83 protein-coding genes and 2 pseudogenes (1 of these 85 running past the window's edge) are annotated in these 115,343 nt (G+C 72.8%); 40 read left to right on the top strand and 45 right to left on the bottom strand.

Annotated features, from left to right (window positions below; all coding sequences use genetic code 11):
• The 3 genes from adhE to ACFVHB_RS07055 all read right to left on the bottom strand — a co-directional run.
• A protein-coding gene (gene adhE, locus ACFVHB_RS07065) for a bifunctional acetaldehyde-CoA/alcohol dehydrogenase (protein ID WP_380316356.1) crosses the window boundary here: on the bottom strand, positions 1-2,153 show its 5' portion. Its footprint begins 523 nt before the window's first position; the window shows 2,153 of its 2,676 coding nt (coding positions 1-2,153); it begins with the start codon at positions 2,151-2,153; the stop codon falls past the left edge of the window.
• A gap of 205 nt (positions 2,154-2,358) precedes the next feature.
• Positions 2,359-3,216, bottom strand: a complete 858-nt coding sequence (locus tag ACFVHB_RS07060; protein ID WP_380316353.1) for a universal stress protein — start codon at positions 3,214-3,216, stop codon at positions 2,359-2,361.
• 218 nt (positions 3,217-3,434) lie between these two features.
• Positions 3,435-3,938: a pyridoxamine 5'-phosphate oxidase family protein gene (locus tag ACFVHB_RS07055; protein ID WP_380316351.1), complete on the bottom strand. Its 504-nt coding sequence runs from the start codon at positions 3,936-3,938 to the stop codon at positions 3,435-3,437.
• Between the two features lie 277 nt (positions 3,939-4,215).
• Between ACFVHB_RS07055 and ACFVHB_RS07050 the strand changes: the two genes are divergently transcribed.
• The 7 genes from ACFVHB_RS07050 (at position 4,216) to ACFVHB_RS07020 (ending at position 11,273) form a co-directional block, all read left to right on the top strand.
• Entirely contained in the window at positions 4,216-5,610 is a 1,395-nt protein-coding gene (locus tag ACFVHB_RS07050) for an amino acid permease (RefSeq protein ID WP_380316348.1), read from the top strand.
• A 114-nt stretch (positions 5,611-5,724) separates the two neighbouring features.
• Positions 5,725-6,948, top strand: a complete 1,224-nt coding sequence (locus tag ACFVHB_RS07045; protein WP_380316345.1) for an arginine deiminase — start codon at positions 5,725-5,727, stop codon at positions 6,946-6,948.
• A 22-nt stretch (positions 6,949-6,970) separates the two neighbouring features.
• Positions 6,971-7,975 carry an ornithine carbamoyltransferase gene (gene argF / locus ACFVHB_RS07040; protein ID WP_380316343.1) on the top strand — a complete coding sequence of 335 codons (1,005 nt, stop codon included), beginning with the start codon at positions 6,971-6,973 and terminating at the stop codon, positions 7,973-7,975.
• A gap of 2 nt (positions 7,976-7,977) precedes the next feature.
• Positions 7,978-8,925, top strand: a complete 948-nt coding sequence (locus ACFVHB_RS07035; protein WP_380316340.1) for a carbamate kinase — start codon at positions 7,978-7,980, stop codon at positions 8,923-8,925.
• 15 nt (positions 8,926-8,940) lie between these two features.
• Positions 8,941-9,711, top strand: coding sequence for an HPF/RaiA family ribosome-associated protein (locus ACFVHB_RS07030; RefSeq protein ID WP_380316337.1), 771 nt, complete (start codon positions 8,941-8,943; stop codon positions 9,709-9,711).
• 254 nt (positions 9,712-9,965) lie between these two features.
• The gene (locus ACFVHB_RS07025) at positions 9,966-10,661 is read left to right on the top strand and encodes a CBS domain-containing protein (protein WP_380316334.1); all 696 of its coding nucleotides are present in this window, start codon (positions 9,966-9,968) and stop codon (positions 10,659-10,661) included.
• A gap of 9 nt (positions 10,662-10,670) precedes the next feature.
• Positions 10,671-11,273, top strand: coding sequence for a CBS domain-containing protein (locus ACFVHB_RS07020; RefSeq protein ID WP_380316331.1), 603 nt, complete (start codon positions 10,671-10,673; stop codon positions 11,271-11,273).
• Positions 11,274-11,414: 141 nt separating this feature from the next.
• Here ACFVHB_RS07020 and ACFVHB_RS07015 read toward each other — a convergent pair whose 3' ends face one another.
• Positions 11,415-12,455, bottom strand: coding sequence for a zinc-dependent alcohol dehydrogenase family protein (locus tag ACFVHB_RS07015; protein ID WP_380316328.1), 1,041 nt, complete (start codon positions 12,453-12,455; stop codon positions 11,415-11,417).
• 317 nt (positions 12,456-12,772) lie between these two features.
• Here ACFVHB_RS07015 and ACFVHB_RS07010 point away from each other — a divergent pair, with 317 nt between their 5' ends.
• Complete coding sequence (locus tag ACFVHB_RS07010) at positions 12,773-13,303, top strand: hypothetical protein (RefSeq protein WP_380316325.1); 531 nt, start codon at positions 12,773-12,775, stop codon at positions 13,301-13,303.
• Between the two features lie 125 nt (positions 13,304-13,428).
• On the opposite strand, the gene ACFVHB_RS07005 is transcribed toward ACFVHB_RS07010, so the two are convergent.
• Positions 13,429-14,229, bottom strand: a complete 801-nt coding sequence (locus tag ACFVHB_RS07005; protein ID WP_380316322.1) for a hypothetical protein — start codon at positions 14,227-14,229, stop codon at positions 13,429-13,431.
• Positions 14,230-14,791: 562 nt separating this feature from the next.
• Complete coding sequence (locus ACFVHB_RS07000; protein ID WP_380316319.1) at positions 14,792-15,748, bottom strand: proline dehydrogenase family protein; 957 nt, start codon at positions 15,746-15,748, stop codon at positions 14,792-14,794.
• A gap of 170 nt (positions 15,749-15,918) precedes the next feature.
• On the opposite strand from ACFVHB_RS07000, the gene ACFVHB_RS06995 reads away from it, so the two are divergent.
• Entirely contained in the window at positions 15,919-16,878 is a 960-nt protein-coding gene (locus tag ACFVHB_RS06995) for a GlxA family transcriptional regulator (protein ID WP_380316316.1), read from the top strand.
• A 42-nt stretch (positions 16,879-16,920) separates the two neighbouring features.
• On the opposite strand, the gene ACFVHB_RS06990 is transcribed toward ACFVHB_RS06995, so the two are convergent.
• The 3 genes from ACFVHB_RS06990 to ACFVHB_RS06980 all read right to left on the bottom strand — a co-directional run bounded on the left by ACFVHB_RS06990 (position 16,921) and on the right by ACFVHB_RS06980 (position 20,520).
• Positions 16,921-17,088: a hypothetical protein gene (locus ACFVHB_RS06990; protein ID WP_380316313.1), complete on the bottom strand. Its 168-nt coding sequence runs from the start codon at positions 17,086-17,088 to the stop codon at positions 16,921-16,923.
• 142 nt (positions 17,089-17,230) lie between these two features.
• Complete coding sequence (locus tag ACFVHB_RS06985; protein WP_380316514.1) at positions 17,231-19,603, bottom strand: glycoside hydrolase family 65 protein; 2,373 nt, start codon at positions 19,601-19,603, stop codon at positions 17,231-17,233.
• Between the two features lie 176 nt (positions 19,604-19,779).
• Positions 19,780-20,520: a helix-turn-helix domain-containing protein gene (locus ACFVHB_RS06980; protein ID WP_380316310.1), complete on the bottom strand. Its 741-nt coding sequence runs from the start codon at positions 20,518-20,520 to the stop codon at positions 19,780-19,782.
• 239 nt (positions 20,521-20,759) lie between these two features.
• On the opposite strand from ACFVHB_RS06980, the gene ACFVHB_RS06975 reads away from it, so the two are divergent.
• The 4 genes from ACFVHB_RS06975 (at position 20,760) to ACFVHB_RS06960 (ending at position 26,292) form a co-directional block, all read left to right on the top strand.
• The gene (locus ACFVHB_RS06975; RefSeq protein WP_380316307.1) at positions 20,760-23,483 is read left to right on the top strand and encodes a GNAT family N-acetyltransferase; all 2,724 of its coding nucleotides are present in this window, start codon (positions 20,760-20,762) and stop codon (positions 23,481-23,483) included.
• 5 nt (positions 23,484-23,488) lie between these two features.
• Positions 23,489-24,187, top strand: a complete 699-nt coding sequence (locus ACFVHB_RS06970; RefSeq protein ID WP_380316304.1) for a CBS domain-containing protein — start codon at positions 23,489-23,491, stop codon at positions 24,185-24,187.
• Positions 24,188-24,510: 323 nt separating this feature from the next.
• Positions 24,511-25,332, top strand: coding sequence for a universal stress protein (locus ACFVHB_RS06965; RefSeq protein WP_380316301.1), 822 nt, complete (start codon positions 24,511-24,513; stop codon positions 25,330-25,332).
• A gap of 285 nt (positions 25,333-25,617) precedes the next feature.
• Positions 25,618-26,292 carry a pyridoxamine 5'-phosphate oxidase family protein gene (locus ACFVHB_RS06960; RefSeq protein WP_380316298.1) on the top strand — a complete coding sequence of 225 codons (675 nt, stop codon included), beginning with the start codon at positions 25,618-25,620 and terminating at the stop codon, positions 26,290-26,292.
• A 180-nt stretch (positions 26,293-26,472) separates the two neighbouring features.
• Here the strand turns inward: ACFVHB_RS06960 and ACFVHB_RS06955 are convergent, their stop codons facing one another.
• A complete protein-coding gene (locus tag ACFVHB_RS06955) occupies positions 26,473-26,931 on the bottom strand; it encodes a nuclear transport factor 2 family protein (protein ID WP_380316295.1) in 459 nt (152 codons plus the stop codon).
• Between the two features lie 159 nt (positions 26,932-27,090).
• Here ACFVHB_RS06955 and ACFVHB_RS06950 point away from each other — a divergent pair, with 159 nt between their 5' ends.
• Together ACFVHB_RS06950 and ACFVHB_RS06945 are read left to right on the top strand one after the other, a co-directional pair.
• Positions 27,091-27,657, top strand: coding sequence for a PadR family transcriptional regulator (locus ACFVHB_RS06950; RefSeq protein WP_380316292.1), 567 nt, complete (start codon positions 27,091-27,093; stop codon positions 27,655-27,657).
• Positions 27,658-28,000: 343 nt separating this feature from the next.
• Complete coding sequence (locus ACFVHB_RS06945) at positions 28,001-28,123, top strand: hypothetical protein (protein WP_380316289.1); 123 nt, start codon at positions 28,001-28,003, stop codon at positions 28,121-28,123.
• Between the two features lie 64 nt (positions 28,124-28,187).
• Here ACFVHB_RS06945 and ACFVHB_RS06940 read toward each other — a convergent pair whose 3' ends face one another.
• From ACFVHB_RS06940 to chvE, 7 genes are all read right to left on the bottom strand, one after another.
• Positions 28,188-28,970, bottom strand: a complete 783-nt coding sequence (locus tag ACFVHB_RS06940; RefSeq protein WP_380316286.1) for a hypothetical protein — start codon at positions 28,968-28,970, stop codon at positions 28,188-28,190.
• The gene (locus tag ACFVHB_RS06935; protein WP_380316283.1) at positions 28,967-29,497 is read right to left on the bottom strand and encodes a SigE family RNA polymerase sigma factor; all 531 of its coding nucleotides are present in this window, start codon (positions 29,495-29,497) and stop codon (positions 28,967-28,969) included. Before ACFVHB_RS06935 ends, ACFVHB_RS06940 begins: the two co-directional genes overlap by 4 nt.
• 128 nt (positions 29,498-29,625) lie before the next feature.
• Entirely contained in the window at positions 29,626-30,651 is a 1,026-nt protein-coding gene (locus tag ACFVHB_RS06930; RefSeq protein WP_380316280.1) for an expansin EXLX1 family cellulose-binding protein, read from the bottom strand.
• A 145-nt stretch (positions 30,652-30,796) separates the two neighbouring features.
• The gene (locus ACFVHB_RS06925; RefSeq protein WP_380316277.1) at positions 30,797-33,445 is read right to left on the bottom strand and encodes an RICIN domain-containing protein; all 2,649 of its coding nucleotides are present in this window, start codon (positions 33,443-33,445) and stop codon (positions 30,797-30,799) included.
• 263 nt (positions 33,446-33,708) lie between these two features.
• Entirely contained in the window at positions 33,709-34,944 is a 1,236-nt protein-coding gene (mmsB, locus tag ACFVHB_RS06920; protein WP_380316274.1) for a multiple monosaccharide ABC transporter permease, read from the bottom strand.
• Between the two features lie 3 nt (positions 34,945-34,947).
• On the bottom strand, positions 34,948-36,495 hold the full coding sequence (gene mmsA, locus ACFVHB_RS06915) for a multiple monosaccharide ABC transporter ATP-binding protein (protein WP_380316271.1): 1,548 nt from the start codon (positions 36,493-36,495) through the stop codon (positions 34,948-34,950).
• A 99-nt stretch (positions 36,496-36,594) separates the two neighbouring features.
• A complete protein-coding gene (gene chvE, locus ACFVHB_RS06910) occupies positions 36,595-37,689 on the bottom strand; it encodes a multiple monosaccharide ABC transporter substrate-binding protein (protein ID WP_380316268.1) in 1,095 nt (364 codons plus the stop codon).
• Positions 37,690-38,792: 1,103 nt separating this feature from the next.
• Between chvE and ACFVHB_RS06905 the strand changes: the two genes are divergently transcribed.
• From ACFVHB_RS06905 to ACFVHB_RS06885, 5 genes are all read left to right on the top strand, one after another.
• Positions 38,793-39,785, top strand: coding sequence for a LacI family DNA-binding transcriptional regulator (locus ACFVHB_RS06905; RefSeq protein WP_380316266.1), 993 nt, complete (start codon positions 38,793-38,795; stop codon positions 39,783-39,785).
• A gap of 317 nt (positions 39,786-40,102) precedes the next feature.
• On the top strand, positions 40,103-41,800 hold the full coding sequence (locus ACFVHB_RS06900; protein ID WP_380316263.1) for a ribulokinase: 1,698 nt from the start codon (positions 40,103-40,105) through the stop codon (positions 41,798-41,800).
• A complete protein-coding gene (locus ACFVHB_RS06895; RefSeq protein ID WP_380316261.1) occupies positions 41,797-42,480 on the top strand; it encodes an L-ribulose-5-phosphate 4-epimerase in 684 nt (227 codons plus the stop codon). Before ACFVHB_RS06900 ends, ACFVHB_RS06895 begins: the two co-directional genes overlap by 4 nt.
• An 11-nt stretch (positions 42,481-42,491) precedes the next feature.
• Entirely contained in the window at positions 42,492-44,000 is a 1,509-nt protein-coding gene (araA, locus tag ACFVHB_RS06890; protein WP_380316259.1) for an L-arabinose isomerase, read from the top strand.
• 81 nt (positions 44,001-44,081) lie between these two features.
• On the top strand, positions 44,082-45,170 hold the full coding sequence (locus ACFVHB_RS06885) for an aldose epimerase family protein (RefSeq protein ID WP_380316256.1): 1,089 nt from the start codon (positions 44,082-44,084) through the stop codon (positions 45,168-45,170).
• A gap of 63 nt (positions 45,171-45,233) precedes the next feature.
• On the opposite strand, the gene ACFVHB_RS06880 is transcribed toward ACFVHB_RS06885, so the two are convergent.
• The 11 genes from ACFVHB_RS06880 to ACFVHB_RS06830 all read right to left on the bottom strand — a co-directional run bounded on the left by ACFVHB_RS06880 (position 45,234) and on the right by ACFVHB_RS06830 (position 63,566).
• Positions 45,234-47,351 (bottom strand): beta-galactosidase, encoded by a 2,118-nt coding sequence (locus ACFVHB_RS06880; protein WP_380316253.1) that lies wholly within the window; start codon positions 47,349-47,351, stop codon positions 45,234-45,236.
• Between the two features lie 64 nt (positions 47,352-47,415).
• Complete coding sequence (locus ACFVHB_RS06875) at positions 47,416-49,167, bottom strand: cellulase family glycosylhydrolase (RefSeq protein WP_380316250.1); 1,752 nt, start codon at positions 49,165-49,167, stop codon at positions 47,416-47,418.
• A 78-nt stretch (positions 49,168-49,245) separates the two neighbouring features.
• The gene (locus ACFVHB_RS06870; protein WP_380316248.1) at positions 49,246-50,994 is read right to left on the bottom strand and encodes a cellulase family glycosylhydrolase; all 1,749 of its coding nucleotides are present in this window, start codon (positions 50,992-50,994) and stop codon (positions 49,246-49,248) included.
• A gap of 46 nt (positions 50,995-51,040) precedes the next feature.
• A complete protein-coding gene (locus ACFVHB_RS06865) occupies positions 51,041-52,552 on the bottom strand; it encodes a glycoside hydrolase family 43 protein (RefSeq protein ID WP_380316245.1) in 1,512 nt (503 codons plus the stop codon).
• Between the two features lie 92 nt (positions 52,553-52,644).
• Entirely contained in the window at positions 52,645-54,426 is a 1,782-nt protein-coding gene (locus tag ACFVHB_RS06860; RefSeq protein ID WP_380316241.1) for a cellulose binding domain-containing protein, read from the bottom strand.
• A 174-nt stretch (positions 54,427-54,600) separates the two neighbouring features.
• Positions 54,601-56,745, bottom strand: coding sequence for an alpha-galactosidase (locus ACFVHB_RS06855; protein WP_380316238.1), 2,145 nt, complete (start codon positions 56,743-56,745; stop codon positions 54,601-54,603).
• A 42-nt stretch (positions 56,746-56,787) separates the two neighbouring features.
• Positions 56,788-58,773: a beta-galactosidase gene (locus ACFVHB_RS06850; RefSeq protein ID WP_380316235.1), complete on the bottom strand. Its 1,986-nt coding sequence runs from the start codon at positions 58,771-58,773 to the stop codon at positions 56,788-56,790.
• Positions 58,774-58,797: 24 nt separating this feature from the next.
• Positions 58,798-59,826, bottom strand: coding sequence for a LacI family DNA-binding transcriptional regulator (locus ACFVHB_RS06845; RefSeq protein WP_380316233.1), 1,029 nt, complete (start codon positions 59,824-59,826; stop codon positions 58,798-58,800).
• A 112-nt stretch (positions 59,827-59,938) separates the two neighbouring features.
• Positions 59,939-60,910, bottom strand: a complete 972-nt coding sequence (locus tag ACFVHB_RS06840; RefSeq protein WP_380316230.1) for a carbohydrate ABC transporter permease — start codon at positions 60,908-60,910, stop codon at positions 59,939-59,941.
• Positions 60,907-61,899, bottom strand: a complete 993-nt coding sequence (locus ACFVHB_RS06835; protein WP_380316227.1) for an ABC transporter permease — start codon at positions 61,897-61,899, stop codon at positions 60,907-60,909. The genes ACFVHB_RS06840 and ACFVHB_RS06835 overlap by 4 nt, the downstream gene beginning before the upstream one ends.
• Positions 61,896-63,566, bottom strand: a complete 1,671-nt coding sequence (locus tag ACFVHB_RS06830; protein ID WP_380316224.1) for an ABC transporter substrate-binding protein — start codon at positions 63,564-63,566, stop codon at positions 61,896-61,898. Before ACFVHB_RS06830 ends, ACFVHB_RS06835 begins: the two co-directional genes overlap by 4 nt.
• 248 nt (positions 63,567-63,814) lie before the next feature.
• Between ACFVHB_RS06830 and ACFVHB_RS06825 the strand changes: the two genes are divergently transcribed.
• The 6 genes from ACFVHB_RS06825 to ACFVHB_RS06800 all read left to right on the top strand — a co-directional run bounded on the left by ACFVHB_RS06825 (position 63,815) and on the right by ACFVHB_RS06800 (position 74,738).
• Positions 63,815-66,670, top strand: coding sequence for a glycoside hydrolase family 3 C-terminal domain-containing protein (locus ACFVHB_RS06825; protein ID WP_380316221.1), 2,856 nt, complete (start codon positions 63,815-63,817; stop codon positions 66,668-66,670).
• Positions 66,671-66,871: 201 nt separating this feature from the next.
• Positions 66,872-67,855 (top strand): acetylxylan esterase, encoded by a 984-nt coding sequence (locus ACFVHB_RS06820; RefSeq protein WP_380316218.1) that lies wholly within the window; start codon positions 66,872-66,874, stop codon positions 67,853-67,855.
• Positions 67,852-68,253: a hypothetical protein gene (locus tag ACFVHB_RS06815; protein ID WP_380316215.1), complete on the top strand. Its 402-nt coding sequence runs from the start codon at positions 67,852-67,854 to the stop codon at positions 68,251-68,253. Before ACFVHB_RS06820 ends, ACFVHB_RS06815 begins: the two co-directional genes overlap by 4 nt.
• Positions 68,250-70,532, top strand: coding sequence for an alpha-xylosidase (yicI, locus tag ACFVHB_RS06810; RefSeq protein ID WP_380316212.1), 2,283 nt, complete (start codon positions 68,250-68,252; stop codon positions 70,530-70,532). Before ACFVHB_RS06815 ends, yicI begins: the two co-directional genes overlap by 4 nt.
• A gap of 522 nt (positions 70,533-71,054) precedes the next feature.
• Positions 71,055-72,608: an alpha-L-arabinofuranosidase B gene (locus ACFVHB_RS06805; protein WP_380316209.1), complete on the top strand. Its 1,554-nt coding sequence runs from the start codon at positions 71,055-71,057 to the stop codon at positions 72,606-72,608.
• Between the two features lie 135 nt (positions 72,609-72,743).
• Positions 72,744-74,738, top strand: a complete 1,995-nt coding sequence (locus ACFVHB_RS06800; RefSeq protein WP_380316206.1) for a TIM-barrel domain-containing protein — start codon at positions 72,744-72,746, stop codon at positions 74,736-74,738.
• Between the two features lie 287 nt (positions 74,739-75,025).
• Here the strand turns inward: ACFVHB_RS06800 and ACFVHB_RS06795 are convergent, their stop codons facing one another.
• From ACFVHB_RS06795 to ACFVHB_RS06745, 11 genes are all read right to left on the bottom strand, one after another.
• The gene (locus ACFVHB_RS06795; RefSeq protein WP_380316203.1) at positions 75,026-77,176 is read right to left on the bottom strand and encodes an alpha-galactosidase; all 2,151 of its coding nucleotides are present in this window, start codon (positions 77,174-77,176) and stop codon (positions 75,026-75,028) included.
• Positions 77,177-77,785: 609 nt separating this feature from the next.
• Entirely contained in the window at positions 77,786-78,493 is a 708-nt protein-coding gene (locus tag ACFVHB_RS06790; protein WP_380316200.1) for a FadR/GntR family transcriptional regulator, read from the bottom strand.
• Complete coding sequence (locus tag ACFVHB_RS06785) at positions 78,484-79,497, bottom strand: aldo/keto reductase (RefSeq protein ID WP_380316511.1); 1,014 nt, start codon at positions 79,495-79,497, stop codon at positions 78,484-78,486. Before ACFVHB_RS06785 ends, ACFVHB_RS06790 begins: the two co-directional genes overlap by 10 nt.
• A gap of 234 nt (positions 79,498-79,731) precedes the next feature.
• Positions 79,732-80,523: an SDR family oxidoreductase gene (locus ACFVHB_RS06780; RefSeq protein ID WP_380316197.1), complete on the bottom strand. Its 792-nt coding sequence runs from the start codon at positions 80,521-80,523 to the stop codon at positions 79,732-79,734.
• Positions 80,520-81,563, bottom strand: coding sequence for a zinc-binding dehydrogenase (locus ACFVHB_RS06775; RefSeq protein WP_380316194.1), 1,044 nt, complete (start codon positions 81,561-81,563; stop codon positions 80,520-80,522). The genes ACFVHB_RS06780 and ACFVHB_RS06775 overlap by 4 nt, the downstream gene beginning before the upstream one ends.
• Positions 81,560-81,997, bottom strand: a complete 438-nt coding sequence (locus ACFVHB_RS06770; RefSeq protein ID WP_380316192.1) for an RbsD/FucU domain-containing protein — start codon at positions 81,995-81,997, stop codon at positions 81,560-81,562. Before ACFVHB_RS06770 ends, ACFVHB_RS06775 begins: the two co-directional genes overlap by 4 nt.
• Positions 81,988-82,218, bottom strand: coding sequence for a hypothetical protein (locus ACFVHB_RS06765; protein ID WP_380316189.1), 231 nt, complete (start codon positions 82,216-82,218; stop codon positions 81,988-81,990). The genes ACFVHB_RS06770 and ACFVHB_RS06765 overlap by 10 nt, the downstream gene beginning before the upstream one ends.
• The gene (locus tag ACFVHB_RS06760; RefSeq protein WP_380316186.1) at positions 82,211-83,524 is read right to left on the bottom strand and encodes an L-fuconate dehydratase; all 1,314 of its coding nucleotides are present in this window, start codon (positions 83,522-83,524) and stop codon (positions 82,211-82,213) included. Before ACFVHB_RS06760 ends, ACFVHB_RS06765 begins: the two co-directional genes overlap by 8 nt.
• Before the next feature lie 158 nt (positions 83,525-83,682).
• The gene (locus tag ACFVHB_RS06755) at positions 83,683-84,723 is read right to left on the bottom strand and encodes an ABC transporter permease (RefSeq protein ID WP_380316183.1); all 1,041 of its coding nucleotides are present in this window, start codon (positions 84,721-84,723) and stop codon (positions 83,683-83,685) included.
• Positions 84,716-86,281 carry a sugar ABC transporter ATP-binding protein gene (locus ACFVHB_RS06750; protein WP_380316180.1) on the bottom strand — a complete coding sequence of 522 codons (1,566 nt, stop codon included), beginning with the start codon at positions 86,279-86,281 and terminating at the stop codon, positions 84,716-84,718. The genes ACFVHB_RS06755 and ACFVHB_RS06750 overlap by 8 nt, the downstream gene beginning before the upstream one ends.
• 46 nt (positions 86,282-86,327) lie before the next feature.
• The gene (locus ACFVHB_RS06745; protein ID WP_380316177.1) at positions 86,328-87,392 is read right to left on the bottom strand and encodes a sugar ABC transporter substrate-binding protein; all 1,065 of its coding nucleotides are present in this window, start codon (positions 87,390-87,392) and stop codon (positions 86,328-86,330) included.
• Positions 87,393-87,877: 485 nt separating this feature from the next.
• On the opposite strand from ACFVHB_RS06745, the gene ACFVHB_RS06740 reads away from it, so the two are divergent.
• A complete protein-coding gene (locus ACFVHB_RS06740; protein ID WP_380316174.1) occupies positions 87,878-90,109 on the top strand; it encodes an alpha-L-fucosidase in 2,232 nt (743 codons plus the stop codon).
• Positions 90,110-90,501: 392 nt separating this feature from the next.
• Positions 90,502-91,923 carry a non-reducing end alpha-L-arabinofuranosidase family hydrolase gene (locus ACFVHB_RS06735; RefSeq protein ID WP_380316171.1) on the top strand — a complete coding sequence of 474 codons (1,422 nt, stop codon included), beginning with the start codon at positions 90,502-90,504 and terminating at the stop codon, positions 91,921-91,923.
• A gap of 247 nt (positions 91,924-92,170) precedes the next feature.
• Here the strand turns inward: ACFVHB_RS06735 and ACFVHB_RS06730 are convergent, their stop codons facing one another.
• A complete protein-coding gene (locus tag ACFVHB_RS06730) occupies positions 92,171-95,056 on the bottom strand; it encodes a glycoside hydrolase family 2 TIM barrel-domain containing protein (RefSeq protein ID WP_380316168.1) in 2,886 nt (961 codons plus the stop codon).
• Positions 95,057-95,447: 391 nt separating this feature from the next.
• Here ACFVHB_RS06730 and ACFVHB_RS06725 point away from each other — a divergent pair, with 391 nt between their 5' ends.
• From ACFVHB_RS06725 to yjfF, 4 genes are all read left to right on the top strand, one after another.
• Positions 95,448-96,431 carry an ABC transporter substrate-binding protein gene (locus ACFVHB_RS06725; protein ID WP_380316165.1) on the top strand — a complete coding sequence of 328 codons (984 nt, stop codon included), beginning with the start codon at positions 95,448-95,450 and terminating at the stop codon, positions 96,429-96,431.
• Positions 96,432-96,508: 77 nt separating this feature from the next.
• Entirely contained in the window at positions 96,509-98,032 is a 1,524-nt protein-coding gene (locus tag ACFVHB_RS06720; protein ID WP_380316162.1) for a sugar ABC transporter ATP-binding protein, read from the top strand.
• Complete coding sequence (locus tag ACFVHB_RS06715) at positions 98,029-99,111, top strand: ABC transporter permease (RefSeq protein WP_380316159.1); 1,083 nt, start codon at positions 98,029-98,031, stop codon at positions 99,109-99,111. Before ACFVHB_RS06720 ends, ACFVHB_RS06715 begins: the two co-directional genes overlap by 4 nt.
• A gap of 14 nt (positions 99,112-99,125) precedes the next feature.
• Positions 99,126-100,079 (top strand): galactofuranose ABC transporter, permease protein YjfF, encoded by a 954-nt coding sequence (gene yjfF, locus ACFVHB_RS06710; RefSeq protein ID WP_380316508.1) that lies wholly within the window; start codon positions 99,126-99,128, stop codon positions 100,077-100,079.
• Between the two features lie 245 nt (positions 100,080-100,324).
• On the opposite strand, the gene xylA is transcribed toward yjfF, so the two are convergent.
• Positions 100,325-101,497, bottom strand: coding sequence for a xylose isomerase (gene xylA / locus ACFVHB_RS06705; protein WP_380316156.1), 1,173 nt, complete (start codon positions 101,495-101,497; stop codon positions 100,325-100,327).
• Positions 101,498-101,594: 97 nt separating this feature from the next.
• Between xylA and xylB the strand changes: the two genes are divergently transcribed.
• Together xylB and ACFVHB_RS06695 are read left to right on the top strand one after the other, a co-directional pair.
• Positions 101,595-103,025: a xylulokinase gene (gene xylB, locus ACFVHB_RS06700; protein WP_380316153.1), complete on the top strand. Its 1,431-nt coding sequence runs from the start codon at positions 101,595-101,597 to the stop codon at positions 103,023-103,025.
• A 72-nt stretch (positions 103,026-103,097) separates the two neighbouring features.
• On the top strand, positions 103,098-104,255 hold the full coding sequence (locus ACFVHB_RS06695; RefSeq protein WP_380316505.1) for an ROK family protein: 1,158 nt from the start codon (positions 103,098-103,100) through the stop codon (positions 104,253-104,255).
• Positions 104,256-104,276: 21 nt separating this feature from the next.
• Here the strand turns inward: ACFVHB_RS06695 and ACFVHB_RS06690 are convergent, their stop codons facing one another.
• Together ACFVHB_RS06690 and ACFVHB_RS06685 are read right to left on the bottom strand one after the other, a co-directional pair.
• Entirely contained in the window at positions 104,277-106,265 is a 1,989-nt protein-coding gene (locus ACFVHB_RS06690) for a beta-galactosidase trimerization domain-containing protein (protein ID WP_380316150.1), read from the bottom strand.
• Between the two features lie 184 nt (positions 106,266-106,449).
• Positions 106,450-106,584 (bottom strand): annotated as a pseudogene (locus tag ACFVHB_RS06685) (GntR family transcriptional regulator); the annotation flags it as partial.
• Between the two features lie 189 nt (positions 106,585-106,773).
• Here ACFVHB_RS06685 and ACFVHB_RS06680 point away from each other — a divergent pair.
• From ACFVHB_RS06680 to ACFVHB_RS06660, 5 genes are all read left to right on the top strand, one after another.
• Entirely contained in the window at positions 106,774-107,679 is a 906-nt protein-coding gene (locus tag ACFVHB_RS06680) for an amidohydrolase family protein (RefSeq protein ID WP_380316147.1), read from the top strand.
• 51 nt (positions 107,680-107,730) lie between these two features.
• Positions 107,731-108,582, top strand: a complete 852-nt coding sequence (locus tag ACFVHB_RS06675; RefSeq protein ID WP_380316145.1) for a fumarylacetoacetate hydrolase family protein — start codon at positions 107,731-107,733, stop codon at positions 108,580-108,582.
• Positions 108,583-108,670: 88 nt separating this feature from the next.
• Positions 108,671-109,435 (top strand): SDR family NAD(P)-dependent oxidoreductase, encoded by a 765-nt coding sequence (locus ACFVHB_RS06670; protein ID WP_380316143.1) that lies wholly within the window; start codon positions 108,671-108,673, stop codon positions 109,433-109,435.
• Positions 109,432-110,433 carry an aldo/keto reductase gene (locus tag ACFVHB_RS06665; RefSeq protein ID WP_380316141.1) on the top strand — a complete coding sequence of 334 codons (1,002 nt, stop codon included), beginning with the start codon at positions 109,432-109,434 and terminating at the stop codon, positions 110,431-110,433. Before ACFVHB_RS06670 ends, ACFVHB_RS06665 begins: the two co-directional genes overlap by 4 nt.
• Positions 110,433-110,678 carry a heterodisulfide reductase-related iron-sulfur binding cluster gene (locus ACFVHB_RS06660; protein WP_380316138.1) on the top strand — a complete coding sequence of 82 codons (246 nt, stop codon included), beginning with the start codon at positions 110,433-110,435 and terminating at the stop codon, positions 110,676-110,678. The genes ACFVHB_RS06665 and ACFVHB_RS06660 overlap by 1 nt, the downstream gene beginning before the upstream one ends.
• Positions 110,679-111,082: 404 nt before the next feature.
• Here ACFVHB_RS06660 and ACFVHB_RS06655 read toward each other — a convergent pair.
• A pseudogene (locus tag ACFVHB_RS06655) lies at positions 111,083-111,994 on the bottom strand (non-reducing end alpha-L-arabinofuranosidase family hydrolase); the annotation flags it as partial.
• 404 nt (positions 111,995-112,398) lie between these two features.
• Positions 112,399-113,091: a glycoside hydrolase family 11 protein gene (locus tag ACFVHB_RS06650; RefSeq protein ID WP_380316135.1), complete on the bottom strand. Its 693-nt coding sequence runs from the start codon at positions 113,089-113,091 to the stop codon at positions 112,399-112,401.
• Between the two features lie 567 nt (positions 113,092-113,658).
• Here ACFVHB_RS06650 and ACFVHB_RS06645 point away from each other — a divergent pair.
• A complete protein-coding gene (locus tag ACFVHB_RS06645; RefSeq protein WP_380316132.1) occupies positions 113,659-115,134 on the top strand; it encodes an endo-1,4-beta-xylanase in 1,476 nt (491 codons plus the stop codon).
• Positions 115,135-115,343: the final 209 nt, after the last annotated feature.

The raw sequence follows: 115,343 nt of genomic DNA, 5'->3' as shown, positions 1-115,343 counted from the left end.
GTCACGGCCCGCTCCAGGTGGTCGAAGACGAGCCGGATGCCCTGCAGCGCCAGTCCGTCCGTGAAGTCGTTGGCGTAGACCGAGACGTAGGTCTCGATGCAGTGGGTGAGCGCGTCGAAGCCGGTGTCCGCGGTGACGTCCTTCGGCAGCCCGGTCGTGAGCGCCGGGTCCACGATGGCCACGCTCGGGGTGAGCGCGTAGTCGGCCAGCGGGTACTTCTGGCCGGTGGCGGTGTCGGTGATCACCGCGAAGGGGGTGACCTCGGAGCCGGTGCCCGAGGTGGTCGGGACGCACACCAGCCGGGCCTTCTCGCCGAGGTCGGGGAAGGTGAAGGCGCGCTTGCGGATGTCGAAGAACTTCTCCTTCAGGTCGGCGAACTCGACCTCCGGGTGCTCGTACATCAGCCACATCACCTTGGCCGCGTCCATCGGCGAACCGCCGCCGAGGGCGATGATGGTGTCCGGTTCGAAGTCCCGCATGAGGGCGGCGCCCCTGCGCACGGTGTCGATGCTCGGGTTGGGCTCCACGTAGTCGACGACCCGGACCTCGACCGGTTCCCGCCGGCGGTCGAGCACGCCCCGGATCCGCTCCAGGTGGCCGATCGCCACCATGGTGTGGTCGGTGACGACGACGATCCGGTGCGCGCCCGGCATGCTCGCCAGGTACTTGACGGAGTCGCGCTCGAAATAGATCTTCGGTGGGACCTTGAACCACTGCATGTTGGTGTTGCGCCGCCCGATCCGCTTGATGTTGACGAGGTTCAGCGCCGAGACGTTCCCGGCCACGGAGTTGTGTCCGTAACTGCCGCAGCCGAGGGTCAGCGACGGCGTGAAGGCGTTGTAGACGTCACCGATCCCGCCCTGCGAGCTGGGCGCGTTCCAGATGATCCGGCAGGCCTTGACGGCGTGCCCGAACTCCTCGACGAACGCCGCGTCCTCGGTGTGCACCGCGGCCGAGTGCCCCAGGCCGTTGAACTCCACCATGGCGGCCGCCAGTGCGGTCCCCTCGCGGCGGGACCCGGCGGTCAGCACGGCCAGGACGGGGCAGAGCTTCTCCCGGGTCAACGGCTCCTCCGGTCCGACGCGCTCGCAGTCGACCAGGATCACCGAGGTGTCGGCCGGCACCTCGAACCCCGCCGCCTCCGCGATCCACGGGGCCGGGCGGCCCACGACGGCGGCGTTCAACCGGTCGCCGGCGCAGGCCGTGCCACTGCCGGCCGGGCCGTCCGCCGGACCGTCACCCGAGCCGAACAGGTACCGCTCCAGCAGCGTCTTCTCCTCGGCGCTCGCGTGGTGCGCCTTCAGCTTGCGGAACTCGGCGAGCGCCGCGTCACGGATCTCCGCGTCCAGCACGACGGCCTGTTCCGAGGCGCAGATCATGCCGTTGTCGAAGGTCTTGGAGAGGACGATGTCGTTGACGGCCCGGCGGACGTCGGCGCTCCGCTCGACGTACGCCGGGACGTTGCCCGCCCCGACGCCCAGCGCCGGCTTGCCGCAGGAGTACGCCGCCCGGACCATCGCGTTCCCGCCGGTGGCCAGGATCGTCGCGACGTCGGGGTGGTTCATCAGCGCGTGGGTCGCCGCCATCGACGGCTCCTCGATCCACTGGACGCAGGACCGCGGGGCGCCGGCCGCGACCGCCGCGTCCCGCACGATCCGGGCGGCCTCGGCCGAGCAGTGCTGGGCCGAGGGGTGGAAGGCGAAGACGATCGGGTTGCGGGTCTTGAGCGCCAGCAGGCACTTGAAGATCACGGTGGAGGTGGGGTTGGTCACGGGGGTGATGCCCGCGACCACACCGACCGGCTCGGCGATCTCCACGATGCCGTCGACGTCGTCCCGGTGCACCACGCCGACGGTCTTGGTCCGGCCCATCACGTGCGTGACGTTCTCGCACGCGAAGACGTTCTTCACGGCCTTGTCCTCGAACAGGCCGCGCCCGGTCTCCTCGACCGCCAGCGCGGCGAGCCCGGTGTGCTCCGCCAGGGCCGCCAGGGAGGCCTTCCTGACGATGTGGTCGACCTGCTCCTGCGTGAAGGAGGCGTACTCCCGGAGGGACGTCAGGGCGGAGGCGACCAGCCGGTCGACGGCCGCCGGCGGGGTGGGCAGGCTGCTCGCGGGAGCCGGCTTCGCCTCGTGCTTGGGGCGAGGGGACATGCTGGTCTGCCTTTCCGGGTCGTCGTTCGGGGGTCGGGGCGCCGGCGGGGGCCGCGAGCGCCTTCGTTTCCAGGCTTCCTCGTGGGAGCGCGGCGGGGATCCGACCTTCGGGACCCTCCCGCGGCCCGAAGGTCCCGGGTCCGCCGCGCGGTTGGTCCCGGCGCCGGGCTCCCGCGGTCGCGCCCGCCGGGATGCGCGGGTCCGCTCAGTCGTGCGGTACGACGGCCACCGGGCTGTGCGCGTGGTGGAGCACCGACACGGCCACCGGTCCCAGCCGGGGCCCGGCCATCGGGTGCCTGGCCAGGCGCCGTCCCAGCACCACCAGGGAGGCGCTGCGGGAGGCCTCCACCAGTGCCCGTGCCGGACTCCACGGGCACACGTCCGCCTCGGTGCGGACCTCGGGGTACTTCTCTCGCCAGCGGGCCAGCGCGTCCCGGAGGCGTTGCCGCTCGGCCGCCGCCAGCGACTCCCCGATCTCCCGTTGTTCCACCGGGGCCTCGGTGCTGTACGGGCCGTGGGACGTGTTCCGGCTCTCCACCGCCCGCAGGACGGCTCCGGTGTCGGCCGCGTGCCGGAAGGCGAAGGCCAGCACGGGGTCGCACGGCCGGTCACCTTCGACGCCCACGACGACGTCGCCGGGCGATCCGCCCCGCCCGTCCGCTCCGGCGCGGACCAGCACCACGGGGCAGGTGGCGCGGGCGGCGGCCCGCAGACCGACGGAGCCGACCAGCAGCCCGGCGAAGCCGCCGACGCCGCGCGACCCCAGGACCAGTACCTCGGCCCGGCGGGAGACGGCGAGTGTCTCCGCGGCGTTCCCGGGAAGGATCTCCAAGGACACCTCCAGCCCGGGCAGGGCGGCCGTGACGCGGTCGCGGATCGCCGTCACGGGCTCCGGCACCGGCCGCCCGCCGCGGAGATCGCGGTCGAGGGCGTCGACCTCCGCGCCCGCGACGTGGACCATCCGCAGGCCGAGTCCCCTCCGGTGGGCCTCCTGGGCGGCCCACTCGGCAGCGGCCGCGCTCTGCGCCGAACCGTCGATCCCCACCACCACGCTGTGAGACATGTGCGTGACCTCCTCGGTCCTCGGCGGCCGCGGCACCCGTGTGCGCGGCCCGTCCGGCGACCAGCCTCCCGTCCGGCCCACGACCGGCCACAGGGGCCGAGGAGCCCCACCGCGGCGCCGAAGGTCCCGGCCGGCGACGGGGCCGCGGCCGGACGACGGAGAGCGCCGGCCGGCGCCGCTGACCGGCTGAACCGGGGCGGACCCCCCGTCCCTCCGGGTCAGGGCCGGGGGTCCGGCAACAGACGGCCGGTGACCAGTTCGGGCCGGATCCGGATCGAGACCTGGCGGGCCGGCCGCGCCTCCGGCGCGGCCGGGGCCTCCTCGGTGCGGGGCCCGTCCTCGGCGGGCTCGTCCCCGGTGGGCCCGTCCTCGGCGGGCTGGTCCTTGGTGGGTTCGCCCCCGGCGGGCTCGTCCTCGGCCGGATCGTCCGAGACGTCCGCCCGCCCCAGCACGGTCACGCTCCACCCGGTTCCGTCCGTCGCGTCGACCTCCCCGGCCTCGAACGCCACCAGCGCTCCGGCGACCGCCCGCACCAGTTCCGATCGCGCGGTGGCGCGCAGCAGCACGCTGCCGTCCCGGCCGAGCCGGTAGCGGATCGGCAGGACGGCCGGCAGGGCGCCGACGGTGTAGACCACGCGACCGACCGAGGCGCCCGCGAGCAGACGCAGGCAGCGCCGCTGGTCCAGCGGGTCGGGTGCGGCGGGGGCGCGGTCCGGTTCCATGGGCTCGATTCTTCGCGTCGCCACCGCGGCGGACGAGGGTCGTTCGGTCCCCGAACGGCCGCCTGGTGGGCCCGGGCCGGCCTGCCCGGGGCGGCCCGGGCCGGTCGTCCCGGGCAGGCCGGCCGGGACCCTCGGACGCCCGCACCGGGACCCGTGGCGACCGGACAAGGGACCGATGACCCCTGCTGCGCGGTGCCCCGGCCCTTCGAGGATCGGTCCCGGCGAACGCGGCGACCCGGTCGCGACCGCCTCCGGCTCGTCACGAAGGAGCACCCGCATGTCCACAGCCGACCAGGGAAGACCACCGGCCGACCGGTCGCCGAAGGAGAGGTCCTTCGGGCTGCCCGCGGCGACGGCGCTCGTCGTCGGCAGCATCATCGGGACCGGGGTGTTCGCGCTGCCGTCCGCCCTCGCCCCCTACGGGCCGATCGCGCTGGTCGCGTTCGTGCTGGTGACGATCGGCGCGCTGGCGCTCGCCGTCACGTTCGGACGCCTGGCCGAACGCTCCCCGGGCAGCGGCGGTCCGTACGTCTACGCCCGCGAGGCGTTCGGCGAGTTCGCCGGCTTCCTGACCGCCTGGTCGTACTGGATCACGGCGTGGGCGGGCAACGCGGCCATCGCCGTGGCCTGGGTGGGATACGTCGAGGTGTTCGTCAACAAGGGGCACCACACCTGGGGATCCGTGGCGATCGCCCTGGTGGGGCTCTGGGTGCCCGCCGCCGTCAACCTCGCCGGCGTGCGCAGCATGGGGGTCTTCCAAGTCGTCACCACCGCGCTGAAGTTCCTGCCGCTGGCGTTCATGGCGACGGCCGGTCTGCTGTTCGTCAAGTCCGGCAACCTCGGCGCCTTCAACGCCTCCGGCACCTCGGCGCTCGGCGCGGTCTCCGCGGCCGGGGCGATCGCCCTGTTCAGCTACATCGGGCTGGAGACCGCCTCGGTGGCCGCCGGCCGGGTCCGCGACCCTCGGCGCAACGTGCCCAGGGCGACCGTCTACGGCACGCTGGCCTGCGCGGTGATCTACCTGCTCGGCACCCTCGCGGTGTTCGGGACCGTCCCGCACGCCCGACTCGTCGGCTCCAGCGCGCCGTTCACGGACGCGGTGAACAACATCGCGGGGGGCACCTGGGCGGGGAACCTGGTCGCCGCCGCGGCGATCGTCTCCGGGCTCGGCGCGCTCAACGGCTGGACGCTGATCTGCGCCGAGATGCCGATGGCGGCGGCCCGCGACGGGCTCTTCCCCGCCGCGTTCGCCAGGACCAGGGGCGAGGTGCCCGCCGTCGGCATCGTCTCCGCGACGCTCCTCGCGTCGGCGCTCACCGTGATCAGCTACACCCGGTTCACGCAGGTGTTCACCGAGATCGTGCTGCTCAGCGTGCTCACCGCGGTCATCCCGTACCTCGTGTCGGCCGCCGCCCAACTGCTCCGGCTGGTCCGGAGCGGCCGGGAGGAACCGGACCGCCGGAGGTTCGCCCGGGACGTCACCGTCACGGTCCTCGCGCTGGCCTTCTCGTACTGGTCGATCCAGGGCAGCGGCTACCAGACCGTCTACTACGGCCTGTTCACCATCCTGCTCGGCATCCCCGTCTACATCTGGCTCAAGCGGAACACCGGGCGGTCCGCCCCGGACCCGGCCGCCGCCGCCCGGCCGCCCCACTCGGCCCGGCCCGCCTGACCGCCCGCCGTCCCGCGCCGCGCGCGCCCCGTCCCGCGACAGCCGCACCGACGCCGGCGGCACCGGCACCGCCCGCACCCACGCCACCCGCACCGATCACGAGGAGTACCCCCCATGTCCGCTCTGCGCGTCGATTCCGAGGCCGGCCGCCTGCGCCAGGTGATCCTGCACCGCCCCGGCCTGGAACTGTCCCGGCTCACCCCGGGCAACGTCGACGAGCTGCTGTTCGACGACATCCTGTGGGCCAAGCGCGCCCGGGAGGAGCACGACGCCTTCGCCCAGGTGCTGCGCGACCACGGCGTCCGCGTCCACCACTACGCCGACCTGCTCGGCGAGACCCTCGAACTGCCGCCGGCCCGCGCCTGGCTGCTGGGCCAGGTGGTCACCGCCGCCACCGTCGGCCCCGCCCTGGTCGACCCGGTCCGCGAGCTGTGCGGCCAACTGGACGGCACGACGCTGGCCGCGTACCTGATCGGCGGCGTCCTCAAGGACGACCTTCCGCTCAGGACCCCGCACAGCCTGGTCTGGCACACCCTCGGAGACCAGGACTTCGCCCTGCCGCCCCTGCCCAACCACCTCTTCCCGCGCGACAACTCCTGCTGGATCGGCGCCCGGTACAGCCTCAACCCGATGGCCCGCCCGGCCCGCAGCCGGGAGACCCTGCACACCGCCGCCATCTACCGCTTCCACCCGCTGTTCGCCGAGACCGCGCCGCCGTTGCTCGACGGCACCGCCCCCGTGCCGGGCACCACCCTGGAGGGCGGCGACGTGCACGTCGTCGGCGAGGGCGTGGTCATGGTCGGGATGGGCGAGCGCACCACCCCCCAGGCCGTCGAACAGCTGACGCAGACGCTGTTCCAGTACGGCGCGGCGCGGCGGGTGATCGCCGTGCGGCTGCCCGAGAGCCGGGCCTTCATGCACCTCGACACCGTCCTGACGATGATCGACCGGGACACCTTCGTCCGCTACCCCGGCCTCGTCGAACCGCTGCGCTCCTGGACCCTGACCCCCGCCCCCGAACGGCCCACCGGCTTCGACGTCCGCCCCGACACCGACCTCGCGGCCTCCCTCGCGGAGGGCCTCGGGCTGGAGAAGGTCCGCTTCCTCTCCGCCGACCAGGACGTCCGCGCCGCTGAACGCGAACAGTGGGACGACGGCAGCAACTTCCTCGCGCTGGAGCCCGGCGTCGTCGTCGGCTACGAGCGCAACACCACCACCAACACCCACCTGCGCAAGCAGGGCGTCGAGATCGTCACCATCGCCGGCTCCGAGCTCGGCCGCGGCCGCGGCGGCCCGCGCTGCATGAGCTGCCCGATCCAGCGCGACGCCGTCAACTGAACCGATGCGAGGAGAGAAAGCCATGACCGACGACCTGCGCGGCCGGCACTACCTCACCGAAGCGGAGTTCACCGCCGCCGAGATCCACCACCTCCTCGACCTCGCCGCCGAGCTGAAGGCGGCGCGCCTGGCGGGCACCGAGACGCCGCGGCTGACCGGCCGCCGGATCGCCCTGATCTTCGAGAAGAACTCCACCCGCACCCGCTGCGCCTTCGAGGTCGCGGCTGCCGACCAGGGTGCCACCACGACCTACCTCGGCCCGGACAGCTCGCACATCGGCCACAAGGAGAGCATCGCCGACACGGCCCGGGTCCTCGGCCGGATGTACGACGCCATCGAGTACCGGGGCTTCGACCAGGACACCGTCGGCGAACTCGCCCGCCACGCCGGCGTCCCCGTGTACAACGGCCTGACCGACGCCTGCCACCCGACGCAGAGCCTGTGCGACGTCTTCACCATGCGCGAGCACAGCCGCCGGCCACTGCGGGAGATCTCCTTCTGCTACCTCGGCGACGCCCGCAACAACACCGCCAACTCCCTGCTGACGATGGGCGCCCTGCTGGGCATGGACGTGCGGATCGCCGCACCGCGCGTGCTGTGGCCGCAGCCGCGGGTGGTCGCCGCCGCCCGGCGGCTCGCGCTGGAGGGCGGCGCCCGGATCACCCTCGTCGAGGACGTCGCGGAGGCGGTCAGCGGCGCCGACTACCTCTGCACCGACGTGTGGGTGTCGATGGGGGAGGCGCCGGAGAGGTGGCGCGAGCGGGTCGAGCTGCTCCTGCCCTACCAGGTGAACGCCAAGACCCTGGCGGCCACCGGGAATCCCGACACCGCGTTCCTGCACTGCCTCCCCGCGCTGCACGACCGTCGCACCGACCTGGGCGCCGAACTCGCCGACCGGTACGGCCTGGACGGCCTGGAAGTCACCGACGAGGTCTTCGAATCGCCGGCGAGCCTGGTCTTCGACCAGGCGGAGAACCGGATGCACACCATCAAGGCGATCCTGGTCGCCACCCTCGGAAGGGACTGATCATGCGCATCGTCGCCGCCCTCGGCGGGAACGCCCTGCTCCAGCGGGGAGAACGCCCCGACGCCGCAATCCAGTTGAACCACGTCCGGCGGTCCGCCCGGTCGATCGCGGAACTCGTCGAGGCCGGGCACGAGGTGGTCGTCACGCACGGCAACGGCCCGCAGATCGGCCTGCTCGCCGTCGAGAGCGAGACCGACCCGGCCCTCACCGCGCCCTACCCGTTGGACGTCCTCGGCGCCCAGACCCAGGGCATGATCGGCACCCTGCTCGCCCGCGAACTCCGCGGCCGCCTGCCGGGGAAGGCGGTGGCCGCCCTGGTCACCCACACCGAGGTCGACCCGCACGACCCGGCCTTCACCCACCCCGCCAAGTTCATCGGGCAGCCGCTCACCGACCGGCAGGCCCAGCGGCTCTCCCGCGAACTCGGCTGGACCACCGCAGCGGACGGCCGGGACCGCCGCCGCGTCGTCCCCTCACCCGAACCCGTGGCGGTGCTCGAAGCGCCGCTCGTCCGGCAACTCCTCGGCAGCGGAACACTGGTGATCTGCGCCGGCGGCGGCGGAGTGCCGGTCGTCCACGACCGCGACACCGGCCGGATCACCGGCGTCGAGGCGGTCGTCGACAAGGACCGCACCGCCGCGCTGCTGGCCGAACAGCTCGACGCGGACGCGCTGTTGATCCTCACCGACGTCACGCACGTTTTCACCGGCTTCGGCAGCGCCCACCCCCGGCCGCTCCTCACGGCCACCCCGGGGTGGTTGCGCGGCCTGGACCTGCCGGAGGGCTCGATGCGCCCCAAGGCCGAGGCCGCCGCCTCGTTCGTCGAGCGCACCGGCGGACTCGCCGCCATCGGCCCGGTCGACAACGCCCTCGGCATCCTCCTCGGCACCACCGGGACGGCCGTCCGCGCGGCCGTGCCCGCCGGTGCGCCGTCCCACCATGCCGCCTGACCGGAAGGAAGTCCGATGACATCCCTGCAGACCCCGCCCGCCGTCGACGTCCGGGTGACGACCCGCGGACCGGTGTCCCTGGCCGCGCCCGACTACGCGAGGGCGAAGGTCCGGGCGCTGCTCGACCGGGCCCACGAGCCCGTGCTGGCGGCTCGGGTGAAACTGTCCCAGGAGTCCCACCGCGCGGTCGCCCGCCCGTCCCTCGCGCAGGTCATGGTCGACCTCGACGGCCGCCCGGTCCGGGCGCACGTCGCGGCCGCCACCATGCAGGAGGCCGTCGACCTGCTCCAGGACCGGCTCAGGGTCCAGCTCTCCAAGGCCCGGCAGCGCCACCACGCCCCGCGCGGCGAACGGACGGACCGGCGCGGGGACGGGCACCGTCCCGAGCGGGTCGTCCGGCCCGCCGGGGAGCGGCGGATCGTGCGGCACAAGACCTACAGCCTGTCCCGGCAGCACGCCTGGGCGGCGGTGCTCGACCTGGAGGCGCTGGACTACGACTTCCACCTGTTCACCGACGCCGCGAGCGGCTTCGACAGCGTGGTCTACCGGGACGAGCGCACCGGGGCCCACCGGATCGCCTCGGCCGGCGTCCTCGCCGACCCCGTTCCCGGGCTGACCGTGAGCACGGCCGCCGTTCCGGAGCTGACGGTCGCCGACGCCGCCGGGCGCCTCGACCTGACCGGCCTGCCGTTCGTCTTCTTCACCGACGCGGCCAGCGGCCGGGGCAACGTCCTGTACCGCCGGTACGACGGCCACTACGGTCTCATCACTCCGGCCCAGGAGTAGGCACGGACCGGCCACCGCACCGCTGCACGAGCGCCGGTGGCAGTCGGCCGTCACGACCGACCGCCACCGGCGCGCACCGGCACGTACGTCCCGTCGATCGAGGGTGCGCGCACGCCGCCCACCAGGTCCCCGGCGTCCCGGGCCGAACCGGCCCGGTCGACAGGGACCGACCGGCCCTGTTCGCGGACGCCGGGCGGGCGGAGAGTGGAGACGGGACCTTCCCTTCCGGGTTCGTCGGAGAAGGAGTGAGCACGATGCAGCACCGCAGCGTCAGTGACGTGATGACCCGTGAGGTCGTCACGGCTCGGCCCGACACTCCGTTCAAGGAGATCGTGGCGCTGTTCCACCGAAACGACATCACCGCGATCCCCGTGCTCGACGACCAGGGCCGCCCGTTGGGCATGGTCTCCGAAGCCGACCTGATCCGCAAGGAGGCGGTGCTCCCGGATCCGGAGGGGCACTCCCCGGGCCGCTGGCTGCGCCCCGAGGACCGCGCCCGCGCCGAGGCCGAGACCGCCGGCGGGCTGATGACCAGCCCTGCCGTCGTCGCCCGCCCCGGCTGGTCGGTGCCCGAGGCCGCGCGCGCCATGGACAAGCACAAGGTCAAGCGGCTGCCCGTGGTCGACGAGATCGGCCGCCTGGTCGGCATCGTCAGCCGCCGGGACCTGCTCCAGGTCTTCCTGCGGCACGACGCCGCCATCCGCGAGGAGATCACCCACGACGTCCTGGGCCAGACGCTCTGGCTCGCGCCCGGTGACGTCCAGGTGGCGGTGGTCGACGGCGTGGTCACCCTGAAGGGAAGGCTTCCGCGCCGCAGTCTGATCCCGATCGCCGAGCAGCTGTGCCGCGCCGTCGACGGCGTGGTCGCCGTCCACCACGCGCTCGACTGGACCGAGGACGACACCAGCCCCCGGCTCGAACGTCCCCGTGCCTATCACGCCGCTTCGTAGGAGGTCACCGTGACCAGCACACCGAGCACCGTCGGCGACGTCATGACCCACGCGGTGGTCGCCCTCGGGCGCGACGCGGACTTCCGCGAGGTCGCCGAGACCCTGCAGCGCTGGCAGGTGAGCGCGGTCCCCGTCCTGACCGGCGACGGCCGGGTGATCGGCGTGGTCTCCGAGGCCGACCTGCTCACCGCCCGGGACCGGGACGGCGAGCGCGCCGACGCCCTGACCGCCGGGCGGATGATGTCCGTCCCCGCCGTCACCGTCCACCCCGGCAGCCCGCTCAACGAGGCCGCCCGGGCGATGGCCCGCGGCCACCTCAAGCGCCTCCCGGTGGTCGACGAGGAGGACTACCTCGTCGGCATCGTCAGCCGGGGCGACCTGCTGAAGGTCTACCTCGGCGACGACCGCGAGCTCGCCGAGCGGGTCCGCTTCGAGCTGGTCGCCACGCTCGGCCCGGCCGCCGCGGTGGACACCGACGTCCGGTCCGAGAACGGCCGGATCACCCTGTCCGGCGACCTGCCCGACACCGTCTCCGCACCCGTCCTGGAACGCCTGGTGCGGGCCGTGCCCGGGGTGGTGGGGGTCGAGCTGCGGCTCACCACGCCGGCCTGACGAGGGCAGAACCGGTGACCGGCCGCCCGGTCCCCGTCGAGGGGCCGCCCCGGCGTCGGTTCCGGGGCGGGCCGCGGCCGGGGACCGCCCGTCCCGGCGCTCCTCCTCCTCCGGGGCCAGGACCTATTCCGGGACCAGGACCTATTCCGGGACCAGGACCGCCACCCCCGTCACCCGGTCCGCCGAGAGGTCCGCGAGCGCCGCGTCCGCCTGCCGCAGCGGGTAGCGGCGCACGCGGACCACCGGGCGGGTGCGGGCCGCCTCCGTCAGGTACGCCCGCCCGTCGGCCCGCGTGTTGGCGGTGACGCTGCGCAGCGTGCGCTCCTGGAAGAGGTGCCGCCGGTAGTCGAGCACCGGGATGTCGCTGAGGTGGATGCCGGCCACCGCGAGCGTTCCGCCGCGGTCCAGCGCCGCCAGGGCGACCGGCACCAGCTCGCCGACCGGGGCGAAGAGGATGGCGGCGTCCAACGGCTGCGGGGGCGGGTCGTACGAATCGCCGGCGAAGCCCGCGCCGAGCTCCAGCGCCAGGCGCCGGGCTTCGGCTCCCCGGGTGAACACGGCCACCCGCGCGCCGCGGGCGAGGGCGAGCTGGGCGGTCAGGTGCGCGGATGCGCCGAAGCCGTAGACGCCCAGGAGCCCGCCCGGGGGCAGTTCGGCCCGCTCCAGGGCCCGGTAGCCGATGATTCCGGCGCACAACAGCGGGGCGAGGTCCTCGGCGGGCGGGCCCTCGGGCAGCCGGTAGGCGAAGCGGGAGTCGGCGGTCAGGTGGCCGGCGTAGCCGCCGTGCCGGTCCCAGCCGGTGTAGCGCGAGTCCGGGCAGAGGTTCTCCCGCCCACTGCGGCAGTAGGCGCAGCTGCCGCAGGTCCGGGCCAGCCACGCCACCCCGGCCCGGTCCCCGACCGCGAACCCGTCGACCTCGGCACCGATCGCCCGCACGCGGCCGACCGCCTCGTGCCCCGGGGTGCACCGCGCCGATCTGGGGGCGAGGTCGCCTTCCGCCAGGTGCAGGTCCGTGCGGCACACCCCGCACGCCTCCACCTCCACCAGGATCTCCCGGGGCCCGGGCCCGGAGAGCGACCGCTGCTCCCACACCAGCGGCCCCCGGCCCGCCGTGCCGACCGGGCCCGGGTGTGCCACCACCCACGCCCCGGTCTCTCCCGGTACGTCTCGTGCCGTGTCCACCGCCACCTCCTGTCCACGGCCGGGCCCCGGCAACACCCACCCCGCCCGCCGTCGTCGCGCCCGTGTCCCAGGATCGTCCCGGCGGCGCGGCCGCGCATCAGGTGCCGTCCGCCGTGCCCGTCGTCCGCCGTGCCCGTCGTGCCCGTCGTCCACCGCGGCCGTGCTGCGGCTCCCTTCCGTCCGGAAGGGACGACCCGCGGTGACGGTCCGCCAGCGGCGCACAATGGAGGGGCACGACCATCGTGCGGGCGACGGCGCTCACCGAACCGCGCCGAGGCGCCGGCGGGTCCCTGGTCGGGCCGAGGCCGGGAGGAACCATGCCGAAAGCCCCGAATCCTCTGATCGACGACGGCGACCGCAGGGGTGTGCTGTCGGCCGTGGCACGCGCCGTGCACCGGTCCCGCCTCCGCCACCCGCCGCCCGGACCGGATCGTCCGGCGCAGCTCCTCGCCCTGGCCGCGGTGGTGGCGGACGCCGTGGGGGAGCAGCTGACGGCGGACCGGGTGGTCGCCGCCTGCGGCGATCCGGGGCCGGTTCCGGGCGAGGTGGCCCGGACCGCCGCGAGACAGGCCGTCCAGTACCTCCACATCGCGACGCGGCTGCGCGATCTGGCGGCCGACGGCGACGTGGCGCTGCTCAGGGAGCGGGCCCTGCGGCTGGTGCTCTACCACCAGTGGATGCTGCGCCAGAGCGCCAACTTCGCGTTCACCTCGCATCCGGACGCGCGGACGGAGCAGGCCAGGCTGCGGATCAACGGCCTCGGCGCGCCGGGCGACCGGCTGCGCGAGTTGTACCAGGAGGTGCGTGCGACGGCCGGGCGGGCCGACCGGCCGGAGGCGGGCGCGTGACGGCGAGCGGTGCCGCCGTGCGCCCGCGCCGCCTGCGGGCCGCCGTTCTCCGGGCGTGGCGGCCACGTGCGCACCGGGCACGCCGGGAGCGGCGGCGCGGGCGGGTTCCTCGCCCGGGGCGTCGATCAGCGGATGGCGCTGGCGAGGCCGATCCCCAGGAGGCGGTCGAGGAAGGCGAAGGTCTCGAACTTCGCGCCGCCCGGAGTGCCGTCGGTCTCGGTCCGGGCGAGGAGGTCGAGGAGGGCCGGGGTGTCGAGGCCGGCCATGGCCGTGCGGGCCTGGTGGCGTGTGGCGGCCGGTAGCGGGGACGACGGTTCCTCGGCCCAGACGGCCATGGCGGACCGCCAGCGGACCAGGGTCCGCCGGGCGGCGTCGACGGCGGTGTCCGTCAGGGCCAGCGGCTGGTCGTACCTGCGGGTCAGCAGTGCCAGCCGTAGGTCGAGCGGTCCGCTCGGTTCGGACCGGTCCGCGGGCCGGGTGGCGTCCGCGGCCGTGTCCGGCGGGAGGAGCGGGGCGACCAGGACTTGGGTCTCCCCGTCCGCGTCCCCGTCCCTGTCGCTGCCCGCCGCCGTCCGCTGGGCCACCCGGACGGTGGCCGGACCGCCGACCTCCTCGGCGACCTCTCGAACGCTGCCGTAGGCCGTCGGCGGGTGGATGCCGAGGAGGCCCGCGCGGTGCAGGAAGCCCGCCCAGCGGTCGTCGTCACGGCCGGGGCCGACGAAGACGACCAGCGCCTGACCGCCGAGCAGTTCGCAGCTGCGTCCCAGCAGGTCGGCGACGAGCGGCACCCGCAGGTCGTCCGGGGCGGCGGTCGGTTGGACGTGTGCGCTGACCCGCAGCGGGAAACGCCGCAGCAGCGCGGTGGGGAGGAGCTGCGCCTCGGTGCCGTGCGGACCGGGCTCGCGCGCCTCCGGCACGGGGGTCATCCCGGTCATCGGGCAGCCCGTGGACGTGTCGACGGGCCGGGACGGCGGCGGCGTCCCGCGCGCCTGTCCCGCCGTCCGGCGGAGGGAGGCCCGGGGCACGGGACGAGGGCGTGCGCCGGCCGTCCGTCGCCGCTGACGGGCGCTGCCGCGGTGCCGAGCGGGACCAGCCGGCAGCCGGTGCCCCCAGCGGGCCGGGGCCCCGTTCCGGCGCGAGCGCCCTCAGGGCGGTGTGCGGTGGCCATCGGCGGTCAGCACCGCCATTCGTAGGCGTCGCTGTCGTCGTCCCAGCCGACCGCGTCCCGGGCGTCCGCCAGGTCGTCGAGCCCGTCCGGGTCCAGCTCACGGTACTCATCGGGTTCCACCGTTCAGTCCCTCTCCGTCGGTAGGCACCTCACCGGCTCGCAGCGGCGTCCGGTCGTGGTCACCGGGGGTCGTCCTCGCTCCGCTCCTTCTTACCCGGTTCCCGCCTGCTCGGCCGCCCGGGTGCGGCGGAGGTGGGACGGCGGCGGCGCCGACGGTGCCGCGTGCTCCTCCCCGCCGTCCCGCGGCGGGCGGAGGTTGGTCACGCAGCGGCGTCGACCAGGGCTTGGAGCAGGCGCTGCGGGTCCTCGGCGATCCTGTTGCAGACGTAGAGCCACCATTCGGTGCCGAAGACGACGTACTCACGGGTGGGGTGGCCCCGCTCGGCCATGGCCTCCAGGCGGTCGGGGCCGAGCCCGAGGAGGGTCTCGAACTCCCAGGGAGCGGCGGTGGACGCCCTTCCGCCGAGGTGGTGGTCGATGCGGTGGACGAGCTCCCGGTCGTGGGTGGCGAAGGAACACGGGTGGCCCGAGTCGGCCAGTCGCCGCGCGTAGCCGAGGTAGACGGCGGGGAGTGCGGGGTCCTCGCGCGGGTGGGCGATGGTCTCGGGTTCGAGGAAGGCGCCCTTCACCAGGCGGATGCGCCCGGGCAGGGCGAGGAGCCGGGGCAGGTCCTCCGCGGTGCGGTGCAACCGGGCCTGGACGGTGACGCCCACGTGGTCGAAGGACGCGCAGAGGGCGCGGTGCACGGCCAGCACGGCGTCCGTGCGGTCGGAGCCCTCGGCGGAGATCATCATCTCTCGGCCGGTGTCCGCCGTGGCCCGGGCCAGTCGACCGGCATTGGCGAGAGCGAGGTCCTCGGACACGGCGAGACCGATGTGGGAGAGGTCCAGGGAGATCGAGCAGCCGGGCGGCAGCAGTCGGGTGGCCTCGAGGAAGACGTCGGTCTCCGCGGTGGCCCGCCGCGGGTCACGACAGCTCTCTCCCATGTACTCGACGCTCACGCGATGGCCGGAGGCGAGAACGCGCTTCGCCCGCTCGACCGCGTCGGCCAGGGTTTCGCCGGCCGTGAAGCGCCGGGCGACCTTGCGGGCCAGCGGGCCGAGGACCGGGTCCTCGGGGACGCGCCGCTTGAGGTCCTCGTCGAGCGCGAGGGCGCGCAGGACCTGCGCGGCCTGCGAGGACACGGTGGTGTCGGAAACGGGTGACTGCGTGGTCATCGGGGGCCCAGCTTTCGGGACGGGGGAGCTACGGAGCTACGGGTCACGAGCCTTCCAGGGCGGGGCGCCCCGCTGGAGTGGCAGAAATGACAAGTAGGCTGAAATTCCTGCCACCCATTCCTGCCCTCACCTCCCTGCCATCACCTCGACGCGAGAGGAACGTGGAGCCGATGCTGCGCGATGTCGCCGTCCTCGCCCTCAACGGCGCCCACGCCTTCGAACTCGGCATCTTCTGCGAGGTGTTCGGCATCGACCGCAGCGACGACGCGTTGCCCCGCTACGACTTCGCCCTCGTCTCGGCGAGCGGCGGCAGCACCAGCACCCGCCACGGCTTCGAGGTCCGGGCCCCGCACGGCCCGGAACGCCTGGCGTCCGCGGACCTCATCTGCGTCCCGGCCTACGACCTGGGGGAGCGGCAGCCGGACGGCGTGGCCGAGGAACTGCGTGCCGCCGCCGAGCGGGGTGCCCGCATCCTGAGCATCTGCACCGGTGCCTTCCTCCTGGGCCAAGCCGGCCTGCTGGACGGACGACGGTGCACCACCCACTGGCGGTACACCGGGGAACTCGCCCGCCGCCACCCCCTGGCCCGGGTCGAATCGGACGTCCTCTACGTCGACGAGGATCCGGTCATCACGGGAGCCGGCACCGCCGCGGGCGTCGACACCTGCCTCCACCTGGTCCGCAAGGAGCACGGCAGCGCCGTCGCCAACGCGATCGCCCGTCGCATGGTGGCGCCCCCGCACCGGGAGGGCGGCCAGCGTCAATACCGGGAACGCCCCCAGCCCGGGGAGAGGACCGGGTCGCTGGCCGCCGTCCTGGTGTGGATCGAGGCCAACCTCGACCAGGACCTGACCGTCGAGGCGATGGCCCGTCGTGCCCACCTGTCCCCGCGCACGTTCGCCCGCCGTTTCCAGCAGGAGACCGGTACCACCCCCCTGCAGTGGCTGACGGGGCAGCGGGTCCTCCTCGCCCAGCAGCATCTGGAGGCCACCGACGAGTCGATCGCGGCCATCGCCCGGCGCGCCGGCTTCGGGACCATCGACAACCTCCGCCACCACTTCGCCCGCCGCCTCGGAACCACACCCCGGAGCTACCGGCGCACCTTCCACGCGCCCGACGACGAGTCATGACCGGGCATGACGGCCGGGCCCGGTCGATCGGCTGAGGCTTGCTCAGCGGCGGCCCAGGAGCCTCGCCAGGAGGCCGCCGCCCTTCTTCGCGTCGCGGTCACAGCTGCACCGGTCGGCCTTGGGGACGCCGGCGAGCACTTGGTCGACGTGCATGCCGCACCCCGCATAGCCGGCCTTGCCGCAGGTGCGGCACACAGTACGTCGACACATCGCCATACTCCTCGCGTGCGGTGCGGAAGGGGACCCTTCCGCCGTCCAATATACCTACGGGGGTATTTTTCCGGGCGGTGGGGTCAAGGGCTGCGATGGCGGGCGGACCCGGCCGTCGCGCTGTGGTGCGGGCCCCGGCCCGTCAGAGCCGGAAGACGCGCGCCTCGCCGGGCGCGACGGTGACCGACCTGCCCCGGAGGCGGATCGGCACCGGCTCCTGCCGGCTCTCCCGCACCCTGACCGTCACCGTCCGGTGGTCGGCGGCGACGACCACGCCCCAGTGACCGCGGTAGCGGAGTTCCAGTTCGAGGCGGCCGAGGGCGGACGGGAGGTGGGGGTCGAGCCAGAGCGCGTCCTCCCGGATCTCCAGGCCGGTGTAGCAGCGCTGGAGCAGGTCGACGGCGCCCGCCATGGCGCCCAGGTGGATGCCTTCCGCCGTGGTCCCGCCCCGGCCGTCGCGGAGGTCGGCCACCAGGGCGTCGCGGAAGTACCGCCAGGACGCCCGTCGGTCGGACCGGGTCAGCACCCAGGCGTGCACCACCGAGCTGAGCGTCGAACCGTGGACGGTGCGCCTGAGGTAGTAGGCGGTGGTGCGGCGCTGGAGTTCGTGCCGGGCGGGATAGCCGAGGTGGCGGAGCAGGTCCCGGACCTCGCGGGCGGAGAACAGGTACCAGATCATCAGCGCGTCCGCCTGCTTGGAGGCCTGGTAGCGGTTGACGGTGTCGCCCTCGGCCTCCAGGATCCGGTCGAGCCGGCGCAGGTCGGTGTAGCGGCCGCGGTAGGCCGTCCAGTCGAGTTCGGCGAGCCGCTCGTAACCGTCGAACTGGCTGAGCACCCCGTGGTGGAAGGGCACGTGGAGGCGCCGGCCGACCTCCCGCCAGCGGTCCAGCTCGGTGCCGTCCAGCGCCAGGCGTTCCAGCAGCTCGTCGCGGCGGTATCCGGGCAGGACGTTCAGGGTGTCCCGGGCGCGGGCGAGCACCCAGGAGGCGAGCAGGTTGGTGTAGGCGTTGTCGTCCAGTCCGGGGCCGTCCGCCCAGGGGTAGGCGTCGTGGTACTCGTCGGGTCCGAGCACGCCGCGGATCGACCACCGTTCCCGGGCCGGGTCGTACCGGGCCGCCGAGGACCAGAACCGGGCGATCTCCAGCAGCATCTCGGCCCCGGCGCCGGCCAGGAAGTCCAGGTCTCCGGTGGCCTGGTAGTACTGCCAGACGTTGTACGCGACCGCCGATCCGACGTGCCGCTGGAGGTGGCTGTGGTCGGGCAACCACCGCCCCGACAGCGGGTTGAGGTGGAGCCGTTGGGACTCCTCGCGGCCGTCGCTCCCGCTCTGCCACGGGTACATCGCGCCGCGCAGGCCCGCCTCCCGGGCGCCCTGCCGGGCCGCTTCGAGCCGTCGGTGGCGGTAGCGCAGCACGGCCCTGGCGAGCTCGGGGAACCGCAGGTTGAGCAGCTGGAGGACGAACAGTTCGTCCCAGAACACGTGGCCGCGGTAGGCCTCGCCGTGCAGGCCGCGCGCCGGGATGCCGACGTCGAGGTCGGCGGAGTGCTCGGAGTAGCTCTGCAGCAGGTGGAACAGGCTGAGGTGCAGCGGTCCGGCACCGTCGAAGTCCGCCTCGATCCGGCAGCGGTGCCACAGCTCCGCCCAGCGGACCTCGTGTTCGGCCAGCAGCGCCCCGAAGTCGGGAGCCCGGGCGGCGAGCAGCCGGGAGGCGTGCAGGGGCGTCTCGATCGCCGGATCGTGGGAGGTGTGGACCGCCACGGTCTTCTCGACCGTGACCGGCCGGCCGCGTCCGGCCCGCACGGTGAGGATCTGGGACGCCCGTCCCGTCCCGAGGTCCTCGGTGCCGCGCGCGGGTTCACCGGAGCCGCGCACCAGGGTGCGGGCGGCGAGCGCGATGCGCAGCGGGGAATGGCCGGCCGTGGCCTCCAGCCAGAGCAGGCCGTCCCCGTCGGTGCCGTGGCCGGCCGGTTCGAGGTGGCGGGAGGCGAGGCCGCGGTAGCGCGCGACCCCCGTGTTGGTGACGGTGCCGTCCAGGGCCGACCGGATCTCCAGCGGCCCCGACCAGTTCTCGGGCGTGAAGGTGCTCTCCAGCGCGACCAGGTGGGGCCGTGCCTGGCTGGCCAGGCGGCGCTGGACGAGCCGGGTCCGTCGCCCCCGGGAGTCCGTGACGAGGGCGCGCCGGGTGAGCACTCCCCGCCGCACGTCCAGTTCCACGGACTGCTCGGCGGGCGGGCCGGTGAACCAGTCGCCGCCGGCGGGGCGGAAGGTCAGTGGCAACCAGTTCGGGGCGTTGACCAGGTCCTCGTTGGTGACGGTCCGGCCCGCGACGGTTGAGGAGGCGCGGTCGTAGCAGCCGGCCAGGTAGGTGCCGGGGTAGTGGACACCGTCCGCGACCGATTCGGGGGCGGCGCCGCGCGTCACGAGGTAGCCGTTGCCCACGGCACAGAGCGCCTCGCGCAGGCCCTCCTCCGCGGGGTCGAAGCCCTCGTACCGCAGGGTCCACGGGTCCGGCATCAACGGGTACCCGGGCCCGGTCGGGGTGGATCCGTCCGCTGCCACGTGGCGACCTCCGCGCTGCCGGTCCGCCTCCGGTCCCGGTCTGCCTCCAGTGTGCGCAAGACGGCGTCGGGCCGCTCACCCGGCGGCGTCCGCGTCGGGCCGCTCACCCGGCGGCGTCCCCGCCGGGCCACTCACCATCCGGTACCCGGCGGCGCCCCGTCCGGACCGTCCTCGGTGCGGATGGCCCGGCCGGTGACGGCGGTCGGGTGCAGGCGGATCCAGACGTCGCGCCGTCCGCCGGCCCACGGGTCGGGGCCCGCACGCCGGCTGAGCCGGTCGATCGCCTCCGGCTCGTCGAACGCGGCGGCCCGGCCGGTGACCAGCACGCTCCAGCCGGTCCGGAACGCCTCGTCGATCCGGTCGACCTCGAAGGCGATCCGGGTTCCGGGGGTGGCCGCGAGGGCGCTGCGGGCCGCCGTGCGGAAGAGCACGGTCCCGTCGAGCGCCCGGTAGTTGACCGGGAGGACCACCGGGCCGAGCGCGGTGGTCAGCGCCACCCGCCCGACACCACCGGCCGCCAGCCTGCGCCAGCACTCGGGGACCGTCAGCTCCACCAGCACCGGGTGGGCCGCTGCGGCGTACCCGCCGGGCGGGAGGTCGACCTCGCCGCCGAGGAGCTCGGAGACGGTGGTGCCGAGCGCATCGGCCAGCCTGATGAGCGGTCCGGCGTCGGCGGTGGTCGGTGAGGACTCCAGGTACTCGAGGAAGCCCTCCGCCATCCCGGCCCGGGCGGCCACCTCCGCCCGGCCGAGCCCGAGTTCCCGGCGGCGCCGTGCGATGCGGCGGCCGAGGTCCCCGGGGCGGCCCCGGCCGACCGCTTCCTCCGCGCGGGCCGGCCGCGGTGCGGGCGGCTCGCCGCCTTCGAATCGCATGAACACGGGGTGCTCCCTCCGGATCCCCGGGCCCCGCACGGGCCCGGACCCGATGCCGCCGGACGGTCGGCTCCATTCCCAGGATCGGTCGGCGGTGCCTTCGCCGGCAGGGCCCTCCGGGCCACCCCGCACCGCCGCCAGGGGTCGTCCGGCGGTGCCGCACAGGGGCCGGTCGGCCCCTACCCGGGGTGGGCTCCGGCGGGCAGGCTGGAGGGAACCGGGGCACCAGGAGGGCCGCCATGTCCATCGCCCGTCTTGGCCGGGGCACTGCCGAGGCACTGCTCGCGGACGGCACCACCGTCACGATCCGCCCGGTCGGCCCGCAGGACCGCGAGGCCGTCCTGGGCCTGCACGCGGACCGGATGTCGGAGGAGAGCCGGCGGCTGCGCTTCTTCGGCGTGAGCCGCGACGCGCCGCTGCGGGCCGCCGACCGGCTCTGCGGGGAACCGGGCGACGGACTGCTCTGCCTGGGTGCCTGGGTGGGCGACGAGCTGATCGGCGAGGCCGACTGCGAGATCCCCGACGACCGTCCGGAGACCGCCGAACTTGCGTTGGCCGTCGCCGACCGGTGGCACCGCAGGGGCGCCGCGACGCTCCTGCTGGAACACCTGGTGCACGCCGCGCGCGCCCGCGGCGTCCGGGTCTTCGAGGCCGACACCCTGGCCGGCAACCGCGGTGTCCACAAGGTCTTCGCCGACCTCGGGCTGCCCGTCCACCGGCGGCTGGACCGCGGCGAGATCCGGGTCCGGGTGCCGCTCGACGAATCGGACGAACGCTACCGCGCGGCGGTGGACGAACGCGGCCGCCGTGCCGACGTCGCCAGCCTCAGGGCCCTGCTGCGGCCGGGCTCGGTCGCGGTGGTCGGAGCCTCCCGTCGGGAGGGGTCGGTGGGGCGCACCGTGCTCGCGAGGATCCGGGGAGGAGGGTTCACCGGGCCGGTCTGGGCGGTCAATCCGCAGGCCGCCGAGATCGACGGCGAGCCCGCGTACCCGTCGGTGGCCGCCCTGCCCGCGGTGCCGGACCTCGCGGTGCTGGCGGTGCCGGCGCCGGCGGTGGCGGACGCGGCCGAGGAGTGCGGCCGGGTCGGCGTCCGCGCCCTGGTGGTCCTCGCCTCCGGCCTCGGGGCTGACGAGGCGGGACGGTTGACGCACGCCTGCCGACGGCACAGCATGCGCCTGGTCGGACCGAACAGCCTCGGCACCGCGCAGACCGACCCGGCCGTCCGCCTGGACGCCGAGTTCGGCGGGGCGTTCCCGCTGCCCGGGACGGCCGGGGTGGCGGTGCAGAGCGGCGGCGTCGGGATCGCCCTGCTGAAGCGGCTGGCCTGGCTGGGCGTCGGGGTGTCGAGTTTCGTGTCGCTCGGCGACAAGTACGACGTCAGCGGCAACGACCTGCTCCAGTGGTGGGAGAGCGACGGCCGCACCGACCTCGCCCTGCTGCACCTGGAGTCGTTCGGTAGCCCGCGTGCGTTCGCGCGCACCGCCCGCCGGGTCTCCCGGAAGCTTCCGGTGCTCACGGTGGACGCCGGGCGCTCACCCGCCGGACGCCGGGGTGCGGCCTCGCACACGGCGGCGGCGGCCACCCCCACGGTGATCCGCGAGGCGCTGTTCCGCCAGGCCGGGATCACCGCGACCCGCGGCATCGGCGAACTCGTCGACGCCGCTGCGCTGTTGCACGCCCAGCCGCTTCCGGCCCCGCGCGGGGCGGTCGCGGTGGTGTCCAACGCCGGCGGAATCGGCATCCTGGCCGCCGACGCCTGCGCCGACGCCGGGCTCCTGCTGCCCGAACTCGCCGACGACCTCCGGCGGTTGCTGCCCGGAGGAGCTTCCGTCCGGAACCCCGTGGACACCACGGCCGCCGTCAGCCCCACCGAACTGGCGCGTTGCCTCGAAGCGTTGGAGCGCAGCCCGTCGATCGACGCGCTGCTGGTCTGCCTGGTGCCGACGGCGCTCGCCACCGACCCCGCTCACGACCCCGTCCGCGCGCTGCTGGAGGGTCCGGGCCGGCGCCGCGTCCCGATCGTGGCCGTCCTGCCCGACCAGGAAGTCCCCGTGCGCTACCTGAAGGGCGCCGACGGCCACCCGCTGCCGGTGTACGCGGACACCGTCCCCGCCGCCCGGGCCCTCGCCCACGCCCGCGACCGAGCCCGGTGGCTGGCCGAGCCGGCCGGCGAGGACGCCGACGCCCCCGGCTGTGACGTCAGGACCGCCCGCAGCCTGGTGAGCGGCTTCCTCGCGACCACCCCCGAGGGCGGCTGGCTCGATCCGGTGAGCACCGCCGACCTTCTCGAAAGCCACGGCCTCCCGCTGACCACCTCGGTCTGGGCGCGGGACGAGCACTCCGCCGTCGTGGCCGCCGGAGCTCTGCGCCGCCTCGGGTACGAGGGCAAGGTCGTGGTCAAGGCGTACTGGCCCGGCCAGGTCCACAAGAGCGCGGCGGGGGCGGTCCGGGTCGGCCTCCGGACGGACGCCGAAGTCCGAGGCGCCTACCGGGAGTTCGCCGAGTCCTTCGGCACCCGGCTGGCGGGCGCGGTGGTGCAGCCGATGGCCGCACCCGGCATCGAACTGCTGGCGGGCGTCGTCCAGGACCGCGTGTTCGGCCCGCTCGTCGTGCTCGGCATGGGCGGCACCGCCACCGACGTGCTCGACGACCGGGCGGCGCGACTCGCCCCGCTCACCGAACGGGACCTCACCGGCATGGTGACCGAACTCCGCGGCGCACCCCTCCTGTTGGGCCACGACGGAGCTCCCCCGGTCGACCTCGCCGCCGTGCGGTCCGTCCTCGCCCGGCTCTCCCGGCTCGCCACCGACCTGCCCGAACTCGTCGAGGTCGACCTCAACCCGGTCATCGCCGGCCCGACCGGAGCCGTCTGCGTCGACGCCCGGGTCCGTCTCGAACCCCGGCCTTCGTTCGACCCCTACCTGCGACGGCTGCGCCGACCGGCCGTTGCCGAGGAGGCGTGAGAGCCGTGAGTCACAGCGTTCTCGACGGAGCGTCGTCCGACGCCTTCCCCGGCGGCGGGGTGCCCTCCCCGTCGACCCGGACCCGGGTCGGTGCGTGCATGAGCCGGCCCGGCGTCGCCGTCACCCCCCGGACCGACTTCGCCACCGTGGTCGCCGCCCTCACCGCCTCCCGGCGCGGCGTCCTGCCCGTGGTGGCGGTCGACGGCACGGTCGACGGCGTCATCTCCGCGTCCGACCTGCTCGCCGCGTACGCCGGCGAGCGGGTGGCCGTACGCGGGCGTGGGGAGCTGCTCGCCCGTGATCTCATGACCTCCCCGGCGATCACCGTCACGGACGGGACCGGCGTCGCCGACGCGCTCGCCCTGCTGACCCGGCACTCCCTGCACCACCTGCCCGTGGTGGACGGCGACGGCCGGCTGGTGGGCCTGCTCTCCCCGCACGACCTGCTCGACGCCCTGCGCCGCGACGACGAGGCGATCCGCACGGAGGCGCTCACGCTCGCCCTCACCCCCGGCACGGGCGTGGTCCCGAGCTCGCTGCACGTCCGCTGCGAACGCGGCCGGGTCATCATCGCCGGACGCACCCGTACCCGCAGCGACGCCGCCGCGCTCTGCCTGCAGATCGCCCGCATCGACGGGCTCACCGGGCTCACCGACCGCCTCACCTGGGACATCGACGACACCGCGCCGCCGAACGGTGCCTGACGCCCGGCGCGTCAACGGCCCCGGCCCGGGCGGCGGGAGAATCCCGTCCCCTCACCCGCACCGCCGTCGTTCCCGGCCGGCCGGGCACCGGAGAGCCCATGGCGGCCCCGGCGCGGAGCCGGCCGGCTCCGAGGGACGCCGGCCTGGCGGGGGCGGGAGGGACCGGTTGTGATGGGAGAGGCGAACCGACACCCCGGCCTCCCCCGACGCCCGGAGCCCGGAGCCGACGCGCCGCCCCGGCCGCGAAGGAGGAGACCGTGAACACCGTCCCGCCGAGGGATCAAGCCGACGAGTCCGGCCGGGACCGTCCTCGGGACGACGCGATGACCGCGCCCGTGTGCGCCGCGGTCGACGGTTCGGGGGAGAGCCTCGCCGCCGCCCGTTGGGCGGCCGACGAGGCCGCCCGGTCCGGCGCGCCGCTGTGCCTGGTGCACGCCTGGCCGTGGCCGCAGCACACGGCCCCGGGACTGCCCGGGGTGAGCGAGGTGCGGGGCAGGGCCGTCACCCTGCTGGCCGACGCCGCCGCCGGACTGCGTGCGAGCCATCCGGACCTGGACATCCGGACGGTCCTCGTGGACCGGCGTGCGCCGCGCGGGATCACGGCCGGCGCCGAGGGGGCCGCACTGCTGGTGGTCGGGTCGGCCGGGCCGCACGGTCCGGCGGGTCTGCCGCTGGGCTCGGTGGGCCTGTCCGTGGCGCGTCACGCGTCGTGCCCGGTCGTCCTGGTGCGCGCCGGCGCGACCGGGGCCCGGACGCCGGGGGAGGTGGTGGTGGGTGTCGACGCGGACGACCTGGCCGAGCCGGTGCTCGACTTCGCGCTGGGTGCGGCGCGGACCAGGCACGCGCCGCTCCGCGTCGTCCACGCGTGGACACCGCCGGGGCGGTGGTGGGAACTGCCCGACGTGGAGCGGGCGGAGTTCGCGGTCCGTGAGCTGCGGGGGCTGGACCGGGCACTTCGCAGCCGGCGGACGGACGTGAAGATGATCAAGGACATCCGGCGCTCCGACGCCGCGGAGGCGCTGCTGGAGACGGCCCGGTCCGCCGACCTGCTCGTCGTCGGGCGGACCGGCCGGGCGCTCGGGCCGGTCGCCCACGCGGTGATCCACCGTGCGCCGTGCCCGGTCGCGGTCGTTCCGCACGGCTGAACCGGTGGTGGGGGAGGGTGGCGCAAACAGTCGGCGGTGGAACCGAACGGCCCAACCCAGGCCCCCGGTTCCGGCCGTACGGGGCCGCCACCGGGGTTCGGCGCCGCCCGGGCGGCCCGTGGCGAAGGTCGCCGTTCCGGCGGAATCTGGAACGGAACCGGAACCGGCGCCACCGGTCGGTTCCGCCACCCACGGGTCCGAGGGGAGTGACCCGGCGCGGAGCACGTGAGGTCGCGCCCGCCCGGACGTGACCCGCGGACACCGCCGAGCCGAGGAGCCACCGCCATGACCGACCGTCCCGACCTCGACGCGGACCCGCCGGCCGACCCCGCCGACCTCGCCCGCCGGGTCGACGAACGCCGCGACCAACTGGGTCTGAGCGAACAGATGCTGGCCCACGAGGCGGCCATGGCACCGGCCTACCTGCGGCACCTGCTGGCAGCCGGCCCGGACTTCGACCCGCCGGGTTTCGTCCGGATCGCGGCGGCGCTCCGGATGACCTGGCCGGAGCTGCTGCAGGGCCGTGCCGACGCCCCGCCGGGGCAGGCGGCACCCGGCCCGCGTCCCCTGCTGGCCCACCTCAGCGCACCCGAGTGCTGGGAACTGATCGGTACGCACGGCATCGGCCGGATCGCCCTGCCCGTCGAGCCGGGGCCGGCCGTCTATCCGGTCAACTACGCCGTGGACGGGGGATCGATCGTCTACCGGACGGCTCCGGGGGGCGCCGCGGCTCCCGCGGACGGCTCTCCGGTCTCCTTCCAGGTCGACCACATCGACGAGCACCTCAGCCGGGGCTGGAGCGTCCTCATCGTCGGCGAGGCCCGCCACGTCGACGACCCCGACGAGGAGCGGCGGCTGTCGGCGCTGCCCGGCGCCACCCCGTGGGCCGGTGGCTCCCGCCCGCTCTGGGTGCGGGTCGGCGTGGAGAAGATCACCGGCCGCCGGATCGGTACCGGATGACGCCCTGGCAAGCCGTTGCCGCCGCGGACAGCTGCTGCAGGGCGGCCTCGGGCTCGAAGCGCCCGCGGCGGAAGGTGGTGACGCGGCCGCCGGCAGGTCGGGCCGCTCGACGGGCGGGGTGCGCGCGCCGGGGCGCGGCGGGGGTGGTGGCGGCGGTCGGTCCGGCGTTGCCGTCGTCGGTCACGACGGCGTCGAAGTCGCTCCCCGGCCCGCCGCCTCAGCCGCCTCAGCCGCCTCGGCCGTCTCGGCCGCTGCCGCTGCTTCGGCGGCGATGCGGTCGAACTGGGCGCCCATCGCCTCGGCCAGTGCCTGGGCCGCCGACAGGGGCCGCACCATGACGGTCAGGTCGTCGATCCTCCCGTCCTCGTCGAAGTGCAGGAAGTCGCAGCCCTGGATCTGCCGGCCGCTCACGGTCGCGGTGAAGAGGAAGGCGTGGTCACGTCCGTCGGGGTTCGCGATCTCGCGCACGTAGGTGAAGTCCTCCAAGACGCGCAGCACGCCGCGCAGGATCGCCGCGGTGATCGCTTTGCCCGGGTAGGGCTTGAAGGCGACGGGGCTGGTGAACACGACGTCCTCGGCGAGCAGAGCGGCGATGGCCTGCTCGTCGCGGTCCTCGACGGCCTGGCGGAAGGGATGCATCGGCTCACTCCATAGTCATATAGTTGAATAGGCGTGTCGGCGAGTATGAAGCGATGGCGGCGGGATGTCCAGAGCCCGCGTACGGCGGTTCGGATCGGCGGCGGGCGAACGGTGACTAGTCGCGTTGTTGACTAGACAAGGGGGTGCTACGTTGACCGCATGGCCCTGCGGAACGCACTGATGGCGGCCCTCCTGGAGGGCGAGGCGTCCGGGTACGACCTCGCCAAGGGCTTCGACGCGTCCGTGGCCAACTTCTGGATGGCCACCCCCCAGCAGCTCTACCGTGAGCTGGAGCGCATGGAGGCCGACGGTCTGATCGCCGCCCGGGTCATCCACCAGGAGAAGCGCCCCAACAAGCGCCTGTTCTCCCTCACCGAGGCCGGCCGCGCCGCCGTCCGCGCCTACACCGAGGAACTCCCGAGCAAGCCCAGCACCATCCGCGACGAGCTCCTGGTCAAGGTCCAGAGCGTCGACGCCGGCGACGCCGCGGCCGTCCGTGCCGCCATCGCCGAGCGCATGGAGTGGGCCGCCGCCAAGCTCGCCCGCTACGAACGCCTCCAGGCGAAACTGCTCGACGGCCGCACCGAGGAAGAACACCTCGCCCAGGCCGAACGAATCGGCCCCTACCTCACCCTCCTGCGCGGCATGGCCTTCGAGCGGGAGAACCTCAGCTGGGGAGAGACCGCTCTCCGCGTCCTGGACCAGCGCTCGGTCCTCCAGGACTGAAGGCGCGCCGGCCGCGGCACACGGGCCGGCCGGCGGACCCGGAGTCCGTCGGGGTCGCCGTCGTCGAGTGCGACGGACCGCCGGCCGAACGCGCGGTCGCACTGCTCGGCCGGCTCACCCGTGAGGCCGACGGCGCCCGGTACCTCCTGCCGACCGACGGCTGGGCGGGACGGCGCTACGAGGACGGCTGGCTGACGGTGGACCTCTGCGCCCACCCGGAGTCGTTCCGGTCCGACGCGGTCGACCCGGACGCCTTCGAGCAGCTCGCCGACACCGAGCCGCGGGCGGTCCGGCTTTTCTCCGGGTCCGTACCGAAGCCGCCCCCGAAACCGTCGCCCGGGCCGTGCGCCCCACCGCCGTGATCACCTCGGCCGCCGGTACCCCGGCCGACACGGCCGTCGAGGAACTGATCGCCGGTACGGCCGAGCCGCTGATCTTCGGCCCGCCTCAGCGGGGCGGCGCCTGAGCTCGGCCGCCGCCCCCCTGAGGCGGTCCGCGCCCTGCCGCGCCTCACCCCGCCCCGCCGCGCCTCACCGTGCCGGGCCGAACCCGCCCCAGACCGAAGCGGAACCGCCCGCCGACCGGGCGTCGACCCGGTAGCCGTCGTTCGCGGTGTTGCGCACGCCGGTGGCGTGGTTGAACTGGGCGGCGAACTCGTGCTGTCCGACCGGCACCGTGCGGCCCGGCTTGAGGACCCAGCGGTACACCAGCGCGCCGCCGGACTCCTGGACGGTGACGGTGAAGTCGTCGTTCGGCAGGGTCAGCCAGTTGCCGGGGTCCCGCACGTCGCCGGTCTGCGCGATGCGCAGCTCGACGGTGAGCGAGGTGAGCGGCTGGACGGTCCTGAGGACGAGGTCGTGCTGGCCCCAGTAGGGGTTGCTGTGCTGGTCGACCGATCCCTCCGACCACAGGGGCCCGTTCTGGGGCCGGCTGCTCGCCGACGGGGTCGGGCGCGGACCGGCCGGGCTGGTGGCGGACGGCGCCGGGACGGCGGCGGCCGGGGGAGCCGAGGGTGTCGGGGTGGGAGGGGGAGGGGGAGTGGCCGTGGTGGAGGGGGCCGCGGGAGCGGTGGTGACGGTGTCCGACGGGGAAGTCCGGGCGATGCCGGCGACGGCGAGACCGCCGGTCGCCAGGATGCCGGCGGTGGCGATGCCGGCGAGGGCGGCCTTGGGCCACGACCTCGCGAACGCCGAGGTGCGGTGGCGGACGGGAGGGCCGGCCGCGCCGCGCTGGACGCGTGCCAGGATCCGTGCGCGGTCGGGCTGGTGGGCCTCGGCCGCCTCGCGCAGCCGCCGGGTGATGTGATCGTTCACCGGTTCCTCCTTCCTGTCGTCAGTTCGCCGACCGCTCGTGCGCCGAGCGCGCGTTCCAGCTCGGCCATCCCCTTCGAGGTCTGGCTCTTCACCGTACCGACCGATATGCCGAGCGCCACGGCGGTGTCCTTCTCCGACAGGTCGAAGGCGTGGCGCAGCACCACGCACGCCCGCTTGCGGAACGGCAGCCGGGCGAGCGCCGTCCGGACGTCCAGCACGGCCGCCACGTCCGGCCCGTCCGTTCCCTCCGGGGAGCGGGACCAGAACAGCAGGATCCGGCGCCGCTCGCGGACCGCGCTGCGGATCCGGGCCCGGGCCATGTTGGCGACCACGCCGCGCGCGTAGGCGAGCGGGTGGTCGGCCGCGCGGAGCCGGTCCCAGCGTTGCCACAGGGCGATCAGGGCGTCTGCGGCGAGGTCGTCGGCCGCGTCCGTCTCGCCGGTCAGGAGGTGGGCGAGACGGGCGAGTTCGGCGTAGTGGCGTTCGAAGAATTCGTGGAACTCCGCGGACGCGTCATCGAGGAGCATTTCCCCCGGTCGCCCTCTCCCTGCAATGTGAGCGTTAACAACAGGTGTGAGCGTAGCAGTGCCCGTCTTCGGGGCGGAGCGGTGGTCGCTCCGGTGGGGTACCGCCGGCCGGCGGGTGAGCGGCGCGGTCAATGCCGGGCGAACTGGACTCGGGTCGGCTGGGCGACGTCCGGTTTCACGGCGATCCCGTCGACGGTCAGTTGCTCCCCGTAGAGGTCGGTGACCCTGATCGTTCCGCCGCACCCGCTGCCGTCGGGGGAGAGGAAGTAGTTGTAGTCGGTACGGGACAGCTGCCGCCAGCCACCGGCGGTCCGGACCTCCAGCGCCGCCACCGGGTTCCGGTGGCCGATCACCTGGATCCCGCACCACCACTGGCTGGATCCGGTCTTGTACCGGATCGACATCGTGTCGGGTGCCGTGCCGGGGCTCAGCAGCGTCCAGGTGACCGGCAGGCGGCCCACCGAGAGTTCGGCGAGCTTGCTGAAGGCCTCGTGGCTCAGGTCGAGCTGCCCGGGTGCGCAGGGCAAGGGGCACTCGTTGACGATCCGCACCGTGATGCTCGCCCCGTTGGCGGCACGGACGAGCACGGACGCCCCGCACGCCCGGGACGACTCGTAGTCGGTGTGGTTCATCGCCGCGATCATGAGGTCGCCGGACGGGCCGAACGAGCAGGCGCCGTTGCCGTCGGCGGCGTCGTAGGAGGTCGCGACGCCCTGGTAGCTCGCCCCGGGCTTGATCCGCCCGGCCAGGGACGCCGGGGCCGGTGCGGTACGGGCACTGCTGGCGGCGGCCGAGGGCGACGGGGCGGCCGTGGTGGCCGACGGCCGCGGCGTGGGGCTGGCCGACGGCGACGGGGTGCCGGTGGCCGAGGGCGCGGGCGGGGTACCGGTGACCGACGGTGGCGCCGCCGAGGGCGTGGGATCGGCCTGGGCGGTGGCGCCCGGCGGAGTGCCCGGCTCGGTGGCCCCGACGGAGCCGACCGCGACGGAGGCGGCGGCAGCCGGCTCCGCGGCGGTGGCGCCGCCCCCGCCGCCCGGCAGCAGCGCGAAGGCCAGGCACACCAGGACACCGACCGCCACCAGCGCCAACGGTATGCCCATGACCAGCCCGCGCCTGCGGTTCGACTGCGGGGCGGCGTGCTTCGTTGCCTTCATTCCCGTCCGTTCGGTAGATCGACTCGACGTTGCACTGCCCAGTGGTCGCCGGGCACCGGAAAGGTTGCCGCGCCGGCGCAGGTTTTTTCTGGCGGTCGGGCCGTGGGCGGGCGACGCGCCGCCGCCCGCCCACGGGCCGTGCCGGTCAGGACGGGTCGCCGTACACCACGCCGCGGCCGTAGCCGCCCAGGTACACCCGGCCGTAGACGTCGGGGTCGCCGGAGACGACGTTGATGACGCTCCCGCCGAACTGGTGCTGGTCGTCGTTGATCCGGACCCAGGTCGAGCCGCCGTCGGTGGAGCGGAACAGGCCGGTGACCCCCTTCACCCTTCCGCTGAGGTAGAGGGACTGGTAGCCGGAGCCGGGCGCCGCCTTGCCGAAGCCGACCGCGCTCGCCTGCTCCACGCCGTCGAGCCTGCGGAAGCTCGCCCCGCCGTCGGTGGAGTGCCGCAGCCCGTTGCCCCCGCCGGCGATCCACAGGTCACCGGCGACGCCCGGGACGGCCTTGAGCTGCCCGTCACCCACGCCGGTGGCCCGGGCGGTGAAGTGCCTCCCACCGTCGGTGGAGGCGTACAGGGTGCCGCCGCTGAGGGCGTAGAAGGTGTTCGCCGCCGAACGGTCGGCCACCACGGCCGCGTCCTTCGGCAGGCCGGAGACCGCCGCCCAGGAGGTGCCGCGGTCGGTCGAGAGGAACGGCGGCTGGCCCGCGGGGGTCCACACCACGGTGGCGCCGTCCGCCGAAACGGCGGCCGAACCGCCGCCCGCGTCGCCCACCGGAGCCGCCGCGAAGGGCGTCCAGCCGGCGCCGCCGTCCGTCGAGTAGGCACCGTGCTGCGCTCCGCCGAGGCCGACCCGCACCATGAACGCCGGCTTGCCCTGGGCGAAGTCGATGCCGGTGGTGTTGGTGAACAGCGGCCCGCTCAGCGCCTTGGCGGGGACCTTGGTCAGGTCGTCGTGCCGGAATCCGCTGACGTCGCCGAGCGCGCTGATCAGCGGGAGGCCGGGAGGCTTGACCAGGCCGAGCGTCGCGGTCTCCTCCAGGCCCCTGGCCGGAATGGTCCAGTGCGTCGGCCGGCCGCCGTCCGCCGCGGTCACGTCGTTGCTCCCCCACATGCCCGAGCCGGTGCCGTACAGCACGTGCCCGGAGTCGAAGGGGTCGATGGCCAGGGCGCCCATCCAGTGCCCGATGCCGGTACCCACGTACGGTGCCGCGGAGCCGTCCCGTTCCGAGCTCGCGCCGAGGGCCTTCCAGGTGGCGCCGCCGTCGGTCGAGCGGTACAGCTCGTCGGAGGGCCACCAGCGGTCCAGCGTGGTGACCATCACCGTGGCCGGGTGCTGCGGGTCCACCGCGAGCCCGGCGAAGCCGTAACCGCCGCTGGACGGCGATACGTTCTTCCAGGCCCCGGTCGAGGGCGTGTACTTCCACACCGATCCGGCCGTCACGCCGTTCGGTCCGGGGGCGTTGGTGTACGTCAGGTAGAACGAGCCGTCGCCGGACAGCACGCCGTGCTGCGGCAGCTGCCCCGTCGGCTGGCCGGGGACGGCCTGCCAGGTGGCGCCGCCGTCGGTGGAGCGGTACAGGGAGGTCGACCGGTCGGCCACCCCGACGTAGATCGTCCGGCTGCCGGACGGGCCGAACGTCACGAAGGACAGGCCGACGCCGCTGCTCGCACCGTCCTTGACGGGGAAGCCACCGACCTGGTTCCAGGTGACGCCGTAGTCGGTGCTGCGCCAGAGGCCGTTCTTGCGGGTGCCCAGGTAGAGCGTGCGGTGGTCGGACGGGTCGACCACCAGCCGCTCGCCCATGGACCGGCCGTCCTCGTTGCCGCCCAGCTTGAACGGCAGGTCGGTGCGCTGGAACGTCCGCCCCTGGTCGGTGGAGCGGAGGATCGCGCCGTTGCCCGCCCAGTCGTTGGTGTAGGTGCCGCTGGCGAGGTACAGCCGGTTCGGGTCGACCGGGTCGGTCGCCAGGCTCTCGATGCCCAGCAGGTTCCAGTCGCCGCCGCCGATCCAGTCGGTCAGCGAGGTCCACCGTCCGGCGGCCGCGTCCCAGCGGTACGCGCCGCCGATGTCCGTCCGGGCGTACAGCAGGTCCTTGCGGGCCGGGTTGAAGACCAGTCCGGTGACGAACCCGCCGCCGACGATCTGGGCGTTGTGCCAGGTGTACCCGCCCGTGCCGGACACCTTGACCAGCCGCCACTGCTGGTTGGTGCTGCCCCGGTCGGCGTACTGGATGAGGGGAACGCCCTCGTCCTTGCCGCCCCCCCACACGTCCAGCACCATGCCGCTGTTGCGGGAGACGAACTTCACCGCGCCGTCGCCGACGTCCTGCACCTTCCACTGCTGGGCGGCGGAGGCGTGGTCGGTCTGCTGCTCGATCGCGGCGGCGGACTGCGAGGAGTCACCGCGCACTCCGAGGACCTTGTGGCTGCCGCGGTTCTCCAGCTCGTAGTAGCCGTCCCCCGCGAGCCTCAGCCGCCACTGCTGGCCGGCGGCACCGGGCACCCGGTTCATCTGCCGGATCCAGGCGCCGTCGGCCGCGTCCGCACCGGGCACGTCCAGTGCCTTGTCGCTGCGGACGGACACCAGCGTGTAGTAGGCCTCGGGATCCACCGACGCGGCCTTCGAATCGGCCTGCACGAACAGCAGGTAGGGGCCGAGCACCCCGGGCACGCCCAGCGCCAGGGCGAGCGTGGTCCAGCGCCGGCGGTGGCGCCCGCGGGGCCGCCGCGCACCACCGGCCGCGCGGGCGCGCCGGCCGCGGCCGTCCGTGGTGGGATCCGTCTCGTTCATGGGGGGCTACTCCTTGCTCCGGCCCTGCCGCCGCGCACCCGCCCGGATCGGCGGTGCGCGGCGGCGGACGGCGGTGGGATCGGACGACCCCTGGCGCTTCCGCCCTCGGGGTCACCCGTCAGTTGCCGCCGTGGCCGGGGAGGTTGCCGCCTGCGGAGAAGATTTTCGGGACGGCTGTGAAGCGCCCGGAAACGGACGTCGCCCTCGGCCGTCCGATGGAGGACGGCCGAGGGCGAGGTGGGCAGCCGGGGGCGGTCCCGGCGTCAGGAACCGGCCCGGCGCTTGTTGTAGACGTCGAAGCCGACCGCCGCGAGCAGGACCAGGCCCTTGATCACCTGCTGGTAGTCGGTGCCGATGCCGACGAGTGACATGCCGTTGTTGAGCACGCCCAGCACCAGGCCGCCGATGATGGCGCCCAGGACGGTGCCCACGCCGCCGCTGGCCGAGGCGCCGCCGATGAACGCGGCGGCGATGGCCTCCAGCTCGAAGTTGATGCCGGCCTGGGGCGTGCCGGCGTTGAGCCGTGCCGCGAAGACGAGCCCGGCGAGCGCCGCCAGGACGCCCATGTTGGTGAAGGCGAGGAAGACGACCCGCTTGCTCTTCACCCCCGACAGCTTGGCAGCCGCCTCGTTGCCGCCGATGGCGTAGGTGTGCCGGCCGATGATCGAGTTGCGCATCAGGTAGCCGAAGCCGACCAGCAGCGCTCCGAGGATCAGCAGCACGATCGGGACGCCGTGGTAGCTGGCCAGCAGCAGGGTGAAGACCACCACGGCGGCGGTGATCACGGCCAGCTTGGCGAGGAACAGCCCGAGGGGGAGCGGCTCCAGCCCGTACGAGGCGGTCTGCCGCCGGCCGCGCACCTCCTGGAGGATCGCGACGGCCAGCACCGCGAGGCCCAGCAGCACGGTGAGGTTGTGGTAGTTGGTGTGCGGGCCGACCTCGGGGAGGAAGCCGCTGCTGATGCTCTGGAACCCCTTGGGGAACGGCGCGACCGACTGGCCCTGGAGCAGGATCTGGGTGCCGCCGCGGAACAGCAGCATGCCGGCCAGGGTGACGATGAACGACGGGATCCCCAGGTAGGCGATCCAGAAGCCCTGCCAGGCACCGGCGAGGGCGCCGACCACCAGCGCGGCCAGCACCGCCACGGGCCACGACACGTGGTGCTCGACCATCATCACCGCGGCGGCGGCCCCGACGAAGGCGGCCAGCGAGCCGACCGACAGGTCGATGTGCCCGGCGATGATGACGATCATCATCCCGATGGCGAGGATGAGGATGTAGCCGTTCTGCTGGATCAGGTTGGTGATGTTCAGCGGCTGGAGCAGGATGCCGTCCGTCCAGGCCTGGAACAGCAGCACGATCAGCGCGAGCGCGACCAGCATGCCGTACTGGCGCACGTTGCCGCGCAGCGCGCGGGCCAGCACGCCGCCGAGGGAGGGGCCGGGGCCGGACTGCGGCGCCTTCGGGGACGAATCGGGGATGATCTCGGTCTGGGCCATGCCTCACACCTGCTCGTTGCTGGATGCGGCGCTCATGGTCATGAGCCGCATGAGGGATTCCTGGGTGGCGTCGGCACGGGCCACCTCGCCGGTGATCCGGCCTTCGGCCATGGTGTAGATCCGGTCGCACAGGCCCAGGAGTTCGGGGAGTTCGGACGAGATGACGAGCACGGCCTTGCCCTGGGCGGCCAACTCGGCGATGACGGTGTAGATCTCCGCCTTCGCGCCGATGTCGATGCCGCGGGTGGGCTCGTCGAGGATCAGCACCTCCGGCTCGGCGAAGATCCACTTGCTGAGGACGACCTTCTGCTGGTTCCCGCCGCTGAGCGTGCCGGTCCGGGTGAACACCGTCGGGGCCTTGATGTTCATGGTGCGCCGGAAGGACTCGGCGACCCGGGCCTCCTCGTGCCGGTTGACCCGGCCGTACCGCGCGACCTTGCCGAGCGCGCTCAGCGAGATGTTCCGGCTGATGTCGTCGATGAGGTTGAGGCCGAGCTGTTTGCGGTCCTCGGTGACGTACGCGATGCCGTGCCCGATCGCCTCGGGCACCGTGCGGGTGCGGATCTCCCGGCCGTGCAGCCGTACCCGGCCGGCCGCCCACCGGCCGTACGAGCGGCCGAAGACGCTCATGGCCAGTTCGGTGCGGCCGGCGCCCATCAGGCCGGCGATGCCGACGATCTCGCCGCGCCGCACGTTCAGCGAGGCGCCGTCGACCACCATGCGCTGCTGGTCGATGGGGTGCCGCACGCTCCAGTCCTCGACCTCGAAGGCGACCTCGCCGATGTCCGCGACGCGTTCGGGGTAGCGGTGCTCCAGGTCGCGGCCGACCATGCCCCGGATGATCCGCTCCTCGGAGATGCCCTCGGGGCCGATCGCGATGGTCTCGATGGTCCGCCCGTCCCGCAGGATGGTCACGGCGTCCGCGACCCGGGCGATCTCGTTGAGCTTGTGCGAGATGATGATGCAGGCGATGCCCTGCGCCTTGAGCTCCAGGATCAGGTCGAGCAGCTTGCGGCTGTCCTCGTCGTTCAGCGCGGCGGTCGGCTCGTCCAGGATGAGCAGCTTGACCTTCTTGGCGAGCGCCTTGGCGATCTCGACCAGCTGCTGCTTGCCCACGCCGAGGTCGGCGATCCGGGTGTGCGGGCTCTCGGCGAGGCCGACCTGGCGGAGCAGCTCGGCGGCGTGGGTGAGCGTCCGGCGCCAGCCGATGATGCCCCGGGTGGCGTGCTCGTTGCCGAGGAAGACGTTCTCGGCGATGGACAGGTACGGCACCAGCGCCAGTTCCTGGTGGATGATGACGATGCCGCGCTGCTCGCTGGCCCGGATGTCCCTGAAGCGGCAGGGCTCGCCCTCGAAGAGGATCTCGCCCTCGTAGCTGCCGTGCGGGTACACGCCGCTGAGCACCTTCATCAGGGTGGACTTGCCGGCGCCGTTCTCGCCGCAGACGGCGTGCACCTCACCGGGGGCGACGGTCAGGTTGACCTCGGCGAGCGCCTTGACACCGGGGAACGACTTGCTGATCGACCGCATTTCGAGAACGGGTCCAGCCATGGGTGTGCGTCCGTATCGTTCGGGGCGGTGCGGTGGGGGAGAGCCCCCGGACTCCGCACCGCCGGTTCGGCGCGGGGCCCGTCGAGCGGGCCCCGCGGGCTACTTGAGCTGGTCCGCGGTGTACTGGCCGCTGTCGACCAGGACCTTCTGGTAGTTGTCCTTGTCGACGCTGACCGGCTGGAGCAGCTGTGCCGGAACGGTCTTCACGCCGTTGTTGTACTGGCTGGTGTCGTTGACCTCGGGCTTTCCGCCGGTCAGCAGGGCGTCGCCCATCTGGACCGCCACCTTGGCCAGCTGGCGGGTGTCCTTGTAGACGGTCTGGGTCTGCTCGCCCGCGATGATCGACTTCACCGAGGCCAGCTCGGCGTCCTGCCCGGTGACGACGGGCAGCGACTTGCCGGTGCCGTAGCCGACGCCCTTGAGCGAGGAGAGGATGCCGATCGAGATCCCGTCGTACGGGGAGAGCACGGCGTCGACGTGGGCGGCGGTGTACGACTTGCTCAGCAGGTTGTCCATCCGGGACTGGGCGAGACCGCCGTCCCAGCGCAGCGTGGCGACCTGGTTGAAGTCGGTCTGACCGCTCTGCACGACGAGCTTCTTCTGGTCGATGTACGGCTTGAGGACGCTCATCGCGCCGTTGAAGAAGAAGGTGGCGTTGTTGTCGTCCGGCGAGCCGGCGAACAGCTCGATGTTGAACGGTCCCGCGCCGTCCTTGAGGCCGAGCTTGTCGGCGATGTAGCTGCCCTGGAGGACGCCCACCTTGTAGTTGTCGAAGGTCGCGTAGTAGTCGACGTTCGCCGTGCCGCGGATCAGCCGGTCGTAGGAGATCACCGGGATGTGGGCGTCGGCGGCCTTCTGCAGCACGTTGGTGAGGGAGGAGCCGTCGATGGCGGCGATCACCAGCAGCTTGGCGCCCTTGGTGATCATGTTCTCCACCTGGGAGACCTGGTTCTCCACCACGTTGTCGCCGTACTGCAGGTCGGTCTTGTAGCCCTTGGCCTGGAACTCCTTGACCATGTTGCTGCCGTCGTTGATCCAGCGTTCCGACGACTTGGTCGGCATCGCGATGCCGACCAGCCCGCCCTTGGCGTCCCCCTTGGCCGCGCCGTCGCCGACGCCGTTGGCACTCTGGCCGCAGGCCGTCAGCGAGAGCAGCAGGCCCGCGGCGACCAGACCCGCCGAAATCTTCCGCACAGTTCCTCCAGTGATGTTCCGCGACCGGGCGCAGGGCGCCCCTGCTGGGCGACTGGCGGCGGTCGGGCGGGGCCGGCCGGAGCGGTCCCTCGCGCTGTGGAACGTCGGGTGACAATGGCTCGGGCCTGGCGTGAAATGAAATGTTAACGCTCACAAGGGTGGCGTCAAGAGGCATCGGATCACCGTTGGATCGCGCTGCGCCGCGGCCCGGTCCGGGCTGGACCCGCTCCACCGGAGCGGGAGGTCCCCACCGGAGTTCGAAGGGTGAGGATTCGGCGAACCATTGGTGAGCGGCGGCTCCCCCGTGCGGGCTCGGGACCTCAAGGGCACCCGCCGGCGGTCGGTCGGTCGGCCCGTGACGGCCGGGCCCAGGACACCCCGGAGGTGGTGACCCGCTCCCGCGACGGCGGGGCCGACCGGCAGTGGCGGGTCAACGGCTTCGGCAGGGTCAACGGCTTCGGCAGAGTCGCCGGCTTCGGCAGGGGCAACGGCTTCGGCAGAGTCGCCGGCTTCGGCAGGGGCAACGGCTTCGGCAGAGTCACCGGTGTCCGGTCCGGCCGGTGCCCGGACGTCGCCGGGGCGGCGGTCGTGAACGGTGGGCCCGTCCGGTCCGGAGCTGCTGGGCGGGCGACAGCGGCGGACCCTCGGCCGACCCGGTGGGCCCGCCTTCGAACTCCCGCCCCCTTCTCCGGGCGGACGACGGGAGTGCGCGGACGAGTCCTGGCAGCGGGCCCGGGCTCCCAGGGCGGAGCCCGGGCCCGGCTCGCGTTCCGGGTGGCGCCCCGGGACGGCGCCCGACGGTGGCGGCTCCTGGCCCGGACGGCAGGATGTGTGACTCGACCGCGCACCGGGAAGGCGTCCAGGTGCCTGGATCACGCCCGCCTCGCCGCGCCCGATCGGGCCCCGGTGGCTGGGGCGAAGTCGTGAACGCCCACCCGCCGCGGCCACACGTGAGCGGCCCGCGCGGCTGGTAAGAAGAGAGCCGCCCGATGGACCGAGGGTGACGGATCGGGGTGGGCCCGGTCGCGTACTGTGGTCCGCAGTCGAGGAGGGGACTAGGCGTGGGAACCGAGAGTGCTGGGACGGAACAGCGACAGCCCGTGATGGCTGACGTGGCGAAGCTGGCGGGGGTGTCCCACCAGACGGTGTCCCGGGTGCTCAACGGTGCACCGCACGTGCGGCCCGACACCCGGGACCGGGTGCTGGCCGCCATCCGGGAGCTGGACTACCGGCCCAACTCCGCCGCCCGGGCCCTGGTCACCCGTCGGTCGCAGACGCTCGGCGTCGTCAGTTTCGACTCGACGCTCTACGGTCCGGCCTCGATGCTGGAGGGCATCGAGCGGGCCGCTCGCAGCGCCGGGTACTTCGTGAGCGTCACGAGTCTGCGTTCGCTGGACGGCCGCTCGGTCCAGGAGGCCGTCGACCGGCTGCGCGACCAGGGCGTGGAAGGCGTCGTGGTGATCGCGCCGCAGACCTCCGCCGTCAGCGCGGTGGCCCGGCTCTCCAGTTCGGTGCCGGTCGTCGCGGTCGGAACGGGCAACCAGACGCAGGTGCCCATGGTGTCGGTGGGCAACCGGGAGGGTGCCGGCGAGGCCACGGGGCACCTGCTCGACCTCGGCCACCGCACCGTGCACCACCTGGCGGGCCCGGCCAACTGGCTGGAGAGCCAGGACCGCGAGGAGGGCTGGCGCCTCACGCTGCGGGCGGCGGGGGCTCCCGTGCCGGAGGTGGAGCGCGGGGACTGGAGCGCCCGCTCGGGCTACCAGGCGGGGCTGCGGATCGCGCGACTCCGCGATGTCACGGCTGTCTTCTGCGCCAACGACCACATGGCCCTCGGACTGCTGCGCGCCCTGCACGAGGCCGGTCGGGCGGTGCCGGAGGAGATCAGCGTGGTCGGGTTCGACGACATTCCGGAGGCCGCCTACTTCATCCCGCCGCTGACCACCGTGCGGCAGGACTTCGGCGAACTCGGCAGACGGGCCCTGGAACTGCTCGTCGGGGAGTTGGAGGGCGGTGCCAAGCCCTTCCCGACCCACGAGCGGATCCCGCCGGAGCTGGTGCTGCGCCGCAGCGTCGGGCCGGCCGCCCGCTGGTGAAGCGCCGACGGTCCACGGTGCCCTGAGTCATCCGCTCACGGGGCGGCCCGCCCGGGAACCGGTCCCTTGACACACTGATTGTTAGCGCTAACAATTCTGTGAGCGCTAACAAGAGCGCTTCCCGAACTCCGCCGGTCAGGCGCTGACATCCCGCTTCTGAGCGCCCGGCCGGCGGCCCCTCGTTCCGCCCTTCATGAGGGAGAGGTAGCGGAACGGAGCCTGTCGCCGGTGTGCTCCCCCTGCCCTGGACATGGACCGCTCCGGCGACAGGCAACATCACGGCGTCAACGCCGTTCCCCCGTACGAAGGATGAGCACGTGACCATCAGTCCCGCCACCCCCGATCCGGACCGCTACGTCGTCGGCATCGACTTCGGCACCCTCTCCGGCCGCGCCGTGGTGGTCCGGGTGCGGGACGGCGAGGAGGTCGGAACCGCCGTCCACGACTACCCGCACGCCGTCATCGAGCGCGAACTGCCCGGCACCGGCGACCGGCTCCCGCCCGACTGGGCGCTGCAGCACCCCGGGGACTGGCGCGAGGTGCTGCGCACCGCCGTCCCGGCCGCGCTCGCCGCCGCCGGGATCGACCCGGCGCACGTCATCGGGATCGCCACCGACTTCACGGCCTGCACCGTCCTGCCGGCTCTCGCCGACGGCACCCCGCTCGCCGAGACGCCCGCGTGGGCGCCCCGCCCGCACGCCTGGCCCAAGCTCTGGAAGCACCACGCCGCCCAGGGCCAGGCGGACCGGATCAACGCCCTGGCCCACGCCCGGGGCGAGAAGTGGATCTCCCGCTACGGCGGCCGGATCTCCGCCGAGTGGCAGTACGCCAAGGCCCTCCAGGTCCTGGAGGAGGACCCGGCCGTCTACGCCGCGACCGCCCGGTGGATCGAGGCCGCGGACTGGATCGTCTGGCAGCTCACCGGCGCCGAGAGCCGCAACACGTGTACCGCCGGCTACAAGGGCATCCACCAGGACGGGAGTTACCCGAGCGAGGACTACCTCGCCGCGCTCCACCCGGACTTCGCCGACTTCGCGCGCACGCGCCTGGAGCACCCGCTCTCCCCGCTCGGCTCCCGGGTCGGCTCGCTCACCGCGCGGGCCGCCGAGTGGACCGGCCTGCCGGAGGGCATCGCGGTCGCCGCCGGGAACGTCGACGCCCACGTCGCCGCCCCGGCCGCCCGCGCCGTCGACAACGGCCGCCTCCTCGCCATCATGGGCACGTCCACCTGCCACGTCGTCAACGGCGCGACGCTCGCCGACGTCCCCGGCATCTGCGGCGTGGTCGAGGACGGCATCGTCACCGGCTCCTACGGCTACGAGGCCGGCCAGAGCGCCGTCGGCGACATCTTCGCCTGGTGGCTGCGCCAGGGCGTGCCCGCCGACTACCTGGCCGAGGCCGAGGCCAACGGTGAGGACCTGCACCGGCTCCTCACCCGCAAGGCCGCCGCCCAGCCCGTCGGCGCGCACGGCCTGGTGGCGCTCGACTGGATGAACGGCAACCGCTCCACCCTGGTCGACCACCACCTGTCCGGCGTGATCGTCGGACTCACCCTCGCCACCCGCCCCGAGGAGATCTACCGGGCCCTGCTGGAGGCCACCGCCTTCGGCACCAGGGTCATCGTCGAGGCCCTGGAACAGGGCGGGGTCCCCGTCACCGAGTTCATCGTCACCGGCGGCCTCAAGAAGAACGCCCTGTTGATGCAGATCTACGCCGACGTGCTGCGCCGGCCGGTCTCGGTGGCCGAGTCGGAGCAGGGCCCGGCGCTCGGCTCGGCGATCCACGCCGCGGTCGCCGCCGGGGCGTACCCGGACGTACGGACCGCGGCCGACGCCATGGGCCGGGTGCAGCGGGGCGCCTACCGGCCGGACGCGGCCGCCGCCGACGTGTACGACCGGCTCTTCGACGAGTACCGCGCCCTGCACGACCACTTCGGCCTCGGCGCCGACAAGCTCCTGCACCGCCTGCGCGACATCCGCAACGCCGCCCTCACCACCCCGAGCGAGGCCCTGTGAACGCGACCATCGACCTCATCCGCCGCCAGGTCAGCGACCTGCACCAGGAACTGGTCCGCTACAACCTGGTGGTCTGGACCGCCGGCAACGTATCGGCCCGCGTCCCCGGCGAGGACCTGCTGGTCATCAAGCCCAGCGGCGTCTCCTACGACGAGCTGACGCCGCAGAACATGATCGTCTGCGACCTGGACGGCAACGTGGTCGAGGGCGACCACGCGCCCTCCTCCGACACCGCCGCGCACGCCTACGTCTACCGCCACCTCCCCGAGGTCGGCGGGGTGGTCCACACCCACTCCACCTACGCCTGCGCCTGGGCGGCCCGCGGTGAGGCCGTCCCCTGCGTGCTCACCGCGATGGCCGACGAGTTCGGCGCCGAGATCCCGGTCGGCCCCTTCGCCCTGATCGGCGACGACTCGATCGGCCGGGGCATCGTGGACACCCTCAAGGGCCACCGCTCGCCCGCCGTCCTGATGCAGAACCACGGCGTCTTCACCATCGGCAAGGACGCCGAGGCGGCGGTCAAGGCCGCCGTGATGTGCGAGGACGTCGCCCGCACCGTCCACCTGTCCCGGCAGCTCGGCGAGCCGCTGCCGATCGCGCAGGCGGACATCGACAGCCTCAACTTCCGCTACCAGAACGTCTACGGCCAGCAGCACGACGGCCGGCCCCGCACCAGGTGAGGAGCCACCCCATGAAGAAGCCACTCGAGGGCCGCAAGGTCTGGTTCCTGACCGGCAGCCAGGGACTCTACGGCGAGGAGACGCTCCGCCAGGTCGCGGAGCAGTCCCGGCGGATCGCCGACACGCTGGACCGCGACCTCCTCCTGCCGGTCGAGATCGTCTGGAAGCCCGTCCTCACCGACGCCGCGGCGATACGCCGGGTCTGCCTGGAAGCCAATTCCGCGGACGACTGCATCGGCCTGATCGCCTGGATGCACACCTTCTCCCCGGCGAAGATGTGGATCGCCGGCCTGGACGCCCTGCAGAAGCCGCTGCTCCACCTGCACACCCAGGCCAATGTCGAACTGCCGTGGCAGACCATCGACATGGACTTCATGAACCTGAACCAGGCGGCGCACGGCGACCGCGAGTTCGGCTACATCCAGTCCCGCCTCGGGGTGCCGCGCAAGACCGTCGCCGGACACGTCACCGACCCGGCCGTCTCCGCCCGCATCGCCACCTGGTCCCGCGCCGCCGCCGGCCGCGCCGAACTCCGCGCCCTCAAGCTCGCCCGCTTCGGCGACAACATGCGCGACGTCGCCGTCACCGAGGGCGACAAGGTCGAGGCCCAGCTGCGCTTCGGCGTCTCCGTCAACACCTACGGCGTCAACGACCTCGTCGCCGCCGTGGACGCGACGGACGACGGCGACGTCACCGCGCTGGTCAAGGAGTACGAGGACGGCTACCGCCTCGCGCCCGAGCTGCGGGCCGGCGGGGAACGCCACGAGTCGCTGCGTTACGCCGCGCGGATCGAACTCGGGCTGCGCGGCTTCCTGGAACAGGGCGGCTTCGGCGCCTTCACCACCAACTTCGAGGACCTCGGCGGACTGCGCCAGCTGCCCGGCCTCGCCGTGCAGCGCCTGATGGCCGACGGCTACGGCTTCGGTGGAGAGGGCGACTGGAAGACCGCCACCCTGCTGCGCACCCTCAAGGTGGCCGCCACCGGACTCCCCGGCGGCACCTCGTTCATGGAGGACTACACCTACCACCTGGAGTTCGGCCGCGAGCTGATCCTCGGCGCCCACATGCTGGAGGTCTGCCCGAGCATCGCGGCGGGCACCCCCTCCTGCGAGATCCACCCGCTCGCCATCGGAGGCCGCGAGGACCCGGTCCGTCTGGTCTTCGACGCCGAGCCCGGCCCGGCGGTGGTGGTCGGCCTCGCCGACCTCGGCGACCGCTTCCGGCTGGTCGCCAACGAGGTCGACGTGGTCCCGCCGCCGGCGCCGCTGCCCCACCTGCCCGTCGCCCGCGCCGTCTGGAAGCCGCGTCCGGACCTGCACACCTCCACCGAGGCCTGGCTGACGGCCGGCGCGCCGCACCACACCGTGCTCTCCGGCGCGCTCGGCACCGAGGAGCTGGAGGACCTCGCCGAGATGCTCGGCGTGGAGCTGATGGTGATCGACGACGACACCAACATCCGCCGGTTCACCAAGGAACTGCGCTGGAACCAGGCCTACCACCGCCTGGCCCAGGGGTTCTGACCCCGGAGAGTCCCCACCGACGACGCCCGCCCGTGCGGCGGGCGTCGTCCTCGTCCCCACCACGTCGATCGGAGTACTCCCGTGTCCAGAGGCGCACTCGTCTCCCCCGGTGAGCTGACGGTGACCCAGGAGACCCCGACGGGCCTGCCGGACGGCCGGCGCATCACCCGCTGGACGTTCGGCTCCCGGACGCGGGTGATGGCGGAGGTCGTCAACCTGGGCGCCCGCCTCCAGGCGTTGTACGCGCCGGACCGGGCCGGGCGGCGGGTCAACGTCGTCCTGGCCGGCGACAGCGTCGAGGACCTGCTCGGGGAGGCCTCGTACTTCGGCGCGACGGTCGGCCGCTACGGCAATCGGATCGCCGGCGGCGTGCTGCCGCTCGACGGCACGACGCACCGGCTGGCCACCCAGCCGCCCGGTCACACCCTGCACGGCGGGCCGGACGGCTTCGCCACCCGCCTCTGGGACGGCGTGCCGGTCCGGGCGGACCGGCAGGTCGGCGTTCGGTTCCGCCTGCGCAGCCCCGACGGCGACCAGGGATTCCCGGGAACCCTCACCGCCGAGGTGACGTACCTGCTCGATCCCGACGGGGAGCTCTCGATCACCTACCGGGCGGCCACGGACGCGCCGACGGTCGTCAACCTCACCAACCACGCGTACTTCAACCTGGCGGGGGAGGGCTGCGGAACGGTCCTGGACCACCGGCTGCGGGTCGAGGCCGCCGGCTACCTCCCCGTCGACGGGGAGCTGATACCGTTCGGCCCGGTCGAGCCGGTCTCCGGCACGCCGTTCGACCTCCGGGAGACCGGGAGGATCGGGACCCGCCTCGCGGAGGACCACCCGCAGATCCGCCGGGCCGGCCGTGGTTTCGACCACAACTGGGTGCTGGACGGCACCGGGTTCAGGCGGGCCGCCGTGCTGAGCCACCCGGCCAGCGGCCGACGCCTCGAATGCCTGACGACCGAACCCGGGCTCCAGGTGTACACCGGGAACCACTTCGACGGCTCGCTGGCCGGGCGCTCCGGCCGCCGGTACGGCCAGTACGCCGGCATCGCGCTGGAGACCCAGCGCTTCCCGGACTCGCCGAACCGGCCCGACTATCCCTCCGCCCTCCTGCGCCCGGGGGAGCAGTACCGGTCGAGGACGGTGTACCGCTTCTCCACCGAGTAGCGGATGTCCGGCCGGGAGTGAACGGGGGCGGTGGGCCCGGCGGGGCCCACCGCCCTTCGCGCGTCAGGAGGCGACGAAGATCCGTACGTCCCAGGCGCCGAGGCGTACCGGGCCGGCGGCGGAGGTCGCGGTGCCGTCCAGCACATCGGTGAGGAAGACCGGTGCCGTGACCTCGACGGGCTGCCAGCTCCAGTTGTGGACCACGTGGACCCGGCGTCCGTCCGGGGACGTTCCGGTGGTCGCGGTGACGGAGACGGGCAGGTCGCGCCAGCCGCTCGCGGGAGCGGGAGCCAGCCAGGTGGCCAGCGCCCGGGCCAGGTCACGGCCGGGCACCGTGCCGACGCAGGTCACCCGGCCGGCGCCGTGGGCCCGGGTGGTGACCGCCGGCCAGCGGCCGAAGTGCGGGTGCTCGTACCCGGCGAGCACGGTGGCGTCGGTGACGGTGAGGCCCTCCACCCAGCGCGTCGCGGTCGCGCCCGCCGGAAGCCCCAGCGAACTGCCCGGGACGGTGCGCAGCGGGAGGTCCGCGGGCAGGTTGCTGAACTCGTCGTACCACACGCCCGCGGCGGCCGACAGGCGTGGCGGAGCGGTCTCGTGGCGCGCCCGGGCCTCGTGGTCGGCGTAGCCGGTGCGGGGGCCGATCACGAGGTGGCCGCCGGCCTCGGCGTAGGCCGCGAGCCAGTCCAGCAGGGAGTCCTCGGCGAGGTGGAGGGCGGGGACGACCAGCACCGGGTGGCGCCGGGCCGCCTGGTCGGGTGCCGGACCGTCGTGCTCGCCCCGGGCGTCGTGCAGCTGGCGGGCGTGCAGGATCCGGACCTGGCGGCCGGCCTCGAAGGCGCCGCGGTAGAACGGGTCGAAGACGCGGTGGTAGGAGGCCGGGTCCGGACTGCCGTCCGGCTTCGCCAGCGGTGGGTACTTCTGCATCAGCCACTTGCTGCGCATCGAGTAGACCACCGCGATGTCGGCGTCGGGCTCGATTCCGGCGACCAGCGCGCCCGCCGTCTCGAACTCGGCTCCCAGCCGGGCGAGTTCGGCGTAGACCCGGCCGGGCTTGCCGCTGTGCGGCAGGATCCCGCCCCAGTACGTCTCGGCGCCGAAGTGCAGGGTGTGCCAGTGCCAGTACTCGATCATCCGCGCGCCGCGCGAGACGAGCGCCCAGGCGGCCTGCCGCCACTGGCCGTCGAAGGCGGGCCGGTTGTCCGACGTGCCGCTGATGGCCTGGGCGTTGGTCTCGGTGACCAGGAACGGCTCCTGGCGGGAGGAGTAGATCCGGTCGGCGCTCTGGTACAGCGCCCACACGCCCGTGGTCTTCCACCACTGCTCGTGGTCCTCGGGCGTGGTGTCGGGCAGTGCCAGCGCGCCCTGCATGTCGTAGTACGGGTTGCCCGCGGTGACGTCCAGGGCGTCGGTGATCTCGTCGTCCTCCAGCGCCGGGTGGTGGTAGGCGAGGCACGTGGTGACGAACTGGTCGGGGCGGGCGTACTCGCGGGTGATGCCGGCCTGCCAGGCGACGAACTCGGTGGTCTGACGTGCCTGGAACGCCCGCCAGGCGACGTCGTACTGCGGCTGCCGGTTGTCGTCGGGGCGCCACAGGTCGGCCCAGGTGGAGAGCCGGTGCGACCAGTGGACCAGGCCCCATTCGCGGTTGAGGGCCTCCACGTCGCCGTAGGTGTGGCGCAGGTGGTCGACGAAGCGCTGGAAGACGCCGTGGTTGTGCGGCAGGTGCAGTCCGGGCTCGTTGTCGACCTGGAAGCCGATGACGGCCGGGTGCGAGGCGTGGCGGTCGAGGATCGCCCGGGTGACGCGTTCGGCGTGGTAGCGGAAGGCGGGGTGGGAGAAGTCGGCCTCCTGGCGGGCGCCCCAGCCCGTCCGCTCACCCGTCGCCCGGTCGCCGGCGATCTCCGGGTACTGCCGGGCCAGCCACGGCGGCACGGCGTAGGTGGGGGTGCCGAGGACGACCGCGATGCCGCGCTCGTGGGCGCCGTCGAGCACCGGGGCGAGCCAGTCCAGCTCGAACCGGCCGTTCTCCGGCTCCCAGGTGGACCAGACCGACTCGCCGACCCGGATGACGGTGAACCTCGCCCCGGCCATCAGGTCGAGGTCTTCCTTGAGCCGCTCGTACGGCTGGTACTCGTGGTAGTAGGCGGCGCCGAACAGCACGCGCGGGGGCAGCGGGACCATGGGTGCACCTCGGTACGCGGCAGGGCCCCGGCTGCCGGGGCGGCCGGGGCGGGAGTGGACGGGGTCAGGAGGCGGTGCCGGTGACCGTGTCGCCGGACTTGGTCACGTGGTAGGTGACGGCGTCGCCGGTCCAGAAGCGGAAGGTGAGTGTCACCTGGGCGCCGTCCTTGAGGGACGTGAGGAAGTCGGCCTTGAGGGTGGTGGTGTTGGCGCCGTAGTCGGGTCGGAAGTTGTCGAACGACTGGTAGGTGGTCCAGGAGGCGGGGCCGGCGGCGGTGCCGTCGGGGTAGGTGGACTGGACGTTGGCCATGAGGGCACCGTTGAACCGGGTGGGGATGGCGAGCCCGGCGGCGGTTCCGGTGACGTCGGCCATCGTCGGCTTGTCGTAGGAGCGCACGAGGAGCTTCCACGGGACGCCGTCGGAGTAGCGGACCTCGAGGGTGGCGTTGACCCCGGCGGCACGGTCGCCGGCGAGTCGGGTGAGGGTGGCGGCGGTCAGGGTCAGCTGGTCGCCGTCGAGGGTGTAGTCGAGGAAGGGGATCAGCGGGCGGTCGCCCTGCCAGAGGCCGGTGAACCAGAGGCCGTTGCGGTTCAGGGTGACGGTCTGCGCGGTGAGGGGGCCGGAGGCCGGGAGGAAGACGTTGTCGGTGGAGGCGGTGCCCGAGCGGGTCCGCCACGAGCTCTGGATCAGGGCCTTCATCTCGGGGACCTGCCACTGCATGGTGGAACGGTTCAGGAAGTCGTTGGCGGCGTCCCAGACGGCGGAGGTCATGCCGTTGCGCCGCGCCTCGTAGTTGACGTGCTCGAAGTACTTGAGCATCTCGCCGCGCTCGACGACGCCGGAGTAGGGCGAGGTGAGCAGGCCGTACTCGCCGAGGTAGACGGGGATGCCCTTCTTGACGAAGGTGTCGTGCACCCGGGCGAAGCCATCGGTCAGGTCCTTCTGGCTGGTGGCGTCGTAGGTCGTGCCGTTGGCGATGTTCACGCTGAACGGGTACCAGCTGTAGTAGTGCACGGTGGCGACCAGGTTGCGGTCGTGCAGCGAGTCGATCGTCGTCGACAGGTCGTCCAGCCAGTGCTGGGCGTTGTTGGTCTCCTCCGAGGGCAGGACGAGCAGGCGGTCCTTGTTCCCGCCGCCGGAGTTGCGCACGATGCTGTGGAAGGAGGTGTTGAGCTCCCGGAGGTACTGGGTCCGCTGGGCGTCGGTCGCGTCGGAGAACTGCGGCTCGTTGATGCTCTCCATGAGCAGCGTGCGGGGCTCGTCCTTGAAGGCGGTGGCGATCTGCTGCCACGTGGAGTTGAAGCGCGCCACGACGTTGTCGTGGTCGGTGGACATGGTCGCGATCCACTTCCACGAGTCGTGGTGGACGTTGATCTCGACGTAGAGACCGTCCTCCAGGGCGAGGTCGACCACCTGCTTGACCCGCTTCATCCACGCCGGGTCGATGGTGTACGGCGCGGTGTCGGACTGGTGGGAGAACCAGGTGACCGGGATCCGGACGCTGCGGAAGCCCTGGGCCCGCAGGCCGTCGAACGTCGCCTTGGTGGTGAGCGGATTGCCCCAGGACGTCTCCTCGGGGAAGGCGTCGAAGGTGTTGCCGAGGTTCCAGCTGGGCTGCATCTGGGCCACGGCCGCCATCGGGTCGTGCGGGACCTTCGCCCCGGCGGCCTGGGCAGCCGTCCGAGGCTGGTCGGTGGGGGCGGCGACGGCGGTGCCGCCGCAGAGGGCGCCGGTGGTGACCAGAGCCACCACGAGGCCTGCCGTCCGGTGGAGCCGGCGGGCGAGCGGACGGGCGGTCTGCTGTGCGTCGTTCACGGGACGTCCCTTCGGGTGAACAGGTGGGGGAGCCCGGCCGTCCGGGGCCGGCGGCCGGGAAAGTGGGAGGGACTTGGGTCAGGAGACGGTGCCGGTGACGGTGTCACCGGCCCTGGTGAGGGTGTAGGTGATGGTGTCGCCGGTCCAGAAGCGGAAGGTGAGCGTCGCGGGGGCGCCGTTCTTGAGCGACGTGAGGAAGTCGGCCTTCACGGTGGTGGTGTCGGCGGTGTAGTCGGGGCCGAAGTCGCCGAACGTCTGGTAGGTGGTCCAGGAGGCGGGGCCCGCGGCGGTGCCGTCGGCGTAGGTGGACTGCACGTTGGCCATCAGGGCACCGTTGAACCGGGTGGGGATGACCAGTGCGTCGGTGGTTCCGGTGGCGTCGGACATGGCGGGCTTGTCATAGGAACGGATGTTGAGCTGCCAGGGGACGCCGTCGGAGTACCGGACTTCGAGGGTGGCGTTGATCCCGGCGGCGCGGTCCCCGGCGAGTCGGGTGAGGGCGTCGGCGGTCAGGGTGAGCTTGTCGCCGTCGGGGGTGTAGTCGAGGAAGGGGATCAGCGGGCGGTCGCCCTGCCAGAGGCCGGTGAACCAGAGGCCGTTGCGGTTCAGGGTGATGGTCTGCGCGGTGATGGGGCCGGACTTCGGCAGGAAGAGGTTGTCGGTGGAGGCGGTGCCCGAGCGGGTCCGCCAGGACGACTTGACCAGGTCCATCAGGGCCCGGTCCCGCCACTGGAGGGTCGTGCGGTTCAGGTAGTTGGCGTCGTCCCAGAGCGCGGTGGTGATGCCGTTGGCCCGGGCCACGTAGTTGACGTGCTCGTAGTACTTGAGCATCTCGCCGCGCTCGACGACGCCGGAGTTGGGTTCGCTGAGCAGGCCGTACTCGCCGAGGTAGACGGGGATGCCCTTCTTGACGAAGGTGTCGTGCACCCGGGCGAAGCCTTCGGTCAGGTCCTTCTGGCTGGTGGCGTCGTAGGTGGTCCCGTTGGCGATGTTCACGCTGAACGGGTACCAGCTGTAGTAGTGCACGGTGGCGACCAGGTTGCGGTCGTGCAGCGAGGTCATCGTGGTGGACAGGTCGTCGAGCCAGTGCTGGGCGTTGTTGGTCTCCTCCGAGGGCAGGACGAGCAGGCGGTCCTTGTTGCCGCCGCCGGAGTTGCGCACGATGCTGTGGAAGGAGGTGTTCAGTTCCCGGAGGTACTGGGTCCGCTGGGCGTCGGTCGCGTCGGAGAACTGCGGCTCGTTGATGCTCTCCATGAGCAGCGTGCGGGGCTCGTCCTTGAAGGCGGTGGCGATCTGCTGCCACGTGGAGTTGAACCGGGCCATGATCGTGTCGTGGTCGGTGGACATGTTGATGATCCACTTCCACGAGTCGTGGTGGACGTTGATCTCGACGTAGAGTCCGTCCGCGAGGGCGAGGTCGACCACCTGCTTCACCCGCTTCATCCACGCCGGGTCGATGGTGTAGGGCGCGGTGTCGGACTGGTGGGGGTACCAGGTGACCGGGATCCGGACGCTGCGGAATCCTTCGGACCGGAGACGGTCGAACAGCGCCTTGGTGGTGAGCGGATTGCCCCAGGACGTCTCGTCGGGGATCGCGTCGAGCGTGTTGCCGAGGTTCCAACTGGGCTGCATCTGGGCCACGGCGGCCATCGGGTCGTGCGGGACCTTCGCCCCGGCGGCCTCGGCTGCCGTCCGGGGCTGGTCGGCGGGGGCGGCGACGGCGGTGCCGCCGCAGAGGGCGCCGGTGGTGACCAGGGCCACCACGAGGCCTGCCGTCCGGTGGAGCCGGCGGGCGAGCGGACGGGCGGTCTGCTGTGCGTCGTTCACGGGTCGTCCCTTTCGGGTGGACGGGCGGGGAGTCCCTGAGGGGAGGTCAGGGAAAGGAGAGGGGCTCGTAGTCGAACCGGTCGAAGTGGACGGTGCCGGCCGCGGCGTACATGCCGATGACCCGGCCGGTGAAGCCGCCGGCCACCTCGGTGGACAGGTAGCGCCCGTCGAGGGTGGCGAGCGCGGTGAAGGTGCCGGCGGGCTCCTCAATGCCGAAGACGACGTCGTCGGGGCCGGTGCGCGGGCCGCGCGTCGGCCGCGGGACGACGTGGACAGCGAGCACCACGGCTCCGGCGGGCACCGGACGGGAGGCGACCTCGGTGCGCAGCGAGCCGATCCGGGCGAAGACCTTCACCTCGCCGTCGGCCGCCTCGATCTCGTAGTGGTGCTCCTCGTCCATGCGGACGGCGAGGCCGCCGCGGCCCCCGGCGGGGTCGATCAGGGTGCGGGCCCGGCAGCCGAGGTGCTGCTGGCGCCGGCCGACGAACACCACGTCGTTCTCGTCCAGGGAGGCGCCCGCGGCGCGCAGGGTGAGCCAGCCGGAGCGCTCCTTCGTGGTGCACAGGTGTTCGGGGCGCTGGCGCACCGAGATCCACTGGGGGTGCAGCTCGGCCTGGTCGAAGTCGTCCCGGGCCGGGACCGCCGGCACGGGGTGCAACGGCCAGGAGGGGGTGGGCAGTTCGGGGGTGACCTCGCCGACCACCGGCCAGCCGTCCACCCACTCGACCGGAGCGAGGAAGGTCTCCCGGCCGAGCACGTACCAGCCGGGGGTGCCGCCGCGCGGCCGGACGGCGAGCAGCACCATCCACCAGGAGCCGTCGGGCGCCTGGACGAGGTCGGCGTGCCCGGTGTTCTGGATGGGACTGTTGATGCCGCGATGGGTCAGCACCGGGTTGGCCGGACACGGCTCGAAGGGGCCGGAGGGCGACGTGCCGCGGGCGATGGAGACGGCGTGGCCGCGCTCGGTGCCGCCCTCGGCGATCATCAGGTACCAGTACTCGCCGATCCGGTACAGGTGCGGGGCCTCGGGGGCCATGGCGCCGGGCGCGCCGGACCAGATCCGCCGCGGCTCGCCGAGGGTTCCGCCGGTGGCCGGGTCGAGGCGGACCTGGGAGACGCCGGCGACGGTGCACCAGCAGGTGCCGTCCTCGTCCCAGGCGAGGTCCGGGTCGATGCCCGGGACGCCGGGCAGCCGGACCGGGTCGGACCAGGGGCCGGCCGGGTCGGTGGCGGTGAAGAGCATGTTGCCGCCGTCACCGACGTTGGTGACGATCAGCCAGAAGCGTCCGTCGTGGTGGCGCAGCGTCGGTGCGTAGATCCCGCCGGAGGACGGCATGCCGATCGGGAGGCGCAGCTGGCTCGGCCGGTCGAGGGCGTTGCCGATCTGCTCCCAGTTCACCAGGTCGCGGCTGTGGAAGACGGGGATGCCGGGGAAGTACTCGAAGCTGGAGCACACGAGGTAGTAGTCGTCGCCCACGCGGCAGACGCTCGGGTCGGGGTGGAAGCCGGGGATCACCGGGTTGGGGACGGTGTCGTCGGGCTGGTGCTGGTCTGACACGCGGTCGGGTCCTGATTCGTGAGGAGGCGGGTCGGGTTCGGGGGTGGTGCCCCGGGCCCTGGGGAACCCGGGGCACCACCGGCTCATCGGGTTCAGCCGATCGCGCAGGAGGCGCCGTTGAACCGGAAGGCGGAGGGGTTGGCGTCACTGCGGGACCAGGTGGCCTTGAAGCCCCACTGGACGCTGCCGCCCTGCGGGACGGTGGCGTTGTAGGACACGTTCCCGGCGTTGACGCTGGGGCCGCTCTGCGACACCGAGGCGTTCCAGCTGTTGGTGATGCCGTTGTCGCCGGGGAAGTCGAAGCCGAGGGACCAGCCGTTGACCTGGCCGAGGCCGTTGTTGACGACGGTGATGGAGCCGACCATCACGCCCTGCCACTCGTTCTTGTTGTAGACGACCCGGCAGGGCGCGTTGGTCGGGTGCATCTGGACGACGGTGATGCCGTAGGCGGGCACGGTCTGGACGGTCGGGCTGCCGGTCTGGGCACTGCCGATCGCGTGGGCGTTCTTGAGGTAGGAGTGGACGGTCGGGGTGGCGGAGGACGGGGTGAACCCGGTGTAGGACAGGTTCACCGCGGCGTCGTTGTTCGGGTCCCTGTTGATCAGCATGACGGCCACGTCGCCGTTGGCGCGGCGGACGGCGTGCGCGGTGAGCAGCGAGGACGAGCTGGCGGCCTTGACCAGGGTGTCCCCGGGCGCGCCGAGCTTGCTGATCATCTGGATGCCGTAGTAGGCGGGGAAGGGCGTGTTGACGGCCGGCTCGCAGGGGGAGCCGCTGGAGACCAGGCCGCCGTCGTTGTAGTCGGTGGCGCCCTCGACGGTGGTCACCTTCGTGCAGTCGGTGCCGTTGCGCAGGTCCCACCAGTCCACGGTGAACGCGCCGTTCTCCAGCCAGGTGAGGTAGTCGTCCGGGGCGAACAGTCCGTTGGGGGAGGTGTCGAGGTAGGCCTGGGCGTTCGCCTCGGTCACCGCGATGCCGACGTTGGGGGCGTTGGATCCGGCGTACTGGTTGATCAGCGAGCGCACGGCGCCGGCGATGTTCGGGTTCTGGGCCTGCGGCTTGGTGAGCAGGTCGGCCGGGCTGGTGCTGGTGGGGTAGGCGTGCACGATGGCGAAGTCGATCTTCGAGCCGGCGATCGACAGGACGGTGTGGTTCCAGTCCATGGTGTCGCCCGGGCCGACGATGCCGTCCGGCCAGTAGCCGGGGGTGGTCAGCACGGCGCCGATCTTGACGCTGGGGTCGGCCGCCTTCATCGCCGAGACGAACTGGAGCACGTTGTTCGCGTAGGTCGTGGCGCTCTTGCCGCTGTGGGTGTCGTACTCCCACTTGGCGCCGTACTCGCCGTTGCCGTAGACCTCGTTGCCGATCTCCCAGTACTTGATGCCGTAGCCCTTGGTGACGTTCGCGTACCGGACCCAGGCGGCGGCCTCCTGGGGGGTGCCCGAGCCGTAGTTGGCGGTGATGATCGGCTGCGCTCCGGCGGCGCGCACGGTGCCCATGAAGGCGTCGAAGCCGGTGTTGGGGGCGACGTACGCCCCGTCGTCGGCGGTGCCGGTCTGCCAGTGGTACACGTCGGAGTGGCTGCCGCCGGGGTAGCGGACGGTGTTGATGCCGGCCGTGCCGAGCAGTCCGGGGGTGGCGGCGGCGCTCATGTTGGCGTCGTAGACCGGGATGTTCACGCCGACGCCGGTGGCGGGAACGGTGGCGAGCTGCAGGGCGGCGTCGACCGACACCGACACGGTGCTCGCGGTGACGGCGGGCGGCGCGGCGGCCGCGGGCGGCGCGACGGCGGCGATCGCGCCGGTGACCGCGAGCGACAGGGCCGCCGTGGCGGCTATGACGCGATCATGACACGAGCGGACTGACCATTTCATGTGCGTCCCTCCAGGGGGTGGGGGTGCGTGGTGTTCGAGTTGGGGGAAACGAACTCCCGCGTTCTGGACGGCAGGGGCCCGGTGCGGCTGCTCGGGGCGGGCCCGGACGCGAAGCGTGTTCCGTTCGGATGCGGGGCCGGCGCGGTGGGGCGCGCGCGGATGCCTGAGGCATCGTCAACTCCTCTCGGTGGAAATCATGGTGAGGCGCAGCAGGACGGCGGACGGGGCCGCCGGCAGGGTCACGGTGAGTTCGGCGGTGTCCGGGTGCCAGGTGGCGCGGGCCCGGCTGGACGCCGGGTAGAGCACCTCGACGCGGACGTCGGCGCCGGTCAGGTGGGGAAGGCCGAGATCCCTCGTGGTCTGCTCGCCGGAGCGCCGCCAGGCGGTGAGGTAGGTGGCGGCCGGGGTGTGCAGGGCCAGGGCGATCCACGGGTCCTCCCAGCCCGGGAGCCCGAGCGGCCAGGCGGGCAGCGCCTGCGGCAGGTCGGCGCGGATCGACTTGTGGACGGCCACCGCTTCATGGACCAGGTTCCGTGCCTCCGAGGAGAGTTCGGGGAGGCGCCCGGAGAGGTGGATGCGGCCGAGGAGCGCGTTGGCCATGGTCAGGGCGACCTCGTCGGGGGAGTCCTCGGGCAGCGGGTAGGCCCAGACGGCGCCCTGCTCGGGCGTGACGGCGGTGGGGGCCGCGGCCGCGATCGGTGCGTAGCGCAGCAGGTCCTGCTGGTCGCTGGTGGACTGCACCTGGAGCCGGGAGAGCAGGGCGTGGTCCATCCGCATGCCGCCGGAGGCGCAGTTCTCGATCACCACGTCCGGGTGCCGGTCCAGGATGCCGTCGAGCCAGTCGAGTTGGGCCCGGTTGTGGCCGAGCAGGCCGGCCGCCGGTGCCTCTCCCGGGTGGCTGCTGGTGCCGGAGCCCGGGTCGGTGTTGTGGTCGAGCTTGAGGTAGCCGACGCCCCACTCGCCGACCAGGCGGTCCACCACGCGGTCCAGGTGGGCGCGGGCGGCCGGGTGGCGCAGGTCGAGGTGGTACCGGCCGCCGCCCTCCTCGACGCGCCGCCCCTCGCGGCGGAAGAACGCCTCCTCCGGCAGGGCCTGGGCGACCGGGCTGGAGGCCCCGACCGCCTCCGGTTCCAGCCACAGGCCGGGGACCATGCCGTGCGACCGGATGCGGTCCAGGACCTCGTGGATCCCGTTCGGGCCGGGGAAGCGGGAGGCGGAGGGCTCCCAGGCTCCGACGGTCTGCCACCAGTTCTCGCCCTCGTCGGCGTACCAGCCGGCGTCGATGACGAAGTACTCCGCGCCGGCCTCGGCGGCGGCGTCGACCAGGGGCAGCAGTTTGGCCGTGGTCGGGTCGCCCATCAGGCAGTTCATGTAGTCGTTGAAGATCACCGGCAGCCGCCGGTGGTCGGGGTGCGGGCGGCGGGTGGCGCGGCGGTAGCGGGTGAGGCCGGCGAAGGCGACGTCGGGGCCTCCGTCCGTGGCCAGCGCGAGCGACACGGGCACGGTACGGAACTCGGCGCCCGGCTCCAGCGGGTGGCGCCAGCCGTGGTCCGCGTCGTTCGGCCCGTACAGCGCGGCGTACGCGGTGTCGTCGCGGACCCCGCACTCCCAGCGCCAGCCTCCGCCGTTGTGCTCGATCTGCCACAGCCAGGTGCGGCCGGACGCGCGGTCCGTCAGCCCGCCCATCGGCAGGTGGCCGCAGCTGGACCACACGCCCTGTCCGGCCACGACGCGGGTGCTGCGGCCGGAGGTGGTGTGGAAGCGGCCGCTCCGTTCGGGCGAGGACACGCGCAGCGGCTGGCGGTGCCAGCGGCATTCGGCGAACCACTCGTTCTCCGCCCACAGCAGGTCGGCGTCGTCCAGGTCCGCCGGGTCGCCCCCGGTGAGGCAGCCGGCCACGAGCGAGGCGACCGACTCCAGGTGCAGCGTCCGCCGTCCCTCGTTGCGCAGCACCACCTCGGCGCGCAGCACCGGCAGGCCGTTCGGGGAGCGGTAGACCGCCTCGGCGGTGAGTCCGCTCTCCGGGTCGTGGAGTTCGACGGTGAGTACGTGCCAGTCGCCGTCCCGGGTCGTCCGGTGCGTGCGGTACCGCAGGCGCCCGCCGAGAACGGTGTTGACGAGGTGCCGGCCCGACCAGTAGCGGCCGAGATCGGCGGTCGTCACCTCCACCAGCGGCAGTGGTGCGCTGCGGCGGGGGGCGGCGCTCTTCTCGCCGGGTGCGGCGAGGCGGGTCAGGCGCGGGGTGCCGTGCTCGCCCAGGGCGATCTCCAGCTCCAAGGCGTCGTGGCCCCAGCGGATCGTCTCGTGCGGGTCGCTCATGGTGGCACTTCCTCGGTGAGGCGGGAGGGACTCAGTGAGCGCTCACAATGCGCGCAGGACGGCGCAGCCGCCGGCGGGCAGCCGGCTCACGGTGGCGTCCGTGAGCAGGTCGTGGGCCGGCTGGGGGAGTGGGACGGCCTGGTCGAGGTGGTTGAGCAGCAGGTGCCAGGCGCGGCCGTCCGGGGCGTGGCGGGTGACGGCTTCGACGCCGGTCGGCAGGCCCGGCAGCTCCGGGGTGACGCCGGCCTCCGCGAGCAGTCGGCCGACCAGGGCGGTGTAGCCGCTGTCGTCGAGGCGGGTGGACAGGTACCAGCCGTGGCCGGAGCCGAAGGCGTGGCGGGTGAGCGCCGGTCTGCCGTCGAGCATGCCGTGGGTGTAGGTGGCGAGTGCCTCGGCGCCCTCGGTGCGCAGGGACTCGCTCCAGGAGCCGGCGGTCGAGCCGTCGGAGAGCGCGATCTCCTCGCCCCGCGGCAGCGGGCGGTGCTCCTCCACCCGGATGCCCAGCGCCTCGCGCAGCGGGGCCGCCGGGTAGCCGCCGAGCCGGGCGTGCAGGCGCTCGTCGACGACGCCGCCGAAGTGCTGGACGAGCAGGGTGCCGCCGCCGGCGACGTAGCGGCGCAGGTTCTCGGCGCCCGCGTCGGTGAGCAGGAACAGGGCGGGGGCGAGGACGACCCGGTAGCGGCTCAGGTCGTGCTCGGGGTGGGCGAAGTCGACCGTCGGCCCGGCGTCCCACAGCGCTCGGTGGGCGCGGCGCAGCGCGGGGTGGTAGCCGAGCTCGGCGGACGGGAGGCCGTCGACGTTCATGGCCCACCAGGCGTCGGAGTCGTGCAGCACGGCCACTTCGGCCCGGACGGTGGATCCGGCGAGTTCGCCGAGCCGGGCGACGGCCTCGCCGGTCGCCGTGACCTCGCGGAAGGTGCGGCTGTCCGGTCCGGCGTGCGGGACCATCGCCGAGTGCCACGTTTCGGCGCCGGCCCGGGACTGGCGCCACTGGAAGAACAGCGCGCCCTCCGAGCCGCGGGCGATGTGGGCGAGCGAGTGGCGAAGGATGTCGCCCGGCTCCTTGGGGAGGACGCGGTCGCGGGCGTAGACGGTGTTGGTGCCCGATTCCATCAGCAGCCAGGGGGCGCCGCCGGCGAAGGAGCGGGCCCGGTCGGCGTCGAAGGCGGCGTGGGCCGCGGCGTCGACGCCGGGTGCGCCGGGGTAGTGGTTGACGGAGACGAGGTCGACCTCGCGGCCGAACGCCCACAGGTCCAGGTTCTGGTAGTCGGGCAGCATGAGGTTGGTCGTCACCGGCCGGTCGCTGTGGGCGCGGATCGCGTCGCGCTGCTCGCGGTAGGCGGCGAGGGTCTCGTCGGACCAGAAGCGGTCGTAGTCCAGGGCTTGGCCGGGGTTGTGGTGCCACTGGCTGGTGCGGGGCGGGAGGATCTGCTCCCACGAGGTGTAGTGCTGGCTCCAGAAGGCCGTCCCCCAGGCGTCGTTGAGGGCGTCCAGGGAGCCGTGGCGGGCGCGCAGCCAGACGCGGAAGGCGGCGGCGGTGTGCTCGCAGTAGCAGAGGGTGACGTACTCGTTGTGGACGTGCCACAGGGCGAGTGCGGGGTGGTCGCCGTAGCGTTCGGCGAGGGCGGCGGCGATGCGGCGGGCGGCCCGGCGGTAGGCGGGGGCGGTGAGGCAGTAGGTGTCCCGGCTGCCGTGCGTCAGCCGGGTGCCGTCGGGGCCGACCGGCAGGGCGTCCGGGTGGGCCAGGGTGAACCAGGGCGGGGGGGAGGCGGTGGGGGTGGCCAGGTCGACGGCGACGCCGGCCGCGTGCAGCCGGTCGAGGTGGGTGTCGAGCCAGTCGAAGTCGTAGCGGCCCTCTTCGGGTTCCATCAGGGCCCAGGAGAAGACGCCGACGGTGGCGAGGTTGACGCGCGCGCGGCGCATCAGTTCGTCGTCCTGCTTCCACGCCTCGGCGCCCCACTGCTCGGGGTTGTAGTCGCCGCCGAAGGCGAGGCCGCCGAGGCGGTCGGTGAGCCGGCGGATGTCCATGGGGAGGTGTCCTTCGGTCGGGGGTCATGTGCGGCGCGGGGCCGGTGCGGTGCTCTCGCGGACGACGAGTTCCGGTGGCATCAGGAGGAGTTGGTCGGCGGGCTGCGAGCCCGCCGTGGTCGCGGCGATCCTCGCCATGACCTGGTCGACGGCGAGCAGCCCGAGGTCCTTCTGCGGGCCGGTCACGGAGGTGAGCCGGGGGGCGTGCTGCTCGGCCATCGCCCGGGGGCAGATGGCGATGACGGAGGCGTCCTCCGGGACGGTTCGTCCGCTGGCGCGCAGCAGGGTGAGCAGCGGGCCGATCGCCGCCTCGTTCTGCACGACGAACCCGGTGGTGTCGGGCCGGTCGGCGAGGATGCGGGCCAGGGTGCCGGCCGTGCTCTCGTACGTGCCCTCGCACGGCCGGTGGAGGAAGCGCAGGCCGCGTCGTTCGGCGCGGGCGCGGAAGCCGTTCAGGGTGCGCTCGGCGTAGCCGGCGTGCCGCCGGTAGACGCCGCTGCTGTAGCCGATGAAGGCGATGTCGCGGTGGCCGAGGTCGGCGAGGTGGTCGGCGCACAGGGCGCCGGCGGTGGCGAAGTCGTGGTCGACGCAGGAGAGTCCGGTGGGGTCGTCGGGCAGGCCGATGAGTGCGGCGGGAATGTCCTCGGCGCGCAGGACCGGGACGCGGTCGTCGTCGAGCCGGACGTCCATGAGGATGACGCCGTCGGCCAGTCCGGTGGCGGCGACCCGGCGGACGCCTTCGGGGCCTTCGTCGTTGGTGAGCAGCAGGACGTCGTAGCCGTGTTCGCGGGCCGCGACGGTGACGGCGATGGCGATCTCCATCATGGTGGGCACGTGGACCTCGGGGTTGAGCGGCACGACCAGGGCGATGATGTGCGAGCGCTTGCCGGCCAGGGCCCGGGCGCCCGCGTTGGGGTGGTAGCCGAGGTCCGTGATGGCCCGTGCGATGCGGGTCCTGGTCTCGTCGGAGATCGGGCGCTTGCCGCTGAGGGCGTAGCTGACCGTGCTGGACGAGACGCCGGCGTGCCTGGCCACATCGGCGAGTGTCACCATCGTGGTGCTTCCTTCGTGTCGGTTCCGGTGGGAGCGGTCCCGGTCGTGCGACGGGGGTCCGTGGGGACCGCTCCCGGGCCGTTGGGGGCCCGTGGGGCGTGGAGCGGACGGCTCAGCCCTTGATCGCGCCGGTGAGGACACCGGTACGCAGGTGCTTCTGCACGAACGGGTACACGACCACCAGTGGTACCAGGGTGAGGACGACGACCGCCATCTGCAGGGACAGCGGCGCGGTCTGCGCGTGGGTGCTGCCGAAGCCGGAGTTGACCGAGCCGGGCAGGCCGTTGGCCCGGTTGACGTAGGTGAGCAGCACGTACTGCAGCGGCCACTTCTCACTGTCCGTCGGCATGTAGAGCATGACGTTGAAGAACGAGTTCCAGTAACCGACCGCGTAGAACAGCGCGGTGACGGCGGTGACGGCGCGCGAGGTGGGCAGGACGACGGACCACAGGATCCGCCAGTCCCCGGCGCCGTCCACCCGGGCCGCGTCGATCAGCTCGGCGGAGGTCTCCTGGTAGAAGGCGCGGAGCACCAGGATGTTGAAGACGGAGACGGCGCTCGGCAGGATCAGCGCCCACCACTGGCCGTAGCCGCCGAGGCCGGTGACGACCAGGAAGCTCGGGATCAGGCCGCCGCCGACGAACATGGTGGTGATCAGCAGCAGCAGGACGAAGCGCTGCCCGAACGACCGGGGCCGGGAGAGGCCGTAGGCACACAGGACGGAGACGGCCATGGACACGGCGGTGCCGACCACGGTGATGCCCAGGCTCACGCCCAGCGCGGTGACGATCGTCGGGTCGCCGAGCATCTGGCGGTACGTCTCGGTGGTCAGGCCGTCCGGCCAGATCACCAGGCCGCCGGCCCGGTTGATGGCGCCGGGTGTGGAGAAGCTGGTCAGGACGATGATCCAGAGCGGGACCAGGATGACGGCGAGCGTCCCGCCGAGGGTGATCCCCTTCGCGGCCTTGCCGATGGTGGTGGGCGGCTCCTCCCAGGGCGGGCGGGCGGAGGCGCGGCGCCGGGCGGCCGCTGTCGGGGTGCGCCGCTTCGAGCGCCGCGATCCGAGGGTGAGGGCGTTGGTCATCTGCGGTACAACCCGTCCTCGCCGAAGGCGTGCGCCAACCGGTTGGCGCCCCAGATGAGCACGAGCGAGACCACGCTCTTGAAGAGCCCGGCCGCCGCGCCGTAGCTGTAACCGCCGGTGGCGATGCCGTAGTAGAAGGAGAAGGTGTCCAGGACGTCCGCGGCCTCGTGGCCGACCGCGTTGCGCTGGACCAGGAACTGCTCGAACCCGACGGACAGCGCGTTGCCCAGGCGCAGGACCAGCATCAGCACGATCACCCCGCGCAGCCCCGGCAGCGTGATGTGCCACATCCGCCGGAACCGGCCGGCGCCGTCCGCCGCCGCGGCCTCGTACAGCTCGCTGTTGATCGCGCTCAGCGCGGCGAGGAAGACGATGATCCCCCAGCCCGCCTCCTTCCAGATCGCCTGGGAGGTGACCAGCAGGGCGAAGGTGTCCGGGTTGGTCATGATGTCCCAGGTGCCGATGTCGTGCTGGCGCAGGAACTGGTTGAGCACGCCGGCGCCGCCCAGCATCTGCTGGAAGATCGTGACCGCCAGCACCCACGAGAAGAAGTGCGGCAGGTAGACCACGGACTGGAAGAGGTTGCGCAGCCGCTCGCTGATCACCGAGTTGAGCAGCAGGGCCAGGGCGATCGGGACCGGGAAGAAGAGGACCAGCTGGACGAAGCTCAGGTACAGCGTGTTCTCCATCGCGGCCCAGAACGCCGAGTCGTTGAACAACTGCTGGAACTGGTCGAACCCGACCCACTCGCTGTTCCAGACCCCGACCAGCGGGTCGTACTCCTGGAAGGCGGTGACGATGCCGAACAGCGGGACGTAGTTGAAGACCAGGAGCAGGACGACGGCGGGCACCGTCATCAGCAGGAGGGACTTGTCGCGCCGCAGCCTCGTCCGCCAGCTGAGCCTCGCGGGTCCGGCTCCGCGGGCTTCGCCGGCTTCGCCGACGTCGCCGGCGTGGGTGGCCGGGCGCTTCCGGGCCGCGGTGCTCACTGGCCGGTGCCGTACTTGTCGAGGACGTTGTCGGTCATCCACGCCTTGAGTCGCTCCCCGGGGCCGGAGCGCCAGCCGGCGATGACCTCCTGCACCTCGGAGACCTTCTTCTTGCCGTGGTAGCAGTCCGTGATGGCGTCGTTGACGTTCGGCGCGGCCGCGGCCGAGGCGATGGCCTGCGGCATGCTGAGGTTCATGCCCCAGAAGAGCGGCTTGGTGAGGTACTTGACGTTGGCGGCCGACCAGCTCGCGTAGTCCCTGGTGATCTGCTCGCCGCCCGGGTTGCTGGTCACGGAGGGGGCGGCGGCCAGGAACTGGTAGCTCGTCACCTGGGCGTCCTTCTTCCCCTCCTCCGTGAAGGTCGGCACGCCGTTCACCCGGGTGTGGTGGACGCCCTCGACGCCGAAGTTGACCATGGTGTACTCGGCCGTGCCGTAGGGCGCGGCGAGGTAGTTCGCGACCGAGAGCAGTTCCTCGATCTGGGCGGGCTTCAGATTGGCGTTGAGGTAGCTGATCATGCTGGCGGCGGCGCCCATGTAGATCACCGGCGTGCCCTTGCCGCCGGCGGTGATGGCGTTGAACGCGCCGCGCCGGTAGTTCGGGTTCGCGGCGGTGCCGGACTGGTGGTCGGCCAGGTTCCAGGCGCCCAGTCCGCCGCCTCCGATGAGCGTCTTGCCGCTGTAGAAGCGGGTGGCCCCGTTGGAGACGTCGCCGGCGAGCGCGTCCGGGTGCATGTAGCCGGCGGTGGCCAGACGGTTGTGCCAGTCGAGGGCCTCCAGGAACTCCTGGGTCTCCAGCGGGTGGACCAGCTTGCCGTTGTCGATCCGCCAGTTCATGGGGACGTTCCAGGAGAACTGGAGGTAGGTCCACACGTCGTCGAAGGCCCACACGCCCCGTTTGGCGTCGGTCAGTTCCTTGCCGAGGTTCATCAGGTCGTCGGCGGACTTGATCTGGTCGGCCATGATGCCCCGGGCGTCGAGGACGTCCTGGCGGTAGAAGGTGGCGCCGGGGATGCCGAAGTTGGTGGAGAAGCAGGGAATTCCGTAGAGCTTGTCGCCCCAGACGCCGTGCTGCCAGGCGCCGGTGGGCAGGGCGGCCAGGTTGGGGTACTTCTTGATGTTGTCGCCGGACAGGTAGGGGGTCAGGTCCGCGAGCTGGGTGCCGGCCAGCCCCCCGGTGTTGAAGGTGTTGTTCATCCAGGCCGGCAGGTTGATCCAGTCCGGCAGCTTCTTGGCGGCGGTCATCGTCGGGATGATGGTGTTGTAGTTGATCCCGTCCGTCGGCTTGACGGTGAGGTCGACCCCGAGCGCCTTGTTCATCGCCTGGTAGAAGGAGTTGCCGACCGGTGGGGCCGTGCCCCACAGCGGGGTGACCGCCGTGTAGCTGCCGCCCTTGCCCGGAACGCCGGAGACGCTGGAGGGCGGGGAGGCCGGGTAGGAGAGGTAGGCCGGGTCGGTCGCTGCGTCGCCCGTGCCCTGCACGGGGGCTATGTCCGGCTTGACCGCGTTGGTGTTGGGTACGTAGGTCGGCAGGGCGGCCTTGAGGCCCTCCTTGGTGTTCGCCCCGGCTTTCTTGTCCGAGCCGCCGCCGCAGGCGGACAGCAGCGGTGCCATCGCGGCGGCCCCCGCGACCGTGGCGGCGGTGGTCAGGAAGCTTCTGCGGTTCAACCCGGATCCCATGGTGGCGTGGCCCCTCTCCGTCGAAGCGGTGAAACATCGAAGCGTCGAGGCGTCGAGGCGTCGAAGCGCTTGGATGTTTCGGCGAGACTAACGACGCGTTACCGATTGGGCAAGAGGCTGAACAAATACAACCTCGTTTGCTCACGCGGTAGTTGACAGGCCACTCGGAGCGTGCCAGCGTCGAAACGCTTCGATCATCCGGTCGCCGAGCCGAGCCCGCCCGAAGGGTGTTCCCCGTGAGTTCCGTGCCCGTGTCCGCTGCCGGCCTGCCCGGCTTCCGCAATCCCGCGCTCGCCCTGCGGGAGCGTGTCGACGACCTGCTCCAGCGGCTCACGCCCGACGAGCGGCTCGCGATGCTGCACCAGTACGCGCCGGCGGTGCCGCGACTGCGGGTCGGCCCCTTCCGCACCGGCAGCGAGGGCCTGCACGGCGTCTCGTGGCTGGGCGTGGCGACGGTGTTCCCGCAGGCCGTCGGCCTGGGCGCCAGCTGGGACGAGGAGCTGGTGCGCCGGGTGGCCGAGGCGGTCTCCATCGAGCTGCGGGCCTTCCACCACCACCGCCCGCCCGCCGTCGGCGGCCCCGAGCGCGGGGCGAACTCCCTGCAGGCCTGGGCCCCGGTGCTCAACCTGCTGCGCGACCCGCGCTGGGGGCGCAACGAGGAGGGCTACTCGGAGGACCCGGTGCACACCGCGCGCCTCGGTGAGGCGTTCTGCCGGGGCCTGGCCGGCGATCACCCGGACTACCTGCGGGCCGCCCCGGTGCTCAAGCACTTCCTCGCCTACAACAACGAGGACGACCGCTGCACCACCTCCTCCGGCCTGCGCCCGCGCGTGCTCCAGGAGTACGACCTCGCCGCCTTCCGGCCCGTCATCGCCTCCGGCGCCGCGACCGGCGCGATGGCCGCCTACAACCTGGTCAACGGCCGCCCCTGCCACGTGAGTCCGCTGATCGAGGCGGAGCTGCGCCGCTGGGCCCGGCCGACCGGGCACGACCTGTTCGTGGTCAGCGACGCCGAGGCCCCGTCCAACCTGGTCGACCCGGAGCACTACTTCGACGACCACGCCGAGTCCCACGCGGCCGCGCTCAAGGCCGGCATCGACAGCTTCACCGACCACGGCGAGGACACGGAGACCGTGGTCGGCCGGCTCCGCGAGGCGCTGGAACGCGGCCTGATCGAGACCGCCGACGTGGACCGCGCCGTCCGCCGCCAGCTCGAAGTGCGCTTCCGCCTCGGCGAGTTCGACCCCGAGCTGGACCCGTACGCCGCGATCGGCCCGGAGGTGATCGACTGCGCGGAGCACCGCGTGCTGGCCCGGCAGGCCGCGGCCGAGTCGACGGTGCTCCTCAAGAACGACGGCCTGCTGCCGCTCGACCCCGCCGGTACTCGGCGGATCGCCGTCATCGGCCCGCTCGCCGACGCGCTCTTCGAGGACTGGTACAGCGGCACCATGCCGTACCAGGTCGGCCTGGCCACCGGCCTCGCCGCGGCCCTCGCCCCGCACGGCGGCGAGATCGTCCGGGTGGAGGGCTGTGACCGGATCGCCCTGCGCTCCCGCACCACGGGCGAGCTGCTCGGCAAGTCCGCCTTCGACGTGACCGACTGGGGCGGTGGCGCCCTCACGCTGCGCGCCGTCGACACCGGCCGCTACCTGAGCCTCCAGGACGACGAGGGCCTGGCGGCCGACCAGGACGTCATCAAGGCCTGGTTCGTCAAGGAGACCTTCCGGTTCGAACCGGCCGGCGAGGACACCGTGCTGCTGCGCAACGTGCTCACCGGCCGCTACGCCGCCGTGGACCCGACCGACGGCCGGGTGGCGGTCACCGCGGAGACCCCGGAGACCGCCGAGCGCTGGCAGCGCGAGCTGCTGCGCGACGGCCGCGCCGAGGCGCGCGAAGCCGCCGCGACGGCGGACGCCGCCGTCGTCGTCCTCGGCAACCACCCGATGATCAACGGCCGCGAGACCGAGGACCGCGCCGACATCCGCCTGCCCGGGGGCCAAGAGGCACTGCTGCGCGCCGTCGCCGAAGTCCGCCCGCAGACGGCACTGGTGCTGATGAGCAGCTACCCCTACGCCGTCGACTGGGCCGCCGAGCACCTGCCCGCCGTGGTGTGGACCTCCCACGGCGGGCAGGAGACGGGACACGCGCTGGCCGCCGTGCTGCTCGGCGAGGCCGAGCCCGCCGGCCGGCTGCCCCAGACCTGGTACCGCGGCGACGACCCGCTGCCCGCCCCGCTCGACTACGACATCATCAAGGCCGGCTGGACCTACCAGTACCACCGGACCACGCCGCTCTACCCGTTCGGACACGGGCTCTCCTACACCGACATCGCCTACCGCGACCCGCGCCTGTCGCAGCCGTCGATCGGCCCGGAGGGCGCGGTCGACCTCACCGTCACCGTGGAGAACCGCGGCCGGCGCTCCGGTGGCGACGTCGTCCAGGTCTACGTCCGGGCCCTGGACACCCGCTACGCGGCGCCCCGGCTGCGCCTGGCCGACTTCCGCAAGGTCAGGCTGGAGCCGGGGGAGAGCCGCGAGCTGACCTTCCGGCTGCCGGCCGAGCGGTTCGCCCACTGGGACGTCGCCACGGGCGCCTTCGCCGTCGACCCCGGCGGCTACGAGATCGTCGTGGCGCGGTCGGCCGAGGACGAGGTCCTCGTCACGCCGCTCACCGTGACCGGGGCGGCCCCCGCTGCCCGCGCCGTCGTCGAACGGACCGTCCGGGCCGTCGACTTCGACGACTACGCGGACGTCACCATCGTCGACGCCACCCGCGCCGACGGCGACGCCGTCACGCCCACCGATCCCGGGCAGCCCGCGACGCTGCTGTTCCGCGGGGTCGACCTCTCCGGCGCCGCCCGGATCGAGGTCGAGACCGCCCGCGCGGGCGGCGCCGACGGCCCCGCCCGGCTGGAGGCCCGGGCCGGCGGGCGGGTGCTGGCCGACATCGACGTGCCCGTGACCGGTGACCGCTACGCCTGGACGAGCACCACCGCCGAACTCGCCGCCGCGCTCGACGGCGTGCACGACCTGAGCCTGATCCTGCACGGCGCCTTCCGGCTCACCGGGTTCCGCTTCGGCGCGGCCGACTGAAGCCGCCGCCCCCGCACCGGCGGCCCGTCGCGGAGGGGAGACGGGCCGCCACCCGTTCCGGACCGGCTCACAGCCCGGGCGATCCCGCCCGCCACCCGGGCGCCGACCCATGCAGCCACCAGCCGCCCGGAGGCGGCCCGCACGTCCCTGCTCAAGCCCCACCACCTCACCTCGAACTCGCGGCACCCGGAGGAATCCCCCATGCCCGTCACCGACTTCGGTGCCGACGAACTCGTCGGCTACCGGCCCGAGTCGACCGCCCCGCAGGACTTCGACGAGTTCTGGCGGCGCACCCTCGCCGAGGCCCGCTCGCACGGCGGCGCGGTCAAGGCCGAACGCGTCACCGCGCAGTACGGCCTGCGCACCGTCGAGGTCGACGACGTGCGCTTCCCCGGCTGGAACGGCGAGCCGGTGGCCGCCTGGCTGCTGCGACCGCGCGGCGTGGACGGGCCGCTGCCCGTCGTCGTCAGCTACCAGGGGTACTCCGGCGGCCGCGGGCTGCCCACCGAGCACCTGTTCTGGTCCGCCGCCGGCTACGCCCAACTCGTCGTCGACAGCCGGGGCCAGGGCCACGACACCCCGGACCGGGGCACGGGCGACGGCACCCAGTGGGTCGAGGGCTTCATGACCAAGGGCATCGAATCCCCCGAGCACCACTACTACCGGCGGCTGATGACGGACTGCGTGCGAGCCGTCGAAGCCGTCGCGCAGCTGCCCGGCCTCGACGCCGACCGGATCGTCGTGGCCGGCGGCAGCCAGGGCGGCGGCCTGTCCCTCGCCGTCGCCGGGCTCGGCGGGGACCGGGTGGCGGCGGTGATGCCGGACGTGCCGTTCCTGTGCCACTACCGCGAAGGCGCCCGGAGCTCCCTGGACGGGCCGTACCAGGAACTCGTCAAGTACCTGCGCTGGCACAGCCGGCACCGGGTGGAACCGACGTTCGCGACCCTCGACTACTTCGACGGCGTCCACTTCGCCCAGCGGGCCACCGCTCCGGCCCTGTTCAGCGTCGGCCTGATGGACCCGATCTGCCCGCCCCGGACGGTCTACGCCGCCTTCAACCACTACGCGGGCGAGGACCGCACCATGACGGTGTGGCCGTTCGCCGACCACGCCGGCGGCTGCGGCTCGACCCCGCCCGTCCAGCTGGCCTGGCTGCGCGAGCGCGGGCTGGCACCGGAGCTGTGAGCGCCGTGCCCTACGGTGCCGGGGCACCCGCGACCTCCCCGGCCGTCCCGGACCTGCCCGCCGGCTTCCACGGCCTCGCCGTGCGGGAGCTGCGCACCGCCGGCGCCCGCGAGGTCGGCACCACGCTCAACCGCGACCGGTCGCAGGCCGCCTCCGACCGGCCCGAGGACCTCGCCGGCCCGCGCCGGGCCGAGGTCCCGCACAACGAGGTCTGGACCGAACCGCTGTTCGCCGGCGCCACCCCGCGCACGAGGCCGGGACCCCGGGACCACGCACAGCGCTTCGGCCTGGTCCACGCCGACCACCGAACCCTGACCCGAACGCCCGAGGACGGCTACCACTGGTACCGGGGCCTGATCACCGCGCACCGCGCGCGGACGGAGGAACCCGCACGATGAAGTTCACCGACGGCTACTGGCTGATGCGCCCGGGCGTCACCGCGCGCTACGCCACCGAGGTCGCCGACGTCCGCACCGGCGAGGACCGGATGACCCTCTACGCGCCCGTGAAGCACGTGCGCGGCCGCGGTGACACGCTCAACAGCCCGCTGCTGACGGTCGAGTGCTGGTCCCCGGCCGAGGGCGTGATCGGGGTGCGCACCACCCACCACGCCGGTTCGGTGCGGCGCGGGCCCGAGTTCGCGCTGCCCGGCGCCGAGCCGGGGAGCGGGAAGGTGCGCCGGGACGGCGACGTCGTGGAGCTCTGCGCCGGCGAACTGACGCTGCGGGTGGACACCTCCGAGCCGTGGCAGCTGGAGTTCACCGCCGGAGGGCGGGTCCTGACCTCGGTGGGGGAGCGCGGCACCGGCTTCGTCACCGACGCCGAGGGCCGCCACCACATGCTCGGCCAGCTCGCCCTGGGCGTGGGCGAGCTGGTGTACGGCCTCGGGGAGCGGTTCACCCCGTTCGTCCGCAACGGCCAGGTGGTGGACATCTGGCAGGCGGACGGCGGCACCAGCAGCGAACAGGCCTACAAGAACGTCCCCTTCCACCTGACCAACCGGGGCTACGGCGTCTTCGTCAACCACCCGGGCAAGGTCAGCTACGAGATCGGCTCCGAGTCCGTCGGCCAGGTGCAGTTCAGCGTCGAGGACCAGTCGCTGGAGTACTTCGTCGTCCACGGCCCCACCCCCAAGGCGATCCTGGAGCGCTACACCGCGCTCACCGGCCGCCCCGCGCTGCCCCCCGCCTGGGCGCTCGGACTGTGGCTCACCACCTCCTTCACCACCGAGTACGACGAGGCCACCGTCAACCGCTTCGTCGGCGGCATGGCCGAACGCGGCATCCCCCTGAGCGTCTTCCACCTCGACTGCTTCTGGATGCGCGAGTACCAGTGGTGCGACTTCGTGTGGGATCCGGAGACCTTCCCGGACCCGGCCGGCATGCTGGCCCGGCTCAAGCGGCAGGGGCTGCGGATCTCCGCCTGGATCAACCCCTACATCGCGCAGAAGTCGGAGCTGTTCGCCGAGGGCATGCGCGAGGGGCACCTGGTGCGCCGCCCGGACGGCAGCGTCTGGCAGTGGGACCTGTGGCAGCCGGGCATGGCCCTGGTGGACTTCACCAACCCCGCCGCCCGCGCCTGGTACACCGACAAGCTGCGCACGCTGCTGGACGTCGGCGTGGACTGCTTCAAGACCGACTTCGGCGAGCGCGTCCCCACCGACGTGGTGTGGCACGACGGCTCCGACCCGGAGCGGATGCACAACTACTACACCCACCTCTACAACCGGACCGTGTTCGAGCTGCTCCGCGACGAGCGCGGCGAGGGGGAGGCGCTGCTGTTCGCCCGGTCCGCCACCGCGGGCGGCCAGCAGTACCCGGTGCACTGGGGCGGCGACTGCGAATCGCACTTCAACGCCATGGCGGAGTCGCTGCGCGGCGGACTCTCCCTCGGCCTCTCCGGTTTCGGCTTCTGGAGCCACGACATCGGCGGCTTCGAGGGCACCCCGACCCCCGCCGTGTTCAAGCGCTGGACGCAGTTCGGCCTGCTCTCCTCGCACAGCCGGCTGCACGGCAGCAAGTCGTACCGCGTGCCGTGGGACTTCGGCGAGGAGGCCGTCGAGGTCACCCGCGAGTTCACCCTGCTCAAGCACCGCCTGGCGCCCTACCTCCAGCACGCCGCCCAGCAGGCGCACGCCACCGGCGTGCCGGTGATGCGCGCGATGGTGCTGGAGTTCCCGGAGGACCCGGCCGCCGCCACGCTCGACCGGCAGTACCTGCTCGGCGACGACCTGCTCGTCGCCCCGGTCTTCACCGAGGACGGCACGGTCGAGTACTACGTGCCGGAGGGCGCGTGGACCAACGTCCTCACCGGCGACCGGGTCACCGGCCCGCGCTGGGTGCGCGAACGGCACGGCTTCCACACCCTGCCGCTGCTCGCCCGCCCCGACTCCGTCATCCCGTTCGGCGCGGACGACCAGCGCCCGGTCTCCGCCTGGGCCGTCGGCGTCGAGCTGCGGGTGCACGCCTTCGCCGACGGAGCCGAGCGCACCGTGGTGATCCCGCGCGGCGACGGTCCCGGTGAGACCGCCCGCTTCCACGTGAGCCGCACCGGTGACCGCCTGCGGGTGACCACCGACAGCCCGCACCCCTGGCAGCTGCGGATCGGCGGCCCGGACGGCGTCCTGCACGTCAGCCCGGCCGGCACCCACGAGGCGGACCTGCCCTTCCCGGCCTGAGCCAGGCCCCTCACGAGGCCCCGCGCGCCCACCGCACGGGCGCGCGGGGCCTCGCCGCTCCTGTCCGCCCCACCGACGCCGGAGTCGCCGATGCGGAGCCGCACCGAACGCCACCTGACACCCGCCGCGCTGGACGCCCTGCCGCGCGGCCCGCGGGCGTCGGGTGCCGTCTCGACGTCGAAGTCAGACCGTCCGTCAATGCGCGATGTCTTGACGGTGTCCTGACGGCTGGTCATAGTGATGCCCGTTGCGGCACGGGAGGTGTCCGTGCCGTCATCACGCGCGCCTCTTCCCGGCCGGAATTGTTAGCGCTAACAAAACACAGGGACGCCCTCCTTCTCCCACCCGTGAGGGAGTTCGTCCCTGGCCACACGACCGTCGTCACGGGCCCAGGACACCAGCCGGCTCGTGGCCGCCCCCTGGAGCTGACGAGCGGCAGCCCGAGCCGGGTCCGGCGGCAACGACGGACGGAGCCGAACCGGACCGCTCACCTCACATCCCACCCTGTGAACGGAGTACTTCATGATCAAATCGTCGATCCGCAGGATCAGGCGCGCCCTCCTCGCGGTCGGTGCGACCGCCGCGCTCTCCGTCGGCCTGCTCACCGCCACGGCCGGGCCCTCGCAGGCGGCCACCCAGGGTCCGTGCGACCTCTACCTCGCCGGCGGCACGCCGTGCGTGGCGGCGCACAGCACCACCCGGGCCCTGTACGGGGCGTACAACGGCCCGCTGTACCAGGTCAGGCGCGCCTCCGACAGCGCGACCAGGGACATCGGCCTGCTGAGCGCCGGCGGATACGCCGACGCCGCCGCGCAGGACTCCTTCTGCGCCGGCACCGGCTGCGTCATCACCGTCCTCTACGACCAGTCCGGCAGGGGCAACCACCTCACCCAGGCGCCCGCCGGCGGGGCGGCCGGCGGTCCGGACAACCTCGCCAACGCCTTCGAGGCGCCGGTCACCGTCGGCGGGCACAAGGCGTACGGCGTCTCCGTCGCCCCCGGGACCGGCTACCGCAACAACAACACCAACGGCATCGCCACCGGCGACCAGCCCGAGGGCATGTACGCGATCTTCGACGGCACGCACTTCAACGGCGGCTGCTGCTTCGACTACGGCAACGCCGAGACCAACAACCTCGACACCGGCAACGGCCACATGGAGGCCCTCTACTTCGGCGACAACAAGAGCTGGGGCTCGGGCAGCGGCAACGGCCCCTGGGTCATGGCCGACCTGGAGAACGGCCTGTTCTCCGGGGTCAACCGCGGATTCAACGCCAACGACCCCAGCGTCGACCACCGGTTCCTGACCGCCATGCTCAAGGGCGGCCCGAACCAGTGGGCCCTCCGCGGTGGCGACGCCCAGTCGGGCGGCCTGTCCACCTTCTACAACGGCGTGCGCCCCAACGCCACCGGCTACAACCCGATGCACAAGGAAGGCGCGATCATCCTCGGCATCGGGGGTGACAACAGCAAGTGGGCCCAAGGCACCTTCTACGAAGGGGTCATGACCCAGGGCTACCCGTCGGACGCCACCGAGAACGCGGTCCAGGCCAACATCACCGCCGCCGGCTACCACAGCGGCTCGACCGGCACCGGCACGCTGACGCCCGGCTCCCGGATCTCCCTGCGGGCCACCACCGCGCCCTGCTGCACCTCGCACTACCTCCGCCACGACGACGCCGACAACAAGGTCGTCATCTCCACCACCAACTCCGCCAGCCCGGCCACCGACAAGGCCGACGCCACCTGGATCGTCCGCGCCGGCCTCGCCAACAGCTCCTGCCTCTCCTTCGAGTCCGCCAACAAGCCCGGACAGTTCCTGCACCACTACAACTACGAGCTCTACCTGGACTTCGACAACGGCTCCGGTACCTTCGCCCAGGACGCCACCTTCTGCGCCACCAGTGGCAACAGCGGGGCCGGCACCTCCTTCCAGTCCGTCAACTTCCCGACGAAGTACCTCCGGCATTACAACTACACGGCCTACATCGCGAGCAACGGCGGCTCCAACAGCTGGGACAGCGGCACCAGCTGGGCCGCCGACACCAGCTGGCTGGTCGCCCAGCCCTGGGGCTGAGACACCGGGGCAGCACCACCGCACACCGGCCCGCCACCGCTTCGCCGGCGGTGGCGGGCCCGGCCCGCGCGACGGAGGAGCCCGGAACCGACGGTGACACCACCCGACCGACCCCAGGAGCAGAGGAACCGACCCTTGTCCTACGACATCCGCGCGGGCGCCCTGGAACGGCACACCGCCGCAGAGATCCTCCGTGTCGAGCCCTGGGGACCGGACGCCGTCCGGGTGCGGGCCTCGTCCGGGACCATCGACCCCACCGCCCCCGGTGCGCTGGAGAACCCGCGGCCCGCCCCGCACGCCGAGGTGTCCGTGTCGGACGACGGCAGTGCCCGCCTGGTCAACGGCGGCATCGCCGTCGAGGCCTCGGCGGACGGCCGGCTGAGATTCCGCCACGCCGTCTCGGGCCGCGAACTCCTCGCCGAGCGCAGTCCGCAGGCGCTGCACACCGGCTCCCGCGTCCACGCGGCCGGCGGCCGGACGGAGCAGTCCTTCGAGGCCTACGACGGTGAACGGCTGCACGGACTGGGGCAGCACCTGCACGGGCGCCTCGACCAGAAGGGCTGTGTGATCGACCTCGTCCAGCGCAACACCGTGGCGGCCGTCCCCTTCCTGCACTCCTCGCGCGGCTACGGACTGCTCTGGAACAACCCCGCCACCGGCCGCGTCGAACTGGGCGCCGACACCACCCGCTGGACCGCCGACGGCGGCGGGCGCATCGACTACTGGATCACCGCCGGCGACACCCCGGCCCGGATCCTGGACTCCTACACCCGGGCCACCGGCCGTCCGCCCCTGCTGCCCGCATGGGCCTCGGGCTTCTGGCAGTCGAAGTTGCGCTACCGCACCCAGGACGAACTCCTCGCCGTGGCCCGGGAGTACAAGGAACGCGGACTGCCGCTGTCCGTCATCGTCTGCGACTTCTTCCACTGGCCGAGGATGGGCGACTGGCGCTTCGAGGAGAGCGAGTGGCCCGACCCCGCCGCCATGGTCAAGGAGCTGACGGACCTCGGCGTGAAGCTCGCCGTCTCGGTGTGGCCCACCGTCGAGCCCGACAGCGACGCGTACGACGCGCTGCGCTCGGCCGGGCACCTCGTCCGGGACGCGGATGGCGGCCTGCTCACCTTCCCGTGGCCGTCCCGGCACAGCGGGGACGCGCTGATCCGCCCGATGGCATACTACGACGCCACCCACCCCGGAGCGCGCGCCGCGCTGTGGCAGCGGCTGGACGACAACTACCGGTCGCTGGGTGTGGCGTGCTTCTGGCTGGACGCCTGCGAACCCGATGTGCCCCCGGGCCTCGCCGAGCGCGCCGTCTACGCGGCCGGGCCGGCCGCCGAGGCCGCGAACCTCTACCCGCTGGAGCACGCCCGCGCGATCGCCGACGGCCTGCGCGCGGCGGGCGAGGACCGGCCGCTGTCCCTGGTGCGGTCCGCCTGGGCGGGCAGCCAGAGGTACGGCGCCCTGCTGTGGTCCGGCGACATCCCCACGACCTTCGACTCCCTCGGGCGCCAGATCAGGGCGGGGCTGAACGTCGCGATGAGCGGCATCCCCTGGTGGAACACCGACATCGGCGGCTTCTTCGGCGGCGACCCGGACGACCCGGCGTACCGTGAGCTGTTGATCCGGTGGTTCCAGTACGGCACCTTCAGCCCGGTCATGCGGCTGCACGGGGACCGCGAGCCCAACCACCCCGCCTTCGCCACGGACATGACCGGCGGGCCGAACGAGGTCTGGTCGTACGGGGAGCAGGCGTACGGCATCCTCCGCGACCACCTGTCGCTGCGCGAGCGCCTGCGCCCGTACCTGCACCGCCTGTCGGAGGACGCCCACCGCACCGGCGCCCCACCGATGCGCCCGCTGTTCTTCGACTTCCCCGACGACGAGCGTGCCTGGGAGGTGGACGACCAGTTCCTGCTCGGCCCCGACCTGCTGGTGGCACCCGTGTACGAGGCCGGCGCCCGCTCCCGCGGGGTGTACCTGCCGTCCGGCACCCGCTGGCGCGACCCGGCCACCGGCCGCGTGCTGGAGGGCGGAACGACGACCGACGCCGAGGCCCCGCTGGAGCGCATCCCGGTCTTCGCACGGGAAGGCGCCGACGTCGTGGCCCGGCTGACCTCTTCTGAGGCCTGACGAAGGAAGGAACGGCCGTGGGAGCCCTCCCTCCACCCTTGGGCGGCCGCCCGGGTCGGTGAGGTTGCCGCCCCGTCGAGGTCCTTCGCAGGGCCTTCCCGTACCCGGTCCGGCGTGGCGCCCGACCGGTCGGCTGTGCCGGACGACCAGGACGACCAGGACGACCAGGACGACCAGGACGACCAGGACGGGGAGCCGGCGAGCGCCGCGCGCTCCGCCGGTTCCCCGCCAGAAGGTCTAGTCCAGTCCGCCGCGGCGGACGGCCTCGGAGGACGGGGGCCGCGGCGTCACTCCCGCGAGGCCGACGGCTGCGCCTGCGCCTGTGCCTCGACCACCCATGCCTGGCCGGGTCGGTTGGCCAGGCCCGGGGCGGCCAGGCCGACCCGGGCCAGGTACCGGCCGGTCAGGGTGAGTGCGCCCGCCCGTCGCGCCCAGGCGGGCCAGGTGTGCTCGGGGGAGGAGAGTTCGGGGCGCACCCGCAGGACGTAGTGGGTCTCGGGGTCCAGACCCGGGAGGCGTACGGGCGCGCCGTTCTCGGCGACGGAGGTCTCCAGCTGGACGTAGGCGAAGACGGCGTGGGCCCGGTCCCGTGAGACGACGCCGTGGACCCACGCGGCCGGGTCGGGGTGGTCGGCGCGGACGACGTCGCCGCCGTGGAGCAGCGGGCGCAGCTGCTTGTAGGCGCTGACCCACGCGGTCAGCGCGGTGAGGTCGTCCTGCGACCAGTTCGAGATGTCGGATTCGATGCCGGCGTGTCCGAACAGGGCGGTGGCGCAGCGGAAGGCGAGCGCGGTGTCGCGGTGGCTGATGTGGGCGGGGGCGGAGCCGATGTGGGAGCCGATCAGCTCGGGGGGCAGGAGCAGGCCGGTCCAGCGCTGGATCGCCTGGCGTTCGACCGGGTCGATGTTGTCCGATCCCCAGATCCGGTCGGTGCGTTCGAGGATGCCGAGGTCGGCGCGGGCCCCGCCGGAGGAGCAGGACTCGATCTCCAGCCCGGGGTGGCGGCCGCGCAGTTCGTCCAGGAGCCGGTAGACGGCGGTGGTCTGCGCGTGCACGCCGGGTCGGCCGTCGTGGACGGCGTCGGCGAGGTCGCGGTTGTGGTCCCACTTGATGTAGTCGAGGCCCACGTCCCCGACGAGGGTGCTGATCCGCTCCAGCAGGTAGGCGTGGGCGTCGGGGTGCGCGACGTCCAGGACGTGCTGGCCGCGCTGCTCGAACGGGAGGCGGTCGGGGTCGGCGAGGAACCAGTCGGGGTGGGCGCGGGCCAGGTCGGAGTCGGGGTTGACCATCTCGGGCTCGAACCAGAGGCCGAACTGCATGCCGAGCCCGTGGACGTGGTCGGCGAGCGGGCGGAGTCCGTCGGGCCACACCTTCTCGTCGACGTACCAGTCGCCGAGGCCGGCCCGGTCGTGGCGGCGGTGCCGGAACCAGCCGTCGTCCACGACGAACCGTTCCACGCCGACCGCCGCCGCGGTGTTCGCGAGGGCGCGTACCCGTCCGGGGTCGTGGTCGAAGTAGACCGCCTCCCAGATGTTCATGGTGACCGGCCGGGCGGTGGCCGGGTGCTTCGGCCGGGCCCGGAGCAGGTCGTGGAATCCTCGGCTGATTCCGTCCAGACCCGTGGCGGAGGTCGCGAAGTACACCCACGGGGTCCGATAGGACTCGCCCTCCGCCAGCCGGATCTCACCCGCGTCCAGCAGTTCGCCGCCGCCGAGGACCGTCGTCCCGTCGGCCAGCCGTTCCGCGTACTGGACGTGGTTGCCGCTCCAGGCGGGGTGCACGCCCCAGACCTCGCCGTGCCGGAAGCCGAAGCCCTCGCTGCCGGCGAGCAGCAGCCCGGCGTCGAAGCCCGTGCGGCCGCGCCGGTTCTCCCTCGACCAGACGCCCTGCCGCAGCGGGGAGCGCTGCGGGGAGCGCTCACGGGCCCAGCGGCCGGCGAAGTCCAGCAGTTCCGCGGCGTGGGCGGGGACCGGCAGCACGCACGCCAGCACGTCCAGGGTGTAGGGGTCCGCCGCCGTGTTGGTCAGGGTGTGGCGCAGCCGCACCACGCCCTGTTCCGTCATCTGCAGCTCGGTGTCGAGCGCGAGCGCCGCGCCCGGGTCCAGCGCCCGCACGCGGACGGTGCCGCCCCGGCCGTCCTGGGCGCGCACGGCGGCCGGTTCGGCGAGCTCGAAGCGCGTCGGGCGGACCCGGCCGTCGCGGTGCCCGGCGAGGGTCGGGCGTCCGAACCAGCCCCAGCCCTGTCCCTGGGAGGGCATCAGACTCCCGGCCTGGTGGCGCGAGGTCCGGCCCATGGCGTCCAGCACCTGCGCGGCGTCGCCGGCGCGGAAGCCGGGATCGACGCCCCAGTGCAGCACCCGGGGCATCTCGGGTCCGGTGGCGTCGAGCGCGAGGGCCGCGTCACCGGCCGACAGCACGACGAGATTCGCCTCAGTCATTTCGTCCTCGTTCGGGGAGTGGTCCTGGTCCAGTGCCCGACGGGTGCGGCCGCCGCAGCCTCGGCAGCACGGTAGTCGTGGGACCCGGGGCCGTGCGGTCACCGCGGCGGCCAACGAGCCGTGCCCGGCGCGGAAGCGTTCCCGTCCGCCGGGGGAACGGCCGGATCCGTCCGGCCACGGGCCCGTTCGGTTCCGTCAGGAGTTCGGTTAGCGCTCACAAATGCCCTGGTCCGCCGCGTTCGCCGGTTCGGGCTCCCTTCGTCGGCGGGTTGGCTCCGCGCCCCCGCCCGACGGAGTGCACCCTCCAAGAGATAGCACGTTCGCCCTCGCGCTGAACATCCCACGGCCGGGAACAGGCTCAGGAGTCGTGATGATGGCGGGGCCGGATCTGCGGGCTGCTCACCAGGCGGCACCGTCAGGAGGACCGGGGCATGCATCCGCTCCACGGCGGCCCGCACGCGTCCCATGTCCGATCGCCGGCCGGTTCACCTCCACCGCGCGTCTTCGGCCGTTGCTGACGGTCTGTCGCGACGCCGCGGTGCCGATGAGCGTGACGGGCCGTCCGGTCCGCCCGTCAGTGACGGCGCTGCGCCTGTCGCCGCTCGGCCCTCACGTCCACGGGAGGGCTTCTCCCGAACGCAGGTGCTCGCCCAGCCACAGCGCGGTGTTGCTGACGTGCATCAACGCGGCGGCCTGGCTGAGGGAGGCGTCGCGGATCGACAGCGCCCGAAAGATCGCCTCGTGCTCGGCGATGGTCCGGCCCGAGGCCTGGGCGTCGACCAAACCGCGCCAGGTGCGGGCGCGCAGCGTCCGCCCGGAGATGCCCTCCAGGACCGTGACCAGGGTCTCGTTGCCCGTGGCCGCGATGACGGCGCGGTGGAACGCGGCATCGTGGGCGTTGAGCCGCTCCACGTCGTCACGGGCCTCGCGCATGGCCTCCAGGTGCCGTTCCACCTCGGCCAGCTGCTCGTCGGAGATCCGGGTGGCGGCCAGCGCGGTGGCCGCCGGTTCCAGGAGCCGCCGTACCTCGATGAGGTCCTGCACCGCGGCGGAATCGCCCTGCAGCAGCTCCACCGCGCCGCCGAGCCCCTCCAGGAGCAGGCTCGGCTGCAGGCTGGTCACGTACGTGCCGTCGCCCCGCCGGACTTCCAGGACCCGGGCGACGGCCAGTGCCTTCACCGCCTCCCGGGCCAGGTTGCGGGAGAGGCCGAGCTGGGCGGCCAGCTCGGCCTCCGGCGGGAGCTTCGAGCCCGGTGGCAGCGCTCCGCTGCGGATCAGCTCCCGGATCCGCGCGATGGCCTTGTCCGTCAGAGACACCGCGCACTCCTTCCGGGCCCGTTCGCGACAGGCACGTCCGACCTGATGAGTTCCCGGGTGCGGAGATCGTCCCAGAGGGCCTCCGGGACGTGCTGGCGATGGAGCTCCACGTTCCGTCCGACCTGTTCCGCGGTCCGCATGCCGAGGGTGACGTTGATGATACTGGGATGGCCGTACGGGAAGGCGACCGCTGCCGCGGGCAACGTCGTACCGTGCGCCGCGCAGACCTCGGCGATCGCCCGGGCGCGGGTGACGACGGTCGCGGGAGCCTCCCGGTAGTCGTACGTCATGCCCTCGGCCGGCCGCTCGCGGGAGAGCAGCCCCGAGTTGAACACACCGACGGCCACCACGCTCTTGCCGAGTGCCCGCGCGGCGGGCAGGACGTCGTCGAGGGCGGACTGGTCCAGGAGGGTGTAGCGCCCCGCGAGCATCACCACGTCGGCCGCGGTCTCGCGGAGGAAGCGCGCGAGCATGGCCGACTGGTTCATGCCCGCGCCGATCGCCCCGATCACTCCCTGGTCGCGCAGCTCCGCCAGGGCCGGCATGGCCTCCTCGGCGGCCTGCCTCCAGTGGTCGTCCGGGTCGTGCAGGTAGACGACGTCCAGGCGGTCCAGACCGGTGCGTTCCAAGGTCGCCTCGATGGAGCGGTGCACTCCGTCACGGCTGAAGTCCCACTGCCTGCGCAGGTCGTCCGGCACCACGAATCCTTCGTCGTCGAACCCGTTCGGCCGCTCGTTGGGGACGAGCAGGCGGCCGACCTTGGAGGAGACGACGTACGCGTCGCGTGGACGGTCCCGCAGGGCGGCTCCCAGACGTCGCTCGGACAGACCGAGGCCGTAGTGCGGTGCCGTGTCGAAGTAGCGGATGCCGGCCTCCCAGGCCGCCTCGATCGCGGCACGGGCGTCGTCGGGTGGGGTGACGCGGTGGAGATTGCCCATCACGGAGGCTCCGAAGCCCAGTGCGGTGAGCTCGACGGAGGTGTTCGTGATCTTCTGGTGTCCCATGGTGTGATTCGTCAACTGCGCTCCTCCTGGTGGGCGGTGCGGCCCGGCGGCCGAGGGCCCGTCGGCGGGGCCGGCGGTGAAGCCGTCTCCGGAGCCGATGCGGTCCAGGACGTGCAGCCCGGGCGTCCCGGGGCCGGTGACGTGACCGGTCTCGGCCGACCACGCGGCCGAGCTCCCGTCGTTCACCCCGGCCGAGGGGGCCTCGCGCGGGGTCGTCGGCGGTCAGGTCGTCGGTCATCGGCTCAGCCATCCGCCGTCGACGGGCAGGACGGTGCCGTGGACGTAGGCGGAGGCGTCGGAGGCGAGGAAGACGGTGGCGCCGGCGAGGTCCTCGGCGCGGCCCCAGCGGCCGGCCGGGATCCGCTCCAGGATCGCCTTGGCGCGCAGCGGATCGGCGCGCAGTGCCTCGGTGTTGTCGGTGGCGATGTAGCCCGGCGCGATGGCGTTGACGTTGACGCCGCGCCCGGCCCACTCGTTGGCCAGGGCCTTGGTCAGACCGGCGACGCCGTGCTTGGCGGCGGTGTAGCCGGGAACGGTGATGCCGCCCTGGAAGCTGAGCAGCGACGCCGTGAAGATGATCTTCCCCTGGCCGCGGGCGACCATCGCCGCGCCCACCGCCCGGGCCAGCGCGAACTGCGCGCTCAGGTTGACCTGGAGCACCAGGCTCCAGTCAGCGTCCGGGTGTCCGGCGGCCGGGGCGCGCCGGATGGTGCCGGCGTTGTTGACCAGGACGTCCACCGGCCGCTCGCGGCCCGCGAGGTCGGCGCCCAGGGCGCGGACCGCGTCCGGGTCGGCGAAGTCGGCGCGGACCGCCTCGAAGGTGCGGCCCGCGGCCAGGACGTCCTGCTCGACCTCGCTGCCGCTCTCCTCCAGGGTGGCGCTGACGCCGATGACGTCCGCGCCGGCGTGGGCGAGCGCGCGGGCCATGGCCCGGCCGATGCCGCGCCGGGCGCCGGTGACGACGGCCAGTCGGCCGGTCAGGTCGAAGACGCCGCTCGGGCCGGTGAACTCGCTTCGCCCGCTCACGCGCCGGCCCCCCGGGTGCCAGCCGCGCAGTCCACGAGGATCTTCATCACGTCGCCGCCGCCTTCCAGGGCCTCGAACGCCGCGGGTGCCTCGGTGAGCGGCACGACCCTGCTGATCAGCCGCTCGGCCGGGACCGTGCCGTCGGCGAGCAGCGCCACCGCCCGCTCGAAGTCGGACCGGTCGTACAACCGGGCGCCCACCAGGGTGAGTTCGCGCCAGAAGAAACGGTGCAGGTCGACCTCGCGGGGCCGGGAGTGGATCGCCACCAGGCACAGCCGGCCGCGCACTCCCAGCACCTCCACCGCGGTGTCCACCCCGGCCGCCGCGCCGGACACCTCGAACGCGACGTCCGCGCCCGCGCCCCCGGTCCACCCCCGCACCGCTTCGGGCACGTCCTCGGCCGCCGGGTCCCACGTGACCAGCCCCAACTCGCCGGCCAGCTCGCGCCGGTGGGCACTGGGCTCCACCACCCGGACCTCGGCCCCGGCCGCCCGCGCCACCAGCGCGATCAGGACCCCGACCGGGCCGCCGCCCACGACCACGACCCACTCCCCGGCCCGCACCTCGGCCCGCCCGACGTCGTGCACGGCCACCGCGGTGGGCTCCACCAGCGCCGCCCGGTCCAGCGCGAGCGACCCCGGCAGCCGGACCAGCGTGGCGGCCGGGACCGTCCAGCGCCGCTGCATCGCCCCGGGCGAGTCGATGCCCATGAAGTCCAGGTTCCGACACACGTGCCGGTAGCCACTCAGGCAGGCCGCACACGTGGAGTCCCAGCGCAACGGCATCACCGTGACCGCGTCCCCGGCCCGCCAACCCTCCACCCCCGCGCCGACCCGCACCACACGGCCGGACATCTCGTGCCCCAGAACGGCCGGCGCGACGACCCGGGCATCCATGTCGCCGTGGAAGACGTGCAGATCGGTGCCACAGATCCCCACGTACGCGGGAGCCAGCAACACCTCACCAGGACCGGGCTCGACCGGCTCGACCACCGCCGTGACCAGCGTACGAGCGGCCGTGTAACGAACAGCAAGCGTCATCGTGTGCTCAGGGTCCTTTCAGCGCGGACGCCGATGGTCAGCAGCAGGTTGGCGTAGGTGCGGGTGTCGGCGGTGACGACGGCGAGGGCCAGGTCGGGTGAGCGAGCGGCGTCGTAGAACTCGAAGCGGCCGAGCGTCTCGACGGGGACGGGCGCCAGCATCGAGCGGTACTCGGCGATGGCCGGCGGCTCCGGCTCGCCCTCGGGCGGCACCATCACGTGCGCCGCCTCGACGGGCAGGGCCCGCAGCAGCACGTCGAGCACGGTGGTGACGTCCAGCAGGCCCGGCGCCAGGTTGAGATGGACTGTCCTGGTCCGCGGGCCGGTGGCCGTACTCGCGGGATAGTGGCCGTCGGCGAGCAGGACCTGCGCCCCGTGCCCGGCACCCGCCAGGGCCTCGAGGATGCCCGGGTGCAGCAGTTCGGTCAGCAGCACGAGGTGCCCTCCTTCCTGTGAGCGGGGTCGAGGCGGTGGAACGCGGTGGCGGTACCGGCGAGGACCGCCTCGGTCTCGGCGGTGGAGCAGCCGGCCAGGAGCCCTTCGACGGCGGCGGCCCACCGGGGTCCGTGGCCGGGCTCGTCCAGCCGGTGCTGGGGGCGGAGGTCCGGGGCCCGCCCGTGGTGGTGCGCGTCGACGAGGGCCGGGGCGTCAGACACGGGCCGCCCAGACCGGGCCGTCGGGGTAGGCGTACTCCTTGAGCGAGCCCGGGTGCATCTGTGCGCTCAGCCCGGGCAGGGTCGGCGCGAGATAGCGGCCGTCGGAAACGCGGACCGGGTCGACGAAGTGTTCGTGCAGGTGGTCGACGTACTCGATGACCCGGTCCTCGGTGGTGCCGGAGACGGCCACGTAGTCGAACATCGACAGGTGCTGGACCATCTCGCACAGCCCCACACCCCCGGCGTGCGGGCAGACCGGAACCCCGAACTTCGCGGCCAGCAGGAGGATGGCGAGGTTCTCGTTGACTCCGCCGACCCGGGCGGAGTCGATCTGCACGATGTCCACCGCGCTGGCCTGCAGCAGCTGCTTGAAGACCACCCGGTTCGCGACGTGCTCGCCGGTGGCGACCTTGATGGGGCCGAGAGCCTCGCGGACGGCGGCGTGGCCGAGGATGTCGTCGGGGGAGGTGGGCTCCTCGATCCAGTACGGGTCGTAGGGGGCGAGGGCGCGCATCCAGTCGATCGCGGGTGCCACGTCCCATCGCTGGTTGGCGTCGACGGCGATGCGGACGTCCGGGCCGACCGCGTCCCGGGCGACGCGCATGCGCCGTACGTCGTCCTCCAGGTCCGCGCCGACCTTCAGCTTGATCTGGGTGAAGCCGTCGGCGACGGCCTCGTGGGCGAGGCGGGTCAGTTTCTCGTCGGAGTAGCCGAGCCAGCCGGGGGTGGTGGTGTAGGCGGGGTAGCCGCTCTCCAGCAGGCGGGCGATGCGCTCCTGACGGCCGGGCTCGGCGCGACGGAGGATCCCGAGCGCCTCCTCGGGGGTGAGGGCGTCGCTGAGCCACCGGAAGTCGACCTGGGCGACCAGGTCCTCGGGGGACATCGCGGCGAGGAAGCGCCAGACGGGCTCGCCGGCGCGCTTGGCGGCGAGGTCCCAGGCCGCGTTGACGACGGCTCCGGTGGCCATGTGGATGGCGCCCTTCTCCGGTCCGAGCCACCGCAGTTGGGGGTCATGGACGAGGGTCCGGGCGAACGTCCCGAGGTCGGCGCAGACCTCCTCGACGGACCGGCCGACCACGTACGGGGCGAGGGCCGCGATGGCGGCGGCCTGGACGTCGTTGCCGCGTCCGGTGGTGAAGGCGAGAGCGTGGCCTTCCAGGCCGTCGCCGGCGTCGGTGCGCAGCACCACGTAGGCGGCGGAGTAGTCGGGCTCGGGGTTCATCGCGTCCGAGCCGTCCAGATGCTCGGAGGTGGGGAAGCGGACGTCCAGGACGTCCAGGGCGGTGATGCGGGCGGACGGGGGCATGGCGGCAACTCCTAGGAGGGGCGAGGGGTTCGCCCCTGTCGAGGGGGCATGAACGTGACGGCGGGCGGGCAGCGGGCGGGCAGCGGGCAGCGGGCAGCGGGCGGTCGGGCGGGCTGGCAGCGGGCGGGCGGGCGGTCGGCCGACGACGGCCGCCCGGGTCACTCCTGGACCTTGCCGCCGGTGATGCGGGAGATGGCGAGGGCGACCAGGATGATCAGGCCGTTGAGGGCGCCGATCCACTGGGCGGGGACGCCCGCCAGCGTGAGCACGTTCTGGATCATGAAGAGCAGCAGGATGCCGCAGAACGCGCCGAACATCGTGCCCTTGCCGCCGTTGAGGCTGATTCCGCCGATGACGGCGGCGGCGAAGACGGTGAAGATGTAGCCGTTGCCCTGGGCGGAGGCGACCGAGGCCAGGCGTCCGGACAGCATCAGCCCGGCCAGGGCGGCGAGTGCGCTGCCGCTGACGATCACGATCCACAGCACCCGGTCGGTACGGATGCCGGCCGCCTTCGAGGCGTCGACGTTGCCGCCGACGGCGTAGAGGGAGCGGCCGAAGCTGGTCCAGCCGAGAACCACGATCGCGATCGCGAACAGGGCCAGGCAGGTCCAGATGGAGGCGGGCATCCCGAACCACTCGGCGGTGCCGAGGTAGAGCATCGACTCCGGCAGCTGGAAGAAGGTCTGGCCGCCGGAGACGCCGGTGAGGATGCCGCGCAGGACGATGAGCATGCCGAGGGTGACGATGAAGCCGTTGAGGCCGAAGCGGATGATCAGCAGGGAGTTGATCACGCCGACGAGTACGCCGACGGCCAGGGTGACGGGAACCGCCCAGCCACCGGGAAGGAGGCCGAGCCCGTGCCCCGCGCCGGCCGGGACGACCAGCCAGGCCGCGACGCCGGGTGCGAGGCCCATGGTCGACTCCAGGGACAGGTCCATCTTCTTGACGATCAGGATCATCGTCTGGGCGAGGACCAGCAGGGCCATCTCGGACATGGTCTGCAGCACGTTGACGAGGTTGTCGGCCTGGAGGAAGACGGGGTTGACGATCTGTCCGACGACCGCGATGACGACGATCGCGGGGACGAGGGCGAGGTCGCGCAGTCGGGCCAGGGGTATCCGGCCGCCGAGCAGGGCCGTGCGCGGGGGCCTGGGTTCCACGGCCTCGGCGGCCGCGTCCGCAAGGACGGTTTCAGGCATCGAGGTCCACTCCTTCCATCGCGGCCACGAGCTCGTGGTCGTGCCAGCCGCGGGCCATCTCTGAGGTCACCCGGCCCTGGAACATCACCAGGACCCGGTCGCACATGCGGAGGTCGTCGAGTTCGTCGGAGGCGATGAGCACTCCCGTGCCGGTCCGCGCCGTCTCCTCGACCTTGTGGAGGAGGAACTCCTTGGAGCGCACGTCCACGCCCGCGGTCGGGTTGATCAGCACCAGCAGGCGGGGGTCGTCCGCCAGTGCCCGGGCCATGACGACCTTCTGCTGGTTGCCGCCCGAGAGCGCGGAGACGGGCAGCCCGGGGCCGGGCGTCTTGATCGCGAGCTTCTCGATCATGTCGCCGGCGAGCCGGTCCCGCCGTTCGCGGCTGAGGAATCCGTGCCGGCCGAGCCTGTGCGGCACGGACAGCGTGGCGTTGTCGGCGATCGACATGTCGGGCACGAATCCCTGGTGGTGCCGATCCCGCGGGACGAACCCGGCACCCGCGGCGAGCGCGGCGGGAACGCTGCCGGGCCGCGGCCGCCGCCCGGCGATCGCCACCTCTCCGGCCTGGGCCGTCCGCAGCCCCACGACGGTCTCGGCGACCTCGGTACGACCGCTGCCGGCGGCACCCGCGAGTCCGACGATCTCCCCGGCGCCCACCTCGAAGGTGACATCACCGTAGGAAGCGCCACTGCCCAGCGCCCGCACGGACAGGGCCGGCACGCCGGTGCGGTCGAGGCTGCTCGACCGCGCCTCCGGCCGGGCGCCCGCCGCCTCGCCGGTCATCGCCGCGACCAGTTCGGTGCGGGGGAGTTCCGTGACCGGCGCGGTCACGACGTGCCGTGCGTCGCGGAACACCGTCACCATGTCGCAGATGTCGTAGACCTCCTGGAGGTGGTGACTGATGAACAGGAAGGTCACGCCCTGGCGCTGCAAGTCGCGGATCCGGTCGAAGAGACGGCTGATGGCCGCGCCGTCGAGCTGGGCGGTCGGCTCGTCCAGGATGATGAACCGGGCGCCGAACGACAGTGCCCGGGCGATCTCCACGAACTGCCGCTGTTCCACGTTCAGCTCGCCGGCCGGGGTCTGCGGGTCCACGTCCACCGACCAGGTCGACAGCAGGTCCTTCGCCCTCCGGCGCACTGCCTGCCAGCTGATGAGCCGGCGACGCCCGTGGTCGTGGCGGTTGAGGAAGAGGTTCTCGGCGACGGTCAGGGTGGGGATGATGGTGGACTTCTGGTACACGCAGGCCACCCGCCGTCGCCAGGCGTCGCGGTCCGCCAGCCGCGGCGCGGGGCTGCCGCCGAAGGCGACCGTTCCCTCGTCGGGGGCCTGCAGGCCGGTGAGGACCGACACGAGTGTCGACTTGCCGGCCCCGTTGCGGCCGACGAGCGCGTGGGTCTCGCCGGCCCTGATGGTGATCCGGGCGCCGTCGAGGGCCACCGTCGGACCGAATCGCTTGACTATGCCCGTCGCCTCGACGACGGGTGGGCCCGCCTGGGACCGTCCACCGCCCGCCGGGGCGGGCGCGGGGCTGACCGCTCGCTGTCCGTCGCTCATCGCAACCGCCTTGCACTCGTGAGCCGTTGGGTCCTGACCAGGCGGGTCAGCCGTGGTTGTTGCCCCACAGGGAGGGGTCGTCGCTCTTGACGCTGGGAACACCGCCGTAGGTGCCGCCGTCGAGGGTGACCAGGGGAGCGGAGAGCTGGTCCTCGAGCAGCCCCGGCCGGACCTGGATGATGGTGCTGTCGTGGTCGGTCTTGCCCGGCTGGAAGGTCTTCCCGTCGATGGCGGCCTTCAGGTAGTGCAGCGCGTACTTGGCGTAGAGGTCGGCCGGCTGGGAGACGGTGGCGTCGATCTTGCCCGCCGCGATCGACTTGAGCTCCTCGGGGATGCCGTCGTTGGACACGACGAAGACGTGCTTCTCGTCCGACGGGTCGGCCAGCAGGCCCTTCTGCTTGAGGACCTGAAGGGTCCCGGCCAGGGCGAAGCTGGACTGCATGTAGACGCCCTTGATGTCCGGATTGGCGGTGAGGTCGGTCTGGAGCTTCTGCGCGGCGACCGCGCCGTCCCAGTTGGTGGCCTCACCGAACACCTTGATGCCGGGATAGCTCCTCTTCATGCAGTCGTTGAACGCCTCGGTGCGGTCCCGGCCGTTGATGGAGTCCAGGCCACCCTCCAGCATGACGACCTTGCCCTCGCCCTTCAGCTTCGTGCCGAGGAACTGACAGGCCTTCTCGCCGTAGGCGCGGTTGTCGGCCCGCACCACCATGAACACCTTGCCGCTGTCGGGGCGGGTGTCGATGGTGACGACGGGGATCTTCTTCGCCTCCAGCTGCGCCAGCGTCGGCGCGACGGCGGCGGTGTCCTGCGGCGCCATCGCGATTCCCTTCACCCCCTGGCTGATGAAGGTCTGCGCGTTGGCGGTCAGCTTGGCCACGTCGTTCTGCGAGTTCGTCGTCTTCAGCGACAGGCCCAGCTGTCCGGCGTACCCGGGCGTGTACGTGATGTACGAGTTCCAGAAGTCGGTGTCGGAACGCGGGTAGTCGACACCGACCAGCGGCGCGTCGCCCGACGCGGACGAGGCGCCCGTGCCGCTGCCGCAGGCACTGAGCAGCGCCAGGGCGGCCAGGGCCGAGGCGGTGGAGCGGAGTGCGGTTCTGAGTCTCATCAGTACGTCCTCACGCTGGTCCCAGAGCGGGAGAGAGGTTGTGCCGGGCGGCAGCTGCCGTGTGCTGCCGGCACCGGAGAGATGGGATGTATGTATAGGCGGCGACTGGGGGTGGTGTCTAGAAGTCGAGCAGAATTACGAGAAGTTGCGCCTGCCCGATGGATCCGTGGTGGGTCGACGAGGTGAAGAGATCCCATCAATGGGCGCGACTGGGGTGCCGCCGGCCTGCCTGGGGGCTCCCTGTGGCGGAGTGTCCGCTGCGCAGTGCGAAACATTCCATGTCTGGCGCATGAAGAAGAGGATCAAATCGCTCAGAGCCGGACAAAACCGCGAGCCGGGGATCGTTTTCATCCCTGCACACCCGTTGACATCAGGGCGTTACATGGACGAACTTCATGCGTAACCTCCGGCGCTCCAGGGGAGTGCGCGTCGTACGTTCCCTTGGTCCGGCCTGCCCCTTCCGCCCCCAGCCCAGGGATGTCCTCATGGCGAGTTCACTGAATCGACGTCAGTTCCTCTCCGCGGCCGCCGGTGTGGCCGCGGCCGCCATCGCCGGCAGTGGCCTCGTGGCCGGCGTCGCACAGGCGGCACCGAATGCCTACACGCCCGACTGGAACTCGGTCGACCAGCACCCGGCGGCTCCGGAGTGGTTCCAGGACGCGAAGTTCGGGATCTACTTCCATTGGGGGGTGTTCAGCGTTCCCGCGTACCAGAGCGAGTGGTACCCGCGGAACATGTACAAGGCCGGCAGCGCGGCCAACCAGCACCACATCGCGACCTACGGTCAGCCGTCGGCCTGGCCCTACCACAACTTCATCAACGGGGCGAAGGACCTCGCGGGCAACCTAGTGCAATTCGCGCCGAAGCTGAAGTCGGCGGGCGGGAACTTCGACCCCGACGAGTGGGCGCAGCTGTTCGTCGACGCCGGCGCCAAGTACGCCGGACCGGTCGCGGAGCACCACGACGGCTTCTCCATGTGGGACAGCCAGGTCAACGAGTGGAACTCGGTCGCGAAGGGCCCGAAGCTGAACCTGCTGCAGCTGTTCGCCACGGCGATCCGCGCCAAGAACCTCAAGCTGCTGGTGGCCATGCACCACGCGTTCAACTTCAACGGCTTCTACGAGAGCGCCCCCGCGCAGTCGGACCCGAGCCTCAAGAAGCTCTACGGGCAGCTGGACAGGTCGCAGGAGAACCAGCTCTGGTACGACAAGCTGAAGGAGGTGATCGACCGCGCCCAGCCGGACATCCTCTGGCAGGACTTCGATCTGAACGTGGTCGACGAGACGCAGCGCCTCAACTTCCTGTCCTACTACTACAACCAGGCCAACTCGTGGGGCCGCGAGGTCGTCGCCACCTACAAGGACGGCCTCACCAACAAGGGCGAGATCTTCGACTACGAGCGCGGCGGCCCCGCGGACCTCACCACGCCGTACTGGCTGACCGACGACAGCATCTCCAGCAGCAGCTGGTGCTACACGCAGGGCATCGGCTACTACGGCATCCAGCAGATGCTGCACTCGTTCATCGACCGGGTCAGCAAGAACGGCAACGTCCTGCTGAACATCGCGCCGATGGCCGACGGTACCATCCCCCAGGCGCAGAAGGACGTCCTGCTCGGCATCGGCGACCACCTGAAGCGCTTCGGCGAGTCGATCTACGCGACCCGCGCCTGGACGGTCTACGGCGAGGGCCCGACGAAGATGGGCGGTGGCTCCTTCACCAACCCGACGGCCGGCACTCCCCAGGACATCCGCTTCACCCGCAACAAGGCCGGCAACGTCCTGTACGCCACCGTCCTGGGCTGGCCCGGCAGTTCACTCACCATCAGGACCCTCAGCTCGGACCGGATCAGCCTCTCGTCGCTGACCTCGGTGAAGCTGCTGGGCTCCACCGCCGGAACCACCATCGACCTGCCCGCACCGGTGCAGAGCTCCTCCGGCCTCACGGTGACCCTGCCGTCCTCCGCGCCGTACGGCGCCAACGCGTACGTCCTGAAACTCTCCTTCTCGGGCGGCATCCCGGCCCTGCTGCCGCCGGCCGGCGCCGTCGCCTTCAAGGACGTCGACTACACCGGCGCCTCCGCGGCGCTGACCGTGGGCGAGTACACCGCGGCCGACCTGACCGCGGCCGGTGTCGGTGCGGCCGCCATCTCCTCCATCCGCACGTCCCCCGGCTTCCAGGTCATCGGCTACTCCGGGGACGACTTCACCGGCACCGCCTGGACCTTCACCGCCGACACCCCCGACCTCAGGGCCACCGGCAACAACGACCGGATCACCTCGTTGAAGGTCCAGTTCAACCCGTCGACGTACTTCCGGCTCACCAACGTCACCGACGGCCTCGCCCTGGACGGCGGCGGCAAGGTCGACTCCGGCTCCAACCTCAAGCAGTGGACCTGGGACGGCAGCACCAACCTCCAGTGGCAGGCGGTCGACGTGGGCGGCGGCTACTACAAGCTGGTCAACCGCACCAACGGCATGGTCGCCGACGGCTGGGGCGCCACTGCGGACGGCTCCGCGGCCCGGCAGGCCCCGTGGAACGGCGGCACCAACCAGCAGTGGAAGATCACCCCCCGGAGCGGGAACGCGTACTCGATCGCCAACCGCACCACCGGTCTGGTCCTCGACGGCGGCGGCAGCGTCGCCTCCGGCTCCGTCGCCAAACAGTGGACCTACAACGGCAGCTCCAACCTGCTGTGGACCTTCACGGCACTGTAGCCGCTGGCACCGGGAAAGTCCTTGCAGGCATCTTGACGGGCCCAGGTGGACGGGTATTGACTCCGCTCACCTTCAAGATCTCATCCGCCTCCCCAGGAGGGCTCACTTCGACCCTGCATTGTTAACGCTAACATTATCGCGGAGCCGCACTCCGCCCTCGCCGGCTCGGTTGCCGGCAGCACCTTCGCGCACGGCCGGTCGGGGGTGTACCCCTCCGCCGGCTCCCTCGCCCCTGCCGGGAGACCACCCGTACGGGCTTCTGACGTCCGACGGGCCGAGATGAGGCCTCCTCGCCGGCCGATCCCACCCCCTTGGCGCGCCGTCAGGTAACGCACGTGCCCACCGGCGACCAGACCGTGTGACAGCTCCAGCCCTACAGATAGGAGATCCCCATGCGCCGACGAAGTTCCCACCGCACGCCCCTGTCCGCCGTGCTCACCGCCGTGGTCGCGGCCGTGGCGGCGTTGGCGACGATGCTCGTCGCAGGACCGGCTCACGCGGCCACCAGCGGCGCCCTGCGTGGTGTGGGTTCCGGCCGGTGTCTCGACGTGCCGAACGCCAGCCAGACCGACGGAACGTTCCTGCAGATCTGGGACTGCTCGGGCGGGACCAACCAGCAGTGGACGTTGACGTCCGGCAACCAGCTGACGGTGTACGGCAACAAGTGCCTGGACGTTCCGGGCCACGCCACCACGGCCGGCACCCGGGTGGAGATCTGGACCTGTCACGGCGGTGCGAACCAACAGTGGCGGGTGAACTCCGACGGCTCGGTCGTCGGGGTGGAGTCCGGGCTGTGCCTGGACGTCAGCGGCGGCGGTACGGCCAACGGGACGGCGGTGCAGCTCTGGAACTGCAGCCGCGCCGGCAACCAGCAGTGGACCGGCCTGTCCGGGACGGGCACCACGTGTGCCCTCCCGTCGACGTACCGGTGGACCTCGACCGGTCCGCTGGCGCAGCCGGCGAACGGCTGGGCGTCGCTGAAGGACTTCACCGACGTGGTCTACAACGGCAAGCACCTGGTCTACGCGACCTACTCCGACGGATCGTCGTGGAAGTCGATGGGATTCGCTCCCTTCGCGAACTGGTCGGACATGGCCTCGGCCACCCAGACCGCCATGCCCTCGTCCGCGGTGGCGCCCACCCTGTTCTACTTCGCGCCCAAGAACACCTGGGTGCTGGCCTCACTGGGCTGGGGGACGGCCTGGCCCTTCACCTACCGCACGTCCAGCGACCCCACCAACCCCACCGGCTGGTCCGCGCCGCAGCCGCTGTTCACCGGCAGCCTCCCCACCGGGGGAGCGATCGACCCGACCCTGATCGCCGACGACCAGAACATGTACCTGTTCTTCGCCGGTGACAACGGCAGCATCTACCGGGCGAGCATGCCGATCGGGAACTTCCCGGGCAGCTTCGGCTCCTCGTACACCACCGTCATGAGCGACACGGTGCAGAACCTGTTCGAGGCGCCCCAGGTCTACAAGGTCCAGGGCCAGAACCAGTACCTCATGATCGTCGAGGCTCGGGACGCGAACGAGCACCGCTACTTCCGCTCGTTCACCGCCACCAGCCTGAACGGCTCCTGGACCCCGCAGGCCGCCACCGCGAGCAACTCCTTCGCGAGCCAGGCCAACAGCGGTGTCACCTGGACCAACGACATCAGCCACGGTGACCTGGTCCGCGAGAACCCCGACCAGACGATGACCATCGACCCCTGCAACCTGCAGTTCCTCTACCAGGGCAGGTCGCCCTCCTCGGACGGCACGTCCTACCTGCAACTGCCGTACCGGCCGGGCGTGCTCACCCTCCAGCGCTGACCCGCCCGGCCCACCTGGGAGCCGGCGCTCAACGCCTTGAGGGACCCCGGCCGTGCGGCGGCCGGGGTCCCTCATCCCGTGCGCGGGCGACCTGGCCGGGATCCTCGCGGGCGGCACCTGGACGGGCCGCGTCGCCGGCGGTCCACAGCCCGTCCGGAGGACACCCGCGCCCGGTCGCCGCGCTTTTGCGGCGCGCCTCGCAGCCGGGCGTCACCGGCGCGTCGGGCTGACCGAGGCGGCCTGCCCCTCACGGGTCGACGAGCTGCTCGGCCGCGGCACGGTGGCGGCTCCGGGAGAAGACGAAGGAGAACTCGGCCGGTTCGGCCCGCAGGTGGTACTGCGGCAGCGGACCAGGGCCGCAGGAAGTGCTGCCGATGCCGTGCAGGGCGTGGTCGAGGTTGACCCACACGGTGTCGCCGGGGGTGAGGCCGGTGAGATGGGTGGCCGCGTGGAGTTGCTCGGTGGTCCAGCGGCGGGCGGTCAGGTGGAACGCGGGGTCGCCCTCGACGCGCAGGCCGCCGATCTCGGCCCAGCGGACGTCGGTCCGCACGCCGTTCTCCTGCGGGCGCACGTACGGCGTCTGCATTCCGTCGACGGTGGACTCGTGGCGGCCGGTCCTGGAGGCTGACTTGGTGTCCGGGTACGCCTCACCGGGGCCGCCGCCGAACCACCGCACGTCGTCGGCGCGGGTGAGGGCGAACCGCACGCCCAGACGGGGGAGCGGCACCGGCCACTCGCCGTCGGGTGTCACGGACACGGTCAGTCGCAGCCGGTCGCCGTCGGAGATCCAGCGGTACACCGTGGCGAGGCCGAACTCCCGCGCGGCGGCAGCCACTCGGGTCCGTACGGTCAGCGCGTCCCCGCCGAGCTCCACGGCATCCAGCCGGTGCCGCATGCGGTGCAGCCCGTACGCGCGCCACTGTGCGGCCTGGCACGTGCCGGTGTTCCAGTCCGTGCCCTCGTCGTTGTCGGTGGTCGCCCGCCACACGTCCAGCCGCAGACCGCTGACCTCGACGGCGCCGACGGCCGTGAGCCCACCCGTGCGGGTGTCGAAGCGGGCCGGGCCGAGCGTGATCACGCCGTCGCGCGTGACGGGCCCGGAGGTGGCGCGGACGACCGGCAGCGCTCGTGCGGCCACGGGGAACTGGCTCCACGCGACCTCGTGGCCCCGGGGCGCCCACGGGGTGTCGGCGGCCAGCACCGCGCGGACCGTCCACTGCGTCTCGCCGGAGTCGTGACCCGGGGGCGGCACGGGAAGCTTCACGCCGACGGACTCGCCGGGCGTGAGCGCCGGCACGGACAACGGGCCCGACGCGACCGTCTCACCCTCCACCTGGTAGGACCACTCGAAGGTCAGCGCGGACAGGTCGGCGAAGTCGTACGCGTTGGTGATCCGTACGGTGCCGTCCGTGCCGTCGCCCTGGATGCGGACGGGCTCGATGACCTTCTTGTACTCCAGCAGCCCCGGGGAGGGGCGCCGGTCCGGGAAGACCAGGCCGTCGCAGACGAAGTGGCCGTCGTGCAGTTCCTCGCCGAAGTCGCCACCGTAGGCGAAACCCAGCTCGGGATGCTTGATGCCGTGGTCGATCCACTCCCACACGAAGCCGCCCTGCAGCCTGGGGTGGGCCTCGAAGAGGCGCTGGTAGTCGGCGAGTCCGCCGGGTCCGTTGCCCATGGCATGGGCGTACTCGCAGAGGATGAAGGGGAGTTCGCGGCGCTTGTGGGGACCGCCGTCGAGCTGCTTGCCGATCCGCTCGACCTCGGCGTGGGCGGCGTACATCCGCGAGTACACGTCGGTGTCGCGGCAGGTCCCGTCGCCCTCGTAGTGCACGAGGCGGGAGGAGTCCCGGCCGCGGATCCAGGTGGCCATCGCGGTCAGGCCGCGTCCGGTGCCGGCCTCGTTGCCCAGCGACCAGATGATGACCGACGGGTGGTTCTTGTCCCGTTCGACCATGCGGGCGGCGCGGTCGAGCAGGGCCGGGGTCCAGCGGTCGTCGTCGGCGGGGTTGTCGCGCCAGGCCTGCTCGACGAAGCCGTGGGTCTCCAGGTCGCACTCGTCGATGACCCACAGGCCGTACTCGTCGCACAGGTCGAGGAAGCAGGGGTGCGGCGGGTAGTGCGAGGTGCGGACGGCGTTGACGTTGTGACGCTTCATCAGCAGCACGTCCTGGCGCATGGTCTCCAGGTCGAGGGCGCGGCCCGTTTCGGGGTGCCACTCGTGGCGGTTGACGCCCTTGAAGAGCACCGCCCGGCCGTTGACCTTGATGAGGCCGTCCGCCAGCTCCACCGTCCGGAAGCCGATCCGCAGCCGCACGCGCTCGCCCCCGGTGACCAGCTCGCCGTCGTACAGCGTCGGGAGCTCGGCCGACCAGGGGCGGACCGGCACCGTGGCCGTGTCCCCCGTGACGATGTCGATGCCCAGGGCGGGCACGAGCACCCGCCCGTCGACGTCGGAGTCGACGCGCAGGGTGCCGTCACCGGTGGCGTGGTCGTAGGAGGCGTGCACGAAGAAGTCGCGCGCGCTGCCTTCCGGGCGGTGCAGCAGGGTGACGTCACGGAAGATGCCCGGTAGCCACCACTGGTCCTGGTCCTCCAGGTAGGAGCCCGCCGACCACTGGTGGACGCGGACGGCGAGCACGTTGCCACTCCGTTCGAGCAGGTGCCCGACGGCGAACTCGTGCGGCACGCGCGAGCCCTTGAACTCGCCGACGTCCGTGCCGTTCAACCAGACGCGGGCGCAGGACTCGACACCGTCGAAGCGCAGCACCGCGTCGCCGTCGGTCGGCCATTCCACGGGCAGGTCGAAGACGTGCAGGTGGTCGCCGGTCGGGTTCTCCGTCGGCACGCGCGGCGGGTCGACGGGGAACGGGTACTGGTGGTTCGTGTACGCGGGCCGGCCGAACGCGCCGTCGCCCTGCAGCACCCAATGCCCGGGGACGGTCACCTCGGGCCAGCCACGGGCGTCGAATCCGGGCTCGGCGAAGGACGCGTCCTCGGCGTCGGCCGTCGGCGACACGCGAAGGCGCCAACTGCCGTTCAGCGACAGGGACGAGGCGTCCGATGAGGCGTACCAGGTGCGCGGTGCCAGGGCCCCGCGGCCCGGGGAGTGGTCCTCGACGTAGTCGTCCGTCATTCCTTGACTGCTCCCTGCGCGATTCCGCCGGCGATCCGCCGGCGTGCGACGAACACCCGTGGCACCGGGAACGTACCCAGCGGTGTGCCGGCCATGCTGATCGACGCGCGGGGTGCGGAGCCGGAGCCGAGGTCATGTCGATGGCGACAGTGTTGGCCGGGGCGCGACGAGCTGTCAACGCTGGCATCAACTGGCTTGTGAAGCAGCTGGACTGACGGCACCACCGGGCACGGCCGGCGGGCTGGTCAAGATTGGGTAACGCGGCTCGGGGGCCTTGCCGGTGTCAATTGTTAGCGTTAACAATCGGTCTCGAGCGAAACGGCGTCGATACCTGACGTTCACGTAGTCGGTGCCGTTCGCGCGATCGACGATCCCGAGAGGAAGTCCCACCATGTCCAAGAGAGCTGCGGCGGCCCTGGTCGCCGGTGCGATGGTCACCGTCCTCACCGCGTGCGGTTCCGGCGGAGGTGGGGGCTCGGCCGACAAGGGGGCCGGCCACAAGCTCGTCGTGGGCTTCTCGCAGGTCGGTGCGGAGAGCGGCTGGCGCACCGCGAACACGAAGTCGGTCCAGGAGTCCGCGAAGAAGGCGGGCATCGAGCTGAAGTTCTCCGACGCCCAGCAGAAGCAGGAGAACCAGATCAAGGCGATCCGCTCGTTCATCCAGCAGAAGGTGGACGTCATCGCCTTCTCGCCGGTGGTGGAGTCGGGCTGGGACACCGTGCTGAAGGAGGCGAAGGACGCCAAGATCCCGGTGATCCTCACCGACCGCGCGGTGGACTCCAAGGACGACTCGCTCTACGTCTCCTTCCTGGGCTCGGACTTCGTCGAGGAGGGCAAGAAGGCCGGCGAGTGGCTGGTGAAGGAGTACCAGGGCAAGTCCGACGAGGTGAACATCGTCGAGTTGCAGGGCACCACCGGTTCGGCGCCGGCCAACGACCGCAAGTCGGGCTTCGGTGACGTGATCAAGGCGGACGCGAAGTTCAAGGTGGTGGCCTCGCAGACCGGTGACTTCACCCGCGCGAAGGGCAAGGAGGTCATGCAGGCCTTCCTGAAGGCCCAATCGAAGATCGACGTGTTGTACGCGCACAACGACGACATGGCGCTGGGCGCGATCCAGGCCATCGAGGAGGCCGGCAAGAAGCCGGGCACCGACATAAAGATCATCTCGGTGGACGGCGTCAAGGACGCCTTCACCGCGATGAGCCAGGGCAAGATCAACGTCGATGTGGAGTGCAACCCGCTCCTCGGCGACCAGCTGATGGACCTGGCGAAGAAGGTCAAGGCCGGCGAGCAGGTGCCCAAGCGGATCAAGACGCAGGAGAGCGTCTTCACCCAGGACCAGGCCGCCGCGGCGCTGCCGACCCGCCAGTACTGAACGGGCCCGCCCGCCCGGGGAGCGATCGGCGGACCGCTCCCCGGCGGGCCGGGTCGCATGAGGAGAGGAGAACCGGGGTGCGTCAGCAACCGGTCCTGGAAGTGCGGGGGATCCGTAAGGAGTTCCCCGGGGTGGTGGCGCTGGACGGGGTCGGCTTCCGACTCTTCCCCGGCGAGGTGCACGCTCTGATGGGGGAGAACGGCGCCGGCAAGTCCACGCTGATCAAAGTGCTGACCGGGGTGCACCCGGCGGACGGCGGCGAGGTGGTGCTGGCCGGCCGGCGGGTGCGGATCGCCGGTCCGCTGCAGGCCCAGCAGGCGGGCATCAGCACCGTCTACCAGGAGGTGAACCTCTGCCCGAACCTGTCGGTCGCGGAGAACATCTTCATCGGCCGCGAACCGCGGCGCCTGGGCCTGATCGACTGGGCCGAAGCGCGCCGCCGGGCCGCCGAGCTGGTCCGCACGCTGGAGCTCGACATCGACGTCAGCGCGCCGCTGGGCAGCTACTCCATCGCCGTCCAGCAACTGGTCGCCATCGTCCGCGCCGTGGACGTCTCGGCCAAGGTGCTGATCCTGGACGAGCCGACCTCCAGCCTGGACCGTGACGAGGTGCGCCAGCTCTTCACCGTGATGCGACGGTTGCGCGACCAGGGGGTCGCCATCCTGTTCGTCTCGCACTTCCTCGACCAGATCTACGAGATCTGCGACCGGATGACCGTCCTGCGCAACGGCCGGTTGGAGGGCGAGTACCTGACCAGTGAGCTCGACCAGGTCGAGCTGGTCTCCCGGATGATCGGCTCCGAACTCGCCGGACTCGACCAACTCGCGGGCGGCACACGGCACGAGCGCTCGGCACCGGCCACCGACCGGCCCTTCCTGCAGGCCGAGGGCCTGGCCCGGCAGGGCGGGGTCGAACCGTACGACCTCGCGATCGCTCCCGGTGAAGTGGTCGGCCTCGCGGGCCTGTTGGGCTCCGGCCGGACCGAGGCCGCCCGGCTGCTGTTCGGCGCCGACCACAAGGACCGCGGCACCGTGCGGATCAACGGCACCGAGACCGGACTGCGCAGCCCGCGCGACGCGATCGGTCACGGCATCGCGTTCTGCTCGGAGAACCGCAAGACCGAGGGTCTGGTCGGCGAGCTGACCGTCCGGGAGAACATCGTGCTGGCGCTGCAGGCGGCCCGCGGCTGGGCCCGTCCGCTGTCGCGCACCGTGCAGGACACGCTGGCGGCGCGCTGGGTCCGTGCCCTGGACATCCGCCCGGGCGACCCGGAAGCGCTGGTCCGCAACCTCAGCGGCGGGAACCAGCAGAAGGTGCTGTTGGCCCGCTGGCTGATCACCGACCCCAAGCTGCTGATCCTGGACGAGCCCACCCGGGGCATCGACATCGGCGCCAAGGCCGAGATCCAGAAGTTGGTCGCGGACCTCGCCGAGAAGGGCATGGCCGTGCTGTTCATCTCCGCCGAACTGGAGGAGGTGCTGCGGCTCAGCCACCGGGTCGGCGTGCTGCGCGACCGCCGGATGGTCGCCCACCTGCGCAACGACGGCGAGCTCACCCCGGAGCGCGTCCTGGCCGCCATCGCGAACGGAGCGGAACGATGACCACGGCGCCGATCACTCCCCGGGCCAGGGCGGTGACCCGGTACCGGCTGTTCTGGCCGGCCGCGGTGCTGGCCGTGCTGCTGCTCGCCAACCTCGCCTTCACCCCCGACTTCTTCGCCGTCCACCTCAAGGACGGGCACCTCTACGGCAGCACGGTCGACATCCTGCACTTCGGCGCTCCGCTGATCCTGGTGTCGCTCGGCATGACCCTGGTGATCGCCACCGGCGGCATCGACCTCTCGGTCGGATCCACCGTCGCCATCGCGGGTGCGCTGGCCTGTCTGCACATCAGCCAGGCCGCCGACCCGGCGAGTGCCGGCACGGTGCTCGGCGCGGTCGGCATCGCGCTCGGCACGGCGGTGCTGCTGGGCCTCGCGAACGGCGTCCTGGTGGCCCGGGTCGGGGTACAGCCGATCATCGCCACCCTGATCCTGATGGTCGCCGGACGCGGCGTCGCCCAGCTGATCACCGACGGTCAGATCATCACGATCACCAGCGAGCCGTACAAGCTGATCGGCGGCGGCTACTGGCTGGCCATGCCGTTCGCGATCCTGCTCAGCGGACTCGTCGCGCTGCTCACCGCGCTGCTCACCCGGTCCACCGCGCTCGGTCTCCTGCTGGAGTCGGTCGGCGGCAACCCGGTGGCCAGCCGGCTGGTCGGCATCCGGGCGACGCGCCTGGTCGGCCTGGTGTACGTGTTCAGCGCGCTGTGCGCGGGGGTCGCCGGGCTGATGGTCTCCTCCAACGTCTCGGCGGCGGACGGCAACAACGCCGGTCTGTGGATCGAACTCGACGCCATCCTCGCGGTGGTGATCGGCGGGACGTCGCTCAACGGCGGTCGGTTCTCGATCGGCGGCACGGTCCTCGGCGCGCTGATCATCCAGACCCTCTCCACCACCGTCTACACCATCGGCATCCCGCCGGAGACCACGCTGGTCTTCAAGGCCTTCGTGGTGATCACCGTCTGCCTGATCCAGTCGCCGAACTTCCGTGCCAAGCTGGCCCGGCGCGACGCCGGGCGCCGGAGCGGTCTCCGGCCGGGTCCTGCCGCCACCACCAACCGGGAGGTCGGCGCGTGAACGTCAACACCCTGATGACCAGAGTGCGCGGACAGGTTCCGATGCTGGTCACCTCCGTCCTGCTGGTGTCGATGTTCACCGTCGGGTCGGCACAGTACGACGGATTCTTCTCCGGGCAGGTGCTGCTCAACCTGCTGATCGACAACGCCTTCCTGCTCGTGGTCGCGGTCGGCATGACCTTCGTCGTGCTGACCGGCGGCATCGACCTGTCGGTCGGCGCGGTGGTGGCGCTGTCCACCATGGTCTCCGCCTGGCTGGTGGAGCGGCACGGCTGGCCGCCGCTGGTGGTCATCCCGCTCGTGCTGCTGATGGGCACGGCCGGCGGCTGGGTGATGGGGTGGGTGATCCACACCTTCGAGATCCAGCCGTTCATCGTGACGCTGGCGGGCATGTTCCTGGCCCGGGGCCTGTGCTACACGATCAGCGTCGAGTCGATCTCCATCACCGACCCGTCGTACACCGCGATGGCCCAGACCCGGATCCCGCTCGGCGACCTGTTCGTCTCGCCGAGCGTGCTGATCGCGTTGCTGGTGCTGGTGGTCGGGTTCGTCGTGCTGCACTACACCCGGCTCGGACGGAACGTGTACGCGCTGGGCGGCAGCGAGCAGTCCGCCCTGCTGATGGGCCTGCCGGTGGGGCGGACCAAGACCACCGTGTACGCGATCAGCGGCTTCTGCTCCGCCCTCGGCGGCGTGTTGCTGACCTTCTACATGCTCTCCGGCTACGGCCTGCACGCGGTCGGCCTGGAACTGGACGCGATCGCCGCCGTGGTGATCGGCGGCACCCTGCTCACCGGCGGCTCCGGCTACCTGCTGGGCACCTTGCTGGGCGTGCTGGTGCTGGGCCTGATCCAGACCATCATCAGCTTCCAGGGCACCCTCAGCTCGTGGTGGACCAGGATCGTGATCGGGGCGCTGCTGTTCGTCTTCATCGTCCTGCAGCGCCTGATCACCGCCCGCCGTCGGTAGCGCACCGCGCCGCCCCGGCACGGCCCGCCCGGGCCGTGCCGGGGCGCGCTCCGGGTCGGAGCGCGGGCGGCGGAGTCACTCGGCCGCCGGGCAGCGCGCCTCGGTGCCGTCCTCCCGGCTGACGGCCCGGCTCCGGCCCGCCGGGAACGGGAACCGGGTGAGCGCCGCGAGCCGGGCCGCGCGTTCGCGCGACCCGGCTTCCGTGGTCGGTTCGGCGGTTGCCGTGGAGGTGTTCGAGGGCCGGTTCAGCGGGCGCCGAGGAGGTGTTCGAGGGCCAGCTGGTCCAGCTGCTCGAAGGCCATGCCGCGCCCGGCGGCCGCGTCGACGTCGAACTCCTCGAAGGCGGAGCGGTCCGCCAGCAGCCCGGTCAGGCCGTCCTCGGCCGTGGGGAGGGCGAGTTCGGGCAGCCGGGAGGCGGCGAGGGCGGCCTGGACCTCCGGATCGGCCCGGAAGGCGCGGGAGGAGTCCGCCAGCAGCAGGTAGTTGCGCATGCAGGCGGCCGCCGAGGCCCAGACGCCGTCGAAGTCCTCGGTGCGCGGCGGCTTGAAGTCGAAGTGGCGCGGGCCGTCGTAGCCGGCCGACTCCAGCAGGTCGACCAGCCAGAAGGCCTGCCGCAGGTCTCCCGCGCCGAAGCGCAGGTCCTGGTCGTACTTGATGCCGGACTGGCCGTTGAGGTCGATGTGGAACAGCTTGTCGTGCCACAGGGCCTGGGCGATGCCGTGCGGGAAGTTGAGCCCGGCCATCTGCTCGTGCCCGACCTCCGGGTTGAGGCCGACCCGCTCGGGACGCTCCAGCGCGTTGATGAACGCCAGCGCGTGGCCGACCGTGGGCAGCAGGATGTCGCCGCGCGGCTCGTTGGGCTTGGGCTCGATCGCGAACCGCAGGTCGTAGCCCTGCTGGTCGACGTACTCGCCCAGCAGGTCGAAGGCCTCCTTCAGCCGGTCCAGCGCGGTGCGCACGTCCTTGGCCGCGCCGGACTCCGCGCCCTCGCGACCGCCCCAGGCGACGTAGACCGAGGCGCCGAGCTCCACGGCCAGGTCGATGTTGCGGATCGTCTTGCGCAGCGCGTAGCGCCGCACGTCGCGGTCGTTGGCGGTGAAGGCGCCGTCCTTGAAGACGGGGTGGGTGAACAGGTTGGTGGTCGCCATCGGGACCTTCAGCCCGGTGGCGTCCAGCGCGGCGCGGAAGCGCTTGACGGTCTCCTCGCGCGTCGCGTCGCCCGCGCCGAAGGGGATCAGGTCGTCGTCGTGGAAGGTGACGCCGTAGGCGCCGAGTTCGGCCAGCCGCTGCACGGTCTCGACCGGGTCGAGGGCGGGGCGGGTCGCGTCGCCGAAGGGGTCGCGCCCCTGCCAGCCGACGGTCCACAGGCCGAAGGTGAACTTGTGTGCCGGGGTGGGGACGAGCGGGTCGCTGGACATGGCGCGGCTCCGGGGCAGAGTGCGGAGGGGGTGTTTGTCAGGGCTCTCAACAAATTAGTATGCCGGAACCTGAGAAGGAACCCCCAGGGAGGAACACATGGCCGGGCAACGTGTCGTGATCGGCGTCGACAGCTCCACCCAGTCCACCAAGGCCCTCGCCGTCGACATCGACACCGGCACCGTCGTGGGCCAGGGCCGCGTCCCGCACACCGTCAGCGCGGGAGCCGGCCGGGAAAGCGATCCCGAGCAGTGGTGGCGGGCGTTCGAGGAGGCCGCCGTGCGGACGGGCTGGGCCGAGCGCGCGGCCGCCGTCTCGGTCGCCGGCCAGCAGCACGGCCTGGTCACCCTCGACGCGGCCGGAGCACCGGTCCGCCCCGCGCTGCTGTGGAACGACGTCCGGTCCGCCCCCCAGGCCGCCGAGCTGCGGGCCGCGATCGGCCCGGCGGAGATCGCCCGCCGCACCGGCAGCGTTCCGACCGCCGCCTTCACCGCCGCCAAGTGGGCCTGGCTGCGCGCCAACGAACCCGCCGCGAGCGACCGCGTCGCCGCCGTCCGCCTCCCGCACGACTTCCTGACCGAACGGCTGACCGGAGAGGCGGTGACCGACCGCGGTGACGCCTCGGGAACCGGCTGGTGGGGGCCGGACGGCTACGACGAGGACGTCCTCGACCGCATCGGCCTCGACCCCGCCCTGCTGCCGCGGGTCCTCGCGCCGGGCGCGCGGGCCGGCGCGGTCCGCCCGGGGACGGCGCTGCGCGAAGGCACCCCGGTGGCCACCGGCACCGGCGACAACATGGCCGCCGCCGTCGGGCTCGGACTGCTCCCCGGGCAGCCGGTGCTCAGCCTCGGCACCTCCGGAACCGTCTACGCCGTCGGCCGGACCAGGCCCGCCGACCCGAGCGGCACCGTCGCGGGCTTCGCCGACGCCCTCGGCGGCTGGCTGCCGCTGGCCTGCACGCTCAACTGCACCCTCGCCGTCGACCGCTTCGCGGCCCTCCTCGGACGCGGCCGCGAGGAGGTCGAGGACGGCGGCACCGTCGTCGTGCTGCCCTACCTGGACGGTGAGCGCACCCCGGACCTGCCCGACGCGTCCGGCCTGGTCCACGGGCTGCGCCACGACACCACCCCGGGGCAGCTGCTCCAGGCCGCCTACGACGGTGCCGCCCACGCCCTGCTCACCGCCCTCGCCGACGTGCTGCGGGCGGGCGGCGCGGACCTCGCGGACGACGAGCCACTGCTGCTGATCGGCGGCGGCGCCCGCGGCGGGGCCTGGCAGCGGACCGTCCTGCGGCTCTCGGGCCGGGCCGTCCGGGTGCCCGACGCCCGGGAACTGGTCGCGCTCGGCGCGGCCGCCCAGGCCGCGGCCCTGCTCACCGGCGAGTCGGCCGACGCCGTCGCGCGCCGCTGGCGGACGGCCGAGGGCCGGACGCTGGAGCCCGTGGCGAAGGACGGCGACGCGATCGAACGGATCGGCGATACCCTGCGTCGGGCCGGGGCCTTGCAGGGCGCCCCGGGTGGGGACCGGTAGGAGGGGCGGCGCGTGACGTCGGTCGGCAGTGCGATCAGGAGCCAGGACAACGGGCCCGCCTCGCTCCAGGACATGCGGCGGCGCAACCTCGCGCTCGTCCTCGGCGCGGTCGCCGGGCACAGCCCGCTCTCCCGCGCGGACGTCGCCGGGCGTGTCGGGCTGACCAGGGCGGCCGTCTCGTCCCTGGTCGACGAGCTGATCGGCCGCGGCGCGCTGACCGAGGCGGCGGCCACCGCCAGCGGACGGGTCGGCCGGCCCGGACGGGCGCTGGCCGTGAGCGGCGAGGGCCCGGCGGGCCTCGGCCTGGAGGTCGGTGTCACCCACCTCGGAGCGTGCGTGGTGGACCTGCGCGGCGAGCCCCGGGTGTGGCGCCGGGTGGAACGATCCAACGCGGACCGGCCGGCCGGGCGGGTACTGGCGGAGGTCGCCGAGCTGGCCGCCGAGGCGGAGGCCGACGCGACCGCCCTCGGACTGCGCGTCGAGGGCCGCGTGCTGGCCGTGCCCGGGGTGGTGCCGAACGGACCCGGCGGACTGGTCGAGCGCGCGCCCAACCTCGGCTGGCACGCCGTCCGGGTCGCCGACCACTGGCCCGACCCGGACACCGTTCCGGAGCCGGAGAACGAGGCCAACCTCGGGGCCCTGGCCGAGTTCTGGAGCGCCGAACAGCCCGTGGAGACCTTCGTGCACGTCTCCGCCGGGACCGGGATCGGGGCCGCCCTGGTCATCGGCGGCCGCCTCTTCCGCGGAGCCCGCGGCTTCGCCGGCGAACTCGGCCACATCCCCGTCCACCCGGACGGCCCCGGGTGCGCCTGCGGCGCCCGCGGCTGCCTGGAGCAGTACGCGGGCGAGACGGCCGTGTTGCGCGGGGCCGGCCTCGCGCACCACGGCCCGGGCGATGCGGCCACCCTGCTGGCCGAGCGTGCGGGCGCCGGGCACGCGCCGACCCTGGCGGCACTGGACCGCGCGGGCCGCGCCCTCGGCCTCGCCCTCACGTCCGCCGTCGACCTCATCGACCCGGACGGCCTCGTCCTCGGCGGCGCCTACGCCGAACTCGCCGAGTGGCTGCTGCCGTCGGTGCGGGCCGAACTGGCCGACCGGGTCACCGTGCGGCCCTGGACCCCGGAGGCGCTGCGCCCGTCCGCCCTGGGGCGGCGCGGACCGCTGCTGGGTGCGGCGCTGACGACGGTCCGCCGGATCCTGGCGGACCCGACCCTGCTGCCCGCCGGGTGACCAGGGGCTCGTCCCGCGCGGTCAGTCGTGCTCGACCACGATCATCGCGTGCCCGTCCGTCGTGGTGACCCGCACGTGGACGTACTCGCCGTCGTGCCGCCAGGCCAGCTCCCGGCCGGCGGGCTGCAGCCGCACCGAGCGCGGTACGGCGGCGAGCCGGACGGCGACGGGCACGTCCACCAGCGGGAAGGGGTCGTGCACCAGGTCGAGCTCCGGAGTCTCCCGGGACGGGACGAAGCTGACCAGGTGCACCACGGTGCCCGTGGCGGTGCGCTGCACGGTGGTCTCCAGGTGGACCGGCCCGCCCGCGCGGACCAGCGGGTGCGGCAGGAGCCGGTCCAGCGCCGCGCCGAGCAGCCGGCGGTAGGTCTCCAAGCCGTGGTCGTGGAAGGCCTCCAGCAGCGGGACGGCGACCGCGGCCACGCCGTCGGCGACGGCGACGGCCACCTCGTCGGTCGGATCGGCCGGGGGCGTGTACGAGTGACCGCAGAAGCGGTCCCAGGAGCGCGGGAAGTACGGCGCCACGACCCGGGCCAGGACCTCGGCGCCGGGCCGCGCCCGGGCGGTCAGCCGGGCGCCGTGGCTGATCACCGGGAAGTCCTCCGGGACACCGGGCACGCCCTGGCAGGCGAGGAAGGCCTCGCCGGCCGGGGCCGGCGCCAGGCCCTCGACCGGGAGGTCGGCCAGAGCCGGCTCGGTGCCGTTCCTGAGCAGCGCGGGCCCGACCAGCAGGACGGCTCCGCCGGCCTGGCGGTGGGCGTGCAGGCGCTCCGCGAGCGCGTCGTCGACCGTCGTGGTCTCCGGCACCACGACGGCCCGGTAGCCGCTCAGCTCCGCCGTCGGCGGGACCACGTCGAACTGGGCGCGGAGCTGCTGCAGCGCCCGTACCGCGCCGATGTTGCCCGCGCCGGGGTTGTCGCCCAGGCCGGGGTCCACGACGAGGGCGACCTCGCTGACGACCCGGGCGCCGTCGAGGAAGGGCTCGCACCGGGCGATGTGCCCGTAGGCCGAGCCGATCAGCCGGTACGCCGCCCGGGCGGGCACGCCGCGCGGGTGCAGCACGTCACCCACGCCGCTGGTCAGACCGTGGGCCAGCATCTGGCAGCACTCGTAGAGCAGTGCGGCCCGGGGCTTGAGGGCCGCGTTGTCCCCCCAGCTCTCGTGGAACCGGCCGGTGTGGCTGAGGACGGGGAGCCCGAGCGGGCGGACGAAGCGGGCCACGTAGGGCAGGAACGCGTAGCCCCAGCCGCCGGTGGGCAGCCCCTCGACCTCGACGTGCCGCACGAACCGCCGTTCCTCGGTCAGCCCGGTCTTCGGCCGGCTGTTGAACCAGACGCCCTGGACGGCGTCCGCGGGGAGGGCCTTCTCCACCATCGCGGAGTAGCGGGCCATGTAGCGCCGGGCGACCAGGTTCGCGTAGCGGGCCCGGTGGTCCGCGTCGGCCGGGTCGAGGCCCTCGCGGCGCATCCCGTCGACCGCCCAGCGGCTCACGCTCGGCTGGTTCCAGCACATGTCGATGAAGACCCCGTCGACGGGGGCGAACCGCCGTAGGACCTCCTCCAGCTGATCCGCGAAGTAGTCGGCGTAGGGGCTGGACATGTCGAGGATGTTCCAGGCCGCCTCGAACGCCGAGGTGCTCCAGCGGGCGAGCTTCAGGTCCTCGCCGTGCGCGATCCACTCGGGGTGCTCCCGGGCGGCGTACTCGTCGACCTGGAGGGAGAGGTAGATCGGTGCGCGGATGCCCACGGCGTGCAGGGCCCGGACCTGTTCGGCGAGCAGGTCGAGGTCGGGGGCGAGCCCGGGGTGGCGTTCCGGCCGGTCGGTGCCGTAGTACAGGTGGCCGTGGTGGCACTTGGCGAAGACGGTGACGCTGTCGACGTGGGCCTCCTCGAAGGCCCGGGCGAAGGTCACCGGGTCGAAGTCCCGCCCCACGTCGGGGACGTCGGGGCCGGTGTGGAAGTCCAGGTGCACGGTGCGCCGGGGGAAGCGACCGGTATTGTGAGCGTTCACATCTCCGAGGGTCATGGGATGGGTCTATCGGAGAGGCAACTGCGACGTCCAGGGGGTCAGTGGGATGAGTCGTGAAATCGCCGGTCAGCGCGGCGGATCCGAGAGCGGTGGGGTAACCGGCCCACGGGCTGGACGATTCCGTCCCTGTCGAGACATGGGATCTCTCGCGGTGTCGGCGGCGCCGTCAGCCGAAGAAGCGTCGCTGGATCTCCCGCCGGTAGTCCCGCAGCGTCCGGTCGAGGTGCACCGCCGTGGCCGTGGCCGCTTCGTCGGCCCGGCCGTCGCGGATGGCGCGGTAGATCGCCTCGTGCTCCTCGACCTCGTGACCCAGGAGCGGTGGAAGCTCCCCGACCCCTGCCAGGAGCCCTGGCCCGACCGCGGCGACTCCCGCCGGTGGACGGAACTCACCGAGATCTGGCACCCGGGCGAACCCGGCCCCTGACCCCGTCCCCGCCCCGCCCCCGTGCCAGCCCGACCTGACCCGACCCGACCCGACCCGGAGCCTCCCGTGACCCCCGCCCCACCGCCCGTGCTCATCGACGCCCACCACCACCTGTGGGACCTCGCCCGGCGCCCGCAACCGTGGCTCGACGAACCGGCCCTGACGTCGATCCGCCGCACGTTCACCCCCGACGACCTGCGCTGCGCGGCCACCCAGGAGGTGGCCGGCCGCAGGCTGCACGGCACGGTGGTCGTGCAGTGCGTGCCGGACGTGTCCGAGACCGAGGAACTGCTCGCGCTCGCCGCACACGAGCCGCTGATCGACGCCGTGGTCGGCTGGGTGGACCTCACGTCCCCCGCGGTCGGTGACGAGCTCGACCGACTGCTCGCCGGACCGGGCGGCGGCCACCTCCGGTCGCTGCGCAGCCTGGTCCAGGGCGAGGCGGACCCGGCCTGGCTGCAACGCCCGGACGTCGAACGCGGGTTGGCGGCGGTCGGGGCGCGCGGGCTGGGCTACGACGTGCTCGTCCGCAGCCACCAGCTCGACCAGGCGATCCGGTTGGCCGAGCGGTTCCCCGGCCTGCCCCAGGTGCTCGACCATGCCGGCAAGCCGGACATCGCCGGCGGCGAACTGGGGGACTGGGAGCACCGGGTGCGCCGGCTGGCCCGGCACCCCCAGGTGGTCTGCAAGGTGTCGGGACTGATCACCGAGGCCGACCACGACTGGTGGACCATCACCGACATCCGGCCGGTGTGGGACGTCCTGCTGAGCGCCTTCGGCCCCGACCGGCTGATGTTCGGCTCGGACTGGCCGGTGGCGAACCTCGCGGGCGGCTGGAACCTCTGGGCCGCCACCGTGCACGAACTGCTCGACGGGTGCTCCGCCGACGAGACCTCGGCGATCCTCGCGGGCACCGCGACCGCCTTCTACCGTCTCACCCGTACCGAACCCACCCGGACGGCGGACGGCTGAGCCGATGACCGACGATCAAAGATCCATTCCGATGTCCAGTGGGGAGTCCAGATGAAACTGCTTCGGATCGGGGCAACGGGAGAGGAGATCCCGGCGGTCCTCGATGAGGACGGCCGCGTGTTCGCGCTCTCGGAGCTGACCGGTGACATCGACGGGGAGTTCCTCGCCACCGGCGGGACCGACCGGGCCGCGGCGGCGCTGGCCGGCGGACGGCTGCCCGAGATCGACACGGCCGGGCTGCGCATCGGGGCACCCGTCGCCCGCCCCGGCAAGGTGGTGTGCATCGGCCTCAACTACCGCGACCACGCGGCGGAGACCGGTGCGGCCGTCCCCGAGCGGCCGGTGGTGTTCCTGAAGGACCCGTCCACGGTGGTCGGCCCGTACGACCCGGTGCTGATCCCGCGCGGTTCCGTGAAGACCGACTGGGAGGTGGAACTCGCCGTCGTGATCGGCCGCGAGGCCCGCTACCTGGCGAGCCCGGACGAGGCGCCGGCGCACATCGCCGGTTACACCATCAGCAACGACGTCTCGGAGCGGGAGTTCCAGCTGGAGTACTCCGCGCAGTGGGACCTCGGCAAGTCCTGCGAGACGTTCAACCCGCTCGGCCCCTGGCTGGTCACCCCGGACGAGGCGGGCGACCCGGGCGCGCTCGGCCTGCGGCTGGCCGTCAACGGTGAGACGAGGCAGGACGGCGACACCAAGAACATGGTCTTCGACGTCGCCCACCTGGTCTGGTACCTGAGCCGGTTCATGGTGCTGCGCCCCGGCGACGTCATCAACACCGGCACCCCGGCCGGCGTGGCCCTCGGCCTGCCCGGCACCCCCTACCTGCGCGCGGGCGACACCGTCGAACTGTCCATCGACGGCCTCGGCACCCAGCGCCAGACCTTCGTCAACGCGTGAAAGGCACCCAGTTGTCCGACACCCCAGCGCGGATCACCGCCGTCGACACCCATCGCCTCCGCCTCCCCCGCCGCGAGGAGTCGCCGGCATGACGGCCACGGACCTTGACGGACTCTCGGCGGTGGTCACCGGTGGGGCGTCCGGGATCGGTCTCGCGACCGCGTCGTTGCTCGCGGAGCGGGGTGCGCGGGTGGCCGTGCTCGACCTCGACCCGGGGGCGGTGGGGGAGCCGTTGCTGGGCCTCGCCGCCGACGTGACCGACGACGCCTCCGTGCGCGCGGCGGTCGAGGCCGCGGCCGGGGCGCTCGGCGGGATCGACATCCTGGTCAACAACGCGGGCATCGGCGCGATCGGTACCGTGGAGGACAACCCGGACGAGCAGTGGCACCGCGTCCTGGACGTCAACCTGCTCGGGGTCGTCCGCACCACCCGGGCCGCCTTGCCGCACCTGCGCCGCTCCGCCCACGCCTCGGTGGTCAACCTCGGCTCGATCGTCGTCACGACCGGTCTGCCGCAGCGCGCGCTCTACGCGGCGAGCAAGGGCGCCGTGCACTCGCTCACCCTGGCGATGGCCGCCGACCACGTCCGCGAGGGCATCCGGGTCAACTGCGTCAGCCCCGGCACCGTGGACACCCCCTGGGTGGGCCGGCTGCTGGACGCCGCCGACGACCCGGCGGCCGAACGCGCCGCCCTGAACGCCCGCCAGCCACACGGACGATTGGTCACCGCACAGGAGGTGGCCGCGGCCATCGCCTACCTCGCCTCCCCCACCGCCGCCAGCACCACGGGCATCCTCCTGCAGGTCGACGGCGGCACGGCGAACCTCCGCCTGCGACCGGAGGGCCGGCGGTGAGCCCGCCGCGCCGTCCGCTGGGGCGCAGCGGGGTACCGGTCAGCGAGCTCGCCTTCGGCGCGGCGGGCATCGGCAACCTGTTCACGCCGGTCACCGACGCCGAGGCCGAGGAAGCCGTCGCCGCCGCCTGGGAGTCGGGCGTGCGGTACTTCGACACCGCCCCGCACTACGGTCTGGGACTCGCCGAACGGCGGCTCGGGCAGGCCCTGCGCGGCCGTCCCCGGGGCGAGTACACGCTCTCCACCAAGGTCGGCCGTCTCCTGGAGGCCACCGGTTCCACCGACGGAGACGACCTGGCCCACGGCGGCTTCGCGGTCCCCGCCACCCACCGCCGGGTCTGGGACTTCAGTGCCGAGGGCGTACGCCGCTCGATCGGGGACAGCCTGGAGCGGCTCGGCCTGGACCGGATCGACATCGCCTACCTCCACGACCCCGACGACCACGCCGAGTGGGCGCTCACCGAGGCCTACCCCGAGCTGGAACGGCTGCGCGCCGAGGGCGTACTCGGCGCGATCGGCATCGGCATGAACCAGGCCGAGCTGCCCGCCCGGTTCGTCCGCGAGACCGACATCGACGCCGTCCTGCTGGCCGGGCGCTACAGCCTGCTCGACCAGCGCGGCCTGACCGAACTGCTGCCGCTGGCCGCCGAGCGCGGCGTCGGCGTGGTGGTCGGCGGCGTCTTCAACTCCGGCCTGCTCGCCGACCCGAAGCCCGGTGCCACCTTCGACTACGCCACAGCCCCCGACGAACTCCTCAACCGGGCCCTGCAGTTGAAGGAGGCGTGCGAGCGGCACGGCATCCCTCTGCGCGCCGCCGCGCTGCGTTTCCCGTTCGGGCACCCCGCCGTCGCTTCGGTCCTCGTCGGCACCCGCAACGCCGCCGAGGTCCGGGACGCCGCCGCGGTGATCGGCCACCCCGTTCCCGGCGCGCTCTGGGCGGAGTTGAAGGAACGCGGACTGCTGCCCGCTCACGTACCGACCCCGGCCGAGGAGGAGTGATGCGGATCGATGTGTTCATCACCTGCTTCGACGACACCGTGTTCCCCAGCACCGGCCGCGCCGTGGTGACCGTCGTGGAGCGCCTCGGGCACACGGTCGCGTTCCCGACGGAGCAGGCCTGCCGCGGGCAGACGCACTTCAACACCGGCTACCGCCCGGAGGCCGTCCCGCTGGTGGAACGCTTCTCACGGACCTCCGCCCACCACGACGCGGTGGTCACCCCCTCCGCCTCCTGTGCGGTCTGAGCGAACAGCGGAGCCGCCCTTCCCGAAGGGGCGGCTCCGAGGTGTGGGGGACGGGCAGCCGTGCCGCCGGAAGGGGACTCCGGCGCCTGGCTCCAGTCCAGGGCCCCGCGCGCCGCGCTCCCAGCAGCGGCGGGCGGGATCTCGTGGTGCCGGTCAGCCCGATCAGCCCCGTGCTGTCCGTCGCTCTCCGGGCCTCCGCGACGCCGGGCGCTGGGACCGGCACCAGGGAGGAACCCGGCGTGGCGAATGCCGAGGACCGCCGGGGCGCACCACCGTCCTACGCCACCTCCGCACCGAATGTCAGCGCTCACACCCCGGATGTTTCCTGGCTGGCCCGGCTGGTGTGGCGAGGGGAGCCCCGGCCGCCTCGGCGACCCGGGGCTCCCCGTGGCGGCGAGTGCCGGTCAGCGGCGTTGGAGGGTGAGGAGCCCCGGGCGCCAGGGGAGTCGGTCGTAGGGGCCGGTGGCGGTGGGGGACTTGCCCTGGTAGAGGAACTGGAGGTGGCAGGGGTCGATGGTCATGGTCTGGTCGGGGTTGTCGCGGACCAGGTCGCCGTGGCTGATGTCGTTGGTCCAGGTGGCACCGCTGTTGGCCTTGCCGGCGAAGGGGTTGTTCGCGCTGGCGGCCTGCGGGGTCCAGGAGCCGTTGAGGCTGGTGGCGGTGAACGAGCGGAAGTAGCGGTGCTCGTTCGCGTCCCGAGCCTCGACGATCATGAGGTACTGGTTCCGGTCCTTGACCTTGTAGACCTGCGGGGCCTCGAAGAGGTTCGCGGTCGAGTCGGTCATGACGGTGGTGTAGGAGGAGCCGAAGCTGCTCGGGAACCGCCCGATCGGCATGCTCGCCCGGTAGATGCTGCCGTTGTCACCGGCGAAGAACAGGTACATGTTCTGGCCGTCGGCGATCAGGGTCTGGTCGATCGGACCGGTACCGGAATTGGGGATGCTGCCGGTGAACAGCGGCTGCGGCGCGGACCAGCCGTTGGGGTTCGTCGGGTCGCTCGACGTGCGGTAGACGAACGGCCACTGACCCCACTGGTACGCCAGCACCCAGATCTTCTTGGGCGCGAAGTAGAACAGCGTGGGCGCCACCGCGGCCTGGCCCATCCCGATCTGGCCGGCCGACGCCATGTCGGACCAGTTGGTGAACGGGCTGAACATCATCGAGCCGTACGACGACCCCGACACGTTCGACGCGTAGACCAGGTGCTTGCCGTTGTACACGACGTCCGTGAAGTCCTTCACCGCGGCCCAGCCGTTCGCCGGCTGCGCCAGTGAACCCGTCGACGACCAGTGGTACGTCGAGGGAAGGGCGCAGGCGAGGTCGCCCGCGGCCGCCTGCGCGGTGTCGGCGGCCTGCGCGGTGGTGACTCCGGGCGCGGCAGTCAATGCCGCGACGGCCGCGACCACGGCGGCGAGCACCGTGGACCGCCGACCTCGGCCGGACTTCCGTTCACGCATGGGGACCTCCGTAAGTTGTTGGGCGGCCCGGGAGGGCCGGATGTGGCTGATGAGGTCTTGCCAGTTGCCAGTTGCCAGTTGCCAGTTGCCGCCCGCCGGTTGCGGGTCCCGGGTCGGCATCGACGCGGGGACGGGCGACCACTGGGTGGCCGTGGTCGACGACACCGGTGCGACCCTGTGGTCACGGAAGACCGATAACGACGAGTCGGCGATCCCGACCGCGCTCGGTCGGATCCTCGGCGCGGCCGACGGAGACTCCTTCCTCAGCGGGTGCCCACCGTGAGGTCGGAGGTGCCGCTGCTCCGGTAGCCCTCGGTCGCCAGGATCTCGTAGTTCATGGTGCCGAGGCGCATGCCGTACCTGGCCCACGCGTCGAAGTGGTTCCCGACCGTGATCGTCCCGCCGGTCCGCCTGGCGCGACGGACGCTCCAGTACTGGTTGAAGGTCCTGATGCCCTCGATCGACGGGGCGTTGAAACGCGTCGTCTCGTAGATGTCGTAGGTGCCACCGTCGGTGGTGACGGTGCCCTTGAACGCGCCGGTGGGCCGGTAGGAGCCGTAGTTGTCGACGACGTAGTACTCGACGAGCGGGTTGGTGCTCCAGCCGTAGAGCGACAGATAGGCGTTGCCGTTGGTGCTCCACGTGCCCGAGTAGGAGACCGGTTTGCGTGAGCCGGTGCTCCAGCCCTTGCCGGCCACGAAGTTGCCGGCGTTGGTCCAGGAGGTGCCGTAGTGGCCGCCGCCCTTCAGCGACATCGAGACCGCGCCGGTGCCCTCGGTCCAGAACGAGTAGAAGTACCCGCCGTCGGTGCCGGTCTGGTTCGTGGTCACGGTGGCGGCGTCGGCGGTGCCGGGCAGGATCAGGACGACCGCGAGGGCCGGTACGAGGAGGTGCGCCTTGCCGACGAGCCGCCGGAGGCGGTTGACCTTGCGGCCCTTGGGGTGGGGAGCGTTCACGGAATGATCCGTCCTGCCGGTGGGTGGGGTGGGGGTCGACCCTGCGCCGCCCATGTCCGCGAACGGACGGGTGGGCCGAACGCGACCGCTCGGCGGCGCGGGGGAACGTGTCGTCAACACCGCTCTCGGAACGGCGTGTTGGTGACCTGCGGCTGGAGGCCGGAGCCACCGCCGCTCGCACGTGTCTTCGGCCACAGTGTTGGTTTGCACCCGACAAGCTGTCAATGCTTTCGGCAGAAGCGGCGAAACAGTCGGCCATGGCCCAGTCAGTGGATCCGGGCAGCTGAGCGTCTCACCACCGGGCTCGATCGCGCGGGCCTGCGGACCGTGGCCCAAGGCTGTCCTGCGCTTCGCGCCCCCACGTATCTCCGAAATATCAGCGAAACATTCAACCGCGCATTGACGTGTCCCATACACCCCGAGTTACCTAGCCTCGGGAGCCCAACCCATCGCCGCGATGCTCCCGTTCCCTCGAACGACGGCCCCACCACCGTCGTCACTCGCGCGCCACGACCCGCCGACCGCGCGGGTGTTCACCCCCCAACGGAGCGACCCTGGAGGTCGACCATGCCTCTTCGCAGGATTCTGCTCGGAATGCGCCGCGCCTGGACCGCCGCCCTGGTCCTGGCGCTGGCGCTCGTGACCGGCGCCCTGGCCGCGACAACGCCGGCCCTGGCGGCCGGCACCACGTTGAAGGCGGCGGCGGAAGCGAACGGCCGCTACTTCGGCACCGCCCTGGAGGGCGGCGACCTCAACGTTCCCGGTGAAACCGCGGTCGCCGGTGCGCAGTTCGACATGCTGACCCCGGCCAACGAGATGAAGTGGGACACGATCGAGCCGTCCCCCGGCACGTACAACTTCGGGCCGGCCGACCGGCTCGTCCAGTTCGCCCGGTCCCACGGCATGCGCGTGCGCGGCCACAACCTGGTGTGGCAGAACCAACTCCCCTCCTGGGCGGCGAACCTGCCGCTGAACCAGGTGCGCTCCGCGATGGAGGCGCACATCACCGCCGAGGCCACCCACTACAAGGGCCAGGTCTACGCGTGGGACGTGATCAACGAGCCCTTCAACGGCGACGGCTCCCTCGTCCCGGACGTGTTCTACCGGGCGATGGGAGAGGGCTACCTCGCCGACGCGCTGCGCACGGCGCACGCCGCCGACCCGGGCGCCAAGCTCTACATCAACGACTACAACATCGAGGGCCGGAACGCGAAGAGCGACGCCCTCTACCGCCTGGCCCGGTCGCTGCTCGCCCAGGGGGTGCCGCTCGGCGGCATCGGCTTCGAGAGCCACTTCATCCTCGGCCAGGTCCCCGCCGACCTGCAGGCCAACCTGCAGCGGTTCGCGGACCTGGGCCTGGACGTGGCGATCACCGAACTGGACGACCGCATCCAGCTCCCCGCCTCCGGCGCCGCGCTCCAGCAGCAGGGCGCCGACTACGCCGCCGTGGTCCGGGCCTGCCTGGCCGTCTCCCGCTGCGTGGGCGTGAGCCAGTGGGGCGTGGACGACGCGCACTCCTGGATTCCCGGCACCTTCCCCGGGACCGGTGCCGCCACCATGTACGACGGCAACGACCGGCCCAAGCCGGCCTACTACGCGGCGCTCTCCGCCCTCGGCGGTTCGAGCCCCGGCGGCGGGGGCGGCGGTACCACGGGTGAGCTGCACGCGGTCGGTGCCGGCAAGTGCCTGGACGTGCCGAACGCCTCGACGACGGCGGGCACCCAGGTGCAGATCTACCGCTGCTGGGGCGGCGGAAACCAGATCTGGACGCGCACCCCGGGCGACCAGCTGAGCGTCTACGACGGCGGCAGCCGACTGTGCCTGGACGCCTCCGGGCAGGGTGCCGTCCCCGGCACCAAGGTGGTCGTCTGGTCGTGCAACGGCCAGGCCAACCAGCAGTGGCACCTCAACGCCGACGGCACCGTCACCGGCGTCCAGTCCGGCCTGTGCCTGGACGTCTCCGGCGCCTCCACCGCCGACGGCGCCCTGGTCCAACTGTGGACCTGCGGCAGCGCCGGCAACCAGCGCTGGACCCTCGGCTGACGCCACGGGACGGTGTGGCCGGGCGGCGCCCGGGGGGGGCGCCGCCCCGCCCCCAAACAGTGCCCCGCGCGCCCCCGGACCCCCGCCCCCCCCGCGCCCCCGTGGGCCCGACCCCCCCGACCCCCGCCGCCCCCACCCCCCCAGCCCCCCACACCGAAGCCGGTGTTGCCGGTGGAGAAAACGTGCAGGAACCAGGTAGCGGGACGCGG

The sequence above is a fragment of the Kitasatospora sp. NPDC127111 genome (assembly GCF_042677465.1).
Lineage (GTDB): Bacteria > Actinomycetota > Actinomycetes > Streptomycetales > Streptomycetaceae > Kitasatospora.
The sequence above is the reverse complement of the archived record's forward strand: the minus strand, read 5'-3'. Positions and strand labels throughout refer to the sequence as shown.

Bases quoted from the DNA above. Each gene is read 5' to 3' on its own strand.
- yjfF (WP_380316508.1), top strand. From the start codon at position 99,126: ATGACCAGAGTGCGCGGACAGGTTCCGATGCTGGTCACCTCCGTCCTG.
- ACFVHB_RS06660 (WP_380316138.1), top strand. From the start codon at position 110,433: ATGCGGATCGATGTGTTCATCACCTGCTTCGACGACACCGTGTTCCCC.
- ACFVHB_RS06955 (WP_380316295.1), bottom strand. From the start codon at position 26,931: ATGCATCCCTTCCGCCAGGCCGTCGAGGACCGCGACGAGCAGGCCATC.
- ACFVHB_RS06675 (WP_380316145.1), top strand. From the start codon at position 107,731: ATGAAACTGCTTCGGATCGGGGCAACGGGAGAGGAGATCCCGGCGGTC.
- ACFVHB_RS07030 (WP_380316337.1), top strand. From the start codon at position 8,941: ATGACATCCCTGCAGACCCCGCCCGCCGTCGACGTCCGGGTGACGACC.
- ACFVHB_RS06670 (WP_380316143.1), top strand. From the start codon at position 108,671: ATGACGGCCACGGACCTTGACGGACTCTCGGCGGTGGTCACCGGTGGG.
- ACFVHB_RS06990 (WP_380316313.1), bottom strand. From the start codon at position 17,088: ATGTGTCGACGTACTGTGTGCCGCACCTGCGGCAAGGCCGGCTATGCG.
- ACFVHB_RS06850 (WP_380316235.1), bottom strand. From the start codon at position 58,773: ATGGACATCCGCCGGCTCACCGACCGCCTCGGCGGCCTCGCCTTCGGC.
- ACFVHB_RS06950 (WP_380316292.1), top strand. From the start codon at position 27,091: ATGGCCCTGCGGAACGCACTGATGGCGGCCCTCCTGGAGGGCGAGGCG.
- ACFVHB_RS07000 (WP_380316319.1), bottom strand. From the start codon at position 15,748: ATGACCACGCAGTCACCCGTTTCCGACACCACCGTGTCCTCGCAGGCC.
- ACFVHB_RS06935 (WP_380316283.1), bottom strand. From the start codon at position 29,497: ATGCTCCTCGATGACGCGTCCGCGGAGTTCCACGAATTCTTCGAACGC.
- ACFVHB_RS06695 (WP_380316505.1), top strand. From the start codon at position 103,098: ATGCGGCGGCGCAACCTCGCGCTCGTCCTCGGCGCGGTCGCCGGGCAC.
- ACFVHB_RS06735 (WP_380316171.1), top strand. From the start codon at position 90,502: ATGCGCCGACGAAGTTCCCACCGCACGCCCCTGTCCGCCGTGCTCACC.
- ACFVHB_RS06975 (WP_380316307.1), top strand. From the start codon at position 20,760: ATGTCCATCGCCCGTCTTGGCCGGGGCACTGCCGAGGCACTGCTCGCG.
- xylB (WP_380316153.1), top strand. From the start codon at position 101,595: ATGGCCGGGCAACGTGTCGTGATCGGCGTCGACAGCTCCACCCAGTCC.
- ACFVHB_RS06840 (WP_380316230.1), bottom strand. From the start codon at position 60,910: ATGACCAACGCCCTCACCCTCGGATCGCGGCGCTCGAAGCGGCGCACC.
- ACFVHB_RS06880 (WP_380316253.1), bottom strand. From the start codon at position 47,351: ATGGTCCCGCTGCCCCCGCGCGTGCTGTTCGGCGCCGCCTACTACCAC.
- ACFVHB_RS06960 (WP_380316298.1), top strand. From the start codon at position 25,618: ATGACCGACCGTCCCGACCTCGACGCGGACCCGCCGGCCGACCCCGCC.
- ACFVHB_RS06795 (WP_380316203.1), bottom strand. From the start codon at position 77,176: ATGACTGAGGCGAATCTCGTCGTGCTGTCGGCCGGTGACGCGGCCCTC.
- ACFVHB_RS06855 (WP_380316238.1), bottom strand. From the start codon at position 56,745: ATGAGCGACCCGCACGAGACGATCCGCTGGGGCCACGACGCCTTGGAG.
- ACFVHB_RS06740 (WP_380316174.1), top strand. From the start codon at position 87,878: ATGGCGAGTTCACTGAATCGACGTCAGTTCCTCTCCGCGGCCGCCGGT.
- ACFVHB_RS06775 (WP_380316194.1), bottom strand. From the start codon at position 81,563: ATGACGCTTGCTGTTCGTTACACGGCCGCTCGTACGCTGGTCACGGCG.
- ACFVHB_RS06980 (WP_380316310.1), bottom strand. From the start codon at position 20,520: ATGCGATTCGAAGGCGGCGAGCCGCCCGCACCGCGGCCGGCCCGCGCG.
- ACFVHB_RS07045 (WP_380316345.1), top strand. From the start codon at position 5,725: ATGTCCGCTCTGCGCGTCGATTCCGAGGCCGGCCGCCTGCGCCAGGTG.
- ACFVHB_RS06965 (WP_380316301.1), top strand. From the start codon at position 24,511: ATGACCGCGCCCGTGTGCGCCGCGGTCGACGGTTCGGGGGAGAGCCTC.
- ACFVHB_RS06755 (WP_380316183.1), bottom strand. From the start codon at position 84,723: ATGCCTGAAACCGTCCTTGCGGACGCGGCCGCCGAGGCCGTGGAACCC.
- mmsB (WP_380316274.1), bottom strand. From the start codon at position 34,944: ATGGCCCAGACCGAGATCATCCCCGATTCGTCCCCGAAGGCGCCGCAG.
- ACFVHB_RS06745 (WP_380316177.1), bottom strand. From the start codon at position 87,392: ATGAGACTCAGAACCGCACTCCGCTCCACCGCCTCGGCCCTGGCCGCC.
- ACFVHB_RS06820 (WP_380316218.1), top strand. From the start codon at position 66,872: ATGCCCGTCACCGACTTCGGTGCCGACGAACTCGTCGGCTACCGGCCC.
- ACFVHB_RS07010 (WP_380316325.1), top strand. From the start codon at position 12,773: ATGCCGAAAGCCCCGAATCCTCTGATCGACGACGGCGACCGCAGGGGT.
- araA (WP_380316259.1), top strand. From the start codon at position 42,492: ATGAAGAAGCCACTCGAGGGCCGCAAGGTCTGGTTCCTGACCGGCAGC.
- yicI (WP_380316212.1), top strand. From the start codon at position 68,250: ATGAAGTTCACCGACGGCTACTGGCTGATGCGCCCGGGCGTCACCGCG.
- ACFVHB_RS07050 (WP_380316348.1), top strand. From the start codon at position 4,216: ATGTCCACAGCCGACCAGGGAAGACCACCGGCCGACCGGTCGCCGAAG.
- ACFVHB_RS06715 (WP_380316159.1), top strand. From the start codon at position 98,029: ATGACCACGGCGCCGATCACTCCCCGGGCCAGGGCGGTGACCCGGTAC.
- ACFVHB_RS06905 (WP_380316266.1), top strand. From the start codon at position 38,793: ATGGCTGACGTGGCGAAGCTGGCGGGGGTGTCCCACCAGACGGTGTCC.
- ACFVHB_RS06750 (WP_380316180.1), bottom strand. From the start codon at position 86,281: ATGAGCGACGGACAGCGAGCGGTCAGCCCCGCGCCCGCCCCGGCGGGC.
- ACFVHB_RS06985 (WP_380316514.1), bottom strand. From the start codon at position 19,603: ATGCCGGACCCGTGGACCCTGCGGTACGAGGGCTTCGACCCCGCGGAG.
- ACFVHB_RS06925 (WP_380316277.1), bottom strand. From the start codon at position 33,445: ATGAACGAGACGGATCCCACCACGGACGGCCGCGGCCGGCGCGCCCGC.
- ACFVHB_RS07060 (WP_380316353.1), bottom strand. From the start codon at position 3,216: ATGTCTCACAGCGTGGTGGTGGGGATCGACGGTTCGGCGCAGAGCGCG.
- ACFVHB_RS07025 (WP_380316334.1), top strand. From the start codon at position 9,966: ATGCAGCACCGCAGCGTCAGTGACGTGATGACCCGTGAGGTCGTCACG.
- ACFVHB_RS07005 (WP_380316322.1), bottom strand. From the start codon at position 14,229: ATGACCCCCGTGCCGGAGGCGCGCGAGCCCGGTCCGCACGGCACCGAG.
- ACFVHB_RS06725 (WP_380316165.1), top strand. From the start codon at position 95,448: ATGTCCAAGAGAGCTGCGGCGGCCCTGGTCGCCGGTGCGATGGTCACC.
- ACFVHB_RS06785 (WP_380316511.1), bottom strand. From the start codon at position 79,497: ATGGGACACCAGAAGATCACGAACACCTCCGTCGAGCTCACCGCACTG.
- ACFVHB_RS07035 (WP_380316340.1), top strand. From the start codon at position 7,978: ATGCGCATCGTCGCCGCCCTCGGCGGGAACGCCCTGCTCCAGCGGGGA.
- ACFVHB_RS06805 (WP_380316209.1), top strand. From the start codon at position 71,055: ATGATCAAATCGTCGATCCGCAGGATCAGGCGCGCCCTCCTCGCGGTC.
- ACFVHB_RS06760 (WP_380316186.1), bottom strand. From the start codon at position 83,524: ATGCCCCCGTCCGCCCGCATCACCGCCCTGGACGTCCTGGACGTCCGC.
- ACFVHB_RS06860 (WP_380316241.1), bottom strand. From the start codon at position 54,426: ATGAAATGGTCAGTCCGCTCGTGTCATGATCGCGTCATAGCCGCCACG.
- ACFVHB_RS06930 (WP_380316280.1), bottom strand. From the start codon at position 30,651: ATGAAGGCAACGAAGCACGCCGCCCCGCAGTCGAACCGCAGGCGCGGG.
- ACFVHB_RS07055 (WP_380316351.1), bottom strand. From the start codon at position 3,938: ATGGAACCGGACCGCGCCCCCGCCGCACCCGACCCGCTGGACCAGCGG.
- xylA (WP_380316156.1), bottom strand. From the start codon at position 101,497: ATGTCCAGCGACCCGCTCGTCCCCACCCCGGCACACAAGTTCACCTTC.
- mmsA (WP_380316271.1), bottom strand. From the start codon at position 36,495: ATGGCTGGACCCGTTCTCGAAATGCGGTCGATCAGCAAGTCGTTCCCC.
- argF (WP_380316343.1), top strand. From the start codon at position 6,971: ATGACCGACGACCTGCGCGGCCGGCACTACCTCACCGAAGCGGAGTTC.
- ACFVHB_RS06995 (WP_380316316.1), top strand. From the start codon at position 15,919: ATGCTGCGCGATGTCGCCGTCCTCGCCCTCAACGGCGCCCACGCCTTC.
- ACFVHB_RS06845 (WP_380316233.1), bottom strand. From the start codon at position 59,826: ATGGTGACACTCGCCGATGTGGCCAGGCACGCCGGCGTCTCGTCCAGC.
- ACFVHB_RS06730 (WP_380316168.1), bottom strand. From the start codon at position 95,056: ATGACGGACGACTACGTCGAGGACCACTCCCCGGGCCGCGGGGCCCTG.
- ACFVHB_RS06645 (WP_380316132.1), top strand. From the start codon at position 113,659: ATGCCTCTTCGCAGGATTCTGCTCGGAATGCGCCGCGCCTGGACCGCC.